The following is a 115,343-nucleotide window of genomic DNA, read 5'->3' on the forward strand; positions in this document are numbered from 1 at the left end:
GTTGGCTCACCACGAATGTGACACTGCCATCGGGGTTTGTCATTGTCTGAGATCGGTTGAGACTCGACTGGTGGTCCCAGTAGTTCATCGAGGTGAACCAGCTATTCCCGAGTTGTATACCGAAGTAGGGTGCATCGGCCGGGTCGACGGTGAGGAGGAGTGCCTCGTCGGTTGCCAGATCGAATCTGCCGAAAGCGCCGACCTGCCCGCTAAGCCCGCCTTGGGTCGCGGTGGGCGGCACGACGCTGTTGACCGGAAGTGCCTTCAGAAGCTGGTTGGTGTAGTCGGCCCAGAACTTGCCTTGAAGTGACAGCCTCCGAGCGACCTCGGCGGCCGGGTCAGCGGGAACAGCCACGCCCGGTCCGCCTATCCGGGTGAGCTGAAGCTCCGCGGGAGTCTCGGTCGACCAGTCGGACAGTGTGTCACGCACGATGAGCCGTTTGCTGCCTTTGCCGAGCGTGATGTGATTTTCCCCGGGGCGTCCCGGCTCGCCGCTCAGTGTCAGTGTGAAGGTCCCGTCCGCTGCTGTTCTGAGGTCGTCGCCGGCAAGGAATCCGGTTGGTTTGCCGAGAGCGCCGTCACCCGGATAGGCGTCGAGAACCTGGAAATAGATGTTCTGAGACGAGTGCCGGGTACCGCTGATCACGTAGGAACCGTGCTCGTCGATCGTGGCAGAGCGGTAGATCACATCAGGATTGTCGAGCCCCCATCGACGATCCGGCTGATCATCCCACGCGATGGATGTTCGACCGAGGTTGGCGACATCGCCGGCCACAGCGAGCGCCAGTCCATCGACGTAGGACGGCATCTCTGCTGCGGTGGCATCGTCCGTGGCAAGGCCCGACTGTGCCAGCGTATCGCGGAGGTTCGCCTTGGCCGCGACAACGGCCGGTTCCTGTGCCAGCTCGACCGCTCGTGCCTCGAGCGCATTGTCTTTCAAAAATCGCATCGGTGGTGCGAGAGGTGAACTGGGGCAGTGCACGGGCGTTGCCGAACTGCCCGGTCCGGGTGTCGGTGGCGCACTTCCGGAACCAGTGGAATCGGGTTGCTGTGCAGCCGCCGATGGGGAGAGCAGTAGCGCGCCCACCAAGGCCTGAATCGCGATTGCGATCGTGATCGATCGTGTACGCACGTGGGAACCTTCTTCGCATCTGGACGAACCCGTATGGGTTACGGCACCGTATCGAGCACTCGCAGCCATTCGAACCGACGCTTCCCGCCATGCGGGAGACCTGCTGCTGCGATGCTCGGTATCTGGTGAATCAGCCGTTCGTGATCGATCGTTCGGCCAGAAACCAGCGTCCATCGACCCTCACGAAGATGTCGTGGTATCTGCCGATGCCCGACAGGCGCGGCGCCGTCGTGGTTTCCGCGAAAAACTGCCAGACCGACTCGCCCCGCGCGGCATCGTCGGAGTCGAAAGTGATGGATATACAGGTGGTGACGTGTCTGGTCCCGGTTCCGGGGCCGGCGATTCCGGCCGCGCGCCGCTCCCGTGCGGCGGCGGCGATCGCCGCTCGCCCGGTAACAGTCCGAGGCGCGAGGCCGGTACGAGCGCCGCCGCGCATCTCCCACGTAGCGTCTTCGGTGTAGAGCTGCGCGTAGTCGTCGACAGATCCTTCATCGGCGAGGTGGGCAAGGCGTGCGATCAATGATCGGATTGCTTCGGAGGGGCTTTCGGTTGTCATATCGCGGTCCCTGGAACGTGCTGTTGTCGATGAATCTGCGGGGTCGTGGAGCGGTGTGGAATATGAAGGGGGAGAGGGTAACTCACACGCCGTATCCGCCGTCGACGTCGAGTTTCTGCCCGCTGATGAAGTCGGCTCGGTCGGAGGCGAGGAAGCACACCGCCTCGGCGATGTCTTCGGCGTCTCCGAAGGTTCGGAGGGGGATGTTGGTCTGGGCCACCGTGAGTGCGTGTTCGTCGAGATCGCCGGAACCGATGAGTCTGTCTGCCATGCCGTCGGTGGTCATCCCGGGGCCGACGCTGTTGGCGCGCACACCATATTTTCCTTCTTCGGCCGCGATGCCCCGGACGAGCGCTTCGACGCCTGCTTTGGGTCCGATCGACATTCCGTCACGAACGGGAAACCGTGAGGTTCCCGCGCTGGTGATGGCAACGATGCTGCCTTTACTCGTTCGCAGGTGCGGCAGGGCGGCGTGGGTGGCGTTGAAGAATCCCGCGACATCGCTGACCAGCTGACGCTGGAATTCGGCCGGCGGAACTCTACTGAGATGCACCATCGGCACATGGGGGCCCGCGGCGTAGACGAGGGTGTGAATGCCGCCGAACTCGGCCGCCACCTCTGCCACGACCTGGGATGTCCGGTCGGCATCGGAGAGGTCGAGCTGCCAGGCATTCGCCGCGCGGTTGTGGGTGCGTGCGGTGGCCAGGAGTTCGCCGACCGCTTGCTCCGACCGGAAGTAGGTCAGCGCGGCATTGCTTCCGCGTTCGATGAGCATCCGGGCCGTTGCCCGTCCCAGCCCGCCGCTCGCACCCAGTACCAGGGCGGCTCCGGGCCGATGGCTGAAATCGTCCATTAGGTCCTCCGCTGGGTGTGTTTCGGGTGATCGGTGGTTCTTGCCGGTGGGCGATGTCCTCGGCTCAATTCGTAGCTCAGGCCGATAAACCAAGCAAGTGATTGGTTGCCGTCTGGGAGGGGGCAGCTCTGGAAACGGTCACTACGGTGCGGGTTTGTGATCCGAATGCCATCGGCGGAACCTCCCGCTCGGTGAGACGAATGCCGTCACGGCCTCGATTGTGGAGCGTCGCCATCGCCCGAGCGCTGCGCACCGTCGATCTGGAAGCCAACGCCGACGCCCTGCGCCCCGTGATCGACCGCACCTATCCCTGGAACCAGGTACTGGAGGCACAGGAAGGGCTGGCCGACAATGCTCACGCCGGCAAGATCGTGCTCGAAGTGACCCAACAGATCTGAGCGAGGGATCGACCGGCCGGTGCGGTGAGTCGCCGCCGATGGGTGTACCTCTCGCCGGCGCGCGTCAAGGTGCAGTTCAATCGACGACATGACAGTCAGAGGCGGAGGGGTAGTCCCTTGGACACCTCTGTGGCTGTGCGGCAGTGGGGTTGAATCTCAGCCCAAAGCCCATGTCGTCTGGGCGGAAGTGAACATCGACGCGCGTCCCTGGGCCGATTCGATCAGGTCGGAACGTGGGAAGACACCGAACCCCACGGATGAACCGTGGGGTTCGGTAAGTGTCCGGAAGGGGGTTGTTTCACCGAGACGCGCCCGCCTACGGTCGGGCGTCCCGACCTCACGTACGGGCCCGAACGGTTCCTACTCGAGCAGATGAGGAACCTGCACTCGGGGCATCGTCCCGGAACAGTCTCACGACGATTCGGGCAGATTCACTTGCTTGGTCTCGAGAAACTCTTCAACGCCCTCGATTCCGCCCTCGCGTCCCATCCCGGACATCTTGAGGCCACCGAACGGTGCCGTGATGTTGGGTCCGGCGGAATTGATCGCGACAACACCACTCTCCAGGCGCGGTGCGATGGCCAGCGCCCTGTCGACATCGGAGGTGAAGATCCCGTTGCTCAACCCGAACTCGGTGTCATTGACGGCCTCGATTCCGGCTTCGAGGTCTTCGTAGGTCTCGACGGTGATGACCGGGCCGAACACCTCTTCACGATTGATCTGCATGGTTGGTGAGGTGCCGGTGATGAGCGTGGGCGAATACCAGTGGCCGCGCTCGAATTGAGAACCGGTGGGCTTCTTCCCGCCGGTCAGTACGGTGGCGCCTTCCTGCCTGGCGGTTTCCACGAACGATTCGACACGATCCAGCTGGGCGCGCGAGACGAGTGGCCCTATAGCGGTGTTCTTGTCGGCGGGGTCGCCCACCACGAGGGTGGCGAAGGCCCGGGTGAGTGCGTCGATCCACTCCTTGCCCTTCGACGCCGGTACCAGCAGGCGGCTCTGGGTCGTGCAGACCTGGCCTGTTTGGACCGTGCACCCGGCGGCCAGCAGCGGTGCGAATTCTTCGGGCTCGGCATCGTCGAGTACCAGCGCCGCCGATTTCCCGCCGAGCTCGAGCGTGACCCGTGTCATGCGTTCAGCGGCAGTGGCCATGACCTGCCGGCCGGCCGCGGTGCTACCGGTGAACGAGATATGCCCGATGCCGGGCCGCGAGGTCAGGTAACGACCCAGGTCGCGGTCGCCTGGCAGAAAAGAGATCAGTCCGACCGGCAGGTCCGCTTCCGCGAACACTTCGGCCAGAACGAATGAAACGAGCGGAGTCTCGGGGGAGATCTTGATGACGACAGGACAGCCCGCCAGCAGCGCCGGCGCGATCTTGGCGGCGGCAAGCACCAGGGGAGCGTTCCATGGCACGATCGCGGCCACCGGACCCACAGGTTCGCGGCTCACGTACACCGAGCCGGTAGTCGTATCGCGCCGGGTGGGGCCGAGGTCGAGCTGTTGTGCCAGGGGTTCGCTATCCCGGAAGACGGCGGCGGCGGTGGCCGCGGTGAAATGGGCGAAGGCGGCAAGTCCGCCCTGGTCGAGGGTGTAGAGGGCTTCGAAGTCGGCTGCGCGCCGTTCGATTCCGTCGGCTATGGCTGCGAGCGCTTTCGCTCGTTCGACGATGCCTCTGTTGCGCCAGTGGCCTTGCCGGTGCAGTTCGACGGCAGCAGCAACGGCGCGATCGACGTCGGCGGTGGTGGCGGCAGGGACGCGCCCGATGACTTCCTCCGTGACGGGGCTCTCGACGTCGATCCACGCACGCGCGGGGTCTTCGGTCCAAGTCCCTGCGATGTAGAGAGCATCGCGTCGGGTGAGGGAGTTCGGGTGGATCATGGCGTCTCCTGCGGATTGACACTCGCGCCGGCAACGACCGGCACACGTACGGCGGCGCGGGGCTCGCCGTGCTGCTTCCGGATCATGGCCTCTCATCGCTCGTCGCGGGTTCGTGATTCGCCGTCGAGCGCCGATTGTCCGGCGTGGGCGGCTGGAACTCACGGCCGCCGGTGTGGTGGCCGTCACCGAGTTGATTGTTAACCAACTAATAACGTCGTGTCAACAGTCACGCTTCGACGTTACCGGCGAGGTCGAAAAGCCATATATTTGTTCGTTGACAAACTATTATTCGCATGATGTTCTGACACCGGAACTCTTGCACCGCCGCGGTCTACCGGAACAGGCGCGGTGCCGCGGGAGGCTCGCATCCGGACGATCGGTTGAAAGAGGAAAAACATGACAATGGCAGAGCGGAGCGCTCACGAAGTGCAGGCGCCAGTGTTGGAGCCGTTGTACACCCCATTCGCCGGGTCCTCGCTGACGTTGCGCAATCGGTTCGTCATGGCGCCGATGACGCGGGAGAGTTCGCCCGGCGGTATCCCGAACGACGAGAACGTGGAGTACTACCGTCAACGGGCGGCCGGGGGCGTCGGGATGATCTTCACCGAAGGCACCCTGGTGCGCGGCCCCGCGGCCGGCAACAGCACGGCCATGCCCCATATGTACGGTCCGGCGAGCGCGGCGGGCTGGCGCGAGGTGGTGCAGGCTGTACACGGCGAAGGAGCGGCCATCGTCAGTCAGCTCATGCACATGGGAGCAATGCGCGGCGCCGATTCACCGTTCGAGCCCGAACTCGCCACTGTCAGCCCTTCGGGCATCGGCATCTTCGGTGAGCGGGTCGGTCGTGCGGCGACCGCCCCCGACCTCGATGCGATCGTCAGCTCCTATGTCGAATCGGCGACCTTGGCCGCTGAGCTCGGCTTCGACGGCATCGAGATCCACGGCGGGCACGGTATGGTCCTCGACAATTTCGCCTGGTCACGCACGAACCAGCGCACCGACGGCTACGGGGGAAGCCTGGCGAACCGGATGAAGTTTCCGGCCGAGGTCGTGGCGGCGGTGCGCGAGGCGGTCGGCCCACGGTTCCCCATCACCTATCGGTTCTCGCAATGGAAGGTCGGTGCGTACGACGCGATGGTCGCCGATACGCCCGCTGCACTCGAACAGGTGCTCGGTCCATTGGCCGCAGCCGGAGTGGATATCTTCCATCCGTCGACTCGCCGGCACTGGTTGCCCGCCTTCCCGGAAGAAGCCGCAGCGGATGGTCGTCTCGGACTGTCGGGCTGGGTCAAGAAGATCACCGGGCTACCGGCCATCATGGTCGGCTCGGTGGGCGTCGACCATATGTTCATCGGCGACGACGGCACCGACGAGTACGACCCCGACCGCCTGCAGTACCTGATCGAGCAGTTCGAACGCGGTGAGTTCGATCTACTCGCCCTCGGCCGGTCGCTGCTGGCGGATCCCGAGTGGGTGAACAAGATGGAGTCCGGGGACACAGCGAGCATCGTTGCCTTCCGGAAGTCCGCGTGACTCGAATCGCCGGCGATCTCTGCGGCGACCTACGCATTCGGAGTAGCTGCAGTGGTCTGCCCGTGCCGACTCGGGGGCCGGGATCGATGTAGGGCGTCGGCGCCATGTCAGACGGATTGTTCTCGAAGGAGTTACGGAGAAGTGGACAAACGAGTAGTTGTTGTCGGTGGTGCGCAAGGCATCGGCGCCGCCTGTGTCCGTTCATTGGCGGCCGAGGGGGCGAAGGTCGCGTCGTTGGATGTCTCGGCGGATAAGGGCCGGTCGGCCGCCCAGCAGGCCGGGGCAATGTTCTTCGAATGCGATGTGACGAATCGCGATCAGGTCTTCGCGACCATGGCGGAGGCCGCGTCCGAGCTCGGTGGAATCGACTCGCTGGTACATGTCGCGGGCATTCTCGCCAAAGGACCCGCCGAGGAAATCACCGACGAGACCTGGCATCGCATCATGGATGTGAACGCCAGGGGGCCGATGCTCACCAACCAGGCCGCGCTTCCCTTTCTGAAGAAGAACGATCGAAGCGGCATCGTCAACTTCGCCTCGTCGGCGGCGCTGGCGGGCTACCCGGACGGCGCTCTATACGCTGCCTCGAAGGGCGCAGTCGTCGCCTGGACGAAGACAATCGCTCTCGAATGGGCTCGATTCGGCATCCGGGCGAATGTGCTGCACCCCTCCGCACATACGCCCATGTTCGACGATCACCGCAACAAGCTCTCCGAGGAGCAGCGGGAGGAATACGACCGTGCGATGCTCGCGAAGGTTCCGCTGGGTGGCAGGTTCGGCGACACCGATCGCGATATCGCTCCGGTGATCAGCTTCTTGGTCAGCGACGGGGCCCGGTTCATGACAGGCCAGAACATCGCGGTCAACGGCGGTTACCACCTGGTATGAGTGCGCGGCACGGCCCGTCGGCACGGATTCTGATCCAGTGAGCGCGGTGCCCCGCATCCCCTCGTCGGATGCGGGGCACCGCGCTCACGCTCGGTTGCGTCGGATGTATTACGTTGTGTCGGTACGGCTTACGTCCCGGCGACCTCCACGGCCGCGCCGAGGACGCATTCGTGGCCGAACCCGTACACCGGGATGTCCGAGGTGGTTTCCAAGAGAACTCCGCGGACCCGGGCCCGAGGTTTCCGCACGCCGCCGCAATCGCAGATGATCCGGCCCGGCATGCGGACTCCGCAGTCCATATCGACGTTGCCCGTGAAATACGGGGCCACCTCGTTCCACGGATGTTCCAGGCCGATCCGTGGCATGCCGACGGTGGCGCTCGGATTCTCGACAACGACGTCGATGACACCGCGCGTGTCGACGACCTCCCAGTCGAACAGCGCGCTGAGGCAGTTGTGGCACCTGGGGGAGAGAGGGAATCGCAGGGTGCGGCAGTCGCCGCACCGCTGCAACGAGAGCGCGCCGCGGGCGATCGACTCCCAGAAGTAGGCATTCGCCGGATGGATATGGGGAGCCAGACCCACTCCTCGGCCCGAAAGGGGAATCAGGGTGTAATCGTCGGCCGGTGTCGTAGTCACTGTTCAGTCCTCCACATTGGTCAGGATCAGTGAGTCCCCCCAGGCGTTGCCCCACTGCAGTACGGTGGCGTCGGGGATCTGGCGGGCGCCGGCACTGCCGCGCAGCTGCCGTGTCATCTCGATGAGGTGCCCGTAACCGAAGAGGTGACCTTCGGCCAGCAAGCCGCCGTTGGTGTTGACCGGTAGCGGGGACCCGAGGCCGATGCCGACTTCGCGGACATAGGCCGCGGCCTCGCCCTCGGCGCAGAACCCCCACCGTTCCAGGGACATCCACACCATGTGCGCGAACGGATCGTAGAGGTAGAAGGCATCGATATCGGAACGGTCTACACCTGCCGCGTCATATACCGGGAAGGTATCCGGCGCCTGATAGCTCCAACTCGGGCTGATCCCCGAACCGAGGCCCGGCCGGGAGAAGAAGACGTAGCTCTCGCGAGAGGCACGAATTCCCTCCACCCCGGCTATCCGGACGAATGGAACATCCAGCTCCGCGGCGCGCGCACAGGTGGTCACGATGATGCTGGTCGCGCCGTCGATCATCCGGCAGATATCGGGAGTTCGCAGCGGGCCCAGGATTTTGGGAGAGTCGAAGTATTCGCTCGTTCCGAGCGCCTCGTCGCGGAGTAATGCGAATGGGTTTCGTGACGCATGGTTGCGGTGGGCGATCGATACGGCGGCCAGTTCCTCCTCCGTTGCGCCGTACCTGTCCATGTACTGCTGCGTCACCAGGGCCGCGCCGGTGCCGGCGCCGGGGCTGCCGTGGATACTCCATCCGCTGTAGGGGCCACCGCCGTCGCGGAAGCTTTCATCCACCCGCCGGGTGAGGCCTTCGAAGTGTTTTCCGTATCCGCGTTCGGAGACGTGTGAATTGGTGACTGCGACGTAATCCGCGACCCCCGCGGACACTGCCAGTGCTGCCTGGGCGATCGCCGAGGCGGTCCACCGGCCGTGGGACCACAATTGGCTGACCCAGCGAATATCGAGCCCACCGGCGATGACGAATTCGTCGTAGTCGACCCCGTACGGCCCACCTCGGGCCGTGATCACTCCGTCGATCATGCTTTTGTCCAGTCCCGCGTCGGCGAGTGAGGCGGTGAATGCCTCGAACTGGAGATCGAGCGGAGTCCGGCCGAGTTCGAGCCCGACCGCGTGGCTGGTACCCACGCCGACGATGCACGCGTCCAATGACATCAGAGTCCTTTCGGAGCGAAATCTCGAGGTGCGCGCAGTGCCTGCCCGGGCAGTGGTAAGAATGCGAGCAACAAGATAGTTGTTCAACCAGCAAAATTTGTCAAGGGTTAAAACGGGGACTTGACAGAAAGATTAGTTGGCTGTTCAGTTATTTACATGTGCGCTGTATCACCTGCCCAAAGGAGTGTGGAGTCGTGACGTTGGATGCCTGTGTGGTTGGCATCGGGACCAGCGACATCATCGGGAAAGACCCCGGTCGCAGCGCCCTGCGGCTACAGTTCGAATCCTTCCGTGACGCTCTGCAAGATGCCGGTCTCCAGAAGTCCGATATCAACGGAATGGTCACCGCGTGGGGAGCGCCCCGCGGGGTCGACTACGACGAATTCGTCGTAGCGGCCGGCCTGGAGCTGACCTGGGTCAGCCAACTCTGGACGCACGGACGGTGGGCCGCCAGCGCACTGCAGCAGGCCGCGATGGCGATCTCGGTCGGCCTCGCCGATGTGATCGTCGTCATCAACAGCCAGGTCGGTGGCCAGGGGTACGCGCGGCATCTGCCGCCCATGGCCAACCCGCTCGGGGGAGTGGACGAAGCCCTGCGCGACGGCGGCGGCCCGTACGCCAACTGGACGCTGCACGGTAGCCCAGGCGCCGGTGTGGGTGCCGCACTGGCCGCGCAGCAGTACATGAACCGCTACGGCGCGACCGCGGCGGACCTGGGCGCGATTCCGGTGGCCCTGCGTGAGCACGCGAGCCGCAATCCCCGGGCGCTGCTGCGCGATGCGCCGCTGACGCTGGAGCAGTATCTGGCCGGACCGGAGCTGATGGGTCCGCTGCGGCAGCCCGATATCTGCGAGATGGTCGATGCTTCCACCTGCCTGATCGTGACGACCGAGGATCGAGCGCGCGACCTCGGCCGGCCCATGGTGCACATCGCGGGCATGCAAGGCATTCAATCGAGCCGCGACAACTACGTGTTCTTCTCCCGCCCCGGGCTCGGCGCCGGCATCAGCGATTCCTACGACTACGTCGCCCCTCGCGGTTTCCCCGTGTTCGAGATGGCCGGCCTCGGCCGCGACGATGTCGACGGCTTCTATACCTACGATCCGTTCTCCAGCCAGATCTGGATGGCCTTGGAGCGGTGGGGCTACTGCCGTGCCGGTGAGGCTGCCGATTACTGCCGGGAGCAGGGAATCGGCCTGAACTCACCCCTGCCGATGAATACATCCGGCGGCAGTCTGGCCGAAGGCCACCTCTACGGATACGGACACATGCTCGAAATGGTGCGTCAGCTCCGCGGGGAGGCCGGACCGCGGCAGATCGCCGATCCCCGGGTACTGCACTGGGGGACTCCGTGGGGCGATTCGCTCCTGCTCACGAACGAAAAGGTGGCGTGATATGTCGGCGGAAACCGAGAACGGGAACCGTTGCGGCGTCGTATTGACGCGAGTGGATGCGGCACCTGGTACGGCGCCGCATGTGCACCCGGATATCGACGGATTCTGGACGTCACTGCGCGAAGGACAACTCTCCTTACAACGTTGCGGCGACTGCGCCACCCTGCGATTCCCCATCGCCACGCACTGCTATCAATGCCTGAGCGGCGACTACGAGTGGGAGTCGATCGATCCGCACGGCACGGTCGAGGTCGCCATCGAAGCGCATCGCGCGGTGTCCGAGCTGCCGGCCAGCGGAGTCAGCCTGCCGGACCCGTGGCGTGCCATGACGCCCTATCTGACCGGGGCCGTGGATATGGCGGCCGGTGTCCGCCTGCCCGGCCGCATCATCTGCCGGTGCGGTGCGGCGCTCACCCCCGGAACCGAAGTCATCGCAGTCCTGCTCCCGGCCGAGAACGGCGCCACGCTGTTCGGCTTCGCGCACGACTGCCAGTGGAAGGAGAATTGATGAGTGCCAACAAGGTGCCGGTTCCGGCGTCGAGCAGGTTCTCGATCGGCATCGATGTGGGCGGAACATTCACCGACCTCGCGTGCGGTGACGGTGCATCCCTCTGGCGGGCCAAATCGCCTACCGACCCGCAGAATTTCGGTCGCGGCGTGCTCGGTGCGTGCCGGCTGGTCGCCGAGCAGATCGGCCTGAGCCTCGAGGAGCTGCTGAGCCGGGTCGAGCGGTTCGGGCTGGGCACCACGGCGGTGACGAACGCATTGGTGGAAAAGCAGGCGGTCAAGGCGGGTCTGCTGACGACCGCGGGTTTCGAGGACACACTCGATATGGCTCGCTCGCGGCGTGTCCCCGAGGACGGATGGCTAGTTCCGCCGTGGAGTCCCATCGCGCGTTCCGCGGTGGTCGGACTCCACGAGCGGACCGAGCGCGAAGGTACCGTCCTGGCCGCTGCCGACCTCGACGAGGTGCGCGCGCGAGTCGACGAGCTCATCGAGAACGAGCAGATACAGGCGCTGGCGGTGTCGTTGCTGTGGTCGTTCAAGAACCCGGAGAACGAACGGACCGTTGTCGAGTTCCTGCGTCGCGAATACCCCGAGCTGCCTGTCTTCAGTGGTGTCGAACTCCATCCCAGCATTCGCGAGTACGAGCGCACGCTGGTCGCTGCCCTGAATGCGGTGCTGTCGAACGCCCTGGACGGGATCGAGGCGCTGGCGGCCGAACTCGAATCCGCGGGGCTCACGGCACCACTGCTGTTGCTGCAGACCAGCGGCGGCACCCTCAGCCTGGCCGAAGCTCGGCGTTCCCCCATCGTCCTCGTTGCCTCCGGGCCTGCCGCCGGTGTGATGGCTGCCGCGGAAGTATGTGCGGCCGAAGGGCTGCAGAACGCGATCTGTGGGGATATGGGCGGCACGAGTTTCGATCTCGCTGCCATCTCGGGCGGGCAGCCGCAGCGCTCGGAGCGGGGCGAACTGCACGGAATGATCATCGCGCAGCCGCGGGTGGACGTCCTGTCGATCGGTTCGGGCGGTGGTTCCATCGCCTGGGTGGACGGCCGCGGATTGCTCCGGGTCGGACCTCGGTCGGCGCGCGCCTGGCCCGGCCCGGCGTGCTACGGCAACGGCGGCACCGAGGCGACGATCACCGATGCGCTCGTCGTCCTGGGCTATATCGACCCGGCGAGCTTCCTCGGCGGCACGATGGTGCTCGACCGCGGGGCCTCTCTCCGGGTCTGCGCCACGCTCGGCGAGAAGCTCGGACTGTCGGCGGAAGAGACCGCCTGGGGAATCCGCGAGATCGCACTGGCCGAAATGACCAAAGCGACACGCCTGCACGCCGGTTCCACCGGTTTGGACCCCCGTGACCTGTCCCTGATCTCCTACGGCGGCAGCGGCGGTCTGTTCACCGGCAGTATCGCCGCGATCACCAATATTCCGCGTGTCATCGTGCCCCCTGCCGCATCGGTACTCTCCGCCTTCGGCGCGGCATCCGCCGACGTGCGCCGGCAGCGGATCAAATCCGCCAACATCCTGTTCACCGAGGCGGACCCCGCGGCGATCGATCTCGACCTGAAGACATTGGGATCCGGTGTCTTCCAGGATATTGCCGATGACGGTGTACCGGAGGATCGGCGAGTCGTCACCTATGACGTAGGTGTTCGGTTCTACCGCCAGAACTCGGAGGTCTCCGTCATCGTCGACGGGGGCGCGTTCGACAGCGCCGCCATCCGCGAGGCGTTCTACGCCGAGTACGCGAGCCGATACGGCGCCGGGGCGATCGGCCGCAACGCACCCCTCGAACTCACCTTCATCCGTGCGGTGGGAACCGGACGACTCCCGCGCGCCACCTTCCCCGTCGACGAAGCCGAACGGGCGGGTGCCACACCACAGCCTGCCGGTCACCGCTCGGTCTTCATCGACCGCGATGCAGCGCAGGAACTGCCCTGCTATCGCACATACGAGCTGGTACCGGGGGACACGATCACCGGCCCTGCCCTGGCGGACGACGTCGACACCACCGTGTTCGTACCCCGCGGTGCGACTCTGACCATGAGCGAGCGCCGCTCGCTCCGATTGGACGTGAACGTTTCATGAGTTTGGACAACATCGCGCTCGAAGTGCTGCGGCATCAGCTCGACGCATTCTGCGGCGAGGGTTCCGCCGCCATCAAGCGGACCGCCGTCAGCCCGCTCGTGGTGGAGGGCGGCGATTATTCGTGCACCCTGCTCGACGCCGCGGGGCGGCTGGTGGCGGGCGGCGGCCATATCGCCTACCACTTCTACGCGGCGACCAACGCGATCCGCGGCGTACTTGCCGAGCACGGCGCGGAGATCTACGACAGCGACGTGTTCCTCGCGAACGACCCGCATCGCGGCGGCGGCCTGCACGCGCAGGATGTTTTCATCATGCGTCCCGTTTTCGCCGAGGAGAAGCTCGTCGGCTGGATGGCCAACTCCGCGCATATGGTCGATATGGGCGGTATGACGCCAGGCTCGTTCGCGCCGTCGGCGACCGACTGTTACCAGGAGGCCCTGCGGCTCCCGCCGGTCAAGATCACCTCGCGCGGTGTGGAACAGCGCGATATCTGGAACATCCTGCTCAACAACGTCCGGATGGCGGATATCGTCGAAATGGATATGCGGGCGCTGTGCGCCGGTGTCGATGTCGGGGCGGCAAAGCTGCAGGAGCTCGCCGAACGTATGGGCGCCGAGGTATTGCAGGAAGCGTTCGATGAACTGAACCGCCGCACGGAACAGGCCGTACGTCAGGAACTCGCGCTGCTCGCCGACGGGACCTACCGGTCCACCAGCTGGGCGGAATGGAACGAGGAGCGGTACCGCATCCCGTGCACCACTACGGTCGAGGGCGATTCGATCCGGTTCGACTTCACCGGCACCGCGGACCAGACCAACCACTTCTTCAACTCGAAGGAGTACATCGTCAAGGGCAAGATCGGCGTTGAGCTCCAGAAGCTCATCGGCCGGGACCTTCCGCTCAATGCCGGATACTACGAGGCATTCGAGGTGCATTGTCCCGAAGGGAGCCTGCTGAACTGCGTGCACCCAGCACCGGTCGGGGCGGCGCATATCATCGCCTCCCACGATGCCAGCGAGGCCGCGCTACGCACCTTCCACCAGGCGGTCGCGGCGTCGCAAGAAAGCCCGAGCCGGCCGTTCCTGTCGAGTTCGCAGACGATGTCGGCGAACTCGGTCGTCACCTTCAGCGGGCCAGGCGTCACCGGAAAGACCGATTCATGGATCATGGTGGACGGCACCGCGGTGGGATCGCCGGCCGGTAACGACCGCGACGGGACGGACTTCAACTTTTATCTGGTCGGCTCACAAATGGGTATCGAGACCAATGATGTCGAGGTCAGCGAATCCTGGTACCCGATCCGGTTCCAGCACCGGCGGCGTTCCTCCGGTGCCGCGGGCGCCGGGCAGTTCCGCGGCGGCGGTGGTGTCGACCTGGAATTCACCGTAGCGGGATCGCCGCTGCTCACCGGCTCCAGTATCACCGGGCACGGCTATATCCCGATGCCGGGGACCGCCGGGGGTGAGCCGGGCCGCCCGTCGACGGTCGCCCTGCGGTCGCCGGATGGCGATACCACCCGGATAGACAATCTGTCACAGGGTTTCGCAGTTCCCGAGGGATACAGCTACTCCGTGCAGGCCGCCGGTGGTGGTGGCTGGGGCGATCCGATAGACCGCGATCCCGCCGCCGTCATCCATGATGTCGAGACCGGGCGGATTACCGCGGCCGAGGCGCGCGCGGTGTACGGCGTCGACGCCGAGACAGGCTCGACCGCCGGGCGTTCGGATATCCTGCAAGAGCGTCTGACGCTGGCTGATCCTGCACCCAAACCACTGAAACATGCTGCGGCACAGATCGATCCCCTCGCACCGGTGCCGATTGCCCCGGGTGTCGAGCAGCGCGGAGAATTCGCGGTGAGTGTGCGGTCCCGCGCCGTTCTCGCCCAATCACCGGACCACTGGTCCGACGGCTGCCCAGTACACCGCGTACCAGTGGTCGACGGAGTCGAGAAGCGGCACTACCTGGACCCTGTAACGGGCCACATCCTGCATACCGAGGTCGCCGCGGTCGGTGAACCGCGCAGTTTCGAATCGAGCCCCCAGCGCTGGATCCGCGCGGCACGCTGAGGCGGAATCGTCATATGCCCGCGGCAGAAACCGGGTGACAACCCGCCCGTTGCCGGCTGTGCACAGAGTATTTCCCGGAAGGAACAGATCAATGATGATCGACAGGCGCGCCGGCAGACGCTCGCCACGAAGATTGCTTGCCGTTGTATGTGTTACGGCACTGGCGTGCCTGGCGGCCGCGTGCGGAGCTCCGGACCAGTCGGGAGCGGGTGACGATTCCGGCCCCTTCGTGCTCTACGCGAGCTTGGGAATGTCGGGTGCGAGCTCCAGCTTCTCGCCCGGCATCCGGGCCGGAATGGCCGCGGCAGTCGACACGATCAACGACGGTGGTGGGCTGCTCGGCCGTCCGGTCGAACTCCAGGTCGAGAACAACGAGAGCGATCCCACGAAGGCCGTATCCCTGCTCCAGGGGCGAATCCGCACCGACCCACCGGAAGTCGTCTGGGCGGGCGCGACCAGTTCGGAGACATTGGCGCTGCTCAGTCTCACCACTCGCCAGAAGGTGATCGCGCTCAACAACGGTTCGGCGCCGGAAGTCGGGGATGCGACGACATTCCCGTACAGCTTCAGCGCGGGCGTCACCAGCCAATCGATCGCCGATTACCTTGCGCAGCACTTGGCTGGAAAAGGTTACAAGACCGTCGGGGTACTGACCGCGAGCGACGCGTTCGGCGAGGGAGTCCGGGAACTGTACGCGAATTCCCTTGAGGCGGCCGGGATTACGGTTGTTTCCGAGTCCTACGAACCCGACGTGGTGGAGATGGACGGCCCGCTCGCCAGGATCGGTAGCAAACGCCCCGATGCCGTCGTGTTCAGCGATTTCGTGCACCCCACCTACATTCTGAAGAGCCGGATCAAGGTCGGCATGGGCGATATCCCGTTCGTCGGTGATCTGTCGACCACCGCGAACGATATGTACGGAACCCTGACCGACGAAGAGCGGCGTGGTGTCACTCTGGCGACGTACAAGATTCAGGCCAGTGCGGCCGGCGACCGGCCGGGCGCGCAGGCATTGATGGCTTCCTTGGAGGAGTCCGGTGCGCAGATCACGTCGGGCCTCTACCTGTATGGGCTCGCGTACGACACCGTGCTCGCCTATGCCAACGCGGTGACTGCGGTGGGGTCCACGGACGTGGACGAAGTGCGGGCGGCCATGGAGGCCGGACAGGGGGACACCTACCCCCTCGCCATGACCGACGAAATCGGCTGGACAGAACAGACACACCTCGGCTCCGGCGAAGACCAATACGCGGTCGTGCCGGTTTCGCCGATGGTGGCCGGGCGCTTTCAGGCCGACCGGTAAGCGAAGTGATGGAGTAGCCATGATCGTCGGAATACTGGGTGCCGGAAAGATCGGCGGTACGATCGCCGGACGGTTGTCCGCGGGGGGTCACGAAGTCCTGCTGGCGAATTCGCGTGACCCCGATACAATCCGCGACTTCGCGCACGCCTCGGGGGCGCGGGCTGAGTGGGCAGCGGACGCGGCTCGCGCGGCCGATGTGGTGATTACCTCGGTCCCGTTCGCGCGTGTACCCAGCCTGCGGACCGCGGTGTCGGCGGCCTCGGATGCGGCTGTGATCATCGATACCTCGAATTACTTCCCGTTCCGGGATGGGACGATCGCCGCGGTGGAGAGGGGCCAGGTCGAAAGTGATTGGGTGGCAGAGCAACTCGGTCGCCCGGTCGTCAAGGCCTGGAACAGCATCCTGGCGGGTAGTTTCGCGACCAAGGCTACGGACCCGGGCGCTCCGGGCAGAATCGCTTTGGCGGTGGCAGGTGACGACGAACGGTCGAAGGCAGTGGCGAGGCAATTCGTCGAGCTGACCGGATTCGACGCGGTGGATTCGGGAACGATCGGCGAGTCGTGGCGTCAGCAGCCCGGCACGCCCGCCTACTGCACAGACCTCACCTCTTCCGAGCTCGTCCGGGCGCTGGCCGCGGCCGAGCGCGAGGGTGCGGCCGCGAAACGGGACGAGATGGTCGCCAGGATGCAAGCCATCGAGGGCACACCGTCGAACGACGACCTGTTGAGCTTGTGGAGAGCGCTGGCCCGGTAACAGCACATGCGGCGCAACGGTATGCCGGTGGATTCCCGATGCAACGTCGAGAGTCCTGGTCGGCACCCGAGGAAAAACCTTCCGGAAGAAAGTGAAGACAAATGAAAACGCGTGCAGCCGTACTCCGGGAGTCGCCCGGGGAATGGAATATCGAAGAACTCGAGCTCGATGAGCCCAAAGGGGGTGAGGTGCTCGTCGAAATGGTGGCGACCGGCTTATGTCACAGTGACGCCCATGTCTCGAGCGGAGACAACCCGATCGGCCATCTCCCGGCAGTCGGCGGGCATGAAGGTGGCGGCATCGTGCGCAAGCTCGGTCCAGATGTCACCGATTTCGAAGTCGGTGATCACGTCCTGACTTCTTTCATACCCGCTTGCGGTAAATGCCGCTGGTGCGCCTCGGGGATGCAGAACCTGTGCGACAACGGTGCCCTGATCATGCAGGGGCACCAGTTGGACGGCACGTTCCGGATGCATACCACCGACGGAAAGGACGTCGCGACAACAGGTTTGTGCGGCACCTTCTCCGAATGGCAGGTCTACGATCAGCTGTCCCTGGTCAAGATCGACAAGGACATTCCGCTGGAGATCGCCTGCCTCGTGGCCTGCGGTGTGCAAACGGGATTCGGCTCGGCCACCACGGCCGGCAACGTGCAGCCCGGCGACGTCGTGATCGTCGCCGGCGTCGGGGGTATCGGCATGAACGCCGTACAGGGGGCACGGGAAAGCGGCGCCGCCCATATCATTGCCGTGGATCCGGTAGCCGACAAACAGCGCTGGGCGCTCGATTTCGGTGCGACCGAATCCTTCGCCTCCTTCGTGGAGTCGGCCGGCCGCGTGGCTCAGCTGACAAACGGACAGGGCGCCGACGTGGTAATCCTGAGCGCCGGGCTTGTCGACAACGCACTGATCGGCGAAGGCCTGGCCGCCGTCCGGAAGGCGGGGACCGTGGTGGTGACCGGGGTGAGCTCGATGACAGAGGACGGCACCGTGCCGGGTCTGAACGCCAGTCATCTGGCGATGATGCAGAAGACCATCCGAGGCGCGCTGTTCGGTATGAAATCACCACGCGAAGCGATGCCGTTGCTGCTGGAAATGTACCGGGCGGGCAAGATCAAACTCGACGAGCTGGTCACCAAAACGTACTCGCTCGACCAGATCAACGACGCCTACGACGATATGGAGGCAGGCCGCAACATTCGCGGCGTGATCCGTTTCGCCTGACGGCAGACCATCTCACCATTTCTCGGCGGCGTCGCTGAGATTCGCTCGGCAGGCAAACGTGCGCCCTCGCCTGTCCTCGGGGCCCGGTTGTGCGGGTCCGAGACGGGTCCTGTCGGTGCGATCGGCAATCATCGGCCCGCCGTATATGGCTCGCCGGTCGATAACGTCCTCCTGGAGGCCGAGCTATGCAAATTGGCAACACGTCGGTATTGATTACCGGCGGTGCGTCCGGTCTAGGTCTGGCGACCGTACGGAAATTGGCAGCGGGCGGCGCGCAAGTGACAGTGGTCGATCTTCCGGAATCGGCCGGCGCGAATGTTGCTGCCGAAGTGTCCGGAGAATTCGTCGCGGCCGATATCACCGACGAAGAGCAGGTTCGCGCCGCGCTCGAGATCGCCGGCCGGCGCGGACCCCTGCGTGCGGTGGTTCACTGCGCCGGCGGCCCGGGGAAGTTCCCGATCCTCGACCAAGCGGACAAGGCGGTGCCACTGACCGATGTCGAGTCGGTGGTCAGGTTGAACCTACTCGGTTCCTACAACGTCCTTTGCCTGGCCGCGGAGGCGATGGCTGCCACCGCTCCCGTCGACGGTGAGCGCGGAGTCTGTGTACTGACCTCGTCAGTGGCCGCATTCGAAGGTCAGATCGGGCAGGTGCCCTACGCTGCCTCGAAAGCGGGTATCGCCGGTCTGACACTGGCCGCCGCCCGGGACCTGGCGAGCCGCCTGATCCGGGTGTGCACCATCGCTCCCGGGCTTTTCGATACCTGGCTGCCGCCCACGACATTCGAACGTTTTGCGACGTCGATACCTCATCCGAATCGACTTGGTCGGCCGGCGGAGTATGCCCTACTGGCCGCCCACATCATCGAGAACCCAATGCTCAACGGCGAAACCATTCGCCTCGACGCCGCATCGCGGCTGCCTGGGAGTTGACCGTGACGAATGACGGCGTCGCGCCTTCATCGCTGATTGTGCTCGGTGACAACAGCATACGGGCGCTGATGATCTCAGTCGGTCCGATGCGCGTCACGCGACCGACCTGGACGTGGCGAAGGCGATCGACCCGGCGACCACCGAGCTAGCGGAAGACACGACGTCGGCCGGTTTCGCGGTGATACGAACCCGGTCCGGGCGTCGTCGACGAGCCAGTTCTTTCTGAGTCCTGATCACCATCGAGGAGTCTCAATGACGAAACCCTCAGTTATCGACGTCCAGAACGTCATCGACAACGCGGCGATCTCCCCGGTACAACGCCGGGCCATCGGCCTGTCGATGGCCGTCGCGATGTTCGACGGCTTCGATGCCCTTCTCATGGCCGTGTCCGCGCCGTCCATCGCCGAACAATGGGGGACCACCACGGCGAGTCTCACCCCAGCGATACTGGCATCGCTCGTGGGGATGATCGTCGGTGCCGTATTCCTGGTGCCCCGGGCCGACCGCTACGGTCGACGCCCGTTGCAGATCGCGGGTGTCGCGCTGTTCGGGCTGATGACCCTGGCGGTGGTGGCGGCCCAGGACGTCGGGCAGATCGTGGTGCTCCGTTTCTTGGCCGGTATCGGGCTCGGCGCCGTTCTGCCGAATTCTTTCGCTTACGGAGCCGAATTCGCTCCGAAGCGGAAGCGGGTGACGATAGTGACCGTGATCGGAGCCAGCAGCGCGGCCGGGGGCTTTCTCGGTGGTTTGCTGGCAACTGCGCTCATCCCGGAATTCGGCTGGCGCTCGGTGTTCTTCCTGGGCGGGGTTCTGCCGCTGTTGCTGGTTCTTGCGCTGATCCGCTGGCTTCCGGATACTGTTCAGTTCCTGACGCTGGACGGTCAGGTGGAAAAGGCGCGATCGCTGTTGCGGTCGATCGATCCGCGCGGCGTCGATCCGTCGGCCGGGACTCTCGTCATCCGGGATCATGGCGACGGTAACAAGCCGTCGATCGCGGTCCTTTTCACCAGGCGATTCGCTCCCACCACACTGCTGCTCGGTGTCGTGTTCTTCCATGCGGTTCTGTTGACTCTGTTTCTGATGTCCTGGTTACCCTCGGTGTTCGCCGAGGCGGGCCTTCCCACGAACCAGGCTCTCGCCGCGTCGTCGGCCTGCAATTTGGGCGCGATGTTCGGCGGTGTCGTTATCGGAACGCTCGCGGATCGGAGGAAATCTCCGAATCGGCTGCCGGGCCTATGTTTTTCGGCGGCTATCGTCGGTATTGCGGTGACAGCGTTGTCTTTGAGGTCGTTCCCGTTCCTGCTCGTCACCATTTTCGCCGTGGGCGCCTTTGCGATAGGCACTCAGATGTGTGTCAACGCGGTAGCGACCGATGTCTACCCGAGTTGGATGCGGGCTACCGGGATCGGTGTGCTGTCCGGCATCGGAAAGGTCGGGTCGGTGGTGGGGCCGGCGATCGGCGGGGCGCTGCTGGCAGCTCAGGTTCCGGCAAAGACCATCTTCCTGCTGGCGATTGTCCCGGCGACTGTCGCTGCTGCCGCGATGATCGCGGTGGGGCCGGCCGCCGCCAGATCTCGGCGGCGGCCTCCGGTGGTCTCGTATCCGCCGGAGGCCGACGATCTGATCGGTCGATAACCACGACTTCCTTGATCGACCTGCGCGCTGAGCGGCCGAGGACACGGCCTCGATTTACGGTTGGGGCGATGTCAGCGGGCTCGCATGGTGGGAAGCGCCGTCGCCCGGCGTGGCAGGGCTGGGCGGGGCCGCCTCGGAGGAAGCCGATGTCCTGCGCACGACCAGGACGCCGAGCACCGCGACGAGGGCGATCACTCCTGCGGTTGTAAAGGCGGTCTGCCCTGCGGATACGGACTGGGCGACGGTGAGTGCGCCGGCGTCCGCGGCGTGGGATCCGATGGTGTACGCGGAGATGAGTACCGCTCCGCCCGCGGCCCCTGCGAGCTGCTGGACGGTGGTGAATGCGGCAGCACCGTACGGATAGAGTTCGGCGCGCAGAGATGCCAGCGCGGCGGTCGTCATCGGTGCCCACATCAGTGCTTGCGCTCCCGACATGACCACGTACGCCAGCAAGAGTGTGACCACCCCCGTGCCCTCGTTCAGCGTGCTGAGGAACCACAGCGACGCTGTCCAGACGAGCGCGCCGGGGATCGCCAGAGGCCGGGGCCCGAAGCGGTCGTACACGCGTCCACTCACAGCGGAGACGAGAGCGATGATCGCTCCGCCGGGCACCAGGAACAATCCGAGCGCGAACGTGCCCAGCCCGGCGACGTTCGTCAGCACCAGCGGTAGGACGAGCAGAGTGCCGAATCCGTTGAGGGCGATGACGGCCATCACCAAAAGTGGCACCGTGAACGATCGTGTGGTGAAAATTCGCATATCGATGAATGCGTCACCGTCCCGTTGGAGGACTGTCTGCCGGTAGGCAAATGCCGCGATACCGGCAAGCCCGGCCAGGATCGGCACGTAGGGCGGAATCGGCGCGTGGCCCGAGACCGACTCACCGATCGATGCCAGCCCGTAGACCAGTGCGCCGAATCCGACGGCGGAGAACAGGAGGGACAGCAGGTCGAGCCGCACCGTCTGCGGCGTGGTGATATTGCGGAGCTTCTTGGCTCCCACCACCAGTGCGATCGCGGCGACCGGTAATACGAGGATGAACAGCCAGCGCCAGGGCAGCAAGGCCAGTACGACCCCGGATACCGCGGGGCCGACCGCCGGTGCGACCGCCGGGACGGCGGTGACCAGTGCCATCATCCGCCCGCGGCGAGCCGTGGGAGTCAATCTCATGGCCGTGGTCATCAGCAGCGGAACGACGACGGCGGTTCCGGCTGCTTGGACGATGCGGCCGGCGAACAGGACCTCGAAGCCCGGTGCGAGAGCGGCGATCACCGTCCCGGCCGTGAACAGCGACATCGTGCCCAGGAATATCGTCCGCAGCTGGAAACGCCGCATGAGGAACCCGGTCGCCGGAATGAGTACCGCCAAGGTCAGCAGGTACCCGGTGGTCAGCCACTGCCCGGTCGCCGGGGTGATGCCGAGATCGATGATCAGCGTGGGGAGCGCAACTCCGAGGAGCATCTCGTTCAGCAACACGATGAATGCCGAGACCATCAGGAGGCCGATGATCAGCGCGCTTCCGGATTCTGGACGGTCGCTGGAGCTGTTCTGTGTCGGGTGGTGTCCGATATCGGATACCGGCGTGTTCCGGGTTGCCATATGTCTCTGCCTCGCGTGATGAGTCCGGTGGGGTGCCGGCTCGGCGTCCGCGCCGCTTCGGCGAGGCGTGGGTCGAGTCCGTGCTGAAGGTGTGCCGAGGCGCCGCCTCGCGGATGTCCGGGGTGAGGTAGCCTTGACAGTCAAGAGCGGAGGCTTCCTCCGCTTCCTTCTCAACATACGGAGGCTATCTCCGTTTTGTCAACGGAAGGTGGTCGGACGTGTCCGAGACGACATCTGAGTACCAGCGCAGTGAGTGGCGCTGACCGAGGAGACCGACGAATCCTCGATACCGGCGCTGAACGCGCTGGTGAGGGTCGGCTGGTGAATCTCGCGGTGGATCCGCTCGACCGGTGACCGCCCTGTTGCCGTCACGGAAACACAACGGGGCCCTCGCTTTGGCGAGGACCCCGTTGTGCGTGTCTGGAACGGTCTGACCGGAGAGTTATGACGTGATCTTCCAGAGCTTCTGGAACTGTGCCCGGTAGTCGGTCGGGTAAGCCGGGACCACATCGGTGGACTCGATATTGCCGGGCGTGAAAATCGGCAACGGGAAGTGATTTCCGACGGTGGGCTCACCGCTGTCGAGGGCGCGCACGGCCGTGTCCAGTGTCACCCACGCCGTCATATCCTGCGGGACTCCCACCCAGAACGAGTTCCGGCCCTGTTTCAGAGACGAAAGGTTGGCCGGACCGGGTAGTGCGCCACCCATCTCTACCTGGATACCGGCCTGTTTCAGCGCCGGCTCGATTCCTCGCGCGAGATCGCCGATGGTGAAGAACGCGAATTCGATGGAAGGATCGGCCTGGAGCTTGGATATCACCGCGTTGGTGGCCGCCGGCGACCCGATATCGCTGAAGGGCAGCTCGGTGTAGGAATACCCGCACTCCGCGCACTCTTTCCGCACGACATCCTCCACACCGGCGGCCAGCTCACGCATGGCCGGTGCGGCGACGCCGAACACCGCCACTTTGCCCCGGCAGCCGGTCGCCTGCAATACGGAGTACGCAGCCGGCTCGCCCATTCGGGCCCACATATCACCACCCAGCGGGGTAGCGCCGAAACCCGGCACCGACCGTGGGGGTTCCGTCCCGTCCAACATCAACAGCACGCCCTTGTCCTCGGCGGCTTCGATCGGTCTCTGGAGTGCGGCGATGGGCACCCCGCTGATGATGACGATATCGGAGTTGCCGATACCTTCCAGAAGTTTGCGGTTGGCATCCTCGACCGACCCGTCGTAGGTCACCGCTTTCCCGGTCCAGCCGACCACCGGGAGGGATTCGACGAGCCGCCGCGATACCTCGACATCTGTCGGGACCGATGCGGCAGCGATTCGAGTGACCGTCAGTCCCGTGGCCGGGGGCTCGCTGAGCGGTGTCAGCTCGGTGGGAAGCGAAGCGGGCAGCAACCCGCGAGTGTCGAGATACTGCTTCGCGTTGTCCACGCACTGTTGCTCGGCAGCGGTGAGGTCGCCGCCGCTTCCGGCGGCGCCGCCGCCGGAACTGCAGCCGGTCGCGGTAAGCATCAGGGTGCCGGCGGCGATGCCTGCGAGAAGGCGCGTCCACCGGCGGACGAGCGAGCGTTGTGCGGACATGACGGACCTACTTCATTTTCTCGGCGCGCCCGGTGGACGCGGTTCCTGCGTGGGAGTGAGGTATTGCTAGCGGGAGCGGCGTTGACGAACGGCGCGCGCCGTCACACTGACGGCGACGAGGAGCACCAGGCCCTCCACCATGTCCTTGATCCAGGGGAGATCGGGGAATTGGAGCTGCAGTCCTTTGACCGCGATCGCCAGCATGTAGAGGGCCACCACGGTGCCGCGAACGTTGAATCGGCCGGGAACGATCTGGGTGGACCCGAGGAAGGTCGCGGCAAACGCGGGGAGCAGATACGGCGCGCCTGCGCCGAACGACGCCGCGCCCAATTGCATGGTGAGAACGACCCCGGCGAGCGCGGCCAGTCCACTGGTGAGCATGAGCGAGACCGCTTGTATCCGCTTCACCTTGATACCGGCGAGTTTCGCGGCCTGGGGATTGGACCCGATGGCGTAGATGTAGCGGCCGAACGGTGTGTGTTCGAGCATGAACCAGAGCCCGAGGGCCACGACGGCCAGGTAGAAGACCGTGATGGGCACGGTGGCGATCATCGATGATCCGGCGTCGGTGAAGGCGGAGCCGACATGGTCCAGCAGGATGGTTTGTCCGTCGGCCACCCAGAATGCCAAGGCGGCGAGAACCGATGACATGCCGAGTGTGGCAATTATCGGCTCGACCCCGAAGCCGGTGATGACGACGGCGTTCACCGCGCCGATCGCGGCACCTACCGCAAGGGTGATCAGCACCGCGAGTGGCCACGGAAGGTTGCCGGCAGACAGCAATTTCCCGAGCAGGCAGATCGAGAATGTCATATTCGCGGCGAGGGATATGTCGAAGGTTCCTGCTGCCATCGAGACAGCTACGGCCAGGGTGAGAATCCCCCCGATCGCCGCGCTACCCGCGATCACCCGTGCGTTCTCCGGAGTGGCGAAGGTTTCCGGCAACAACACCGAGAAAATCACTGCGAGAAGGACAGCCAGGTAGAGACCGGAGTATCGGTCCAGGCGCAGAATCCCGGCAGGCCGGGTGCGCGAGCGATTGTCCGGTTTGCCCGGAACCGGTGCCTGCGCCTCGGTCACGGTGCCGGGCGGTAGTTCAGAGGTGTGTCTGGAGGCCATCGCCGACCACTCCTTGTTCGTACGATTCGCTGGGGAGCCCGAGGCTCATATGGACGAGGCGCCGAGTCCGGATTTCGGCACCTTTCACTTCGCCGACCGCGTGGCCGTGCCGCATGACGATGACGCGGTCGCACAGGCGTTCCAGCTCTGCCTCGTCCGACGAGCAGACCAGCACTGCCACACCGCGCTCCGCCGCCGCGTCGATCAGCCGATGTATTTCGGCCTTCGCCGCGATATCGACGCCCTGGGTGGGCTCGTCCAGCAGCAGGACACAGGGGTCGGTCTGCAGCCATTTGCCGAGCACGATCTTCTGCTGGTTTCCGCCCGACAACGCCTCGATCGACGCATCGAGTGACGGCGCCTTCACCGACATCTTGCTGCAGATATCGGCCGCCTGACGCCGGTCGGCCGCAGGCTGGATGCGGGCATATCGCACGAGCCGGCGCACCGTGGTGAGATTGACGTTCTCCCGCACATCGAGGCCGTTGAAGACACCGTCGCGCAATCTGTTCGCCGGCACCATGGCGACCCCGAGTTCAACGGCGGTGTCGGGGCGTGCGGGTGGGAGCAGGTGGTCCCGGACGGTGACGCTCCCGCCGCGGGGCTCGGCACCGAAGATCAGCGCGCACAGCTCTTCACGTCCGGACCCGGTGATGCCCGCGACACCCAGCACTTCACCGGCGCCCACCTGTAGGTCGAGACCGGCCAGCTCGGTTCCGCGTACTCCTTCGAGCGACAGCAGTGGCGTTCCGGCGACGGGGGCCGATCGCTTTCGCGCCGTATCGACTACACCGCCGGTCATGAGATCGACCAGCGCTGCCCGGTCGATCTCGGAACAGCGTTCGGTGGCCACCCGATGTCCGTCCACCAACACGGTCACCCGATCCGCGAGCTCGAAAATCTCGTCGAGATGGTGCGATACGTACAGGATGCCGACGCCTTGCCGGCGGACCGTGTCGATGATGGTGAAAAGCCGCTGGACCTCGGCCCTGGGCATGGTCGCCGTCGGTTCGTCCAGGACCAGCACCGAGATATCGCCCCGGGCGCTGTGCAGCGCGCGGGCGATCGCGACGGCGGTGCGTTCGACGGGTTGCAGATCCTCGACAGCTCGACGGACGTCGAGGTCGTAACCCACTGCCCGAAGGGCGTTCTCGGCGGCCGCTATCTGTTTCGGCCAGTTGATCCGTGCGCCGAGCCCGGTGGTATATCCCTGGCCGAGAGCGAGATTGTCGACGACAGAGAGTGCCGGGACGAGCCCGAGATCTTGGTGCACGAACCGGACACCGGCATTGTGGATATCGTCCGGGTCGCCGAGAATTCGCGCCTGTCCGTCGATCAGCGCACCGGCGCCGGAATCCGCTTTGTGGAAACCGGCCAATATCTTGATCAGGGTGGATTTGCCCGATCCGTTCTGTCCCATCAGCGCATGGACCTCGCCGCGGCCGATATCGAGCGAGATATCGTGCAGAACTTGCGTATTACCGAAAGTCTTCGACACCGACGTCAGCGCGAGCCGCGGTATGTGTTCGTTGTCTTCCACAACGCACCCTCTTCTTTCGTGCGGGTGTTCAAGAGCGACAGCCGCCGTGCTGTGCGGCCGCGACGAAGGGCAATCGGCCGACGATTCCGGCGGATGTAGCCCGGGGCCGGGTCCTGCTGAACGGGCGGGGTGCCGTCCAGCAGGACCGGCGTGGCGCAGTGATCAGTTTCCGGTCGGCGAGGTGGTGGGCGGCACGATCGGGGCATTCATGGTGTGGAAGTACTGGAACAGCGCCGCCACTGCGATAGGGCCGCCTACCAGCAGTGTCCCGCCGATGGCGCCGACGGAGCCGAAGAGCACGGCACCGCCGAGGCATGCCGCGATCGGTCCGGCACCGAGCAGCCATGCGACGGGAGCGGTGGCGGCGGCACCGACCACGAGCCCACCGATACAGCCGATTCCGGCGCCGATGACCGTTCCGATCATGCCGCTCAGAATGCTGGCCACCGAAACTTGCTGGGTCAACGTCGCCAGCGCGTCGGCAGAACGCGCGTCCGCATCCGGATAGGTCGCGGCGACCTGCTGCAACGCGGCGTCGACCGGCATGACGTCGGTGCGCGGCACATCGCGGGCGGGAGAGGCGGCGGCCGGATCGGCGTCCGGGGTCAGTACCACGGTGCGGTCGGTGATCTCGGCTGCGATCGGACGGTCGAGGTTGTCCATCCGGTAAGTCAGCGGCACCGTGGTGACCTTGTTGCCGCTGTCGTCGAGAATGTCGAGGCGGTTGCCGGCGATCGCCAGAGAACCGGTATCGGTGGACAGCACCACGGATTTGCCGACGATTTCCGCGCTGTAATGGATCTCCGTGGCACCGTTGCCGTCCGGCGCCGGCTGAGCGTAGGCGGTTCCGCTCCACAGGCCGGTTACCGCGACTGCCGACACCGTCGTCACGGCAAGTTTCCTGTACTTCATTTCGAATTCCTCCTGTGGAGATTCGAGCTACTTCGACGCAGGACTACTCGCTCCGGGACACTTGTGCTCGTTCCGGAGAATTCATCGAAGATCACTCGGTAGATAATCGAGATAGCGATATTCAGTTGTGCTGAGAACCTTCGTCCGAGTTGGGGGAACCTCGGGCGATTGCCGATACATGGTCCGGAGATATGTCGGACGAAGCGCCGGAACCGGAAAGGTTCGATTGCCGGCAGCAGAATTCGGCGCGGTCGCCGGATCGCGTGATCCCGTCGGACGGGGGTGCGCGATGAGCAATCCGGGAAGTTCGAGCGGGGGAGTGGTCGTTATCCCGAGGTGTCGGCCATCTCCGCGTTCATCCCGCCTCTAGGGCGGATCTGGTGTCATCCGCCCTGGTTACTGCAGCACGCACGGGTTTGCCTTCCTGGAATCGAACTCGGGGACAGCTGCTTCACGGATCCCGGGGCCGATAGATGGGCCGGGGGTTTCGAGCCATCTGTGAGGCGCGTCACGAAAAGTGTGGGTGGCCATTCATGATTTGTCAACCACCAAATTATTCCCGCACGGCCATGGGAACTTCTCGATGACCTCCGGTGCCGAATCCAGGCCTTCCGTGCAGGTCGGGGGGTTTGCGGGCCGGTCAACCCGAGGGTGGTCCGGGTGGTGGCAAGTCGGGGTGGTGGCCAGTGCTGGGATATTTTCGGGCAAGAGGCGAACCGACCGGTTGACAAAACATGGTTGGTTGACAAACAATCTGAGTGGTCTGCATCACTCGAGCTCCGATCTGGCGCTCATGACATAGGGAGTAGTCCGTGCGAGCAGCGGTTACCAGACGGGTCGGCGAGAAGTTCGAGATCTCGGAGGTGGAGGTCGCCTCGCCCATCGGTCGCGAAGTTCTCGTCGAGGTGCGAGCCTCGGGTCTGTGCCATAGCGATATCACGGTCGTTCACACCGGTATGGGTGTTGAGATGCCGATCGTGCTGGGGCACGAGATCGCGGGTGTGGTCGCAGCCGTCGGGCCCGACGTCACCAGGATGGCGGTCGGCGACCATGTTGTCGCGGCAGCGCTGCAGCCCTGTGGGCGGTGTACCGCCTGTCTCGGCGGCAATCTGAATGCCTGTGTGAATGCCGGGGCGTTGGAACGTGACCCCGCGGACGTTCCGCGTCTGCGGGACGAATCGGGGCCGCTCGGCCGGTTGCAAGGTCTCGGTGGCTTCGCGGAACAGGCGCTGATCCACGAGAATCAATTGGTCACGATCAATCCCGCCATGCCGTTCGACAAGGCGTCGGTTATCGGATGTGCCGTGGTCACCGGCGGCGGAGCGGTGTTCAACGCCGCGAAGGTCGCACCGGGTCAGGCGGTGGCGGTATTCGGCTGCGGCGGTGTCGGCCTCAACGCCATACAGGCGGCGCGCCTGGCGGGTGCGACTCGCATCATCGGCGTGGATATTCAGCCGGAGAAACTCGCCTTGGCGAAGAAATTCGGTGCCACCGACGTGATCGACTCATCGCAGGCCGATGTGGTCGAGTCGGTCGATGAACTCACCGGAGGTGCCGGAGTCGATCATGCGTTCGTGATGATCGGCGTCCCCGCGGTTGCGCAGACAGCCATGGCCGTTCTCGGTTTCAACGGCACGACCTACCTGGTGGGTGGTATGTCACCGGGGGCCGAGTTGCCGCTCCGTCCTTCCCCGGCCGAGAGCGGCCTGTTGCCGCGGCAACAGGGACTGCGGGGGCTCTGGCTCGGCTCGTCCAACTTCTACCGGGACATTCCCATGTATGTGGACCTGTACCTGGGCGGGCGGCTGAATCTGGACGATCTGGTGACGCGAACGATCGCGCTCGACGAGATCAACGAAGCCTACGAGGAAATGGAACGCGAAAGCCTCGGTCGCACGGTCATCACGTTCCCCGGCGCTTCCTGACCCGCTTGCTTTTCACCGTCTCCGATCGAAAGAGGGATATCCATGTCCGGCGCACCCCAAGGAGCCGATCGCCCAGGCTCGGCCGTTACGTCCGGCGAGATCGCGGAGCTCGTCGCGAAGCAGAAGCTGTACGAGAACCTGGTCATGTATTGCCGCGGCCAGGATCGCAAAGAGCTCGACGTCATGAAATCGACGTTCTGGCCCGAGGCCACGGACAACCACGGAATGTTCAACGGCTCGGCCCACGAATTCTGTGAGTGGTCGTACGAGAACCAGAAAACGACGCGGCACAAATCGCACCACTACGTCACCAATGTGGTCATCGAACTCGACGGGGACCTTGCCAAGCGGGAGAGCTCGGTCGTGTACGTCATGGTCAAAGCAGGTGATGAGCCGACGGATGTGATGGGCGGGCGATACCGCGATTTGTGCGAGCGCCGGAACGGGGAGTGGCGAGTGCTGCGCCGTATGGTGATCTTCGACCATGTCGCGCAATATCCGTCCTCCGGCGAACTCGCGGCCGTGTTCGGAGGTATTCCCGACACCTCCCGGGTGGGAGACGTCTACCCGGCAGACCCGATATACGACGCCGAGTGGTGAGTCGTTCCCGGCTTCGCCGATCGGGGTGAAATTCGGGCTGGAAGGAATGGAAGAGCACGTGGACCGAGAAGCTGAAATCATCGAGTTCGCTCTTGTCTGGCGACATTGGGGCGGTGGTAGGGATTCCGATATATTCGTCGAGTTCGGTATTCCGCCGCACGAGTACTTCCGCCGTCTTTCCGCCCTGATCGAGCGTGGCGCACTCACGCGGCTCCCCGCGGGTATAGTCCGTCAGCTGCGTGACATCTGCAGGGATCGGGCAGCGCGGCAGCTCAGTGCTTCGGCAGGCTGACGTCGTGGCTGTGCGGCAGCGCCGATCTGGTCCCGGGTCGGCCCGAGGGCTACCACGCCGTGCAGACCGCCGCCCGGGCACTGTGTGCTGGTCGCTCAACTATGATTGATGTGTGGAAAAAACCAGCGAGCTGAACGGCCACCAGGTGCGCTCCGAGCGTTCGACCCGCCTCATCCTCCGGGCGGCCGGCGACCTCGTGGTCGAGGGCGGCTACCAAACGATGACCTTGGCGACTGTCGGCGAACGGGCTGGTTACAGCCGTAGCCTCGCGACGGCCCGGTTCGGGTCCAAGGCCAAACTGCTCGAAGCACTCGTCGATGAAATCCAGCAGCATTGGCAGATCGAGACGGCGCTGCCGAGTGTCGAGGGGGAGTCGGGCCTCCAGGCGCTCCGGACGATCATCATCAATATCCGGGATGCGTACAAGCGTGATCCCTGGTCGCTGTCGGTCATGTACGCACTGATGTTCGAGGCTCTCCGGCCTGTCCCTGACCTGCGTGGAAGGTTCACCGAGTTTCACCGCAATTTACGTTCGAACATCGCGTCGGTTATCGCGGCGGGGATCGAGGACGGTTCGATCGATCCGAGCGTCGAGCCGGAGCATCAAGCGTCGGCAATCATCGCCCAGCTGCGCGGAGTCGGGTATCTGTGGCAGCTCGATCCCGAGAGTATCGATCCGGAGGCGGTATTGACGCTCTTCATGGAGCAGTGCACCGAGTATCTCAGTAGCGGCCGGGACGCGGGCGACTGATCGGGTCGGCGCCGACGAGGAACATGCTGGATTCCCGAGCCGAAGGATGTTGCGGACGGCAGGTTTCTGAACCCAGGACGGCGCCGATGAGTACGGCTGCGGTATCTGTTCGAAGCCGAGCGAACCCGATGAGTCCGATCTGTTCGCCCGGTCGTCGTCGGCGGATCCGGGGAGGGTGAACAAGAGGGGGCGCCGAAGAGCTGCGGGAATTCTCGCTCTCCGGAAGGCTCGCGTGCCCTGAATCGCGGGTGATCGGCGCTTCGTAGTGGTCGGGACTTGACATAAATACTAGTTGGTTGTTCAGTTAATTGCATGTGCACTGTGAGGTGCGGCACTGACGTTCTGAATCGAAGCTGCGGCACTCCTGTCTGTGGCCAGGATGGACGCCACGCTATCCGGGGCGATGCAGAACGAAGGCGTGCCGGCCGTGGGGGCTGTGCAGCGCACCGACTGCTGGAAGGCCGCGGCATCAGGGGCGGATCGTGCTCACCTTCTGAGTGGAAAGTCCTGTGTTACAACGAATATCGCTAGGAGCGTTCTATGACGACCGTTGATCTGGACACCGTGGACGATCTGTTGATGGACCCGGCGTGGTATGGCTCGAGTGATTGGCATCCGACGCTGCGGAGGCTTCGCCGGGAAGATCCGGTTCATTGGACCGAGGACCGGCGTTACGGTCACCCGTACTGGGCGCTGCTGAGTTTCGATGCCATCCGGGAGGCGTTCGAGCGGTGGGATGTCTTCAGCAGCAGGATGGGCACCGTGCCGCCGCGTAACGGTAAGCGGTACACGCCGGAGCAGCGCTTCGCCATGGCTCTCGACGCGCGACCGCCGTACCTGGATCCGCCGGTGCACGGACTGTACCGCCGGCCCATCAACAAGCATTTCTCGGTTCCGGCGATCGCCAGGATGACCGGCGAGATCGATCGCATCATCGAGAATTTGATCTCCGAAGCCGCGGAGAAGAAGGAATTCGACGTCATCTCCGATGTCGCCGCGCAACTGCCGATGCGGATCATCTTCGGTCTTCTCGGAGTGCCGGAAGAGGATTGGGCCGGCCTGCAGCTTTCGGCCTCTCGCTATGCGCTGAGCTCCGATCCCGCGTACACCATCGACAACGACCCGATCAAGACCGCGAAGGTCGGCCGCCGGGAGGTCGACGAGTACGCCGGTAATCTGGCTGTCCTGCGACGTGAGAAACCGCGTGACGATATGGCCACCGTGATCGGCTCGCTCCGGATCGATGGGGAAGAGCTGAGCCTCTACGAGATGAAGAGCTGGTTCGGCACACTCATCGTGGGCGGGCTGGAAGCCACCCGTAACGGTCTGGGCACCGGGGTGCGGCAGTTCCTGGAAAATCCCGATCAACGCAGGATGCTGCTCGAGAACGAAGCCATCGTGCCCGACGCCGTGGAGGAGGTACTGCGCTGGGGAAGTCCGTCCCGGGTGATTCTGCGGGTGGTCGCCGAAGATATCGAATTCCATGGCAAGGAGCTGCACGCGGGGGACTGGGCCATGCTGTTCCTCGCCTCGGGCAATCGTGACGAATCGGTGTGGCAGGACCCGGACCGCTTCGACATCACCCGCGAGCGGAAAATCCATCTCGGCCTCGGTGACGGTATCCACAAGTGCCTGGGGCGCAACCTCTTGCGCCTGGAGATGGCCCGTTTCTTCCCCAAGTTCTTGAGCGCCTTCCCGGAGCTCGAACTGGCCGGGGAGCCGGAAGGGCTCCCCGACTACAACGGCAACGGCTTCCGTCGTCTGCCGGTGACTCATAACGGCGTCGTTCGCCGCTGACGCCGACCCGGCGTGCTGACCGATGTCTACGCGCACCTCGACCCGCAAAAGGATGGGAACACAGTGAAGGCTGTCAGGCTCACCCCCGAAGGCGATCGGAAGAAACCGGAGTTGCGAGACGAACCGGTACCGGTACCGGAGCGTCAGGAGGTGCTGATCCGGGTGCATGCAGCTTCGCTGAACTTCCGCGATCAGGCCATTTTGGCCGGTCAGTACCCGGGATCCGTCAGAGCTGAAGGTATTCCGCTGTCGGACGGCGCCGGCGAGGTCGTGGCAGTCGGTTCCGACGTGACACGGGTGAAAGTCGGCGACCGGGTGGCAGCCAACTGCGCTGTGCACTGGATCGGCGGCCCTCATCTGCCGGAGTATCAGTCCGCGAGCGTCGGGATGACGATCGACGGCATGCTGGCCGAGTATGTGACGCTGCACGAAAACGCGCTCGTCCATCTGCCCGCATACCTGTCTTACGCCGAGGCCGCCTCGTTGCCGTGTGCCGCTGTTTCGGCGTGGTCGGCGCTGCATGTCGCAACTCCGCTGCGGCCGGGTCAGACTGTCCTGATCCAGGGCACCGGTGGAGTCGCGCTGTTCGGACTCCAGATCGCCCGGCTGTTCGGCGCCCGGGTACTGGCGATAACCTCCACCGACGAGAAGGCCGAGAAGCTGGTGAAGCTCGGCGCGGAATCGGTCGTCAATTACCGCGCGCGGCCCGATTGGGATCGCGAAATTCTCGACCTCACCGGCGGCAAAGGTGTGGACAAGGTCGTCGATATCGCCGGCGAGGCGACCATCGTGAAATCGGCGGCGTCCGCCAAGATCGGCGGTGAGATCGGCCTGGTGGGCTTTGCGAGTGGATTCGGTGGAGGTCTGCCGCCGATCGACATACTCTCGCGAACCCTGACGATCGCCGGTATCGGAGTCGGCCCGCGAACGAATTTCGAGGCATTGCTCGCGACCATGGCGGCAGGCGAAACGAAACCCGTGATCGACCAGGTGTTCCCCTTCACCGAGTACCGCGAAGCGTATCGGCGTATCGACAGCGGGAATCACGTCGGCAAGGTCGTCGTCGACATCACCCGCTGAGCCGGCTCGGCACGCTGACCTGTCGGCTGTATCGAGGATCAACGCACGGTGCATCGCATCCGTAAGCGACCGTTCCACAGTCCGATGCGGCTCGACGAGTCCACCTTCTGGCGAGATTCCTGAGAGCGTTGCGAGTGTGCTCGCTGGTGGCGCGGGATGCCGACTGCAACGCCTGCGTCTGCGGCGTAACAGGATTCGGTACCGATCGGCGAGCGTGTCCTCGCCGTCGGCACCGGCTGCCTGAATGACCCGGATTCGGTGGTCACGGGTGCCTGTCGGCGGGCTGCCGAGTACTACTCCGGCACGGACACCCGGGAAACTCGTGTGTCCTCTCGGCAGCCCGGGCCTCGATCCATCCAAGGAGAAGACCAGCCGGGCAGAGAATTTGATGGTTGACAAACTTATGACTGGTAATACACTCGCCAGTGATGGTCCTCACAGTGATGCGCCCAGCGTCGAGGCTGTCGCCCGAGTTCGCGGTGAGGCGAATGTCGGTACGGGTATCAGGAAGGATCTATCTCATGCGCGCTGCAGTCCTCCGGGGGATCGGCGAGAAGTTCGAGATCACGGAGGTGACGATCGCCGAACCGCAGGACCATGAGGTGCTGGTGGATGTCCGCGCGTCCGGCCTGTGCCACAGCGATCTCTATGTCGTCCAGACCGGTGGGATGGGATTCGGGATGCCGATCTTGCTGGGACACGAAATCGCCGGTGTCGTCGCCGCCGTCGGATCGGCGGTTTCTCGACTTCGCGTGGGCGACCACGTGGTGGCAGCGGCGCTGCAGCCGTGCGGTCGTTGCCGTGCCTGTCTGAACGGGCGGCTCTGGGCCTGCGCGAACCCGGGAGCGCTGGACCGCGATCCGGAGGCGACCCCGCGTTTGTGCGACGAGACGGGGTCTATCGGACAGCTCCAGGGCCTCGGTGGTTTCGCGGAACAAGCGTTGATCCACGAGAATCAGTTGGTCGCCATAGATCCCGCCATGCCGTTCGAGCAGGCCGCGGTCATCGGCTGCGCCGTCGTGACCGGCGGCGGTGCTGTGTTCAATGTCGCGAAGGTGCAGCCCGGACAGTCGGTGGCTGTATTCGGTTGCGGGGGCGTCGGACTGAATGCGATTCAGACGGCGGCTCTGGCGGGCGCGACCAGAGTGATCGGTGTCGATATCCAGTCCGAGAAACTCGCGATGGCAACCCGATTCGGCGCAACCGACACCATCGATTCCAGCCGGGTCGACGTGGTCGAGGCGATCGGCGAGCTGACCGCGTCCGAAGGTGTGGACCACGCCTTCGTGATGGCGGGCGCCCCCGCCCTCGCCGAGGCAGCTGTCCAGGTCCTCGGCTTCGACGGCACGGTGTATCTCGTCGGCGCCACGGCAGCCGGCACCGAGCTGGCGCTACGCACATCGCCGGCCGAGAGCCCGATTCTGCCGAAGCAGCAGGGCATCCGGGGTTCGTGGCTCGGCTCGTCCAACTTCTACCACGACATTCCCATGTACGTGGATCTCTACCTCGCGGGTCGCCTCAACCTCGACGACCTGGTCTCCCGGACCATCGCGCTCGATGAAATCAACGAGGCATGTGAGGCACTGGAACATGGCGGCGTCGCACGCAGCGTGATCACCTTCCCGGCCCGATCCTGATCGCGTACGGGACATCCTGCACCGTCCGGCCGTGCGCTCGGGCGGGCTGCCAGCGATGTGTGCAGCCGGCCGGTTTTGTATCAATCCTTCGTAAGGACCTGTGATGAACGCTCTCGAACTCCACCGCACCGTGGCGGCGGAAGTGTTGCCGGAGGCTGCCCTCCATGTGGGCGCCTCGGCTGTCACCAGCACCGATCGCGGCTCTCTCGAGCGGATCGATCCCACTACCGGGCAGCTGCTCGCGACGTTCCCGATTGCGGGCGAGCGGGAAGTCGACCAGGCGGTACGTGCCGGGCGCACAGCGTTCCCGGCATGGCGCCGGATGCCGGCCGACCAGCGCCGCCGGATTCTGTGGGATATCGCTCGGGCCATCGAAGCCCATGAAGACGAGCTCAACAAGATTGTCGCGTTGGAGACGGGGTTCCCCGTCTCCGGCGGTGGTATGGCCATGGCGATCGACTACTTCGAGTACTACGCCGGCTGGGTCGACAAATTCGACGGCGAGCTGATCAATACCTACCCCGGCAACGCCCTCGATTACGTGAAGTACGAGCCTTACGGTGTCGTCGCGGCGATCGTGCCTTTCAATGGCCCCGTTCTAAACGCGGCGATGAAGCTGGCGCCCGCGTTCGCGGCCGGCAATTGCGTGATCCTCAAATCTCCCGAGCTGAGCCCTTTCGGCGTGATGCGCCTTGCCGAGATCTGTCGCGAGGCGGGGCTGCCCGATGGTGTGTTGAGCGTCCTCTCCGGCGACAAGGAGACGACCCGGGCCATCGTGCGTCATCCCGACGTTGCGAAGGTGGCATTCACCGGCGGCGGAATCGTCGCGCGCAGCATCATGGCTCTTGCCGCGGAGTCGTTGACTCCGGTGGTCCTCGAGCTCGGGGGAAAGTCGGCCAATATCGTCTTCGAGGATGCGGATCTGGGCGCCGCGGCCCGGATAGCGGCTACGGTGAGCACAATTGCAGTGTCGGGGCAAGGGTGCCTGTTCCCCACCCGTTTGATGGTGCAGGAGTCGGTGTACGAGGAAGTGATCGAGCGGGTCGCCGCGATCAGTACCGGTCCGACCATCGGAGACCCGCTCGACCCTGATGTCCACATGGGGCCGGTGATCAGCGAAGCTGCTGCCGACCGGATTCTGTCGATGGTCGACGCGGCCCGCAAACACGTCCGCGTCGTCACCGGTGGTGATCGTCTCGAGAACAATCTCGGTGGTAATTGTTTCGTCCGGCCCACCGTGCTGGCCGATGTCGACAACGCCAGCGATATTGCGCAGAACGAAGTGTTCGGCCCGGTCCTCGCGATCATGCCGTTCAAGGACGAGGCACACGCCCTCGAAATGGCCAACGCGATAGACCTGGGGCTGGCCGCCTATGTCCACACGAATGACCTGCGTCGCGCGCATCGGGTCGCCGATGGTTTGGACGTGGGCTGGATAGGTGTGAACGGCTTCCCGGATCTGGTGGCATCGGCGCCGTTCGGTGGGATCAAGAACTCGGGTTTCGGCCGCGAGGGTGGCCGGGCAGGTATCGAAGAATATGTCTACCAGAAGAATATCCATATCCCGTTCTGATTCGGTGGCCTAGAGCAATAGTTTTCGATGAAGAGGTAATACATGGCAACGCAAACAGAATTCTGGACCAATTTCACAGCGACCGATCCCCGGCAAGCGCCCGCGCAGGCCGCGAAGTTCGAGGCCGATGGCTGGGATGGTGCGGTCATGGTCGACTCGCAGTGCATGTTTCCCGAAGCCTGGGTGTATTTGACCTTGTGCGCCCAGGCCACCAGTCGGATCAAACTCGCGACCGGGGTGACCAACCCGATCACGCGGCACCCCTCCGTCACGGCAGCAGCGGTCGCATCGCTTCAGTTGGTCTCCGGTGGGCGAGCGACATTGGGCATCGGGCGGGGTGATTCGGCTCTTGCCTACGTAGGCGCGTCACCGATGCGCATTGCGGAATTCGAGCACTACCTCGAGGTTCTGCAAACCTATCTGCGCGGCGAGGAAGTCGATATGGACGCTGCCAGCGCGATGCTGGTCAACGCGCAGGCCGGCTTCGATAATCTGGCCATCGGATCGGCGCCGACCGGCAGCAGCTTGAAGTGGCTGGGTAACTTCGATATGCCGAAGGTGCCGGTCGAGGCCTTCGCCACCGGCCCGAAAGCGATTGCGGCCGCGGCCCGATCGTCGGAAATGGTGATGCTGGCGATGTCGGCAGAGGTGAATCGCGTCGCCTGGGGCGTCGATCTGGCCCGCTCGGCCGCGGCCGCCGCGGGTCGGCAGATCGGCGTGGGCTGCACCCTCATTGTCGTTCCCCATGAGAACGTGCAGGTTGCTCGCGACCTGGCGCGGGCTCAAATCGCCAGCCAGGCCAGGTTCTCGGTCATGAACAACAAGGTGATCGGGCCGGCTACCGACGCTCAGGCCGCGACGCTGCGCAAGATCGCCGCCGTGTACGACATGAACAGGCACGCGCAAACGGGAAAGGGCGTACCGGTCGGCCGAGTCGGAGCGGCGCAGGCACAGGCAGTCGACGACGATTTCGCCGACCAGTTCGGGGTGGTGGGAACTGTCGACACCTGCGTCGATCGCCTGACCGAGTTGGCGGCACTGGGCGTCGATCGGATGAGCCTATGGTTGCCATACGTCAAGGATCCAGAGGCGGAACATGCCTACGATCTGCTGATGAACGAGGTCTTGCCCCGAGTCAGGGCGTCGCAGCAGGCCGACGCGCCGGGCGTGCCGGTGCCCTGACAAACGCCTTGAAGGTCTGCGAGCGCTCGCAGACCTTCAAGGTCGAACTCAATCACTGAATACGGATCGCCGCGACGACAGCCGCCTGGTGGCGCGCGGCCGATCATCGCCTCGGTCGATCGTCCCTTTTCCCGCCGAGCGCGCGCAGCAGCGAATCGGCGTTCTCGGCGGTGGGCAGCGAGGCGACCTCCGAAACGATCCACTCGGCCGCTTCTGTGCCCAGCACCGGGTCGACAAGCGAATGGAATTTGGTCACCAGAGCCTCCCAGCGCCGGGGGAGCTCGTTCGGCGCTGTCGGCCGGTTCACATCGACCTCTACGGTCCTTTCGGATCCGTCCGTGCAGCTGACCTTCACGATGGAGGACCGACTGTCGCTATCTGTGCGAGCAGCCACCCGGATGCGATCGCGCAGAGCGACAACATGCGGGTCGGCCAGTGCAGCGGGTGTGAAGGCGCGCTCGCTGAGATCGCCGTGGGCGAGGGCCATAGCCGTGGTGAACCGAAGGCTGAACTTTCCTTCCAGCGGGGTGCCGGGTTCGGCGATATTGCACACGCGCAGGTGCCCCGGCGGTACCACGACCTCGACGGAATCGATGCGGTCCGGGGTGATCCCGTTGTTGCGCAACGACAGTGCGCCCTCGATCGCGGAGTGCGTGAGATAGCACGCGGCGTGATATTTGAACAGCACGTCGGCAATAGCGAAGCCGGTCCAATTCCACAGCGCCGGAGTGCCGCTCCCGTCGGATTGGGTATCGCGGAAGCCTTGAGCGGCCCCGAGGACGTCGGTCACCGCGGTCACCCCGCGGGATGCCAGAGTGGCGGCCCCGAGACCGTTCTCCGCGGCCACGCCGACCTGCAACGGTTTCGTCATGGTGCCGAACATCGACTTCAGGCCGGCCGCGCGCGAACCGGCGATTCCGAAAGCATGCGTCCACGCGCCCATATCCAGCCCGAGCGCGTGCGCGACAGCAGCCGCCGCACCGAAGGTGCCCACGGTTGCTGTCGCGTGGAATCCGCGCGCATAGTGCGAGGGTTTCATCAGGCGGCCGATCATGGCCTCGGTTTCGAACCCCGCCACGAATGCCGCCACGATCTCGCGGCCGCTGATTCCGGACCCCTCGACGGCCGCCAAGAGCGCCGGTAACAGGGGCGCCGAGGGATGGCCGTCCATCAGGGCGCTGACATCGTCGAAGTCGATGGCATGCGCCGCAGTGCCGTTGACGAGGGCTGCCTGCCGCCGGGAGACCCGTTCGCCCGTTCCCCACAGGGTCGCTCGCGGCGTAGCACCCTCGTCGAGCACATCGTCGCGCACGTGTGTGGTCACCGGTTCGTGGATGCCGCCCATCGCGACTCCGAGGGTATCGAGCAGGCAGTGCAGGGCACTCGTCGTGACCACATCCGGGAGACGGTCGATTCCCCTGGCCCGCTCGATAACTCGGCTCGTGATCGTCTGTTCGGCCGTCCCGGCGGCATCGCGACGGCCCTTTTCCGATCCGCTCACGGCGGCTACCTCCTCGTCACCCGTTGCGCTCGTGCGGTCTTTTCCGGTGGGAAGGCAGGTATCAGGCGCCGCGAGACCGGACGAGGGTCGATCGTTCGCCCTCGAAAACGACGACGCCGTCCTGCCTGCGTCCCCAGTGCCGGAACACCACGGTCCCCGGTGCGCCGCTCTCAGAACCGGGCTCGACCGAGACGACCTCGGTGAATGCTTCGATGGTGTCACCGTGGTGCACGGGTGCGCGGAAGCGCAGCCGGGACCAGCCGAGCTCTGCTACCGCGTGCTCCGCGGTGTCCTGTGAGGCCAATCCGTAAACGAGGGACGCGGTCGCCAATCCGAAGACGACGCGATTGTCGCCCAGCGCTGAACCGGCCATGAAGTGATCATTGAAGTGCGCCTGGGCGGTATTCATGACCTGTTTGGCGGGTCCGCTGCCCTCGATCTCGCCCACGGTCGCCGCGCGTGCGTGACGCATCTGCCGGCCGGGATAGAAATCCTCGAACCACCCCTCGGGGCCGAGTACCGCGTCGTGGTCAACTGCCACCGTCGTCACCGCCTGTCATGGATGGGTTGGTGTTTTCGGACGCCGGCGAGGACCACTGGTCGAGAACGGTTTGCGCATCGTCCTCGCCGAGTTTCGGGCCTCGCCCCCGGACGGCGGCCGGTGTACGGCTGAACTTGATCGGAGAGCCGGCGATGGTCACCGGCGTGCCGGAGCCCGGCTCCTCGACGTCCACCAGCATCTCGCGCTGGTGGACGTGCGGGTCTTTGAAGATATCGGCGGCGTCGTTCACCGGCCCGATCGGCACCCGGCCACCGAGCGCGTCGATCACCGCCGCTGTCGGCCGGCCGGCGAGCCACCCTCCGAGGACTTCGCGGACCTCCGCGACGTTGGCCACGCGTGCGGCGTTGTCCGCGAATCGCGGATCGTCGGCGAGGTCGGGCCGGCCCATGGTCTCGGCGAGGATCCGCCAGTGCTTGTTGCTGGGGGCCGCGACCGCGACCCAGCCGTCGCTGGTTTGCATGATGTCGAACGGCGCCAGCAACGGGTGGCCGTTGCCCTCGGGCCGGGGCGCGATGCCGAGATAGGAGTGCTGATAGACGATCCGCTCGCACAGGGCCAGCACGGCGTCGTACATCGCGACGTCCACGAACTGGCCTCGGCCGGTCTGTTCGGCGTGCCGGACGGCGGCCACGATTCCCAGGGCCAGCAGCGTGCCCGGGAAGATATCCCCGATTCCCGGTCCCGATTTGAGCGGCGGGCCGTCCTTCGGCCCCGTGATGCCGGCGAAACCACCCATTGCCTGAGCCACGATGTCGAAGGCCGGCCACTCCTCGTAGGGGCTCCGGCCCGACCGGGCGTCACCGAAGCCGCGCAGAGCCGCGTAAACCAGGCCGGGGTTGACCTCGGTGAGTGCCTCGTAGCTCAGGTCGAGGCGTTCCATGACGCCCGCGGAGAAGTTCTCCACGACCACATCGGCGACGCCGACCAACTCGAGGAACCGGGCACGACCTGCCTCGCTCTTCAGATCCAGCACGATGCTGCGTTTGCCTCGATTGACCGACTGGAAGTACCCACCCAGGGCCTGTTCGCGATCGTCGCCCGTCCGATAGGGGCCGAGGCCGCGGGTACGGTCCCCGGACTCGGGCTCGACCTTGACCACATCCGCGCCGAGGTCGGTCAGCAGCATGGTCGTGAAGGGACCGGCGAGCATGGCGGTGAGGTCGAGCACCTTGACACCGCTGAGCGGGCCCGCGGCGGAGACCGTCATGCCACACCGCATTGGCGGGCGCGGACCAGGACCGCATCGAAAATGCGGGCGGTCGCGGCGTCGATCATCATGCCCTGGAACGACGCGGCGCCGAGGCCGGCTTCTTCCGCTTCCCGGACGGCCTGTACCGCCGCCTGAGCGCGCTCGACCTCTGCCGGTGTCGGTGCGAAAACCTCGTTGGCGATGGCGATCTGGCTGGGGTGGATCGCCCACTTGCCGACGCTGCCCAGCGTCGCCGCCCAGGATGCTTCGCGCTCGTAACCTTCGGGGTTGGAGATCGCACCGAATGGTCCGTCGACGGCATCGAGGCCGTTGGCACGCGCCGCTCCGATCATGCGGTTGCGGGCGTAATGCCAGACATCACCGGGGTAGCTGTTCTTGCCTTCGGCCGAGGCGCCGATATGGCCGACGCGGATCCCCTGGCTGGCGGCAAGGTCACCGACGCCCAGGATCAGCGCTTCCAGGCGGGGAGAGCAGGCGGCGATCTCCTCGACCCGCGACAGGGCCTGGGTCTCCTCGATCAATACCTCGAGACCGATGCGGCCGACTTCCAGATCGAGTTGCATCTCGAGCTGGGTGAGCAGGTCGTCCACGAACCAGACGTCACGTGGGGCCAGCACCTTGGGGATGATCACCACGTCCAGGTTCGCGCCGGCTTCCGAGACGATCTCCACGAGATCGCCGTGACACCACTGCGTGCTGACGGCGTTGATGCGGCACGCGCGGGTCTTGGTGCCCCAGTCGAGTTCGTTGAGGCCCTTGATGATGTTTCGCCGCGCTGGAATTTTCGCTGCCGGCGCGACCGAATCCTCCAGGTCGAGAAAAACGAGGTCTGCCTCGCTGGCCGCCGCCTTGGCGATCATCTTCGGGCTGTGTGCGGGTGTCGAGAGCTCACTTCGGCGTAGCCGGCTACTGGACATCAGGCTTCCTTACGTGCAGAGGTCGAGGGAAGGTCACCGCGCGCGGCGACCAGGTTCGTGCGGACGAATTCGAGGACCATTTCGCCGTGTTGGTTGTGGGCAGTGGTGTGCCAGGTGACGATGCCGACACCCGGTTTGCTGGTGGAACGCCGCATTTCGGTAACGCGCGAGCCGGCCGTGATCGTGTCGCCGGGGTATACCGGCCGCAGGAATGAACAGTCGTCGACCCCGAGGAAGGGACCGCCGCTTTCGCTGAGGTCTTCTACGGACAGCCCGACGGCGGTGCACAGGACGAGCATCGGGTTGATCACCATATCCGGATGACCTTGGGAGCGTGCGTATTCGACGTTCAGATGCATGGGCAGCCAGGCGCAGGTAGCGGTGCAGAAGGCCACGTTGTCGGCCTGGGTCAGGGTGCGGCCCCAGTGGTGGACCATTGTCTGGCCCACCGCGAAATCCTCGTACTTGTTGCCTTTCGCCATCAGCGGAAAGCGGTCGAGATCGGGCGGACTCGTGCCCTTTCGATGCTGCGGACTTCGCGGATCGGCGCTTGCTTCCCGGGGATCGGGCTCCGCCGGCGCCTGGCCGGTTCGAGGTTCCATGGACAACATTATGATCGAAAACGTAGGTTTGTCAACCAACAAACTTTGTGCGGGTGAGCCGCTCCGGCCGGGCTTCGTCATCGCGGGTCTGGGTCGTGATGGGCGCTGACGAGGCTCAGGGTATTGACACAAAGACTAGTTGGCTGTTCATATAACTATTGCGTGAGCTCGGTCACCCTCGTTGGGAGCCCCGCGAACCCACTGTCGCCGCGTGAAGCCCGGACCCACGCCCAATCATTCCTTTATGAGCACAGGTCGAACTGATGGCGAGCAACGACGGACCGTTCGACGCGAGTCTGCGGACGATTGCGCGACCCGGCCCGAAACCGCGTCCCGAGGGCATCGACAACACGCGAACAACACGCGGAAAAGGACAATTGATGAACAGTATCGGCAGCACGCGACGGGTGAGACGGCACCGGCTTCTCACGACTGTCTGCCTGGTCGCCGTCACCAGCATGATCGCGGCCGCATGTGGTGGTGCGCCGGAGGACGGCGCACGCGACGACGGGAGCGGTCCCTTCATTGTCTATGCGAGTTTGGGGGTATCCGGCGCCGATTCCACCTTCGCACCGGCGATCAAGGCAGGCCTCGAGGCCGCGATCACCGAGATCAACGACCGGGGTGGCCTGCTCGGGCGCGAGGTGCGACTCGAACAGGACAACAACGAGAGTGACCCGACGAAGGCGGTATCGCTGCTGCAGAATCGGATCCGCGAAACTCCTCCGAACCTGGTCTGGGCCGGTACGTCTAGTTCGGAGAGCCTGGCGATGCAGGGGTTGACTACGCGCGCGAAAGTCATGTCTCTGAACAACGGCTCGGCCACCGAGCTGGGTGATGCGGGGACATTTCCCTACAGCTTCACCGCAGGCGTGCGATTCCAGGCCGTTGCCGATTATTTGAGTGCCTACCTGAAAGACAAGGGGTACAAGAAGGTCGGTGTGCTGGCGGGCGATGACCCCGCTGGGGAAGCCGCGGCGAAGTTGTACCGGGAAACCTTCGAGCCCGCCGGTCTGGAGGTCTTCACGGAGTCCTACGAGAGTGGTGCGGTCGAGGTCGACGGGCCGCTGGCCCGCCTGGGTGCGGACAAACCGGACGTCGTGGTCTTCAATACCACCTACCATGCCGAACCAATTCTGAAGAGTCGTGTCAAGGTCGGGATGGGGACCGTGCCGTTCGTCGGCGATGTATCCACCACAGTCAGGTCTGTGGACCAGACGCTCAACGAGGCGGAGAAAGCCGGGGTCGAGCTGACCACCTACGACGTCAACTCGAGTACCACCGACCGTCCCGGCGTCGACAATTTGATCGAGTCGCTGAACGCCGCCGGTGTCCAATACACGACCGCCCTCTTGATGTACGCCCTGGCCTACGATCCGGTCTTGGCGTATGCCAACGCGGTCGAGTCTGTCGGCTCCACCGATGTGGACAAAGTCCGCGCCGCGATGGAAGCCGACGCGGGTGACACCTATCAGCTGTCCCTTGCCGATGATCTCGGGTGGACCGATACCGACCACCTCTCGTCGGGGGAGGGCCGGTTCCTCACGATTCCGGTAGCCCAGCTGGTGGCGGGTCGATTCCAGTTCGGTAACTGAGTGAGGACGTGATCTTATGGCAACCGCATTGCTGACCGGGCTTGTGCTCGGCTCCATATACATATTGGTGGGCACCGGAATCAACCTTGTCCACATCGCCACCGGCGCTTTCAATTTCGCTCAGGCCGCGGTGGTCATGGTCGGGACTTTCCTGGCCTCCGAACTGGGGGTCGGCGCGGGGCTGCCTACGCCCGTGGTGATTCTGCTTGCCGGGGCGATGGGCGCGCTGCTCGGCTTGCTGACGGAATTCGTGGCCATTCGCCCGGTGGCCGGCAAAGGATTGCACGGGGAACTCGTCACCACCGTCGGGGTGTCCACCATCTTGACGGGGCTGGTGATCGTGGTGTGGGGGACAGACGTCAGTCCCGTGAACCAGTTCATCTCCGACCGGGTTGTCAGCATCGGCAGTGGCCGAGTGACCGTCGACGGTTTGGCCGTGATCGCCGTGGCGGTTTCTGCCTGCGTCGCTTTCTGGGCTTGGTCGCGACTGTCGATGACCGGGCTTGCCGCACTGGCACTCTCCGAGGATCGGGATGCGGCAACTCTGAAGGGGGTCAACGTCCGGTATCTCTCCGTCCTCGCGATGGCGGCGGCCGGGGCGATCGGTGGTGCCGCGGGACCGATCGTCGGTACCCAGACCTTGGCCGTCTCCACCGTTGCGGCCGTCGTGATCCTGAAAGCGTTCCTCGTACTCATCGTCGGCGGCATGGGGTCCTTCCCCGGGCTGCTGGTGGGCGGGCTGATCATCGGGTTGATCGAGGCGGGCGCCGTGCGGTTCCTGGGAAGCGAGTACGTGACGTTTGTGCTGTTCGCGCTTCTGCTGGTGGTTCTGTTGGCCAGGCCGCAAGGCTTGTTCGGGCAAAAATTCGAGAGGGCGGTATGAAGTTCTTACGTCGACTTGGGCTCAATGGTGAGCGCTTGTGGGTGCTGCCGCTGGCGTTGGGTCTGGCAGTGGTGCTTGCGCCGTGGCTGGGCGTCGGGCAAGGCGATCAACGTCAATTGATGCTGGTGGCCATCTTGGCTCTCACGGTCAGTGGCCTCAATCTTGCCTGGGGATACGGAGGAGAGCTGGCGGTCGGGCAGCTGGCGATGTACGCGCTGGGTGCGTATGTCACGGGCTGGATGGCCATCGAGGGTTATGACCTTTCGATCGCTCTACTCGCTTCCGCGCTGGCGGCAGCCGCACTGGGACTGCTGACTTCACTACCGGCGCTCCGCATCAGCGGATGGGGGGTCGCCATCGCCTCGTTCTTCCTGATCATCATGATTCCCCACCTGGTCAAAATGTTCCCCGACCAGACCGGAGGGGGAGTGGGCATGATCGGGATTCCCGCGCCGGTGTTGTTCGGTCGCGAACTGGACGACACCCAGTTCTATCTTCTTGTGATGGTCGGTCTCGTGGTGTGGCTGATCATGATGCGTAACCTGGTCACCTCCCGGCACGGGTCTGCGCTGCGGGTGATGCGGGAAAGTCCGATCTTGGCGGCCAGTCTCGGACTCGACGTCCGGAAATTGAAGATCACCACGTATGTCATGGGCGCAATTCCCGCGGGGATCGCGGGAAGCCTGTTCGTGTTCGTCGACAGATTCGTTTCACCGGATTACTTCGACTTCACTGCGGCAATCCTCATCATCGCCGCCGCGGTTCTCGGTGGAGCCGAGACGGTGTACGGAGCAGTGGTGGGCGCGGCGGTATTGACCCTACTGCCGGCCCGGTTCGGTGCCTTCGACAAGTTCTCCGAGATCGTGTTCGGGGCTTTCCTGGTCATCGGCGGGGTGTTGCTGACCAGTACGCGACTGCGGAACGGTATCGACGTACTCAAATTGCGGATCCGAAACTGGGGCGTCGCCGATGCTCATCCCGCAGTCGCGGCCGGAGCTGCCGATATCCCGGATCTGTTGCGGCGACCTGTTGTGGTGGACGCGGTCTCGAAGTCGTTCGGCGGCAACCGCGCGCTCAACAATGTCTCGCTGGAGGCGAAGCCGGGTGAGATCACCGCGCTCATCGGTGCCAATGGGTCCGGAAAGACCACATTGTTGAACATCATCTCCGGTTTCTACCGGGCCGACGCCGGAACCGTGCAGCTCGATGGTGCTCCGCTACCCCTCGGGATGGCGGTCAAGACGGCACGTATGGGTGTGGCACGTACTTTCCAGACACCCGTCGTTCCGTCATCGATGACCACCGCCGAAGCGGTCGAGGTCGGCCGATACAGCTCCGACTATTGCGGGATCCCCAGTGCGATGCTCCGGCTACCCCGGTATCGATCCGTGGCCGGCCGGGATACCGAGCAGGCCTTGGTATGGCTCAGTGCCACCGGGCTGAGCAGTGAAGCACGCTCGCTGGCCAAAGGGCTCTCGCTCGGTGACCGCCGGATGCTCGAAGTTGCGCGGGCCCTGGCGACGGGTGCGTCCGTACTCCTCCTGGACGAAGTGGCCTCCGGTCTCGATCCGGAGGATCTGGATCGTCTCACTGTGCTGCTGCGCGCCGTCCGTGATGCCGGGGCCACCGTGATCCTGGTCGAGCACAACTTTCGTCTGGTCTGCGATCTGGCCGATTCGATCTATGTGCTCGAGCGCGGCGACCTGATTGCCCAGGGGAACGCGGCGGAGATCCAGCAGGACGAAGCCGTCGCTCGTAGCTACCTGGGCGAAGAAATGACGCCGGCCGGTGTCGTCGGTGTGGAGGAGGGCGCATGAGTAAGGATCTGGTTCTGGACGTGGCGGGCCTGACCGTCGGCTACGGCGACATCGGGGTGCTGTACGACGTCGGCCTGACGGCCTGGTCGGGCTCGGTGACGGCAGTGTTCGGTGCCAACGGAGCGGGCAAGACGACGCTGCTGTCGGCGATTGCGGGCTTGATTCCCAGTCGATCCGGGACGGTAACCCTGAACGGTACCGATATCACCAAGAAGCGCGCACATGTGCGCGCTGCGGCGGGTATCGGTTCGGTGCAGGAAGGCAAACGTGTTTTCCACAAACGCACCGTTGAGGAGAATCTACGGCTCGGCGGTTACACGTTGCCGCGGTCCGAGCGTAAAGCCGCACTGGACAAGGCATACGACCGCTTTCCCGTGTTGGCCGACAGACGTACTGCCAAGGCGGGTTCACTGTCGGGCGGTCAGCAGCAAATGCTGGCGATCGCGCAGGCGCTCATGCCCCGGCCTCAGGTCCTGCTCTTGGACGAGCCGTCCGCGGGCCTTGCCCCGATCATCGTCACGGAGCTGCTGAACAGCATCGCCGTTCTGAAGTCCGAGGGGATGGCGATTGTGCTCGTCGAGCAATTGATCGGCCAAGCCATGACGGTGACGGATCACGTGGTGGCCCTGCAGCAAGGCCGGGTGGTAATCGACTCACCGGCGTCCGAGGTCGACGGGGACCGGCTGCACGCTGCCTATCTCGGCGAACCGATACGTGCAGGGGCGCGTTGAGGAACCAGGACACCCACCCCTGACGAATGACCCCGGGCCCGAACGTGGTCCTGGCGCAGAAAGAGCTTCTGCACCAGGACCACACGGTTCAGGCTGGGGTGGACTCGGCGGCCGCGAGGCTCCGCAATGCGACTGCGGCGAGGTGCTCGGTCTCGTCGCCCAGCAGGAGACGGTCGACCTTGGCTCGGCGCCAGTACAGGTGTGCGTCGTGTTCCCAGGTGTACCCGACGGCACCGAGGACGTGGATGAGTGTGTCGCACGCCGACTCGAAGGCGGTGGCGCAATAGGCTTTGGCCGCCGAGGCCGCGATCGGCAGCTGCTCACCGGCATGATCGGCCGCCCACGCTGCCCACCACACGAGGGACCGCAGTTGATTCACGGCAACCCAGTCGTCCACCAGCCGGTGCTTGACCGCTTGGAACGCGCCGATCTGCCGTCCGAAGGCCTTGCGGTCCTTGGCATGTTCGATCCCGAGCTCGACTACGCGGTCCGCGGCGCCCAGGCCCTCGGCGGCCAGGATGACGGCCGCGACCTGTTCGGCCCGCTCCCACCGCGCACGGGCGTCCGGGAGCACCACCTCCGACAAGGTCAACGTGACGTAACCGAGGCCGCGGGTGGCGTCGATCGCTTCGCACGGGGTGACATCTCCTTGGCCGAGGACGAGGTTTTCGCCGTCGAGGGCAAGGAAATGCGTTGCGCCGACCACGTCCATCGAAGGGTTCGAGTACGTGGGGCTGCCGTCGAGCACGGCGATCGCCGAGCGGCCCTGACCGACCCCACTCAGCCGTTCCACATCTCCTTCCAGAAGTGCGGCAACCCGTGCCGCGGTGGCGAGGGAAGGCCCGGCCAGTTGCCGGCCGGCCTGCTCGGCGACAAGCGCCATATTGAGCAGGCCCACCCCGACACCGCCGGCTTCTTCCGGAATCGTCAACGAGGAGAAGCCGAGTTCGGCGAGAACGGCACGGCCCGGGGCCGCCTCACCTGGTTTGTCCAGCAGGGTGCGGGCGAACTCCGGGCCGGCCTGTTCGGCGAAGAAGGAGCGCGCGTGCTCGGCGAAACTACGCTGCTCGTCGTCGATATCGAAGTCCATGGTGTCACTACCTGCTTTCGGAGGGATCGGCCGGGCGGGCGGGAATCCGGTCCGGTGGGAGCCCCAGGACACGCTCACCCAAGATGTTTCGGAGGATTTCGTCGGTGCCACCGGCCAGTGCGATACCCGGGCTGGAAGCCTGGGATGTCGCCCAGCGCCAGTCACCCTCACGGGAGCGAGCCGCTACCGCATCCGCACCGAGCAAGCGCTGACCGAGGTCTGCGGTGGCGTGCGCGACCCGCACGGCAGTCAGCTTCCCGGCGCTGGCCTCCGGCCCGGGGTGCCCGCCCTTCTCCATGGTTGTCTGGAGGCGGTAGCCCGTGTACCGGGCGGCGAGGGACTCGACCAGGACGCGGCCGAGCGCCTGCACGGCGAGCGTGCGCCGGTCGTCGCTGAGCTCGGGGAGTCGCTTCGCCGCGTGGGCGACGAGGACGTCACTGCGGATGCCGAGTTCGCCACCGCCACCACCGACCGCCATACGCTCGTTCATCAACGTGGTCAGCGCGACTCGCCAGCCGTCGTCGACGTCGCCGAGCCGCTCGGAATCCGCTATCACGACGTCGTCGAGGAACACTTCGTTGAAGCTGTGGTGTCCGTTCATCTGACGAAGCGGCCGGACGGTGACCCCGGGGGATTCCATGTCGATCACGAACATCGTCAGGCCGCGGTGTTTGGGCGCGTCGGGGTCGGTGCGGGCGAGGAGAATGCCGTAGCGACAGTGCTGAGCCAGGGTGGTCCATACCTTTTGCCCCTCGACATGCCAGCCGTCGTCGTGACGGACCGCCTTGGTACGGAGGGCCGCCAGGTCGCTGCCACTGCCGGGTTCGCTGAAGAGCTGGCACCACAGGTCGTCGGCGCGCAGGAGGCGGCGGATGTACCGCTGCTTCTGGTCCTCGCTGCCGTGCCGCAGTACCGTGGGCCCGCACATCCCCAGGCCGACATGACCGACGAGGCCGGCGATCCGGGCCCGGTGCAACTCTTCGTTGACGACGGCTTGCTGGGCGTTCGTACCACCGCCGCCGCCGTAGGCCTCGGGCCAGGTGAGCCCGACGAGACCGGCGTCGAAAAGCGCGGCCTGGGTGCGGCGAAGCGCATCGACGCGGTCTGTGCCGGGCTCCTCGAGATAGGCGCCGTCGCCGTGGGCGAGCTCGCTGTCGTGCTCGATGAGGAACTGTCGTACATGAGCGCGTAGTCGACCCTGGTCAGGGGTGTCGTCAAAATCCATTGTCCGTCTTTCTGGGCAGTCGCGGCCTGGTTGTGGCGACCGGCTTCCACTCGAAGGGTGTCGTCGCTCCGGGGTGCCGCCAGCGCAGATGGCGAGTGAAGGGGGATCGCTGTCCCAGTCCTACTCGGTTTCGCCGGCGAACGGAAGAGAAACTTTGTTGGTTGACAAAAGAGTAATTTACGGCATGCTGAGAGCCATGCAATGCACATGTCGTCATCCGGCCGCATGGAAGGTTGTCTCGTGAAGCCTTATGGTCACTGGATCGAGGGCCGCGAATCCGCTCCGGCCTCCGGGGAATACATCACGTCGACCTCCCCGTGGACCGGCGCCACGGTCGCGGAGGTGGCAGCCGGGACCCGCGAGGATGTGGCGACCGCCGTCGAATCCGCTTCGGCTGCTTTCCCGGGCTGGCGCGCACACAAGCCGGGGGTACGCGGCCGGTTGATGGCCGATATCGCCGACGGTATCCGTGCCGAGCGCCAGTTGCTCGCGGACCTCGAAGGAGCCGAGGCCGGCAAGCCCGCGGCCCAGTCGTTGCGCGAAGTCGATGCCGCCGCAGCCTATTTCGACTTCTACGCGGGATTGTCCAATATCGCCGCCGGGGAGGTGATCGACCTGGGGCCGGGTACGCACGGTTACACGACGAGCGAACCGTATGGTGTCATCGGGGTGATCACCCCGTGGAATGCACCGCTGAACCAGGCGGCACGCGCCGTGGCGCCCGCCCTCCTGGCCGGCAACGTAGTTGTTGTCAAGCCTTCCGAATTCACCTCGGCGACCACGTTGGAGCTGGCCCGCATCGCCACCGCCGCCGGACTGCCGGCAGGCGTCCTGAACGTCGTCACAGGCACCGGTCAGGCAGTCGGACAGCCTCTCGTGGAGCACCGCGACGTCCGTAAGGTCGCGTTCACCGGTTCGCTGCGCGCGGGCCGTGAGATCGGGCGCGTGGCGGCGGACCGCGTGCTGCCGCTGACCCTGGAACTCGGTGGAAAGTCGGCCAACATCGTATTTCCCGACGCCGATCTCGCCGAGGCGGCCGCGGGGGCGGTGCGCGCGTTCACCGCGAACGCCGGCCAGGTGTGCAGCGCTGGTACCCGCCTTCTCGTCGCCGACGAGATCCACGACGAATTCGTCCGGTTGCTGCTCGAACGGGTCGCCGACGTCCGGCCCGGTGAGTCCTACGGGCAGATGACGACCGAGGACCAGTTCACCAAGGTCCAGTCGTACTTCGATATCGCCCGCCAGGAGGGCGCGACCCTGGCCTTCGGTGGGTCGGCGACAGGTTCCGGCTGGCTGATCCAGCCGACGATCTACACCGACGTCACCAACACGATGACGATTGCCCGTGAGGAGATCTTCGGACCGGTACTCGCGGTCCTGCGTTTCCGCACCGAGGACGAGGCCGTGGCCATCGCGAACGATTCCGAGTTCGGGCTCGCGGCCGGTATCTGGACCAAAGACGTGGCCCGGGCACATCGAGTCGCAGCGCGGTTGGAAGCGGGTCAGGTGTATGTCAACGACTGGCTCACCGGACTCGTCGAAGGCCCCTTCGGCGGCGTCAAGAACAGCGGCTACGGCCGAGAGAAAGGTATGGAGGCGTTGCGCCACTACACACAGACGAAGTTCGTGGCGGTGAAGCTGTGAGCGGACCGTTCCCCACGCTCGGTGCCGAGCACGTCGCGCTCCGGGAGCGCGCACGTGAACTCGCCGATCAGTGTCTTCCCCACGCGGACCGCGCCGACGAGAGCGATTCGGTCGATGCCGAGGTCCTGAAGCTCTTGCGGGACAGCGGTTTGGCGGCAGTACAGGTTCCGGCGGCGTACGGCGGTCACTTCTCCGATCCCGACCCGCTGGCTGTCACCGTGGTACGGGAACAACTCGCGGCCTCCTCCAGCCACCTCGATTCTCTGTTCGCCATGCAGGGAATCGGCAGCTATGCGATCTCTGTCGGCGGGACCGAGGAGCTCAAACAGCACTGGCTGCCGCGCGTAGCTGACATGGAGGCGATCGCCGCACTCGCGCTCACCGAACCGGACGTCGGCTCCGACCTCAAATCGATCACCACGACAATCGTCACCGAAGGTGACGAAGTGGTCGTCACAGGTACGAAGAGCTTCATCACCAACGGCGGTGACGCGAGCTTCTACTGTGTACTCGGCAAGGAGCAGGTCGGTGACGGGGTGGGTTACTCGTTGATCCTGGTGCCGGCCGATACCGCGGGCGTCACCACCAGCCGGCCGCACCAGATCGTGGCGCCCCACGTCCTGGGCGATATCGAGTTCGATCGGGTCCGGGTTCCGCTGTCGCACCGGATCGGGGAACCGGGCAACGGCTTCGGTCTTGTGCTCGCCACCCTTGCGACCTTCCGAGTCTCGGTTGCCGGTGCCGCGATCGGTACAGCGCAGGCGGCGCTCGAGGACGCACTGCAACATACGACGGGACGTGAGCAATTCGGCGTCCCGCTGGCGCGGCTGGGGCCGGTACCCCAGATGCTCGCAATGTCGTGGACCGAGATCGAGATGGCACGCAGCTTCACTTACCAGGTGGCCCAGGCCGCCGCGGCGGACCCCCGCGGGAGTTTGCACCTGTCCTCGATGGCGAAGATCGGCGCGACGGAGGTCACCGGCCGGGTGGTCGACCGCAGTGTCCAGGTCATGGGCCGGTTCGGGCTCATCCGAGGCTCCCGGATCGAACGACTCTATCGAGCGGCACGCCCGATGCGCGTCTACGAAGGCGCCACCGAGGTTCTGCTCGACGCACTGTCCAAACAACTGGTCAAGGAGCATCGCCGATGATCATCGACGCCCATTGCCATGTCTGGCCGGACGAGATCGCCCGCAAGGTCCTCGCCGATCGTCCCGTGGGGCTGGATCCGGTGCACGACGGCACCTTGGACGGTCTTCGGCGCACGATGGATGCGGCGGGCATCGATATGGCCCTGACGCTCGCGGTGGCCAATGTCGGACGGACCGTGCGGCGCACCAACGAGTTCGTCGGCCGCGTCGATCGCTCCCGTTTCGTACCCTTCGGCACCGTGCATCCCGATCTGTCCGTGGAAGAAAACCTCGCGGCATTACGGGACAACGGTGTGGTCGGTGTGAAACTGCACCCGCTGTTCCAGGAGGTGGCGTTCGCGGATGAGCGGACCCGCGAGATCCTGGTCGCGCTGGCGGAGAACAACATCCCGGTTCTCGCGCATGTCGGTTCCGGCGGCGACGCGCACCAGAACGAGCGCGGTGCGCCGAAGAGCCTCCACGAGATGATGGCCGCGATCAGCGGCCTGCGCCTGATCGCGGCGCACTACGGCGGCTACCAGGTCCTCGACGAGGCCGAACGGTGGACGGTCGGCACGGATATCCACCTCGAGACGTCATGGCCGCCGAGTATGGGAATCCTCCCGCCGGAGCGGGTCATCAGCATCATCCGCCGCCACGGTGCCGATCGGGTGGTGTATGGATCGGACTGGCCGATGACCGATCCGGCGACGGAGATCGCGGCCATCCGGGCCCTCGGCCTGAGTCCCGAGGACGAAAACGCAATCCTCGGCGGGAACCTCGCGAAGCTGCTGGGCATCGACCTGCCCGCGAGCGGATGAGACCGGCTCGATGCCGGCGCCGCGCGTCATTGCCATTACCTCCGTACGGCGAGTTCGGCTGTTCGGCCGCCGCCCCACGACTTCCGGAAGCTTGATATGACCACTACCCACGATGAGCCGGTGCTCGTATCCGACGACAACGGAGTCCGCACCATCACCCTCAATCGGCCCAGCGCACGTAACGCCGTCGATCTCGCCATGGCCACCGCGATCGAAGATGCGTTGACCGAGCTCGACGAAAGGCGTGACCTCATGGTCGCGGTGCTCGCGGCGAACGGCCCGACCTTCTGTGCCGGAATGGATCTGAAGGCGTTTCTGCGCGGTGAGCGTCCGGTCACCGAGCGGCGCGGGTTCGCGGGAATCGCGCAGGAGCCGCCGCGCAAGCCGATCATCGCGGCGGTCGACGGCCCCGCCGTTGCGGGGGGCTTCGAAATCGTCCTGGCCTGCGACATGATCGTCGCCTCGGAAAAGGCGTTCTTCGCGCTGCCCGAGGTCAAACGCGGCCTGGTCGCCGCCGGCGGTGGTTTGCTGCGGTTGCCCGGACGGCTGCCGTATCACCTCGCCATGGAACTTGCGCTGACCGGCAAACAGATATCCGCGGACGACGCGAGTCGTTACGGCCTGATCAATCAGCTGGTGGCGCCGGGCGCCGCGGTCGCGGCTGCCCGGGAGCTCGCGGCCGAGGTCGCTGCCTGCGGCCCGCTGGCGGTCGCGGCCACCAAGAGGATCTTGCAGGACAGTCCCGGCTGGCCGGCCGACGAGGCATTCGAGCGGCAATCCGAGTTCACGAACCCGGTGCGGTCGTCGGCGGATGCAGCCGAGGGTGCGCGGGCCTTCACCGAGAAGCGCGCGCCGGTGTGGACGGGCTCATGAGCGGCGGCGCTCGGTCGGCGCGACCTGAGCAGGCAGCCCAGGAAAGGCCCGGTCGTCCGGCCGGGCGCCCACTCAGCGCCGAGTGCGCTCCCGATCTGGCGAGGTAGACACCATGGATATGCAGTTGAAGGGTCGCGGTGTCATCGTGACCGGCGCGAGCAAAGGTCTGGGGCGATCGGCAGCGCGAGCGCTGGCGGCCGAGGGCGCCGAGGTGCTGGCGGTGGCACGGACCGAGGACAGCCTGAAAGAGCTTGCCGCGGAGAGCTTCCCGGGGAAAATCCACCCCCATGTGTGCGATATGCGGGACCGCGAAGCGGTCGGAGCGCTCGCTGCGGTCGCGGTGGATCGGCTGGGGCGCCTCGACGTCGTGGTGAACAACGCGGGCATCGCCCTCGCGGCGAACTTCCTCGAGATGGATATGTCCGTTTTCGACGAGACCATGGAGGTCAACGTGGCCTCGATCGCTGTGCTGTCGCAAGCGGCGGGGCGGCACTTCGTCGAGGCCGAACAGGGTGGCCGCATCATCAATGTGGTGTCGACCTCGGGCATTCTCGGTAAGGCGACGCTTGCTGCCTACTCCGCCTCCAAGGGCGCGGCGATTCAGCTGACCAAAGCATTGGCGGCCGAGTGGGCTCGCCACGACATCCAGGTCAACGCCATCGCTCCCGGGGCTTTTGCCACAGACGCGCAGTCCTATGTCACCGGCAACCCCGAGGTCCTGGCCAAGCGGGTGCGCAAGATTCCCGCACGCCGGATGGCGGAGCCGGACGAGATCGGTGCGTTGGTCTGTTACCTGTCGTCGCCGGTTTCGAAGTTCGTGACCGGCGCCGTCTACGTGATCGACGGTGGCGAGACCGCCAAGCAGTGATCGCGGAGTAGCGGATGCCCCTTGCGTCCGGCCGCGACATATGGTGTCATCTCGGGAATATAATTAGTTAAACAACCAACAAAAATTCGGTACAGGAGAAACTGATGCGAGACGCGGTCATCGTCGATGCGGTGCGGACGCCGATCGGCAAACGGAAGGGCGCTCTGGCCGAGATCCACCCCGGAGATCTCTCGGCCGCCGTGCTCCGCGCGCTCGCCGAGCGCAACGGCTTCGATCCCGCCGTCATCGACGACGTCATCTGGGGCTGTGTCAGCCAGGTCTCCGAGCAGGCGAGCAATATCGGCCGCAACGCGGTACTGGCGGCCGGCTGGCCCGAAAGCGTCCCGGCCACGACAGTGACCCGGGCCTGTGGTTCGAGTCAGCAAACGGTCAGCTTCGCGGCTGCGGGGGTGATAGCGGGACACTACGATTTCGCTGTCGCCGGCGGCGTCGAATCGATGACCCGGGTCCCGATGGGCAGTGCGGCACAAGGTTCTCAGGCGATTCCCGCCGCGGTGCTGGAGCGCTACGGCGTCGAAGGCTTCAACCAGGGCGTCGGTGCGGAGATGATCGCCGAGCGGTGGGGGTTCTCCCGCACCGTGCTGGACGAGTACGCCCTGCGTTCGCATGAACTCGCAGCCGCCGCCGTGGATGCCGGGGCATTCGCCTCGCAACTGGTACCGATCGGTGGCCTGGAGTCCGATGAGGGTATCCGCCGGGGCGGCTCGCTCGAGAAGCTCGCGACGCTGCCGACGCCTTTCAAAGCGGACGGCGTCATCTCGGCCGGCAACGCCTCGCAGATCTCCGACGGCGCGGGCGCGTTGTTGCTGACCTCCTCCGATACTGCCCGGGCCCACGGGCTCACGCCCCTGGCGCGGATCCACACCGCTGTTGTCGCCGGTGATGATCCGGTGATCATGCTGACGGCGCCGATCCGGGCGACCGAACTGGCGCTGAAGAAATCGGGGCTCGCGATCGACGATATCGGCGCGTTCGAGGTCAATGAGGCGTTCGCGCCGGTTCCACTGGCCTGGCTGGCCGAGACCGGTGCCCAGGCGGACCGGATGAACCCGCTGGGCGGGGCCATCGCCGTAGGCCACCCCCTCGGCGGCTCGGGGGCCATCCTGATGACCCGGCTGGTGCATCACATGCGCGCCAACGGTATCCGGTACGGACTGCAAACCATGTGCGAGGCCGGCGGCCTGGCAAACGCCACCATCCTCGAATTGCTCTGAGCCACCCACAGGCCGTCGTCGTGGCGGCCACACCCTCGGCTTCCCGCAGGGAAACACAAGTTCGGCGCGCCGCGCGCGCCGCTGATAGGAGAACAGCATGCAGGTGAACGGATCCCTATTCGCAGTGACGGGCGGAGCGTCCGGCCTCGGCCTGGCCACGGCGACGCGCTTGATCGATGGCGGCGCCAAGGTGGCACTCATCGACCTCCCCACCTCCGACGGTGCCGCGGTAGCCGCGAAACTGGGCGACAACGCGCTGTTCGCGCCCGGTGATGTGACCGACGAGACTTCCTTCGCCGCAGCGCTGGACACGGCCGAAGCCGTGGGCCCGCTGAAGGGCGTCGTGCATTGTGCCGGGGCCGGTCGCCGGCTCCGGTTGCTCGACAAAGAGGGCAACCCGGGCTCTCTCGAGGACTTCGAGTTCGTCATCAGGTTGAATCTGGTCGGTACCTTCAATGCACTCCGGCTCGGCGCGGCACGGATGGCCAAGCACGAGGCGGTCGCCGGTGAGCGCGGTGCCATCGTCCTCACTGCCTCCGTGGCGGCGTACGAGGGCCAGATCGGGCAGATTCCCTACACCGCCTCCAAGGCCGGCATTGTCGGCATGACGCTCACCGCCGCGCGCGACCTCGCCAGCAAGGGCATCCGTGTCTGCGCGATCGCACCGGGAATCATGGATACACCGCTGCTGGGCCGGCTTCGCGAGGATGTCCGCGCGAGCCTGGCGGAAAGCGTCCCGAATCCGCGCAGGCTCGGGACACCCGACGAGTTCGCCCATCTGGCCGGCCACATTCTGGAGAACGCGTACCTCAACGGCGAGACCATCCGTCTCGACGGCGCCCTCCGCATGGCACCGCGGTAGGTATCGGCGTGGCTGATCTGGAGTACACCGTGGAGGACGGTGTCGGCACCATCCTGCTGAACCGTCCGGAAGTGAAGAACGCGTTCACGCTGGAGATGATCGAGGCGTGGGCCGCCGCACTGCGTTCCGCGCGCACCGATCCCGACGTACGTGTCGTGGTCCTCACCGGCGCCGGCGACGCATTCTGCTCCGGTGTCGATCTTTCCGTCCTGGAGGCAGTGGGCGATGAGCCGCTGGCCTTGAAAGCCATGCTGACAGACGGAGTGCACGAAGTGGCGCGGGCGGTCGACGAGTTGTCCAAGCCCCTGATCGCCGCTGTCAACGGTGTGGCCGTCGGTGCCGGTATGGATATGGCCCTCATGTGCGATATCCGGGTGCTGGCGCAGTCGGCGCGGATGTCCGAGGGTTACATTCGCGTCGGCTTGGTCCCGGGCGACGGGGGTTGTTACTACCTGCCCCGCCTTGTCGGTATGGCGAAGGCACTGGAGCTGCTGTGGACCGGCGACTTCGTGGACGCGGACGAAGCGCTGCGAATCGGCCTGGCCACCAAGGTCCACGCCGATGCCGAATTTACCGAGGCGTACCGGGCGTTCGCGTCCCGGCTCGCCCAGCAGCCACCGGTCAATGTCGCGATGATCAAGCGCGCTGCGCAGCAGTCGGCCGATACCGATCTGCGCACCGCACTGGACCTCATTTCGTCCCATTTCGCCGTCGTCCACGGAACACGGGATTCCCAGGAAGCCCGAACGGCTCTGCGTGAGCGACGCCCACCAGTGTTCGAAGGCCGTTGAGGGGCACAGACATGACAACGAACTCATCGGACCCGGTGCTGCTCACGTCGGCACTCGGCGTCACCACGATCACGTTGAACCGCCCGGAGCGCAAGAACGCGATCGACGAATCCATGTGGCGCACGCTCACCGGTCTGTTGCAGCAGATCCGCAACGACGCCGGCACCCGCGTGGTCGTACTACAAGGCGCCGGAGGCGATTTCTGCGCCGGTGCCGACGTCGCCAAGAGCACACACGACGAACATCCGATTCCGCGTTTGCGCCGGATCGGCGACGTCGCTCACGCGCTGTTCGAGCTGCCGATGCCGGTGATCGCCAAGGTGGACGGAGTGGCGGCGGGCGCCGGCTGCAACATGGCACTGGCCTGCGATATCGTCATCGCCTCCGAGCGTGGCCGGTTCTCCGAAATCTTCAGTCGCCGTGGGCTGTCCATAGATTTCGGTGGCTCGTGGCTGCTGCCGCGGATCGTCGGCCTCCAACAGGCCAAGCGGCTTGCGCTGCTGGCCGAGGTGATCGGCGCGGCCGAGGCGTATCGTCTGGGAATGGTGACCTGGGTGCAGCCCGTCGACCAGCTGGACGAATTCGTCGCCGATATCGCGCAGCGGCTGGCCGCCCTGCCGCCCATCGCGCTCGAGCAGACCAAAGCCCTCATGAACGCGGGCATGGATATCGACCTGCCCACCGCGATCCGCAACGAGACCGCCGCCCAGGCGGTCAATTTCGCGACCGAGGACGCGCCCGCCGCGTTCCGGGCATTCCTGGACAAAACCGATCCGCCGCACTACACCGGCCGCTGGGCAGTGCGATGACGGCGAACGGCCCGATCGTTGGAAGGCATCGATGGATTTCCTGACGTTGTCGCCGGTACCGCTCCCGGCGGACCTGGTGAAGTTGCGGCACGAGGTTCGAGCGTTCCTGCACGACGAGATCGCGGCGGGCCGGATCACCGCGCACTGCGACCAATGGCTCGCGGGCTGGGACCCCGGTTTCAGCCGGCGGCTGGGCAGCCGGGGCTGGATCGGTATGGCCTTTCCGGAGAGGTACGGCGGCTCGGACCGCGGGGCGCTCGCGCGATTCGTGGTCACCGAGGAGCTGCTCGCCGCCGGCGCGCCGGTCGCCGCACACTGGATCGCCGACCGGCAGTCCGGGCAGGCGCTGATGAACTTCGGGACCGAGGAGCAGCGCCGGACCTTCCTGCCTCGGATCGCCCGCGGGGAATGCTATTTCGCCATCGGGATGAGTGAACCCGATACCGGCTCGGATCTGGCCTCGGTGCGCACCCGCGCTACCCGGGTCGAGGGTGGCTGGAAGCTCGACGGCACCAAAATCTGGACCAGCGGCGCCCATCATGCCCATGCCATGATCGCCCTGGTCCGTACCGCGCCGCGCGACGAGAACCGGCATGCCGGTCTGACCCAGGTCATCGTGGAACTGCCCGATCCGAGCGTCCAGGTTCGACCGATCAATCTGCTGACCGGTGAGCACCATTTCAACGAAGTGGTATTCCAGGACACTTTCGTGCCCGATTCCCGAGTTCTGGGTGAGCCCGGTGCCGGCTGGAAGCAGGTCACCAGCGAGCTCGCGCACGAGCGCAGCGGACCCGAACGTATCCTGTCCACTTTTCCGCTCCTGGTGGAGGCGCTGCGCGCGCTGGCCGACCGCGGGGCGACCGTGGATCGTGTCCGGCTGGGGGAACTCGTCGCGCGATTGTGGTCGCTGCGGCAGATGTCGCTCGCGGTGGCCGGGCGACTCGAGCACGGTCGCGACCCCGCCGTGGCCGCGGCGATCGTCAAAGACCTCGGGACGCAATTCGAGGGCACGCTGATCGATGCCGTCCGGCTGATGGTCGGAGTCGAACCCGATCTCGGTTCGCCCCATCGATTGCCGCGGATGATGGCCGAAGCCATCCTGCACAGCCCAGGATTCACGCTGCGCGGGGGTACCAACGAGATCCTGCGCGGGATCGTAGCGAAGACATTGAGGGTGTCATGAGCGATTTCATCGAGGCGCTTACCCAGGCGGTGACCGACGCATGTAGCAGGCACCCGGAATCGGGCGCGGGTAGCGCAGGCTGGAACGAGCCACTGTGGGCGGCACTCGAACAGATCGGCGTCACGCTCCTGTCCGTCGCCGAAGAACGGGGTGGCGCGGGAGGCGACCTGCTCACGGCCGCCGCGGTACTGGAGGTGCTCGGCGCGCACTCCGCCACGGTGCCGTTCGCGGAGACCGCACTCCAGGCGGGCTGGCAGCTCGCCGAGAGCGGCGTGACCATCCCGGCCGGGCCGATGACGGCCGCTGTCGGCGGACCGGAGGTCGAGCTCGCCCGAGTGCCGGACGGCTGGGTCCTGGACGGGAAGATCGCCCGGGTGCCCTGGGCGCGGTACGCCCGCCACCTGGTACTGCTCGTCGGGCGAAACGTCGTGCTTCTCCGTCGTGGGGAGATCGACGTCCGAACCGGTAGCAACCTGGCGGGGGAGCCGCGCGACGACGTGATCTTCGATCGCATCCCGGTCCAGGCAGACCGGATTCACCCGCTGCCCGAGGACTCACCGGTCGATGCGCGGCTGTTCACGGCGCGGGGCGCCTTCGGCCGATCGGCGCTGATGGCCGGCGCCGCTCGCCGGTCGCTGGAGATGTCGTTGTCCTACGCAGCCGACCGGCACCAGTTCGGCCGCGCGCTCGACCAGTTCCAGGCGGTGCAGCAGCAGCTCGCGGGCATGGCCGGCGAGGTCCTGGTGTGCAAGGTGGTGGCCGAGTCGGCGGCGCAAGCGCTCGACGAGGGCTCGTCGTGGCAGACGGCGATCGCGGCCGCCAAGACAGCCGCCGGGGACTCGGCGGGCAAGGTTGCCAAGATCGCGCACCAGATTCATGGCGCGATCGGATTCACCGAGGAGCACGACCTGCGGCAGTCCACCACAAGGATCTGGAGCTGGCGCGACGAGTTCGGCAGTGTCGGTGAGTCTGCCGAGGAGCTCGGAGCCTTGGTCGCGGCGGCCGGTGCCGACGGAATCTGGCCGCTTCTGGTCGACCGGCCGATCCCATAGTTCGCCAGTGGCGAGTCACCGGTACACCGGCGATGAGTACGTAGGCGTCCGAGCCGGCGCCTCCCCGGCGACAGGCATTATCACCTGTCGCCGGGGGCGATCACGTCGCTACTTCTGTTGCCTTCGCGGCGTGCTCAGTCAATCGGAATGTAGACGACCCGGGGGATTTCGAATTTTTCGACGTAATCCGAGATGACATTCGCCGCGCGGCGATCGTCGCCACCGAGATACTTGACGTTCTCCGAGTTGAAGTCGCCGTCCAGGCTCACGCCCCATACGAAACGCCGGCCGGGTATGTCTGCTACCGCGAATTCGACCTTGAAACCGGCCGCCTCGCGAAGCTTGACGATCTTCCTCCAATTGTGGAGGAACTCGTGCCATCTTCCGGGCTTCACTTCATAGACCTTCAGTTCGACAGTAGGCCCGTGCTCCAGTTCTTCCAGAGTTTTCGCGGGGTTACTCACCGAGACCTCTCATTTCGTTCGATACGTACGAAGACCTGGTGTGGGTCACGACAATCCCGGCAATTGTCCGGGTGAGGCAGCGAGGGCGTCGTACCGCGTTCCCGACCACAGGCAATGGACGAACTCGGGGTATTTACCCAGGTAGAAGCGGTTCGTCAGATCGAAATCCTTGTCGTATCGATGGACCCAGATCAGTCGATGATTGGCAACGTCGGCGGCGGCGAAGACTACCTTGAACCCCTCGGGTCTGTAGTCGTGAAAAACATCCTGGAAGACTTCGACTGCTTCGGCCATGCGTCCTTGCTGCACGTTGTAGATCATTACTTCGGTCGTCGATCCATCGTCGACCAGCCCGAATTCCTCGGGTCGAAACTCCATGATCAGCCTCTCGGTGTCCGGCGCATTTCGTTGTGGTGGCGCACGACCGCAGAAAGAAGCCGAGGTATCGGATATCGGATTGGCTGAGGCAATGAGGGCGGCCCGGCTTCCTTGTCTGGAGTTGACTGCTCGGTTCGGGCTACCGTCGGCGCCGCATCAACCGTCCGGGGCCTCGGCTCCCGTCGGGATCGATTACAGCAGGGGCGCAAGCAATGAAACGGAACAAGAGGAAGTTTGTCAACAAGCAATTTATGCTGCCGCGTAGGTGTGCGCGGCCTGGCCTCAATGGCCGTCGGCTCGCGACAGCGGGGTGCGCTCTTCTTGTCCGGGGTGGCGTCGATCGTGCAGCGCCAGATCGGAGTTCGGTGTCGAGGTTCGGCCTTCCGGGGATGTCGGGTGACTTTCGCCGGCTGCGTTGGCGATGTCGGAGAGCGCCGAGAAGGTAGTTTGAGTGTTGACAAGCAAACATTCCTGCCTTAGAAAGATTGTGGCGGAGGTTACTGTCGCGCCCTTGCATCCGAGGAGTCCTCAATGACGATGACAGTGCTCTCGGTCGTCGTCCGTGGAAGTTTCGGCGTGGGCGGGTTCGGGCCGGAAGCCGATCTGCTCGGATACGGCTGGACGTCCCCGGGTGCAGCCGAGCGCCGTGGCGGAGCTTGCCCTGACCATGAACCCGCTGCGTCGTCGACTCTGGAGAGCGGCGGTACGCATCGCGCGCCCCATTCCCCTTACGGCGTGTTCCGCCGATGATTGGAGCCCACTCAATGACCAAAATAACTTTCCACCTGCCCGGCCAGGAGCGAGTAGTCGCGGGGGAGGCGGGCAAGACCATCATGCAAGTTGCCGTCCAGGCCGGGATTCCCGGGATCGTGGGCGAATGCGGTGGTGATATGTCGTGTGCGACATGCCATGTCTACTGCGCGGACCAGACCGGTTTCAAGCCGGCCTCGGCCGACGAGCAGGACCTGCTCGAGCTGGTGGACGACCTGCGTGACAGCAGTCGGCTGAGCTGCCAGATGAAGTTGACCGAGACGATCGCAGAGGTATCCGTCGAGGTCCCGGAATGAGCCGCTCCGCTCGGTCCGGGTCACGTGACCGCGGTGCTTTCGATGTCCTGATCGTCGGAGCGGGGCACGCCGGCGTCCAAGTGGCCGCATCGCTCGCACATTCCTTCGAGGGCAGCATTGGTGTCCTCTCGGGAGAACTGTGCGAGCCATACGAAAAGCCGCCGCTGACAAAGGGGTTCCTGAACGGCGCTGTCACCGAGTCTGAACTGCTGCTCAGGCCCTCGGCATTCTGGCAGGAGTCCGGCGTGACCCTGCTGCTCGACCGGCGGGTGGCGACGGTCGACCCCGATGCGCATGTGGTGGTCACTGTCCAGGGCGAGCGATTCGGCTACGGCCGTCTCGTGTGGGCCGCCGGGGCGGACCCGATCCGGATCGGCCTCCCCGGCGTCGATCTCCCGGGAGTGCACGAGCTCCGGACCCTGGAAGACACGGTGCGGTTCCGGGCCGAGATCCGTCCCGGGAAGAAGGTCGTGGTCATCGGCGGGGGGTATGTCGGCCTGGAGGCCGCGAGCGCCTGTGTCAAGCTCGGCGCGGAGGTGACCATCGTGGAGGCGCGCTCCCGCCTGCTTGCGAGGGTGACCGGCGCGGAGGTCGCCGAGTACGTATTGCGCCGGCACCTCGACCACGGCGCCCATGTGGAGTTGGATGCAGCTGTCACCGGCATTGCCGAGACCGATGGTCGAGCCGGCGGGGTTCTCCTGAGCGATGGCCGGGACATCCCGGCCGACGTGGTCTTGGTCTCGGTGGGAATTCAACCGAATACCGGCGTCCTCGCCGCGGCCGGTGCGCGCTGCAGTAACGGCATCGAAGTGGATCTGCAGGGCCGAACCAGTCTTCCCGATGTTTACGCTGCCGGTGACTGCACCTGCTTTCCTGGCGACGACGGTGGATCGGTACGTCTGGAATCGCTGCAGAACGCAGTGGAGCAGGGCGAAATCGTCGCAAAATCGATCATGGGTGAGGACGCGACCTACGGTGTGGTTCCGTACTTCTGGTCGAACCAGTACGACATCAAGATCAAAACAATCGGTTTGTTCACCGAGCACGACGAGACCATCGTGCGAACCGGCTCCGGCTCCAGTGCCTTCTCGGTCGTCTACCTCCGCAATGGCCGGGTGTGCGCAGTCGATTCCATCAACGCGATGAAGGACTACGTCGACGCCAGACAGGTACTCGGCGCCCGGATCGCGCCGAGTGCCGTGCTCGACCCTGCGGTCCGATTGCGTGACGCGATCGTCGCGGACCCGGCCGGAGACGTCCCGTCGTGAGCGATCCCGCGCCCGGCGAGACGATTCGGTACGGCGCCCTGCGGTGGGCCGTCCGGAGCAGCTTCCGCGCCTACGTTGCCGCATTGTCCGACGGCAAGGAGCGAGTCGGTGACGGTGCGCGGGTGGGAGACGACGGCCGTATAGTCTTTACGCCCGCACCGGCAGACTCGGTGCTGGGCCGCGGTCGAGACACTTACGCGTTCCGCGGGACACTCGCCTTCACGGGGCATTCGGGCGTGCTGTCGGTCGAGTTCCGTGACCCGCACGTGCACATGGTTGCCGGTGGTCGCAGTACGGTCTCGGTGGCGCCGCCTTCCGGTCGAACGGGGGAGCGATCGGAAATCGCTGCGTTCGTCGGTTGGGAGGGTTCGGATCGGCGCTTGATTGTGCCGCGGCCACGGCTGACCTGGTTCGGGACGATGATGCTGGGTGACGTGTACGAGGTGGGGGATCTACTCGATCCGATCGAGATCGCGTTCACGGGGGCGTAGGCGCGGCGAGACAGGCGACTGCGAGCCGAAGCTGCGGCGCCGACCTATCCATCACGCAGGAACCTCCGGGGCGGCCGGTTGCGTCGGATCGTGAAAGTAGCTGCTGCCGAGAGCGTTTCGAAACCGGGTGGGGGGCTTCATTCCGAACCTCGCGGGCTGGTCCGGCAGTGGTCCGAGCGCAAGGCTTCAGGCGAAGCGCATTGATACACAAAAGATTGTTCGTTGACAAACTAACATCATCATGGTCTTCTGAAGGCTCATGAGATGTTCATCACCACCGCAGCCGAGCGTTGAACGCTCGTTGCGCTGTTGGAGAATCCCCGAAGGTGGTTGAGCGCGTGCCTTACGTGATCACGGCAGGTTGTTGCAATGACGCCGCGTGTGTCGAGGTCTGCCCCGTCGACGCGATCCGGCCACGTCCCGAGGACCCGGAGTTCCGAACCGCCGAGCAGCTGTACATCGACCCGGACACCTGCATCGATTGTTCGGCCTGCATGTTCGCCTGCCCGGTGTCGGCCGTCCATGATGCGTTCGAGCTGCCCGAGGACCTTTCGGAATATTTAGCGATCAATGCCGGCTACTTCGAGGCCGCGCCCATCGACCGGCGCTATTTCGATATCGGTCCGGTGGCGTCGGCGACCGCACCGGTGGCGGCGCGAGTCGCGGTCATCGGCGCCGGGCCGGCGGCCTGCTACGCCGTCGCCGAACTCTGCCGTACCGAGGGTATCCAGATCACCGTCTTCGACCGCCTGCCCACCCCGTTCGGTCTGGTGCGGTCGGGCGTCGCACCCGACCACTCGAATACCAAGCAGATCGGTGATGTGTTCCAGTCGGTGCTCGCGCATCCGAACGTAACCTGCTACTTCAACGTGGAAGTCGGCCGGGATATCGGTCTGGACGACCTGCGGCGGAGCCACCACGCCGTCATCTACGCCGCGGGGGCCGACGGTGACCGGATGCTCGGCATCGACGGCGAGGAACTCGCCGGATCGTGCTCGGCGCGTGAGTTCGTGTCGTGGTACAACGGCCATCCGGACTTCGCCGACCTCCGGTACGACCTGATTGCGGATACCGCTGTTGTCGTCGGCAACGGCAATGTCGCACTGGATGTCGCGCGCACGCTGGTCGGCCCGATTGCCGCACTCGAGACGACAGATATGGCTGATCACGCGATCGCCGCGTTGCGGGGCAGCGCGGTGGAGACGGTGGTGATCGCCGCGCGGCGCGGTCCCGCCGAGGCGGCCTGTACCAGTGGTGAACTCTCGGAGTTGTGCCGGTTGCCCGGGGTGGCGGTCGCGGCGATACCCGAGGAGGTGGCCCGGCTGAGTCGAAGTGGATATCCGGCCGGTAGCGCCGAAGCACGCAAGGTCGAGATCTTCGGCCGCTTGCCGGATGCGCGGCGGCCGGCGGAAGCCGGAGTCAAGCGGGTCGTCTTCCGGTTCGGCGCCGTGCCACTGCGTATCAATGGTCAGGAGCGAGTTGATTCGATCTCGTTCGGCCGGGCCGGAGTTTCACACGCCTCCACAGAAACCATCGAATGTGGGCTGGTGATTCGGTCGGTCGGGTACACCATATCCCGGTTTGCCGGCCTGCCCTTCGACGACTCGACGCGCACCATCGCGAACCGGGCCGGCCGGGTGGTGCAGGAGAAGTCAGGGGAGGTGCTGCCGGGGTTGTTCTGTGTGGGTTGGGCCAAGCGCGGGCCGTCCGGGGTGATCGGCACGAACAAGGTCTGTGCACGCGAAACAGTCGGCGCGCTGCTCGACGATCTGAACTCCGGAGGGCTGCCCGAACCCGATGTCGAGCCCGGTGATATCGGCCGGATGATTCGATCGAGACGGTCCGACGTTATCGATATGGACGATTGGCGGACCATCGATGCCGAGGAGCGAAAGGCCGGCCGCGCCGCCGTCCCCCCGAAACCTCGCCGGAAGCTTGTGAGTCTGGATCGAATGCTCCGGATTGTGAATGGCGGGGATCCCGGAGCGGATGATTTCGGATGGCCGGGCAATGGTTCATGCGGTGCTCGAGAGTCGGAGATCAAAAAATGAACGGTCTCCATTCGAACCTGCCTGCCGCACCGGGACATATCCACGACGCCGGTAACCCGCAGCATCGAGGGCCTCTGCGTTCGCAGGCCACCTACTGCCGGATATGTGAAGCCTGCTGCGGCCTGATCGCGGACGTTCGCGGAGACAGGCTCATCAGAGTTCACCCCGATGACGCACACCCGCATTCCCGTGGATTCTCGTGCGGTAAGCCCCAAGGCCTCGTAGAACTGACCTACGACCCGGATCGCATCACCACCCCGATGGTGCGCAACGGTCCGCCCGGGAGTTTCGTGCCGGTGACATGGGACGAAGCTCTCGACCGGTGCGCGGAACGCCTCTCTGCCATTCGTGACGAGTTCGGGCCCGAGGCCATCGCCCACTTACGCGGTAACCCTCCGTATTTCGAGTCGGGCGGCTTCTTGTGGGCCACCGGATTCTCCGCGGCGCTCGGTATCACAACCAGCTACACCGTCAACGCCGAGGACGGCGCCTCCCGGCTCGCAGCCAACGAAGCACTCTACGGCGATATCTCACGATTCCCGCGCCCGGATCTGTGGCGCACGAACCTGGCGATGATCATCGGCGCGAACCCGCTGGATGCGCGAAGCACTCGAGTGAGCGAACCACGGATCCGCGATGCTTTCGACTCCGTTGTGGCGCGCGGTGGGCGGGTACTGGTCGTCGATCCCCGCAGGACGAGAACAGCCCAGCGATACGAACACATCAGCATTCGGCCGGGCACGGACCCGTGGTTTCTCGTGGCCTTGTGCAAAACCATTCTGGAACTCAGTGATCAGCGGGCGCATGCCGAACTGGCAAGAACATTCGCGGGTTTCGACGAATTCGCTGCGCTCATGGCAGCATTCGATATCGACGATTGCGCTGAACACTGCGGCATCGAGCCGACCACTGTACTCGACGTGGCGCAAGAATTTCTTCGCTCCGAATCGGCAATCGTCTACGGAGGAACCGGCACCTGCGTGCAACGGTTCGGTACCCTGACGAACATATTGCTGGACTCGGTACTCGCAATCACCGGAAACGTCGACCGGGTCGGTGGGGTACTCGCGGGCTGGGCGGCCATCGACCTCGCACCCGGTCGGCCCGGTCCGAAGACCGGGATCAAGCGCAGTCGGGTCGAAGGGCGCCCCGAGGTCGGTGGCGGTCTACCCAGCGCAGCTCTCGCCGCAGATATCAGCACACCGGGGCCGGGCAAGATACGTGCCCTCGTGATGCGCGGATGCAACACCGTGCTGGCAAGCGGCGGCGGTGGGGAACGTCTCGAGAATGCCCTGGAGCAGCTGGACTTTTCCCTCGCGATCGATCTCTACGTGAACGAGACGAATCGGTACGCCGATGTGTTCCTCCCGGTCACGGCGATGTACGAGCGGGACGACTATCCGGTGACGACCGGCGACCTGCAACTCAGACCCACTGCTTACGCCACCCGAGCTGTGATCGAACCGGTGGGACTGGCGCGGGACGCGTGGTGGATTTTCGACGAGATCTCGCGCCGGATGGGACTGGGCGGCTCGTGTCCGGACAAAGAACTCGAACAGTTGGCAGAAGCGCGTGGTAGCCGGCCGACGCCGACCGACCTCATCAACCGGCTGCTGGAGAAGGGGCCGGGAGCCGGCCTCACCTTCGAGACCTTGGTGGAGGAGTTCCCCCACGGAGTAACCCTCCGCGAGACCTTGCCGGCCGGTCGTCTGACAGCGGACCTTCCGACACCGGACGGACGCGTACGACTGAATTCGGAGCAGCTCCGGTCCGAGATCGGCCGAATGCGTTCGTATCACGACTCCGACGAGACATGGCCACTACGCATGATCGGCCGACGGGAGAAGGGCTCGCAGAACACCTGGATGCACAATTCGGCGCGGCTTTATCCGGACGACTACCGGTTCGTTGCCTTCGTGCATCCGCGAGACGCGGAGGTATCGCAGGTACGGGACGGCGAGACAGTCCGTCTCGTATCGGCGGTCGGATCGATCGAAGTCCCGATCAAGGTCGTCGACGCTATTCGGCAAGGGGTCGTCAGCGTGCCCAACGGCTGGGGACACCGAGGCGGCTCCTGGCACCGATCGAATCGGTTCGCGGGCGCCAACACGAACGACCTCGTGGATCACACCGATGTCGAGGCGATAGCGGGAATGTCGATCATCAACGGCGTGCCCATTCGCATGGAGCCACTCGAAAAACCGGGTTCCGCAACAGGTCACGGTGATCAGCAGGCGCGATGAGGGCGACTGGTGCATCACCTACCCCGGCAGATCGGACGGCCACGCCGCGAAGGCTGCGGCCCTGAGAATTTTTCTTGTTGACCAACTATGATCGGGATATGGAAAGTAAGCAGGCGCTCAACGGCCATCAGGTGCGGTCTGAACGTTCTACCCGTCTTCTCCTACGGGCCGCCGGGGAACTCGTAGCCGAGGGCGGGTACCAGTCCATGACCCTGGCGACAGTCGGTGACCGGGCCGGATACAGCCGTAGTCTCGCGACTGCTCGCTTCGGTTCCAAAGCGAAGTTGCTCGAGGCGCTCGTCGAGGAAATCGTTGTCCGCTGGGATGTGGAGAAGGTCGAGCCCGAACTGCACGGGCTCAGCGGCCTCGATGCGCTACGCGTGATGTTGACGGAGATCAGGAATTCCTACGAGAAAAGCCCCAAGTCTCTCGAGATTCTCTACGCCCTCATCTTCGAGGCGGTCGGACCCGTTCCCGAGCTTCGTGACCGATTCGTAGAATTCCACCAGGGGCAGCGGTCCCGAATCGCGGCCTACATCCGGAGAGGGGTGGACGACGGTTCAGTCGTCGCCGATATCGACCCCGATCAACAGGCGGCCGCCATCGTCGCGCAACTGCGCGGCGTCGGATATCTCTGGAAGTTGGCTCCTTCCGATATCGATTCCGGCGCGGTACTCACCACATACATCAACCAGGTGATCTGCCACCTATCCGGCGCTCGGGAGCCGGTCGACCGTGTCTGAGGCGGGACAACGAAAGAATCTCATGCCGATCAACGATTCATCGACAGCGGCGCCGAGCGAAACCGAGGCCTCGTGTCCCGATCCGGCAACTGGGCCAGGGCCCGAATCGTCCGAAGCGGACACGGGCGGCAAGAGGCTCGGTCCGTCGGCCGCCCGGATTCTCGACGTATTGAACATCGAAGCCGTACGGCTCGATGGGGCCTCGCGGCACCGGGGGAGCTGATCAATCGGCGAAGGGCGTTGCCGGAGAACGCTATAGGGGCTGGATCCGCTGCGGACGCTTCAGCCCCCGGTGCGGCATCATCGCGTGGTCCACTCCGCAAGGATGGTGCCGGCGTCGGTTGGCTGCCGCGGCGGTGAGGCGGGAGTGCCGGGCTTCGTGCGTGAGAAGCGTGGCGCCGGGGCCGGCTGCACGATCCCATTGAGGTCTCTGACGACACCACGCATAACAATATGATCGTGCCGACCGGCTTCGTCGAAGGACAAGACCGGAGTGACGCACGCGTCGACCTCGGCGAAGACGTCTATCCAGTGCTGACGTGGCGCGGCCAGGAACGCCTCGGTCAACCGCGCGCGCACCGTCGGCCATCCGCTCCGGTCGTGCTGTTCGGGTAGGTCTTCGTCAGCAAGCCCCGTGCCCTCCAGGAGCCGACGGTAGAACTGTGGCTCCACCGCCCCGACTGCCATGTATCCGCCGTCGGAGCACTCGTATGTGTCGTAGAAGGGGGCGCCGCCATCCAGGAGGTTCTCGCCGCGGCCGCCGGTCCAGGCGCCGCCGCCGTGCATCGACCACAGCATGTGCGCAAGCAAGCTGGCACCGTCGATCATGGCAGCATCGATCACCTGACCGCTGCCCGAGCGCTCGCGTTCCCACAGCGCCGCCAGAATTCCGACGAGGAGCAGCATCGAGCCGCCGCCGTAGTCACCGATCAGATTGAGCGGTGGTACCGGCCGCTGACCGGCGCGTCCTACCGCGTTGAGGATGCCCCCGATCGCGATGTAGTTGATGTCGTGCCCGGCGCGGTCGGCCAGCGGGCCGTCCTGCCCCCATCCGGTCATCCGGCCGTAAACGAGGCGGGGGTTCACCCGTCGGCAATCCTCGGGTCCGATCCCGAGGCGCTCCGCGACTCCGGGGCGGTAACCCTCGATGAGCACATCTGCGCGGGCCACCAATTCGAAGACAGTCGCGCGATCCGCACTCGATTTGAGATCGGCGGTGATCGTGCGGCGTCCACGGAGTTGTTCATTGCGGCCATGCGTGCCCAGCCCGAACGGTGCGTCCGGGCGTTCGACGCGTACGACGTCGGCGCCCAGATCGGCGAGGATCATCGCCGCGTGCGGGCCCGGGCCGATACTGGCCAGTTCTACGATTCGGAGCCCGGCGAGTGGTCCGGTCATGACATGCCTCGTTTCGCCTGGAGGCGCTGGCCAACAGGTATGAATATTGTGCGTGCGGTGGAAAGTCGAGCGTGTGGCCTCATGTTTGGATGTGGTTATCGGCCGGCATCTTTCTCGGCGACTGTGTTGTGTGCGCGAGATTGTGAAGTACTTGGTCGATGAAAGCGGTCAGCACTGCGCCGGAGTCGATAGTGCCCGGGTCCAGTTTCCACAGGTATCCGACACCGCGCAGTTGAGCGACGATCATCGCTGCCTGCTGTTCGGATTCGATATCTCGGCGAATGGAGCCATCCCGTATACCGGTGCTGATGTGGTTCGCGATGCGCATCCGCTGGTTCCGGTGAAAGGCGATGAACCGATCGTGCAACTCGGGAACGGGGCCGATGGCTTCGAAGATAAGGGCATAGAGGATGAACAGAGAACGAGGACTCCGCTGGTAGGCGTTCTTGATCTCGGTCAACAGCACCCGCAGTGCTTCGAGGCCCGTCAGCCCGTGGAGTTCGGGCTCGACATGTTCGACATCCCAGCGTAAGACGATTTCCTCGACCAGGGCTTCGAGCAGCTTGGCCTTGGAGCCGAACCGGGCCGTCGCGAGGCTGCGGCTGTAACCGGCGCGTTCGCCCACGGTGGCGAGGGTCATCGACTGATAGCCACCCTCGGATACCAGGTCGCCGGCAGCCCGTAGGAGGAGACGGGTGGAGCGTTCGGACCGGACTTGATGCCCGTTGAGCGTCTGCTTGGCTTGCATCTCATAATCCTAGTTCGTCGACTAAAAATTAGGATGGCCGTCTCGGGACGACGCTATCGCCGAGATATATTCGGGCGGAGCCATTTTCGGAGGCGTAGCGTTCATCGGAAGGGTGTCGGAGGTAGCAGGCGGTCGGAGACAAGTCGCTGCATGATTTCCGAGGAGCCTTCGAAGATCTTGGTGAGACGCGCATCCCGCCAGTAGCGCTCGATCGGGAAGTCTGTCGTGTATCCGGCGCCCCCGTGCAACTGCAGGGCCTCCGATGTCACCCGTTCGGACATCTCCGCGGCCGCGTACTTCACCATCGCGGCGCGCATATCGGATGCCTCGCCGGCATCGACTTCGGCGGCCACCTCGTACATCAGCGCGCGACACAGTTCGATCTCGGTGGCCATGGTCGCGATCTTGAACCGGGTGACCTGGAAATCGCCGATGGCATGCCCGAACTGCTCCCGTTCCTGGACATACCGGATCGAGTCTTCGAGGGCGCCACGTGCCAGGCCGATGGAACGGGCCGCGGTGTGGATGCGCGGTGTCAACATTCCGGCGGCCACGCGCTTGAAACCTTGGTCAGGGCTGTTCACGCCCTGCTCGGAGCCGAGGAGCGCGCTGTCCGGGACGAAGCAATCGTCGAATGACAGCTCGAAGGTCCGCCATCCGTGATAGCCGATCTTGCGAACCGCTGTTCCGGTACAGCCTTTCGGGAACTCACCCCGATTCTTGTACACGATGAATCGGCGAATCCCCTTGTGCCGCTTCTCGGGGTCGTACGGTTCGGTACGGGCGACCACGACGATCCCGTCGGACTGATCGGCGAATGTGCACCACATCTTCTGGCCGTTGATCATCCAGCCGCCGTCGACCTTATCGGCCCGAGTGCGGATCGATGCGATATCGGACCCGGCACCGGGCTCACTCATCGCGAACGCGCCCAGCCACTCGCCCCGCGCTGCCCGGGGCAGAATCTCGGCCCGCTGGGTGGGGTCCAGGGTGTCGGCAATGTTCGAGCGCGTGAGGATGCTGGCAACGCTCATCCAGGCACGGGCGAGCTCCTCGGTGATGACCGCATATTCGAAGACGCCGAGCCCGAGGCCGCCGTGGTCTTCCGGGATGAGGATCCCGAAGAAGCCGAGGTCCGCCATTTTGGCGCGCAGCGAGTCGGGGATCATCGCGTGCTCGGGATCGAGCTCGTTCGCCACCGGGAGCACTTCACGCATGGCGAAGTCGCGCGCCATCTGTTGTATGGCTTCGCGTTCTTCGGTGCGATAGGCCAGCGGGATCCTGGGCCGCGGATCGACCAGCGGACGGTTCACTGGGGAGCCCCACATTCATAGTTTGTTGACCAGCAATGTAGTGAGGTTAGCGTTTGCCGGTGCTTGCGGCAAGCCTCTGTGTGGTGTCGTCCAGCTTCGGCGCACTACTTGTGTGCTCGGGTTGGTCGCTTTTGTGGGTGTTGGCGGCCGTGTCGGTGGGGTGATCGGCGCAGATGGCGAAGCTGCGTGGGGGGAAGTTGACAGAAATAGTTGGTTGTATAACTATCATCTAACGCTGTTGCCTGTGTGCCGGTTCAGGCGGCAGCAGCCCTCCGGGAATGCCGGTGCGACTCTCCAGGCCAACAGAAAGTAAGCCGTCGTGACCTCTGTGATACGCCCCCGCCGATCCGTCCTCTACGTGCCGGGCAACAACGCCCGAGCCTTGGAGAAGGCCAAAAACCTGCCGGCCGATGCCGTGATCTTCGATCTGGAGGATGCGGTCGGTGAGGACGCGAAAGAAGCCTCTCGTCAACAAGTGTGCGACGTCGTCGATAGTGGGGCGTACCGTCCTCGTGAGGTCGTCGTGCGAGTGAACGGCTTGGGCACCGAGTGGCACAGTGACGACCTTGCCGCGGTTGCCGGCTCGCGGGCGGATGGCATTCTGGTGCCGAAAGTGACTTCCGGGCAAGAGGTTCAGGCCCTGGCGTCCGCATTGGATGCGGCGGGGGCCTCGCCGGAGCTCGCACTCTGGGTGATGGTCGAAACGCCCGGTTCCTTCTTGCGTGCCGAAGAAATCGCTGCTGCCAGCGATCGCCTCGCAGTGTTGGTGGTCGGTACGAACGACCTGATCAACGATCTGCACGCGGTGTCCCGTCCGGGTCGCGAACCGGTGCTCACCGCACTGTCCTTGGCGGTGCTCGGAGCGCGTGCTGCAGGGAAGATCGTCTTGGATGGGGTGTTCAACGACATCAAAGACAACGGAGGTTTTGCCGCGGAAGCGCGGCAAGGCCGCGAGATGGGTTTCGATGGCAAGACCGTCGTCCATCCATCTCAGATCGGCCCGGCCAACGACATTTTCGGTCCGACCGCCGAGGAGATCTCCTACGCCCGCGCCGTGGTGTCTGCTTATGAAGCGGCCCGGGCGGCCGGGGAGAGCGTCATTACGGTCGACGGGAAAATGATCGAGAGTCTGCATGTGCGAGACGCCCACCGGATACTTTCCCTCGCTGCGGTGATCACCGAGATGGCCGAGGCCACTATTTCCAGTTGACGGGACATCTCGTCGCGAACGAACAGCTGACAGGTCACAATTGGTCGACTTCGGCCAGATAATCGGGCAGATCGTACCGGCCGGAGGTTACGCCGCGGAGCAGGTCGTCATAGGCTTGGACATGCTGTGCCAAGCGAGTCCATACCGCATGAACCTCTGAAACCGGAAGTTCGTTCGACCGTTTCTCGGTGCGTACGATTCTGGAGATCAATTCCCCCAGGGATACCGGTGACATCGTCGCGCCGCCGTTGGCGCGCTGCACGTTTCGCGCGACCCACGCGTTGATTTCGTTGATCGTATTGTCGGCGTCGCGACGAAGTTCGGGGGACAGCGGGGTTGTCCCGGTTCGCCGGGAGTAGATCGAATGAAGCCTGCGGGCCCATTGGGCCAACTCTGGGGCGGGTCGGGTGGGGCTCCGGAGCGCGGAAAGTAGAGCCATTCCGGTCGGAAAGTGCGGCATGGGGACCGGCTCCTGTGCCGGCCGTTCGGCCGGTGGCGCGGTCGGTAAGGAAAAGGCCGCCGCGGTCATCGTGGCCTCCGCGCCCAGCGATCAGTTGGGTCTTGTTCCGGGACGCACGCAGTTGGGCACTGGTGCCGCTCGACGCAGTGCGATGTGGTCGGGCGGTCGACCGTACGAGCGGGAAGATGTGCTGACATGTCTGCTTCCGTATTTCATGCGAGATCGCTGGGTGAGGGTCACCGACGTCGCTTCCGTCGGCATCCGGCTATCGGGCATCCTTGCCTGACCTGGTGATAAATGCCATCGAACTCCTTCTCGCTGCGGGCCGCTGCGCGAGGGGTCGGCCAACTGGGCCAGGCTGTAAAAACTTAATTGTTGGCAAACAAATTACTTCTTTGTTCCCGGTCGGTCAAGATTCTCTCCCAACTTCCGGCAACGGCATGAACAGGGATAGTGAACCGTGCGCCGCCCGGGTGGTGACACTTCTGGCATCCGGCTGAAGCGGATGTCCTGCTGGGCGCCGCGCACCGGCGCCAAGGTTCGCCGAGCATTGTCCGAAGGTTTATCGGGAGGGCTCTCCACGCCCGCCGGGCCTCTTCGGCGATTTATGTGCGCAGGTTGATCTCCCGAGGTATGGAGCTGGACGGCGACCCATGATAGATCCGACGGCGTATGTGCATCCTGGACTCGCGATGGGCGGATCGATCGAGCGCGGCGGACAGGTCATCGCTGGTCCCGAACCCAGGACTGGCGCGAGCCCATAGCCATCGGGCGGGTTCAGGCCTTCCCGTCCAGCTCCGGCAGGTGGAGTTCCGCACGGTGTACCAGCGTGGGGTTTTGGGTCGATTCCCCCTCCGGACACTTTTTTGCTGCATTTGTGCCCCAAGAACCGTGTTCGTGCGCTGCCTGGACACCCATTTTCCTGTCACCGCTGTGACCTGCGGTTTCACCCCGGGCGGGGGTGAAAATTGTGACCATTGACACACTGGCGCCGTTGTTGCCTTCGTTCACGGGTGGGCCCCTGATCGGCGACCGTGTGCTGCTCGCTGCCGATTCCGACCAGGCACTGCTGGTCGTGTATCCCGCCGCGGTTCTCGACGACATCCTCGCTCGCCGCTTCGCGGAAGGAGCACCCGAATGACTGCTGGTACCCAGGCTGATATCGCCGCGGTCCATATGATGATGGAACGCTTCGGTCTCACCGCCGCCGACCTCGGCACCGCAGCGCCGGCCGAGACCGCGCGTCTCGCACCGACCTTCGCCGAGTTCATCCCCGCCGCGATCGACCGGATGCCCGCGGGCCGTACCCGTGAGCACTACTGCACGTACTGGAACAAGATCCTGATTCAACCCGGCTGGGGTGAGCGGAGACTCGACGAACCCGCCACCGCGGACCTGCAGGTGCTGTGTGAACAGATCCGGGCCGGTCGGGTGATCCGGCGTTCCGATCGCGGCGGCAGCGAAGTCGTGCGCCACGTCATCGACGCGCTGCGCAAGCTGTACAGGCACGCCGAAGACAGCCGACTCATCGACCCCCGCGACAACCCGGTCGCACCTGACCAAACCCAAACGCACCCGCTCCAACCGCCGCGCCCTGCCGACCGACCTCCTGGCGCAGCTCGTCGAAGTGAGGTTCCCCCGCTTCCTTGGAGGTGATGTTCCCCCGGGGTAGTGGACTCGGGGGCCCTCAGGTTTCGAGCGGGTACGAGAGCACCTGAGTCCTAGAAGATTTCGGCTACTTCGGTGGGTCGGGGTGTTCCTGCATCGCCTGTAAGCCGTCGTAGAGCATGCCGAGGCCGCCGGTGTGGAAGTGTTCACGGAACAGCAGGCACAGTTGCTCGACCCATTCCTGAACGGTCGTGGGCGGGTACGGCAGCGGGGGATGGAGCGGCGGCAGAAGTCGCTGTGTTGGGCGAGGTCGCTTGCGGTGGGCAGGGTGACTCGTTCTCGGGAGGCCGCGCCCGTGTTGCGCCGTCGGAAACCGATGGCGGCGACCCGGCCGTCGATGTGCATCGTCAGGAGCTGGAAATTGTGGTCGATGCGGCCCTTGATTTTCAGTGCGTCGAGCAGGGCGTGGGCGGCGTGCTGGGCGTCGCCGGGGCCGGATCCGGTCAGTTCGACCGGCCATTGCAGGCTTGCGGCCGGGTCGGCAGGTGCGATGGTTTCGGTGGTCGGCCCGTGGGTGGTAACGGGATCCAGTGCGCGGACGGTGACCTGGCCGGAGTGCAGCGGAACACCGGCGAAATGGAAGTCTGCTGGTGCCGGTATCGGTTGGGCTTGCCGATCCAGCAGCACTGTTACACGGGTGACATGTTCCCAGGGGCCGTGGGAGTTGCGCAGGTAGTAGGCGTATTGCGACCATCGGCGACCCAGCAGCACCCGCGCCCATGCCTCGGCTTCGGTATCGGGTAACCGCACCCACGTGCTCGGGATATCGGCCTCGCCGCGAGGGTGGGCGGTGACCGCAACCTGAACGCCCATCATCTCGACGCCGTCACCGAAGGTGCCCAGGTCGGCGGCGTCGAAATAGGTGACCGTCGTTGCCACATCGGTTTCCGGAAGGGTCAGCGCCGGGCCTGCTACTCTGCCGAGTTTTTGAGGCTCGGCGGTCTCCTCTGGGGGCCACCCGCCGGCGGTGACCACCGAGATGTCGGTGCGGTGCTGGGCCTGCACGGGTGATGCGTAGCGCTGCTCGAGTTCTGTGACCAGCCGCTCTAGGGTCTTGCTCATCGAAGCAGTCGTCCTCGTTGTCGATGGCCGGCTCTGTCACCGGCCGTCACCGAATCGTGTGACGGCCGGTGACAGATCTTACTTCGTGCGGGCTTTGAGGGCTTGTTCACCCAATCTTCGCATCGCAGCTTGGAGGGGTCGTTGTAGTTACAGTAGACAGTGAGCAGGCCGATGGGGTTGCCGGCGGGCATCGCGCCGGGATAGTAGGAAGCGACGGTATTGCCCGAGGTGGCGGCGATGACCTCTTGTTGTTTGACGACCTCGCAGTTGTTGCCGGCGCTGTCGCATCGCTTCGCGCGGGCGTACATGATGAAGTTGTAGTCGGCGTTGTTGTTGACCGAGATCCGCAACCACGGGGTCAAGGACGTGTTCCTCCTGGTCTGTGGCGGGCTCGAGGGCTTGCCTGAGGTAGTGGGGAACGTGTGGCCGCTGGCCACGGCGCAGACCCGCATCATCCATTTGATCCGCAACACGTTCCGGCTGGCCGCTCGGCAGGACTGGGACGTGTTGAAACGAGACGTGATACCGATCTACACCGCGATAAACGTCGAGGCCTCCCGGGCTGCGCTCGATGAGCTGACCCAGTGGTGGGACTCGAAGTACGGTGCGATCGTGCGGTTGTGGAACAACGCGTGGGAGGAGTTCATCCCCGTTCCTCGAATGCAACGTCGATATCGGGCGGGTGATCTGATCGACGGATGCGATCGAGTCGTTGAACGCTCCGCAGCAGATGCCTGATCAGCGGCAGTGGGATGTGTCCGGTTGCTGATCATTACTCGGTGAGTCCGATGTCGGGCAGTTGCCATGTCTTGTCGAGAAAGGCTCTCTCCGGGCCGAAGAAACGCATCAGGATCTCGAGGCGCCGGCCCGGCGCGGGTCGCCGGCGTCATCTACCGAATCATGCTCCGAGATGCTGGTACCTCTCTGCTGGCCGGGGCTTGACCAGAGCGCGGCGCCCTTGCATTCCGGGCCGGGGTCGTGCTCATCGGCGATGCGATGCACACCATGTACGCAAATCTCGGCGTCGGTGGCGTCATGGCGCTCGAAGACGGTGTCGTGCTCGGCCGATAGCTTGCCGTCAGATGTTGGCCATGCAGGTGAACTACCGAGCCGAGTCGGCCGATTCCACCTATCCGCGAGATCGCGTTCACCGAGCTCATCAAACCTGTTGGTTCGCCGCGAAATCTGCACGGTGCCGTGGCGGCCGTGCTCATTCTCCGTTTCCGGCAGCCTGCGCCGCGAGGCCACGGATTGCCTGGTCGACGAGCCGGGTGGCGAGGGCTTCATCGAGTGGTCCGACCCCGATGAGTAGGTGGAAATAGATCGGAGCGTAGATCATCTCTGCGGCATCGCCGGGGTTGATATCGGAGCGGAAGATTCCCTCGTCGATCCCGCGCCGAATCAGCTTGTCCACCGCGGCGTACCGATCGTTCCAGAACCGGGTCCGGAAATCGTCGAGCGTGGCCGGGTCGTACTGGCCCTCGGCGATGATCTGCGCGATAAGCCGGCCCTGGGGTCCGGCATAGCGCGTGATCAGCGCTTTGACGTGTGTATCCAGGGCCTCACGTACCGGCAGGTCCTCATTGATGCGGACCTGGGGGAGATGACTCTCCACGAAGGCGTCTATGACGACTGCGGCTTTGTTGGGCCACCAGCGGTAGATCGTCGCCTTGCTGACCTTGGCGCGCTTGGCGATCATCTCGATGGTCAGCTTCTGCACGGTGGTAGCCCGTCGACGGTCCCGGACCAACAGGTCCATGGTTGCGTCCAAAATCGCTTGGCGACTCGATTCGCTTCGTACAGCCACCAGCGAATGATAGCGCGAAACAACCTCTACTTATGGCATGGACATCGCTAGACTGGTCTTATACGATACGAAACGTTTCGAATACTATGGAGGTAGTTGGCAATGAAGCTGGGCCGCATTTCCCGTTCGTCCCCCGATGGTGATCAGATCCGGCTCGTGGCCGTCGAGCCCGAGCGTGAACGAGTGATCGATCTGGCGCAGGCCTATCGGATAGCTCGTCAGGGCAATTCGGCCTCGGCCGCTGCGGCGCGGCGGCTGGCGGCGGCCTACTTTCCGTCGAGCATGGCGGCGGCGATCGCGGCCGGTCCCGCGTTCCTCGACGCGGCGCAGTGGGCCGTGGACGGGGCCGGAGACGACGCATCGCTACCGATCGACGGCGTCGATTGGGTGGCGGCGGTGGATTCGCCGGTGATCCGCGACGGTCTGACCTTCCCGCTGCATATGCAGCAGTTCCACGAGAAGGTCGGCGGTGGGCTGCCCAATCCTCAGCTGTTCAAGACGCCGGGCTACTTCAAGGGGTCGACCGGGGTGAGCTATGGCCATGATCAGGAAGTGCCTTACCCGGGCTTCTCCGAATTCGTCGACTACGAACTCGAGATCGGGCTGATCGTCGGCGCGCACGGCAGCAATCTCACCCCTGACGAGGCTCAGGAGCGGTTGTTCGGCCTGACGATCTTCAACGATTTCAGCGCGCGCGACGTGCAGGGACCTGAGATGGGCATGGGTATGGGTCCGCAGAAGTGCAAGGACTTCGCCTACGGAATCGGCCCGTGGATCACCACCATGGACGAGATCGCGGACTTCGACGCGATCACGGGTTCGGTTCGCGTCAACGGCGAGGAATGGACCAGCACCAAGGCCGAAGGAATGATCTACACGCCCGCCGAGCTGCTCGCCTATGTCTCGATCGGTGACGTGCTGCAGCCGGGCGACCTCATCGGTTCGGGCACCCTGCCCAACGGCTCCGCCCTGGAAATCGACAAGAAACTGCGGCCGGGCGATGTCGTCGAACTCGAGATCAGCGGCGTCGGTGTCCTGCGCAACCGGATGAGTGCCGAGCCCGTGGTCGCGCCGTGGTGGCCCGAGCCGCGTACTTACCCCTTCGGCGCCGAACAGTCCGAGGAGACCGCCCGATGACCGGCAACCACGTGGTACCGCCCGTGCGCCGGATCGTCACGGGGCACGACGAACACGGCCGTTCCATCATCGTCTCCGACGGTCCGTGCCCGAATATCTTCGTCTCCGACGATATCCCGGGCTTCGGTTCGAGCGTGGCCTGGCAGACCGAACCCGGCGATATCTCCAATGCCGGCAATGAGGACGCGGCCACCGCCGAGACCCAGATACCCATGTATCCCAAGGCCGGCGGCACCATATTCCGGGTCGCCACTTTTCCCCCGGATACCGCGTACAGCGAGACCGCGGCGACGACGATGTTCAGCGAGTTCGGCGGCGAACACGCGCGCGCGGCGGCCGCGGAGGACTCCCGGCACTTCTGGTTCCACCGCACCGATTCCCTCGACTACGGCATCGTGCTCGAGGGAGAGATCTGGCTGATGACCGACGAGGGTGAACGGTTGATGAAGGCCGGCGATGTGGTGGTGCAGCGGGGCACCAGCCATTCGTGGTCCAACCGCAGCGACAAACCCTGCCGCATGGCCTTCATTCTCATCGGTTCGCTGCCGTTGTTCGAGGAGAGCGGGCCGTGACAGGTGATGTCGTGTGGCGGCCTACTCGGCAACGAGTGGCCGCGGCCGAATTGACCCGTTTCAGGTCCGGCCTCCGGCCCGAGTTGCGAGATGCCGATTACCTGGATCTATGGCGGTGGTCGACCGACAATCCCGATCAGTTCTGGTCTGCTGTGGCAGATTTCGAGCAGGTCGAGCTCGGCGGCGCGGCGACCGGGCCGATCGCTCCGGACAATATGATCGGGGGCGCGTGGTTTCCCGGTCGGACAGTCAACTATGCCCGGCATCTGCTGCGGAACGCGCCGGAGACCGCGCTGATCGTCGTCGACGACGACAATCGGTCCCACACGGTGACCGGCATCGAGCTGAGCCGGCGGGTCGCGGCGTTGGCCGCAGCATTGCGATCGATGGGTGTCCGGCCCGGGGATCGGGTGACCGCCGTGCTACCGAACCGAGCCGAGGCGGTGATCGGGCTGCTGGCTTGTGCCGCGGTCGGCGCGGTCTGGTCGGTCTGTTCACCGGAATTCGGCACCGATGCGATCGTTTCGCGATTCGCCCAGCTCGCCCCGCGCGTGCTGATCGCTGTCGACGGCTACCGGCACGGCGGGCGCGAGCATCCGCGGACGACCGAAATGACCGAGGTCGCCGCCCGGCTGCCGGACCTCGAGCAGGTGATCTGGGTGGCCGACCTGTGCCCGGGCGAACAACCGGCCGTAGGTACACCGGTGCACGCCTGGGATGCGGTCACCGCGGGTAACGTCGAACCGGAGTTTGCCGAGCTGCCATTCGACCACCCGTTATGGGTGCTGTTCTCCTCCGGCACCACCGGTATTCCCAAAGGTATCGTGCACGGCCACGGCGGAGTGCTGCTGGAACATCTGAAAATGCTGCGGTTCCACAGCGATATGCACAGCGGCGACCGCCATATGAACGTCGCCAGTACGTCCTGGGTCGTCTGGAACACACTGGTCTCCGCACTCGGCGTCGGCGCGACCGCCGTCCTGCTCGACGGCAGCCCGGTCCGGCCCGAGCTGGGACGGGTCTGGCAGGTCGCGGCCGAACACGATGTCGATATCCTGGGGCTCAGCGCCGGCTACATCCATGCCTGTTCGAAGGCAGGACTCGAACCGCGGCAGGGCCGGTTGCGGACACTACAGGTCACCGGATCACCGTTGTCGGAGGCCGGTTTCGACTGGGTGTACGAGAATTTCGACGATATGTGGCTGACGTCGATGAGTGGCGGCACCGATATCGGGTCCATCTTCGTCGGCGGTGTCCCGGAACTACCGGTGCGCAAGCCCAGGTTGCAAGCGCCGGCTCTCGGTGTCGCCGTCGCCGCGTGGGACAGCAACGGCACGCCGGTCATCGGCAGACCGGGGGAGCTGGTCGTTACCGAGCCCATGCCGTCCATGCCGTTGCGGTTCTGGAACGATCCGGGAGATCAGCGCTACCGGGAAAGCTATTTCGACATGTTCCCCGGCGTGTGGCGGCACGGCGATTTCATCGAGTTCGATACCGACGGCAGCTCGGTGATCGGTGGTCGTTCGGATTCCACGTTGAACCGTCAGGGGGTCCGGATCGGTTCGGCCGAGATATACCGGGTTGTCGAGGACTTCGCCGAGGTGAGTGAAGCGCTCGTGGTGGGCGCCGAGCTCGGCGCCGACGACTACGACATGGTGTTGTTCGTGGCCGCGATGGACGGTCCGGATCCGGACGGTCTGAAGGCCCGGATCGGGGACGCACTGCGAACGTCGCTGTCGCCGCGGCATGTGCCCGACGACATCGTGTTCATGCGGGCGATCCCGCACACCCGAACCGGAAAGAAGCTCGAGGTTCCTGTCAAACGGATGTTGCAGGGATCGCCGCTGACGGCGGTCGTCGATCTCGGTGCCGTCGACGACAGCGGCCTGCTCCGAGAATACGAGGACTTCGCGCACCGCCGACACACTGTGAGGACACCATGAGTGAGACCAGATTCGCCCTCGGGACGTTCTCGGACGAAGGGCAGTCGCCCTTTCCCGGAATCGTCGTCGACGGCCGCGTATACGACACGCGAACCACCTTGCCGCACGCTGCGACCGTCCCCGCACTGCTCGAGGATTGGGACACATCTCTCGAACGGTTACAGCATCTGGCCGACAGTGTCACCGGCGACGGCCGTCCGGTGGGCGAGCTCCACGTCGCGGCACCGGTACAGCCACCGGGCCAGATCTTTGCCGCGGGCGCCAACTACCGTGAGCACATCATTCAGATCACCGTCGCGCACCGCATCGGTACTCCGGAGGCGACCGAGGCGGAATTGCGTGAGCAGGCCGCCCGGGAAACCGATGAACGCGCGGCACATGGCGACCCTTATGTCTGGGTCGGCGTACCCGCGGCCATCAGCGGCCCGTACGACGAAGTGATTTTGCCGGCGGTCGGTGACAACCACGACTGGGAACTGGAACTCGGCGTGATCATCGGGCGCCGGACACGCGATGTCAGCGTGGAACAGGCCCTCGACGCGGTCGCCGGTTACACCATCTGCAACGACCTGACCACACGAACCCTGGTGGGCAGGAGCGATATTCCCATGATGGGCACCGACTGGATGCGGGCGAAGAATTCGCCCACCTTCTATCCGACCGGGCCGTACCTGACTCCGGCGAAATTCGTCCCGGATCCGCTCGATCTGGAGATCACGTTGCGTCTCAACGGAACCATCATGCAGAAGGGTTCCACCAGTGACATGCTGTTCGGGCCTGCCCAGCTGATCTCCTACATCTCCAGCTACACCACGCTTCAGCCGGGCGATATGGTCATCACCGGATCGCCCGCCGGCAACGGTTCTCACCACGGGCGCTTCCTGCGGTCCGGAGACGTGATGGAGGCCGAGATCACCGGCCTGGGCACTCAGCGCACTGTCTGCTGCGCCGCCCACGCCGAAGGCTGACCGCGCAAGGCATCGTCAGGGGATAGGGCCGGGAACAACTCGGCGGCCGACTCCTGCCGGATTCGAAGCCCCGAGTTCGAAACATGAACTCGGGGCTTCGGCGTCTTCTCGAAGCGTCCACAGAAAGACGTCCGCGGTACGTCCTCGGACGGCCGATACGGGCGGAGGGCTCACCCGCAGATCACCACCGACGATTGCCGCCTCCGACCAGGGGTGGGTGCGGCGTCCGTACCCACGGGTAGAGCAGCGAAAGGGCGGGGTAGACGGACTTCCGTCTACCCCGCCCTTTCCCTCGCGCGGTGTCGCCTCACATCGGTGGTGCGACGAAGACACCCTTGTCCGGGTCGTTGAACATTTGCTTGCTGATCCACTCGTCTGCGGTTTCGGCGATTCCCCAGACGTCGGAGGTCTCCGGTTCGGTGACATCGAAGATGCTCGGATGCCAGGTGTCCTCGTCGATGGTGGCGAGTTCCGTGGTGTATTCCATGGTGTTGCCGTGGGGGTCGTGGAAGTACGTGAAGGTGTTGTCGCCGGCGCGGTGGCGGCCGGGGCCCCAGATCTTGGGAATTCCGGCGCGCATCAGACGACCGCTTCCGCGCAGGTATTCGTCGAGGCCGCGAAGCTCGAACGAGACATGGTTCAACGCGGTGTGCGGGCCTCGGGAGATCGCGATGCTGTGGTGCTGGTCGCTGCAGCGCAGGAACCAGAACAATCCGCCCATCCGTGGATGCGTATTCGTGTCCGAGAGCCGGAAGTTCAGATGCTTTTCGTACCAGGCCGTCATCTTCTCCGGCTCGGGGGAATTGAACACTACGTGCGACAGCCGCACCGGGATGTCTTCTTTTTCCTCGATCTTGCGGTGCTGCCGGGTTCGGACATCGGCCGATACCTCGACTGTGCGGCCTTCGAGGTCGAAGAACCGGAAACCGTAACCGCCGCCGGGTGTCTGGAGATCTCCCGGCTCGCTGACCAGGGTGACGCCCTCGGTGCCGAGGCGTGCGGCGAGCGCGTCCACGGTCTCGCGATCGGCGGCACCGAGCGCGATCAGGTCGAGCCGTTTCTCGGCGGCCCGGCGGACCCGGACGATGTACTGCTCGGGTGAGCCTTCGGCGGCGAAGTAGGCGACGTCACGTTCGCTGCCGGTGGTGACCAAACCCCAGTTGTCGGTGTAGAAGGCGACCTGTTTGTCGAAATCGGGTACGGCGATGTCGACATGACGTAAATGGGTGATGGGACTGAACGACATTGGCTTTCCTCCTTGGACGTACGGCATGCCGGGATCAGCTGGTGGCACCGGTCACGAGGTCACTACTGGGCGCGGCGGCGGGCTGCCGCGGGACAGTGGCGAGTGCGGGGACGATGGCGAGCAGTTGCTTCAGCTCTGCGTGTGCACGGGCGGTGCCGAGCAGATAACGATCCGGTCGCACGACGACGGCGTCCGAACCGACCGACGCGAGGAGTTCGCGGACCTGTTCCGGAGCAGTCAGCACCACGATCTCAGGGTTGGTCTCGAGCTCGTTTCGCCGGTCCTCGGGTAGTTCGGCGAACAGTTCGGGAGTGGTAGCGAGTAGGAACCGCGGACCCACGATGTCGTCGAGACGAGTCCCGCCGGCCAGCATCGGCTGCTTCGACAGCTGTCCGGCGTGCGGATCGGCGGGCCCGGCGTGCAATCCCGGCCCCAGGGCCGGAAGAGGCGGATAGACGTCTTCGGGATGGTCGCGAATATGCGCATCGCGGCCGGCCGCCGTCGCCGGATCTGTGGTCTGGACCAGGTGTGCCATGGTGGCGGCCTTTTCCACCCAGTAGCGGGCATGTGGCCGCCGCTCGCTCTCATAGGTCTCGAGGAGATCCGGCTGTGCGCTGCCGCGAGCGACCGCCGCCAGTTTCCACACCAGATTGGTGACATCGCGCATTCCGGCGCACAGACCCTGGCCGAAAAGCGGCGGCGCCTGATGGGCGGCATCACCCGCGAGGAACACGTTCCCGGAACGCCACTGCTCGGCAACGCGGGCACGGAAGGTGTAGATGGCGATGCGATCGGGTTCGAAGTGCGTCACGGGCAGGACACCACGGCTGATGCGCTCGATGGCCTCCCGGGTCACGATCTCCTCGTGGTCGTCGCCCGGCATGACCTTGAATTCCATCCGGACGCGCTCGCCGGGCAGTCGCACCCAGAGGCCCGGCCGGGTGTGATGTCCGAGGAAAGCCATGGTGCCGGGCAGACCTGGGCTGTTGCGCAGCATCCCGTCGATGACCAGCCACGGGTCGTCGGAACCGATCTTTTCGGTCTCGATCCCTAGTCCGCGCCGGACCGCGGAGTTGGCGCCGTCGCACGCGATCACCCAGCGGGCGGTGATCGACTCGGCAACCCCGTCGGTATCCTCCAGCCGACACCGGACCGCGTCGCCCTCTTGCGCGAAATCGACGAGCGTCAAGCCCGTGCGCAGATCCACATTCGAGTACCGCTCGAGTTCGCTACGCAGTAGCGCCTCCATATCGGGCTGATGGAACATGAGGTCGTCGTGCCATGCCTGTGCACCGAACTGACCGGTGGGCACCTCGACCAGGGTTTCGCCCGCTTCGTTCTCCATGCGGAAACCGGTCATCGGCTCGCAGAGCGCGGCGACCTGCTCACCGATGCCGAGTCCCTGCAGGGTCCGCAGCGTTTCACCGTCGAAATGCACGGCGCGGGCATGCGGCCAGGCTGTGGTTTCCCGTTCGATCCCGATCGTCGATATGCCCGCACGTCCCAGCAGGGCAAGTGCGGTCGCTCCCACGGGTCCGCAGCCGATGACCGCAACTTCATATTGGTACGACACCAACCACTCCTCGTGTACTAAACGTATCGTATCGAATTGCCACTCTACGTCGATGCGGCGCGGATCACAATGCCCTTGTGTGGATCGCGATTTGCGCAGGTAGAAGGGCTATTGTCCGGGATGTCGCGCAACTATCAGGCTGCCGCGTGCACGGAACTCGGCGAGGACATCGTCGTCACGGCGGATGGTTACGTCGCAGATGAGAGTCCGTCCGGAGCGGGCACCGACGATAGCCTCCGCGGTGAGCAGATCGCCGAGCAGCGCCGGTCGCAGAAACTGCATATCCGCGGCCGCGGTTACCGCGGCTGGTCCGAAACTGTTCGCCGCGCAGGCGAATGCCGTATCGGCCAGGGTGAACAGCAGGCCGCCGTGCAGAATCCGGTGTCCGTTGACCATATCCGGGCGGACCCGCATACGAGCCACCGCGCGCCCCTGGGCCGCCGACGGCACCTCTATCCCGAGCGAGCGCGACACTTGATCGGTATCCAGCAGCGCGTGCACGGCATCGGCGATGTGGGCGTTTCCCTGGTTTCCGCTGACGGCAGAGGCGCTCATTCGGCCTCTCCCGCTGCGGGGTCTGCGGGAACGAACAATTCGTCTGCTCCGGGGGCGCCGGGCGGCATCATGTCCAATCCGGCGCGGAGGGAGTAGAGGCGCCGCAGGCCGGCGGCGTCCGGCCGCAGAGACGCCGGAGTGGTATCGATGCTCACCTGTGCGGAGGATTCGGTGTAGCCGCCCCGGACCAGCACGTCGACGGCGTCCGCGCTGTCGGCCGCGGCCAGCCAGCGGCGCGCCTGATCCAAGCAGGACAGGTATACGCTGATCGTCTCCGACGACCGGGGCGGCGCGGAGGGACCGGCCACCAACCCTTGCCCTGGGTAGTCGGGCAGTTCGTCGGCCACGGTGAGTAGGGGCACCAGCCCTTCCTGCCTTGCGTACTCGTCCAGCGGTGGGCCCAGAAGTGTTGCCGCTATCCGGCCCGTCCGAAGCGCCTCGAAGCGTTCACGCACTCCGCCGACCGGCCTCAGTAGATAGTCGCCGGGCGCGAGTCCGTGCGAGCGCAGGACATATCGGAGCACGACGGAAAAACCGTTGTCGACCGCGTCCACCCCCAATTCGGCCCCACGCAGCGCATCGATCGTGTCGACACCGCGAGCGCCCACCAGCGACAGGGGCGTGGTCTGCTCCAGTTGCGCAAGCAGCCGGACGCCGGCCCCGGCGGCATTCCAGACGATCAGATTGTCGATCGCGGTAACGGCGAGCTCGCACTCACCGGCGGCGAGTTGAGCCCGCTGCTGATCCGACGAGCGCGTGAGTATGGTTTCGACGTCGAGCCCGGCCGCCGCGAGTAGTCCCAGCTGGTCGGCCGCAACGTAGACGGGCGGTGGGACGAAAACCGATTGGCGTAGTCGAACGGTCATGAATCATCTGCCTTCCTTGGAGCTGCATTCCGCAGCGTGACGCATATGAAACGGTACGTCTAGGATGTGATCAGTCAATCCTCAGAGTGGTGCGCCGGAATCTCGGTGGTGATGCGTTCGGTCGTGGCGTACACGTTCATGGTTTCGCCGCGTAGAAATCCGATGAGGGTGAGGCCGGCTTCGGCGGCGAGGTCGACGGCCAGCGAGCTGGGCGCCGAGACTGCGGCGAGTATCGGGATCGCGGCCGTCACTGCTTTCTGTACCAGTTCGAAGGAGGCCCGGCTGCTCACCATGAGCACGAGGTCCGCTGCGGGAATCCGGTTTTCGCGCAATGCCCAGCCGATGACCTTGTCTACCGCGTTGTGCCGGCCGACGTCCTCGCGGACAACGAGAGCGGTGCCGTCGGCGGTGAACAGGCCGGCGGCGTGTAGCCCTCCGGTAGTGGTGAACGCCGATTGCCGGGAACGGAGCTTATCGGGCAGCTCGATCAGAGTGGCTGCTTCCATGGTGAAATCGTGGGCAGCAGCAGGGAATCGAGTTCGGGAAAGCACATCGTCGAGTGCTGTTCTGCCGCAGAGTCCGCAGGCGCTGTTGGTGATGAAGCGGCGGCTGGGCAGGGGAACGGGTGTGCGTAGGTGAATGTCGAGGGTGTTGTAGGTGTTGTGGCCTTCGGCGTCGGTTCCGGCGCAGTATCGGGCGGAGACGATATCATCGACCGATCCGATGAGGTTCTCACCGAACAAGAATCCGTAGGCGAGGTCGATATCGTTGCCCGGGGTGCGCATGGTGACGGTCAGTGGCTCACCGTCGATGCGCAGCTCGAGCGGTTCCTCGACCGCAAGGGTGTCGGGCCTGCGGATATGTCCCGCAGGTGATATCCGCAGAGTCTTCCGGCGGGTGGTGACTCGGCTCAATCGCGTGATCCTGCGCAATAGGGTTCCAGCCGGATGGTGACGGCCTTGGAGACCGGTGTGTTCGATCGCTCGGCGACGTGGTCGAGCGGGACCAGCGGATTGGTTTCGGGGTAATAGGCGGCGGCGTTACCCCGAGGTGTGGAGTAGGCGACGATCCGGAAGCCGGTGACCCGGCGCTCGGTACCGTCGGTCCACTCCGATACCAGGTTCACAAGGTCGCCGTCGGCGAAACCTAGGGCGGTGATGTCGTCGGGATTGACCAGTACGGCTTTCCGTCCGTGGTGGATGCCGCGGTAGCGGTCGTCCAGTCCGTAGATGGTGGTGTTGTACTGGTCGTGGCTGCGCAGCGTTTGCAGAATCAGCCGGCCGGCCGGGACCGGGAGCCATTGCAACTCGTTGCTCGCGAAGTTGGCTTTCCCGGTGGTGGTGGGGAATTCGCGGGCATCGCGGGGTGGATGGGGGAGCTGGAAACCGTCGCGGCCGCGTACCCGGCGGTTGTAATCGGCGCAGCCCGGCACCACACGTCCGATAACGTCGCGGATGGCGTCGTAGTCTGCGCGGAACGTCGACCACGGCACGGGATGATCCGGCCCGAATAGTTCGTCGGCGAGTTCACAGACGATGGCGACTTCGCTCCGCAGCTGGTCACTGACTGGCCACAGTCGGCCGGTGGACAAGTGCACCATCGACATCGAGTCTTCGACCGATACTTGCTGTCTGGTGCCGCCGAGGGAGAGATCGGTGTCGGAGCGGCCGAGAGTGGGCAGGATGAGTGCGGTGCGTCCGTGCACGATATGGCTGCGGTTGAGTTTGGTCGAGACGTGGACGGTGAGGTCGCAGTTGCGCAGCGCAGCTTCGGTGACGGCGGTATCCGGGGATGCGGAGACGAAGTTGCCACCCATGCCGAGGAACACCTTGGCCTTGCCGTCGCGCATGGCGCGGATGGCTTCGACGGTGTCATAACCGTGGTGGCGGGGGCAGGTGATACCGAATTCGGTGTCCAATGCGTCGAGGAATGACTCTGGCATCTTCTCCCAGATGCCCATGGTGCGGTCGCCTTGGACGTTGGAATGGCCCCGTACCGGGCAGACGCCGGCGCCGGGTTTGCCGATCATGCCGCGAAGCAACAGCAGGTTTGTGCCTTCTTCGATGGTGGCGACACCGTGCCGTTGCTGGGTGAGGCCCATCGCCCAGCAGAGGATGGTGGCTTTCGAGGTGGCCAGCAGCTCGGCGGTGTGCTCGAGCTGCGTGCGGGTCAGACCGGTCGCGCGCTCGACGACGGTGAGGTCGACCGCGCGCATGCGCTGCGCGTAGGCGTCGAAGCCGTGGGTGTGGGCGGCGATGAATTCCCGGTCGATCACGGTGCCGGGTGCACGGTTCTCGGCGTCGAACAGCAGCTTGCCCAGCCCCTGGAACAGGGCCATATCGCCGCCGACGCGGATCTGCAGGAACTCGTCGGCGATGCTGACACCCGTGGTCAATCCGCTGACCGTTTGCGGGTCCCGGAATCCGAGCAGCCCGGTTTCGGGCAGGGGGTTGATTGCGATGATCTTCGCACCCGACGCCTTGGCCTTTTGCAGTGCAGAGAGCATGCGTGGATGGTTGGTGCCGGGGTTCTGGCCTGCCACCACGATCAGATCGGCTTCCGTGAAGTCGTCGATCGATACCGACCCCTTGCCGATGCCGATGGATCCTGTCAGCGCCGCACCGGAGGATTCGTGGCACATGTTCGAGCAGTCGGGCAGGTTGTTGGTCCCGAAACTGCGTACCAGCAGCTGGTAGAGGAACGCGGTTTCGTTGGCGGTGCGGCCCGAGGTGTAGAAAACCGCTTCGTCGGGGGATTTCAAGTCACGTAATGCGTTGGCGATCAGGCGGTATGCCGCGTCCCAGCCGATGGGGGAGTAGTGCGTGTCACCCGGTCGCACGACCATGGGATGGGTGAGCCGGCCCTGTTGGCCGAGCCAGTATCCGGACTTGCCTTCGAGGTCCCGGATCGGGTGCCGGGCGAAGAAGCCCGGGTCGACGGTACGTAGTGTCGCTTCCTCTGCGACGGCCTTGGCGCCGTTCTCGCAGAATTCGGCGGGGCGGCGGTGGCCGGATGGTTCCGGCCAGGCGCAGCCGGGGCAGTCGAATCCGTGCCGTTGATTCAGGCGAGAAAGGGTGCGCGCGGTGCGGTGTATGCCCATCTCCGCGACGGCGCGTTCCAAGGCGACGGCGACCGCTTTCACCCCGGCTGCCTGAGTTTTCGGTGCGGTGACAGTGAGTTCGGACTCGTCGATGTCGTGCGCCGGGGCGTTGCGGTGCATGGGCTGGGGTGTCGCTTTCTGGTTCGGGCGGTGCGGTCGGAGGAAGCCGGTCAGTGGCCGCGGGCGATCCATTCGGCGAGGTGGGGTGCTTCGGTGCCGATGGTGGTGCCGTCGCCGTGGCCGGTGTAGACGCGGGTGTGTTCGGGGAGGGTGAGCAGGCGGTCGCGGAGGGAGTCGATGATGGTGGGGAAATCGGAGAAGGAGCGGCCCGTTGCTCCCGGTCCTCCGGCGAACAGGGTGTCGCCGGAGAACAGGGCGGCGGCTTCGGGGAAGTGCAGGCACACCGATCCCGGTGAATGACCGGGTGCGTGGATGATGTGCAGCTCGGTGCCCGCGACGGCGATGCGCTGGGTATCGGTGAGCGGCCAGTATTTCTGGCCGGGATGGGTTTGCTGCCAGAGAGGATCGTCGCCGGGATGGACCAGAACCGGTGCGCAGGTGTCCTCGCCGAGCTGCGGGGCGAAGGTGATGTGATCGTTGTGGGCGTGGGTGCAGACGACGGCGACGACATTGCGGTCGCCGATGGCTTCGATGACGGGTCCGGCCTCGTGTGCGGCGTCGACCACGACGACTTCGTCGTCGTTGCCGACGACCCAGACGTTGTTGTCGACCTCCCAGCTTCCGCCGTCGAGTTCGAAGACTCCGGAGGTGACCACCTGCTCGATGCGGAGCCGCCCGGTCACAGCACGACCACCGACCGCAGCACGTTGCCCTGGTGCATGGTGTGGAATGCCTGCTCCACCTCGTCGAGGCCGATACGTTCGGTGACGAACTTGTCCAGCGGCAGCCGGCCTTGTTGATAGAGGTCGATCAGCATGGGGAAGTCGCGTTCGGGCAGGCAGTCGCCGTACCAGGAGGATTTCAGCGCCCCGCCGCGGGAGAAGAAGTCGATCAGCGGCATGTCGAGGCGCATATCGGGGGTGGGCACGCCGACCAGGACGACGGTGCCGGCGAGATCGCGGGCGTAGAAGGCCTGCCGCCAGGTTTCGGGACGGCCGACGGCGTCGATGACGATATCGGCACCGAATCCGCCGGTGAGTTCTTGTACGGCGGCGACGGTGTCGGCGGTGGTGGCGTCGACGGTGTGAGTGGCACCCAGTTCGCGGGCCCAGGTGAGTTTCTTTTCGTCGCGGTCCACGGCGATGATCATGGACGCTCCGGCCAGGCGGGCACCCACGATGGCGGCATCGCCGACACCGCCGCAGCCGATCACCGCGACCGAATCGCCCCGGCCGACGTTGCCCGTGTTCACCGCGGCGCCGAGCCCGGCCATCACTCCGCAGCCGATCAGACCGGCCACGGCCGGATCGGCCGCGGCGTCGACCTTTGTGCACTGGCCCGCGTGGACAAGAGTTTTCTCGGCGAAGGCGCCGATACCCAGTGCCGGTGTGAGTTCGGTGCCGTCGGTCAGCGTCATCTTCTGTGTCGCGTTGAAGGTGTCGAAACAGTACTGCGGCCGACCCCGTTTACAGGCCCGGCAGCTACCGCAGACTGCCCGCCAGTTCAGTACCACGAAATCGCCGACCGCGACGGAGTCGACGCCCGCGCCGACGCTGTCGATGGTTCCGGCGGCTTCGTGGCCGAGCAGGAACGGGAACTCGTCGTTGATGCCGCCCTCGCGGTAGGTGAGGTCGGTGTGGCATACCCCGCACGCGGCCACGGATACCACGACCTCGCCCGGGCCGGGGTCGGGAACGACGATATCGGTCAGTTCGACCGGCGCACCGGGCTTCCGGGCGATGACTCCGCGAACCTGCTGTGGCATGGCTGATGATCCTCCGATTTCCAGTGGGCGACGCCAGATGCTTCCGGTCGGAAGGTCAGGCGGGGTTGCGGCCGATGAAGAAGTTCTTGAACGGCTCGTCCGGGATGTCGAAGCCTGCCTCGATCAGCGCCGCGCGGTATCCCTTCATTTGCTTGTCCTGGAGGCGCATGGTGGGCATGCGCAGCGGGCCGCCGTTGTAACCCTGCAGCCAGCCTTGGAACTTCCAGCCCATCCGGTTGAGTACCGAGCCGCCGTGGACCGCCGCGAAGAGGCCGTTCTTCGCCACGCGTGCCGGGTGCAGCCGCCAGTACAGTTCGGTGGCCTCGTCGTGCTTGCCGTCCCGGATGAGCTGCATGATCCGGGGGATGAGCGGGCCGAAGTACTCGTGGTCGCTGGTCGCCGACAGCTGAATCGGGATGACCTGCGACAGCGGGATGAGATCGCCCTCGATCGGCACCGAGATGACGACCTCGTCACCGAAGAGCCGATGGCACTCGACGGCGTTCATGATGTTCGGGTAGCCGCCCTCGGCTTTGATGACTGCGACGTTCGGTGCGGCGTCGAGGATCCGCCGGGTCAGCCGGGTCGAGATATCGGAGGGATGCAGGCGCGAGAAGTTCCAGATCGTCATCGGGAAGAGAATGATCGCGAGCCCGGTCGCGTCCGCGAACGCCGTGGTGTACTCGAAGACCTCGTCTTCGGTCTCGGGGTAGAAGCTCGGCGGGTAGGTCAGCAGGATGAGGTCGGCACCGGCTGCTTCCGCCCGCTGCGCCATCTCGATGTTCTCTTCGAGCGTGTTGAAGCAGGCGTGGTGACAGATGAAGAAATCGTCGCCGGCCTCTTCTTTCGAGATCCGGACGAATTCGATGTACTCGTCGAGGGAGATACTCACCTCGCCGATGGCGAGGCTTCCGATGAAACCGTGCTCTTTTGCGAGCGCGATATCGTGGCGGATGCCCTTCTCGTTGAGGTTCAACAGGTCGGCCGTGAACGAGGGGATCGTGCAGTTGACGGCGCCGATGAGCTTCTCTCGGGCCCAGGCCCGCGACTCGGTTCTGGTGTAAGCAGCCATGTGTTCGTCTCTTTTCTCCGGGGATCAGTGTTCCCCGGCTCCTTCCCAGGACAGGTATTTGATTTCGAGGTACTCGTCGATGCCGTAGACCGAGCCCTCGCGGCCGATGCCGGACTGCTTGATGCCACCGAAGGGTGCGACCTCGTTGGAGATCAGGCCGGTGTTGATCCCGACCATGCCGGCCTCGAGGGCGGCCGCGACCCGCCAGATGCGGTCGGCATCGGCGCTGAAAACGTAGGAGGCGAGTCCGAACTCGGTATCGTTGGCCATGCGGATGGCGTCGGCCTCGTCGTCGAAGCGGATCAGGGGAGTGATCGGGCCGAACGTTTCCTCATGGGCGATCTTCATGTCCTGGGTGACGCCCGTCAGCACCGTGGGCTCGTAGAACAGTCCCCCCACCGCGCTGACGCGGCCGCCGACAGCAACCGTCGCGCCCTTGGCGGCAGCGTCGCGGACATGTTCGTCGACCTTCGCGACACCGGTGGCATCGATGAGCGGTCCGATCGCGACGCCCTCGCCGAAGCCGTCACCGACGACCAGCCGAGAGGTGCGCTCGGCGTACTCCCGGGCGAAGCGGTCGTAGATTCCCGACTGCACATACACACGATTGGCGCCGATACAGGATTCGCCGGAATTGCGGTACTTCGCGGCAAGGACACCCGTCACGGCGGTTTCTAGGTCGGCATCGTCGAAGACGAGGACCGGGGCGTTTCCGCCGAGCTCCATCGAGACCTTCTTGATCGTCGCCGCGGACTCCTCCAGAAGCTGACGGCCGACCTCGGTGGAGCCGGTGAAGGTGACCTTGCGAATGATCGGGTTGCCGGTGAGTTCGGGGCCGATCGTGCGCGCACTGCCGATGACGACGCTCAGCACACCGGCGGGGATACCCGCGCGGTCGGCCAGCTCGGCCAGGGCGAGTGCTGTCAGCGGCGTCTGCGAGGCCGGTTTCACGACCATGGTGCAGCCCGCCGCCAGCGCCGGCGCCGCCTTACGGGTGATCATCGCCGCGGGAAAATTCCACGGGGTTATTGCCGCGCAGACGCCCACAGGCTCCTTGAGCACGACGATCCGGCGCGAGGCTGTCGGTGCGTCGAAGATATCGCCACGGACCCGCTTGGCCTCCTCGGCGAACCATTCGATGAACGACGCCGCGTAGGCCACCTCGGCCCGCGCCTCCGGCAGCGGCTTGCCCTCCTCCAGCGTGATGAGGGCGGCGAGGTCATCGGTGTGCTCGGTGACAAGGTCGAACCAGCGGCGCAGAATCCGGGAACGTTCCTTGCCGGCCAGCCTGCGCCAGCCCGCGAGCGCGCGCTCTGCGGCCTCGATGGCTGCTTTCGTCTGTTCGCGGCTCAGTGACGGTAGCTCGGCGAGCACGCCCCCGGTCGACGGATTGGTGACGGTGAAGGTCCCCGCGTCACCATCCGAGACCCAGCGGCCATCGACGTAGGCGGCGGTGCGCAGCAGGCTCGGGTCTCCCAGGTGCGCGCCGGCAGATTCTTCGGTGGTAGCGGTCACGGTTGCCTCACTTCTCGACCGGCTGGATATGGATGGGGAGCTGGGCACCGAGACCCGCCTGCTTCGCCGCCTCGACACAGACAGCCGCGACGGCGAGGTCCTGGACGGCCGACCCGACCGACTTGTAGAGCACGATCTGCTCGGGGCCGGTTCGCCCGTCCCGCCGGCCGGTGACCACATCGGCCAGTGACCGAATGCGGCCGGAGATGTCTATTCCGGCTGCCTTCGCGGCGAGGAGGTCGCCCGTGTCGTGGAGAACCTCGTCGACCATGTCCGCGACCACGACATCGGCGCGCTCGATGGTCTCGGGGTCCACCTCGCGCTGTTCGCGCAAGGTGGACCCGATCGACACGATCGTCGAGCCCGGCTGCAACCACGAACCGTGGAAGGTCGGGGTCTCGTCATAAGAGCGGGCGGCGCAGATGACCACGGACGCGGCGGCCACGGCAGCCTCGGCGGAACCGCTCGGCTCAACGGATGCGGCTGTGTGCGAGAGGTCCGTGGCGAAGCGGTTCCGGCTCGCCTCGCGCGGACTGAAAACGCGCACCGAGGCGAGCCGGCGCACCGCGGCGAGTGCCTCCACGTGCTTGCGCGCCTCGAATCCGGAACCGATGACAGCGACGTCGAGCTCGCCGGGCCGTGCCAGCAGGTCTGTTGCCAGGGCGGAGGTCGCGGCGGTGCGGAAGCCGGTGATCGAGTTGCCGTCGAGTAGGGCCGCGAGTTCGGCTGTGGCCGGGTCGAACAGCGCCACCAGGTACGAGAACATCCGGCGCTCGCCGAAGGAACCCACGATCGTCTTGGTGCCCATCAAAGCGCCGTTGCCGGGCACACCGCTGAGCGTCCGCAGCATTCCGCTGTCCCCGCGGGCGAGCACGCGGGGCGGGAAGCGGCCCTCGTCGTCGGCTGCGGCGTAGGCGGCCCGGAGTGCGTCGATGGCGGAGCGCCATTCGAAGACCGAGCGCACGGCGGCGTCATCGAGTAAGAGGGTCATGGGCCTACTTCCCTATACGGTACGAAACGTTTCGAATCGAATCCTAGACATTGGTTGTTCGTCCCGCAAGGAATCGGGCGCCGACGGCCTCTCGTGACGTCCAGGTCCCGCATGAGCGGCCCGCTCATCCGAACCACATGGGCAGGAGGACGAAGATGAATACCGGCACGACGGTACCGACGACAACCATCGATGCTCCCCAAGCGAGGAGCCGGCGGAAGAACGCGGTTCGCTGCTGCTCCTCGACATTCGCGATGAGCACAGCTCCTTGCATGGACAGCGGACTGCTGTCGACCACGCTGGAGGATATGGCCAGAGCCGATACTGCTCCGGCGGTCGGAACCGCGGGATGCGCTCCGAGAACAGCTCCCAGCATCGGGATCAGTACACCGATGACGGCTCCCGTTGCCGACATCAGCGAGGTGATGGCACCGACCAGAGCGATCAGGAGGATTGCCAGCAGGGGAGATCCGGTTCCGAGCAGTGCTTCCGAGATCAGTGCAATTCCGCCGACTTCGCCGACCAGACCGATATAGGTGATGATTCCGCCGAGCATGAGGATCGTGGACCACGGCATCGCGGCGATCGCCTTCGTATCGTCCTTCGGTGACATCAATGTCAGCACCAACCCGATCGCGAACGCGCTGAATCCGATGTTCAGCCCGAATCCGATGCCCAGCACGACAAGCAGTGCGATGCCCGCAAGTGTCGCAATGCGCCGAGGAGTGGCCCGTACTCGTGCCGCCTCGGCCGGAGGGTCCAGTACGGTCACGGCCGCTCCTGCGAGTGCAGGCTCCTCTTCGCTCGCCGAATCTGTGGGCGCGGGCTGTACAGCGCTTGCGATCTGTTCCTGACCGGCTTTGTCCACCCGCGCAGTACTGGAGCCGGTGTCGACGGCCACGATCTCATCCCGCCCACGCCGGAGCAGTCCGATGCCACCGAACAGCAAGTAGGCGGCGAGTGCGAGGGCAACATTGAACAGCAAGGAGTTCATGAGAACAGTGCCCGAGGGAACGGGAATCCCGGCGTTGGCCGCTGCGCTGTTGACGAATGCGCCGATGGGACCGATGGGTGACATCGAACCGGCATGACTTCCGTGAATGACCATGATGCCCATCAGCAGGAGGCTGATTCGCGCCTGCCGGGCGATCCCGAGCGCCAGCGGTGCCAGCACGACAGTCGCCGCCGCCGGCCCGGCGCCGAGAGCGCTGAAAAGGATGGCGATGAAGTGGAAGATCCAGGGGATCACCGCGGCCCGTCCACGAACGAGTCGCACGGTCGTCTCGGTGATGAAGGCCATCGTCCCGTTTTGTTGTGCGACAGCAAAGAGATAAGTGATTCCTACGAGGAGGATGAACAGGTCCGCAGGAAAAAGGCCGATAAGCGTCTCCGTCGGTATTCCCGCGGCAAGGATGCCGACGAGGAATACCGACGCGAAGGCCGCCACGCCGATGCTGACGGGCCAGACGGTTCCGATGATGAATATTGCGGCGAGTACAAATAGTGAGAGACCGGCTACAGACATGAGGTGTCCCGTACTCCTTTGTCGGGATCGAACTGACTATTTCCAGCTGCGACTTCTCGTTTCGGCTCTCCGGCAGACGAGTTCGATCAGAATCCCGGGTCGGAGGAGAAGTCGTCCGGATTCGGGTGCGATCCGGTTCGCCGAAGCCCATCGATCATGAATTATTCGGCTGGACTGCGACGTCCGGCGCAGCAGTCTCCGAATTGTATACGGTACGTACCGTACGCGAAGGCGATCCGCGACATTACGCGAATGCGCCCTGCGGGCGGACCATGCGCCGGAGGTCGAACTCGGCGTCCGCTAGTTCGCTGTAGGTCGGCTTCCGCGGGCCCGAGAGCAGCTTCCGTGCGGCCGAGTGGACCGCGGGTTGGTTGACCGACTCGACTGCTACCAGAACGTCCTCGCGGAAACACCACGTGGAGAACTTGCTGCCCGAATCGGCCGGAATCACAGTGCGATCGACTTCGCCACCGGCCCCGGCAATCTGGATCTTGCAGGCGCCCTGGTGGCTCCAGAACCACGGGAGGTCCTGGTAGACAGCCGGTGTTCCGGTGAGCGTCCGGGCCAGGGTGCGGGCCTGATCGGCCGCATTCTGGACCGATTCCCGCCGGACGCGAGCCCGGGCGTGCACGCACGGGAATTCCGCGCAATCGCCGATAGCCCAGACGTGCTCGTCTGTGGTGCGCAGGTATTCGTCCACGTAGATCCCGTTGCCGATATGGAGTCCTGATGCGGAGCCCAGTTCGGTGACGGGTTCGGCGCCGATTCCGACGACAACCAGATCGGCGGCGATTCGTTCGTCATCAGAGCAGATGACCGCAGTGACACGGTGGTCGCTACGTTCGATCTCGGCGACGGTGCTACCGAAGCGAAAATTCACTCCAGCGCGTTGATGCTCGGCGATGAGGCGCTCGGTTGTCGGTTCGGTCAGTGCCCGTAACAAGGGCCTCGGCCCGGCCTCGACGACGGTCACAGCGATGCCGCGCCGGGTTGCGGCGGCGGCGAACTCCAGTCCGATGAAACCGGCTCCCACGACGACCGCTGTGGCGGCGCGGCCGAGTTCGCTGTGCAGATCGGTGGCGTCGGTGGTGTTACGCAGATAATGCACGCCGGAGCCGTGGGCGCCGGGTATGTCCAGGACTCTGTTGCGGGAACCGGTGGCGATCACGAGTTCGGTGTAGGCAAGGGTGGTGCCGTCGGCGCACTCCAGTCGGCGGCCGTGGCGATCGATTTCGGTGACTGCGGTGCCGACGCGCAGATCTACGTCGCGCTCGCGGTAGAAGTCGGGGCCGCGTAGTGGCAGCGGTTGCGGATCATCACCTGTGAGGTAGTCCTTGGACAACGGCGGCCGTTGATACGGCATCTCGTTCTCGGCACTCAGGATGCTGAGCCGGCCGGAGTAGCCGCCTGCTCGCAGGGAGTCGGCAAGTTGGACGCCGGCATGTCCGGCGCCGATGACGACGATTCCGGTCATGTCAGATCTGTGTCTCGGGTAGATCGATTTCCAAGCCGTCGAGAGCCTCGGTGACCGGCACCTGGCAGCCCAGCCGCGAGCGTCGCGGGTCACGGGGATGTGCCGTGCAATCCAGCATCTCGTCCTCGTCTTCCCCGAGCCGGGGGAGTTTGCCGAGATGATCGTCGGAGCGGATGTAGACGTGGCAGGTCGCGCACATTGCCTGGCCGCCGCATTCGCCGATGATTCCCGGGATGGAGCGGGTCAGGGCGGCACGCATGATCGAGGTACCTTCGGTGACCTCGACCACATCGTTGCGGCCGTCGGAGCGGTAAAAAGTGATTTCGGGCATGGGGTTCCTGTCAGTCGTCCCAGGTGACGGGGAGATCGGTGAGGCCGCGAAAGACCCAGCCGAACCAGCGGGTTTCACGCGAGGTGTCCACGCGCAGGCCGGGGAATCTGCGATAGAGCAGAGGGACGGCAATCCGGCCGATAGAGGTTTTCGCCGCCCATAGGCCGGCGCACAGGTGCACTCCGCTGCCGAACGCGAGGTGGGGCTGTCGCGGACGGGATATATCGAAGAGTTCCGGATCGCCGTCGAAATGACCGCTGTCGCGGTTTGCCGCACCGACCACCACGCCGATCGCTGCTTCGGCGGGAAGCGTCACGCCAGCCAGCTCGACTTCGCGAGTGGTCTGGCGAGGGTACATGCCGATCGGGGAGAGCCATCGTGTCGTCTCGTCGAAGACCATGGGCCATAGCGCGGGGTCGGTGAGAACTCGCGCCCGCTGGTCGGGGTGACCCGACAACGCCCACACCATGTTCGTGATCATGTGTTGAGGTTCGTTCATCCCACCGGTGATGGTCAGCTTCACATTGGCGGCGACGGTCTCGTGCGGAAGTCCGGCGTGGATCAGTGCGGAGGTCATGGACTCGTTCGGATTGCGTTCGTAGAACGGGATCAACTCGGCGAGCAGCGCATCGACCTCGGTGCGCGCCTCCTCGCAACGGCGCCAGATCGCCGGGTCGTTCAAGAGGTTGCCGGCACCGGCGATGAATGCGTGCGACCATCGCCGCATCGAATCCACGTCCACATCCGGCAGTCCGAGCAGATCGATCAAATTCTGCGACGCGACCGGGGACGCGTAGTCGCGATTCAGCTCGGCGGTGTCCGGACCCTGTTCGGCCAGCACGTCGAGATAAGCGGTGGCGTTGCGGGTGAATGCCTCGGCCCAGATCGACTCGATGGCTTTGGGGCGCAGGGTCGGGTTGATGGCGGAGCGCTCACACGCGTGCTCGGGATCGTCCTTGCGTAGCATCGGGTGCCCGCCCAGCGCGCGCTTCATGGTGGCTCCGGAACCGCCCACATCGGCGGTGTAGGTCGTCTGGTCGCATTCGATTGCGTGGCACTCCGCGTAGCCGGTGACCAAGTAACGTCCCAGGGCCGGCACCCACGCTATCGGCGCTTCGTTGCGTAGCCGCTGGTAGGACGGGTATGGATCTGCGGCCAGTGCAGCGACGTCCACCCAGTCCGCCACCGGTACCTGCGATCTGATCATGCCGGTTCTCGCCTTTCATGCCCTACGCCACATTTTCTGCAGCCTTTAGTCCACATCACACGTTCATTCTCGTAAAGTGAAGAAAACACCGCTTCTTATTCAGTTTTATGGAGGATGTATGAGCCGGCTCACGGTGCGGCACCTGGAGTTGTTCGCTGCCCTGCCGCAGCACTCCACCCTGGCGGAGGCCGCGGCTGCGCTGCATATTTCTGAATCCGGTCTCTCCCAGGCTGTTTCGGAAATCGAGCGAATCGTGGGAGAGCAACTCTGCGTGCGCCGCAAGGCGAAAGGCCTGCAACTGACTCCTGCGGGTCAGTACTTCGCCCGGCGCGCCGGCCAACTGGCAGACGAGGTGGACTCGCTCGTCGGCGATCTTGCTGCTACTCGCGGCGAGATCACCGGACCGGTCCGCGTCGGATGCTATGTCGGCTTCGCCGACACCGTCCTGCCTGCCACGCTCGCCCACTTCGCCGAGCATCATCCGCGGGCACGGATCGGAGTTCAGGTCGGCGGGGACGACGAACTGCTACCTGCCCTTGCGGACGGACGGCTGGACTTCGCGATTCTCTACGACATGTTCCTTCCCTCCGACCTCAATAAGCAGGTGGTATACGAGACCGAGGTGATGGCTGTACTTCCCGCCGACCACCGCTTGGCCACGCTGCCGGACGTGGCCCTGAGTGACCTGGCCGGGGAATCTCTCGTCTTGCTCGACTCGGCGCCGAGTACCGCCAACACGCACCGGGTCTTCGCCGACCTCGGTCTCCAGCCGAATGTTGGTATTGCCGCGCCGACCATCGAATTGGTCCGCGCCCTCGTCGGGCGAGGTGTGGGATACGGGCTACTCATGGCCCGGCCCAACCCGCCTGTGACCACCACCGAGGGAACGAAGGTCGTTACTCGCCCCCTGCGCCCGCGCGCCGGACAGACCACCGTCGTCGCGGCTTGGCCGAAACATATGACACTCGGACCCCGCGCTCGGGCATTCCTCGACAGATTGGCAATCTCTGTGTCGTAGATGCCGGCCGGCGCCGTGTCGGCCCGCTGCGTGGAGCCCGTGTCGCCACCGGGTGGCAGCGCGCTCCCACCGTGCACGCGCGCACGCCCAGCTGTCAGGACGCCGTAGCGCCCGCCCTGGGTGCGTCGGCCCTCGTCTCCGGCGCAACCAGGGACAGATCCTCCTCCCGGAAACCGGCAATGGAGTCGGCTCCGCTTCGCCTCGCGTCGAATTTGAGACCCGCTAGGGTGCTGAGGAGCACGCCGATCGGGAGCAGCAAGGTGAGGAAAAGGCCCGCGAGGCCGAGCCCGGCGCCGATCAGCGTGCCGCCGACCAGGCCGCCGACTGCCGACCCTGCCCGGGCGCACAGCTCGGTGCTTCCCACCCCGGTGCCTCTGACCCGAGCCGGGTAGGCGGCTGTTGCGAGGATATTCCGTGTCGGCCCGAACGCGGTCGGAAGGATGAGGCCGGCGATCGTGAGCAGCAGCAAAAGTGTGCCGAATCCGGGGTCCGGCGCGAGGCCGATGGCGAGCGCCACCACGACGGAGAGCGCCAGCGCGAACCCGATCACTCGGTAACGGGACACCCGCGCCAGGATCCCGCTGAGTGCAAGGCCTCCCACCACGCTCGCGAAGCCGTACGTGCCGACGATCGTGCTGCTCTGCACGGTGGTGAGCCCCGGCACGGGCTGTTGGAGCAGGGTCGGCAGGTACTGGGCGATCAGTAGCTGGGTGCCGAGCGAGAAGAAGCCGAACAGCCACAGCAGTACCGTGGTGGCGGCGAAACGCCGAGACAGGATAACGGCAAACGCTTCCTGTTTGTCCACATCATCGGACGGTCCGGCGACCACGACCGCGGAAAGATCCGTGCCCGGGGCAAGTCGGGCCAGCACCTGTTTCGCCTTGTCGACCGCGCCGTGGGCGGCGTAGTACGCGGGTGACTCGGGAACGACGAATGCGAGCAGGAGGGCGAGAACGAGGGAGACGACGCCGCCCGCGACGAGCAGTGCACGCCATCCGCCGGTCGGAATGAGCAGGCCGGCCAACCCGGCTCCGACCACCGTGCCCAGCCCCACGCCGGCGTAGCCCGCCGCAACCAGAGAAGCACGCTGCCGCGCCGGGGCAAGGTCGGCGAGCAGGGTGATTCCGGTCGGCATTACGGCGCCGATTCCCAGGCATGCGAGAAACCGCCACGCCGTGAATGTGGTGAAGTTCGCCGACGTGGCGCCCAGCGCGGTTGTCACAGCGAACAGTAGCGTCGCCGAGACCAGTATGCTCTTGCGGCCGAACAGGTCTGCGAGCCGACCGGCGACGAGCGCGCCGACCGCCATGACGATGAACCCGCCCGTGACAACCAGTGTGATCCCGCCGCCGACCGAGACACCCCACTCCTTGGCCAGCGACGGGAAAGTATGGCTGACCATCGTGACCTCCATCCCGTCGGCGAGCAGGACCAGGGTGATGAGCACGAAGTAGAGCCAATGACGCCAGGTCAGACCGATCGAATCGGTCACTGTGGACACGCCGTTGGAGGCGCCGGGCGATGCATCCATGGAAGGCACGAACCTCTCTGTTCGACGGTGCGGCTCGCCTCGGATGAGAGACGCAGATCACCACAACCGGAGGAACCGATACTATACGTTTCGATTCGAATAAAACAAGGATCGTTCGGAGTGGACAGCTCCGGGGTCGGCCGCTTGCATGTCATCGCCAGGGCAGGAGGCCAGGTCGAGGCCGTATGTTCGCGTGTTGGCACACGTGGTGGGCGAGTGTTCGGCTACCACTCCGGACCTGGACGAGTTCTACTGGTCCCGGCCGAATCTTCGGCTCGAAAGCGCGGATCCGAGTGCTTATCTCCTGTTGCGCAGAATTCTGTCCCATGGCGATAGTCAGGGGCTATCTGTTGCCGCGGCGAGGGCTGCCGGTGTCGTCCACAATGCTCCGGTGTAGGTTCCACTGCTAGCAATTGGCTATCAATGCGTATTCCCGGGAGCGGTATTCGTCGTGTCCTCGAAGCCGCCTTCCCGAAGGGTCGCCCTGCCCTCCCGTATCGGCCGTCGACCCGACACTCCGATACCGGATCAGGGCAGGCCCAGCGCCCGGCGCCGGATCCGTGGGTCGAGGTCGTGGGCGTGTTGGGTGGCGAAGGCGACCATCGCGGCGGCCCGGTCCGAGAGGCGCACTCCTCGCGGCCAGATCATTCGGACGCCGCCGCTCGGGTCGGCGGGCGTGATTTCCCGGACCATTACGGGCCGGCCTTCGTAGGTGTGGTCGACGGCGGGGCGCTGGATGAGTACGGCGTAGCCGAACCCCCTGGCCACGAGTGAGCGCGTGAGTTCGAAGTCGTATGTGCGCTGGGTGATTCGCGGGGTGACGCCGGCGTTTTCGAACAGCAGCAGAGTGTGTTGCGCTGCGGGGGGGATATCGAGCAGGATCTGCGGTTCGTTTGCCAGCGCTTCGAGGGGCACGATCTCCTGTGCTGCGAGGGGGTGGCCCTCCGGGAGCAGGACGTAGGCGGGTGTCCGGTAGAGCAGTACCGATTCCAGTCCTTCCGGTAGTGCGATGTCGTAGCCGATCGCTAGGTCGAGGGCGCCGGCGAGGAGCCGCTGGGGGAGTTCGGCCTGGCTGCCGGTGACGACGGTGAGTTCGACCTTCGGGTGGTGGGTGGTGATCCACTCCATCAGCATCGGGACGATCGTCGGTGCGATGGTGACGTAGCAGCCGAGTGCGAGCGGCCGGCGAGTTCCTTTCCGCCGCTGGATGCCGCGAGTTCGAGCTCGTCGGCGTCGCGCAGTAGGGCTCGTGCGCGTTCGGACAGGAAATTCCCGGTCGGCGTCACCTTCAGGTGGATCCCATCGACCCACAGTAGACGTAGTCGGCGCCGCCCAGGGGTTTTGATCATTGCTCTTGGTCGGGCCAAACCGTGTGACTCTCAGCCCTGGCGCCGCGCTGCCAACTGATCACGCTATCTGCCACCCGATAAAGCGCGTTTCACTGCGCGCAGTGGCTGCTCACTTATCGACGGCCGAGGACTTGCATGGTAGGTGGGATCGAGTGGAAGAAGTCTGACTTGGTGTCCTTCATGAGTGTGATGGACGACCTCGAACTCGGTGATCGTACCGATAGTCGGCCACTGCTCCGGAGAGTGACGCTCACGGCTCCGCACTGCAAGAACCGATCGGCCAGTAGTCACAGCGAGTGCGCCGAGACGAACTGATATCTTCGACCAGCATGTTCGCAGCCCATCCCTGTGAATGGCCGCTCTACCCCACAAGGAGCTGACCGTGACGGCATCACATCCCGACGAACACCCTCGGGTCACCGCCGAAGAATTCCTGAATGCCGAACCGGATTCTCTCGGAGATGTCGAGATCGTGGATGGCCTCGTTGTGCGCTTGATGGCGCAGAGCGAAGCGCACAGCCGCGTAGTACGGCGCTTGGCCGCCGCCCTGGAAGACGCTCGCGACCCCGCCGGCCCATGCTTACGCATCGGGTCCGATGTCGCTGTCCGCTTCCCCGACGCCGACGACCGCCGAGACGACCACCAACTCAACATCCGCTACCCGGATATCTTCATCCGCGACTGCGAACCGTACGACGTGAACACCGTCCGAGACCATATCGCTCTGATCGTCGAGGTCGTCTCGAAGAGCACCGTCGACGCAGACACATCCGAAAAGCACAAAATGTATGCGCGGGCCGGCATTCCGGGCTACTTGATCGTCCACTTCGACAAGAGCTGGGAAACCATCGACCGCATCGAGGAATACCGACTCGACTGGTCCGGACTGCGATACATGCCGCACAAGGTCCACCACACCGCCCTGGTCCTCGACACACCGGTCACCCTCGCCATCACCTTCGACGCCCTCCACCGCCCCTGACCAGTAGTCCAGAATGAAACTGTACGGGACGTAGGCTCGCGGATCTGGGGACACGGGAAACCGTCCGAAGACAGACTTGATGGAATGTCAGATGACGAGCTGAAAGGTCTTGCCGAAGAGGCTGACGTTCGGATTCTCCATGAAACGAATTCTAAGGCGCCGGGAAAGTGCCCGGTAACAAGACAGCTCCGGTGCGCGTCATTTTGACGGAGAAGATAATTGCGGCATACGAGAGGTGACCATGGGTGAAAGATTTGAATTGAGGATAGAAGCCAACGATGACGCCCCTTTTACCGCAATGTTCGAGCCGCTCGGAATGACCATCGATATTGCTGCCGGTGACTGGATCACGGTCAAGCTCGATTGCGAAAAACTCGAGGAGCTGAGGATTTTCAACTGGAACGGTGGTATTTCAATAGAAATTCCAACCATGGGTACTGCCTATGATAAAAGCGGAAATGAGATCAGCAGGCTATGAACATCGATGCTAAGGGGGTCGGCAGCTAAATCTGTTGACCCGCATAGGGTGTAGGGCTGCGGTCCTACGAGGCCCCTGGGCTAGAGTCCCCTTAGCTCCACAGAAGTAGCAGGTCAGGTCCGATATTAGATCGGGTCTGACCTGTTTCATTGTGTGTGGCCCCGCGGTTACCACGCGTTTTGGTCGGGTCATGTTTCAGTGACGCGTCGTGGCGGGGTAGCGGCAGCGCGGTTGGCGCTGACCTGTCGTAGATGCAGCGGTTCAGCGCGCGCGATCAACGCCGCCGCTCGCCCGTGCAAGTCGACGGTGCCGCCCTGGACAGTAGTTCTTCCTCGGCACTCACGACGGTCTCCTGGCCTTCGGATCGTCGGTCGGCTCGTCCGTGGCTGCCGTCACAGGCTCAGCAGCAGGTCCCGGACCGCGGCGGGCTGGGACAGGAACGGGTGGTGGCCGGCGTCGAGTTCGACGACGCTGCCGGCCCGGCGGGCGAACTCGCGCTGCAGCCGCGGCGGGGTGCCCCGGTCCTGCGCGCAGATGAGGTACGTAGAGGGCAACTGCTGCCATGCGGCCGCCCCGACCGGCTGCCCGGTCACCTGCACGCTCTGCCGGGCGAGGTGGGCCGCCGCCTGCGCTTGGACCTCGGGGTCGCAGTCGTGCAGGAATGTATCCACGAGCAGCTCGGGGTGGACCCCGAATGTGCCGGCGTCGGGGTCGACGTCGAGAAACGGGGCGGGGCTGCCGTCCCCGAACTCCGACAGGCTCTGCCCGACCTCGGGCAGGTAGCTGGAGACCAGCAGCAGGTGCCGTACCGACCCGATTCCCGCGGCGGCTTCCGCGGTGATGATGCCGCCGTAGCTGTGGGCGACCACGATGGTCGGCTCGTCGCTGTCCTGCAGCGCCTGCCGCACCGCGGCAACATCTTCGGGCAGCCCCGGACCGTCGACGCCGCCGGGCAGGCCCGCCTCGCCGCAGCTCGGCAGCGCCGGGGCCACGCTCGGCACTCCTCGCTCCTGCAGCAGCTCGGCGGTGCGGTGCCACCACCACGACCCGTCCTGCACGCACGCGCCATGCACGAACACGACCCTCATCGCTACCTTCCCGTCTGCCTTGACTGCCCCTGCCGACGATAGACGTAGTAGCCGTTCCGTGAAAAAGAGTTGGGCGGTGGGTAGCCGACCGCAACCGCACATCGAGGAGAGGCTGCTCGATGCCTGCGCTGATCACGCCCTCGCGCGCGGCCTTCCCGACCGGCTCGAGCCGCCGGCCACCGCCACCGGCACCTCAGCCCGCATGCTGATTTATCACTTCGGCACCCGCGACGCGCTGCTGCGGGCCGTCCTCGGGCACGCGCGGCAACGTCAGCTCGACACATTCGGCGACCTCCTGCGGGTGCGACCCGACGGCGTGAACACGAAAACCGAACTGATCAATCGACAAATGTATGGCCGCGCCGGATCCAGCTGCTCCGCCACCGGATCCTCCTGGCCTGAAACCCATTAGCCACCACCGAAAGTGGGCCAGAGCCGGAAAAGGGCCTGTTCCCGTTCCAGTGGGAGGTCGATAACGGCCTGCGCCTGCCGTAGGTGGGCCGAGACGGCCTCGATTCACGTGGCGGGGTCGAGCGGATCCGGGAGGCGGACCAGTGACGCGAGGACGATCTCGCGCGCTGCGGCGACTGTCGCGGCGAAGGCAGCCGGGTCGCGGCCGACGCGTTCGGCGCCCGCACGCATTGCGCCGGACAGTAGCTCTACCACGAGTTGCAGATCGCCGATATCACGGAACTCCCCCTGTGCAATTCCGTCCCGGACCACGTTTTCCACCTCGACCACGATCGCGTTGAACGGATTGTCAGCCCCCTTCGGCACCTCGGCGACCAATGGGGCGGAGCCCGGCAGGAACATCAGCTGCATGGACTGGTCGGTGGATGCGTCCAGGACCGCCTCGATGATCTCTCGCATCCGCTCCGCGGCCGGGTCCGCGGACCGTGCGGCGATCGCGGTCACCCGCTCGACCACGGGTCGGCTCGCCCGCTGAGTCAGTGCCCGGACCAGTCCGCTCTTATCGCGCGCGTAGTTGTACAGCGTGTTGCGGGCGAGCCCGGCACGGGTCGCGATATGGCCCATGGTGATCGAGTCGTAGTCGCGTTCGAGCAGTAGCTGCCGCAGTGCCTCGGCGAGGTCGGTCCACACCTTCTCGTGGTGCTCCTCGATACTGGCCCCCTGGATCCGCGGCATCCGATAATCCTTCCTGTACAGCAGCTTTCGTCGTCGGTCGATAGCTGCGCAGCGGACGACTGCGAGGCCCTACCGTTACGTTGCCTGTTCGGCTGCCAGGTCGGCGGCCGACAAATGGGGGTTCTCCTGGTGGATTGAGGTGAGTTTCACCCGGCTGAGACGCCAGCCGTCCGCTGTGCGAACCGCTGCGTTGTCGTAGAAGCCGACCACCAGCCAGCGGTTGGGTCCGTCGCCGGCAACTTCCTGCGGCACCCAATGCTCGGCCCGGACGTGGGCGTGGATCGTCGCGCTGTCGCCATCGATATCGACGATGTGACCCGTGATGGCATGGTGAGTTGCTGTGTAGGAGGTGAAGCCGACGCGGAGGATCTGACGGTAGTCGTCGAGCGGCGTCGTCATCGGCGGGATGCCGGCGACGGACTCGAAATCCAGCGTGACCGGGTCGGTGAAGACGCGAAGGGGTAGTTCGGTGAACTCCTTCAGGTCCGCGATGTCGGCATAACGGCTCATCAGTTCGATGATCTCGGCGCGATCGGCAAGCGTGCTGGTCATTTCCCCCTCTATTCACTAGACGCAAGGGCTTGTGATGCCACAGGCCGAGTGCCCGGCACCGGCTCGGATTTTATGCGGACATTTCGTCGTAAAGATTACGACAGAGTGTCGCTAAAAGCAACCGGAGGCGAGCCCACCTCTGCGGATGTGCGATACCCTTTTCTGAAACGGGGGCGGTCAGATCGAATTCGGGGAGGCGGCGAGTTCGGCGTCCGAGCGAGCGCGATACGGAGTCCCGCGCGAGTGCATTGCCAGGATCCGAGGCGGCAAGGGCCCGGCGATCAGCGGCGCCGCAGTGCCGGATCGAGCAGTGCGGGCGGGGTGTCGTTCTTCTCGTGCGCGGCCAGGTCGGTGCCAGGGGCGTCGATCGCGTCGAGAACGTCGGCGGAGAGCACGGTGTCGACGGCATCGAGCTCGGCTCGGTTGGAGGGGATGGCACAGAGGCCGGCTGTCGTTCGGAGTGGTGCCCTAGCGTGACCGACCTGGTTCCACCGCCGATACCGCGCAGGTCGAGCCGAGTTTCGGCGGGTATAACAACGTAGGGATTCAAAGGCAAAAGGGAAGGTGAATCTTGTCCGATACGCCGGAAAGCCGTGGTACCGAAAAGAACGACCTCAGCAGTTCCCGGATCTACTCGTATAGTCGAGGCGTTCCGTTTCCTGAATATGATGCGGTATTCGAACCGTGGAATCTCCGATTTGCGCATTCGGTCCTGGTAGGATTAGTCAAGAGACAGGAACGAGGGGGGATTCGAGTTCAATCTTTTCGGCTTGTCGACGATGAGAACATTCTCGCTGTCGTCGTCGAGCACTACGGTAACGAAACCGTGTGTCAGGAGCGGGTCGGAGTCCGCCTTGGTCTGACCAAGCTGCGACAGATGGCCGGTGACGACAGTCCGGTTAGCGCAGCAAGCATCTATCTCGAGGACGTGACCATGCCTCCATCCTATTTTTCGGATGCTCACGACCCGGACGATATCTTGTGGGTGGACATACCTCGGTCGAGGTAGATCCACCCACTCGGGTCGAGCGGGTTCGATCGTGGTCCATAATCGTCTGCTTCGAGTACAGCCTCGATGGATTCCGGGTATCGGAGTTGATGTTTGTGTCCGGCCTTGTCCTGGCCCCAGCCATCCGCCCAGACGCCACTCCAATATCCTGCACGGATCACCATTTCCCCGTAGTCCGGGAAATTGGCGTTGATCGCATTGCCGACGACTTCACCGGTGTCATAGCCATCCTCGATATCTGCCGGCGGCCATGTCGCGCCATCGGGGACTGGATAGCTACGAATTGGTTTCTGCTTCGCACAACATCCCAATATTGCTGATCACCGACCCGTCGGATGTATCAATCCACACTGGCGACTCATCGACCAGTTGCGCGGTTAGCAGATTCCAACCCGTGCTGGGCCAATGCACAACTTCTAGGCCACCGGTGAGTTCAGCCTGAGCCACACCGGCCGCCCATACGGCCGCCACCGCAAATGATGCATCCATCGATATGCTTTCACGCTTGACCCAGTTATCGCTCCCGCCGGGGCGCAGCCATCCCAGCCCAACGGTGTAGCTGCCGTCGATCGAGAGTTCCCAAACCAAATCACTGCTGTCGAATCGGCCCCCGTACTGCAGGCATCGAATGTCCCGCGAAACGGCATTCAACGCCTCCACCCAAGCTCCGGGCGGGCTGAAACCCTCAGCGTCGAGTACCGGCATAGCACCGGATTGCATCGGTATATGCCACACCAGGATGTCCGAGTCGGAAAAGTTTCCAAAATCCGGCCAACCCATCAGGCCATTGTCGCATCAGAGTGCCAGGAGCGGCTGCCTCCGGGAACCCTTCACCATGAAGACAGGCTGTGCGGGCCACCGGCAGTTGCCACCTGCGTCGTAGACTTCAGGCCGGTGACGCACGCGGACTCGTGCACGGACATCGCCGAACGGCCATCCTCGGAATCTCGGGCCCCGGTGCTCGCTATTGCTCGAAAATGATGTCGACGACCGCGGCCTGCTCGGCGGTGCCAGCGCGGAAATACCGTGCCGAGTTCTCGAGCGAGGCGTGTCCGAGCAGCGACTGGCGCTCGACTGGTCCGGAAGATTGGCTGCCGCAGCTCCGGCCCCGTCGGGGCCGGGGACGCCCTCCCTCTGCTAGTGCCGCCGACTGAACTGTTCGCCGCCGGCCGGTCTCTGCCGTGGTGCACCCCATCGGTCCGAGAATGTCCGGCCGGACTTCCGACCAGTGTGTCGGTGGATCAGTGAACGGTCTGGCGGTCGGCCGTCATGGATTCATGCCCTTCATCGGTCATGAGGTCGGCGCAGCATTTCCGCAGGTCACCGACATTGCCCACCGTTTCCCATTATTTCCTGTTTGTGCAGGTAGATGGCTATATCTGGATCCCGGCGCTGCTTCTGTGTTCCCGTGATCTCCCGTGCTGGAGTCATCTGCCCTCAGACCAGCTCGGGGACGCGCAGATGGGCGAGCGCGATCTCGAAATCGCCGACTTCGAGCACGTTGACACCGGCTTGGCGGGTACCTTCGCGGCGTAGGTTCTCGAGTTGTTCGCGGTTTCGTTCGATCGCGGCGGAGCTGTCGAACGTCTCGCATGCGACGCCGCGTCCAGCTGCCCGGTCGATCAGCAGGCTCGTGCTGCAGAACCCCGGCATCTGTTCTAATTGCGACGCCACCATGGACTTGTAGGTCTCGACCGCTGCGTCGAACCGGCCCAGATCGTCGGCCTCGGCCCAGGTGATCTGGGCGCACGCGCCCTCGCGTATGCGATGGTCGCGGTGCATGGCCCCGACCTCCCACTGCTCGACCCGCGCCGAATCGGCACCGAACAGCTGGACGGCGCGGTCACGGAGCGAATGCGCCTGATCGGCGCTCTCGCGCATCGCCTCCTCGGACTCCCACGATGTCGTTGCGATGCAGCGACCTGACGACCGGTCGACCAGCAACGACATCCCGATACAGCCAGGTACGGCCTCCAGTGCGGGCATCACCTGGTCGCGCGTATGCGCGATCCCGGTGTCTATCGCGGAGGGCTTCGCTTGAATTGTTGTAGAACGTGCGTACACGACCCGCTCCCTCTGTGCTCAGGGCAGCGCCCCGGTGGCACCACCGATGCCCCCACGCTCCTCCGGCGCGACGGCTATAGCAATAGCTCGGAAGTAACCGGTATCGATCCCGCAAGAAGCGCCCCCCAATGCGTTCGCGGGCCTCACCAGGGCCAACAGGACCCGAATTCCGGCTGGTCGCATTCCCGGGGGAGCGGGTGACCAGAGCTGTAATCGCTGAAGCATCGCGGCACTGCCTGGTATTTCCGATTACCAGACAGTGCCCAACTATCCGCTGGAACTCCGCGATCGGCACGTGTGTGCGGTTGGCTTCTGCCCGGCGCCTGCGTTGTGCCTCGGCGATGCCCTTCGGTTAGCGACGCCGTTCAGCGATTCAGCTAGTGAATGTTGGATGCGGCGGTGGCTTGTCGTTACACGCGACAGCAGCCCCGTCAGGTTCGCAGGTCTCCTCAGACGCAGGGACTTTGTCGCTTCCCTTACGTACACCCCGGCGCATATCTTGCCCGGTCTGCTGAGTTGGGGGCAGACCTGGCCCGGTCCCTGTACACGATCACCGCCGAGATGGTGAAGTAGCGAGGTGGAACGATCGGCAGGCCTTGATGCGCACTTCGCCAGATGGGGGCGCAGCAAGGGGTGGATGCCGTTGTACCCGGACAACCCGACCGAACGCGAGTACCTACGGCAGTTTGCGACGCGCCCAGGCATGTTCATCGGTTTCACCACCGTTCGTGGTGTGACGTGTTTCCTGGAGGGTTACGATTACGCCGCCCGCCGGTCTGGAGGTCGAGGGCTGGATGGCTTTCGCGAATGGCTGCTCACCAACCATTTTCATCGCAGGAGCAATCTCGTGTGGTCGGGCTTGATCACACAGATTGCGCTGCCCGAGCGGGACGCCGGCACAGCCTTCGGCCCCGAGGAGGAAATCCGCATCCTCGAGGTGTTGTTCGAACTGCTCGACCAATTCCTTGCTGAACGTGAAAGCGCCGACTGAGCATCCGCACAGCTGACCGGCCTCATCGGCGTCTCGGACTCGACCGATACACCGGCGGCGAATACATCGGGCACCGCTACGGAAGCACCCCTGCGGAGGCGATCCGGGGCGAGGTCCACACTCGCGCAGCCGCGCCGACTATGCGACGACGGAGGCCGAGCTGCTGCCCCGCACCGGAGAATTCGAGCTGAACGATCCCCGAATCCGTTCGCTTTTCGATGAGCAGTAAAAGCCGGCGCTTCTCACTGACCGGCCGGGACGCCCCCTGAAACAGGTGGAAGAGCCTGTCCTCTATGTGGTCGGCGGGCAGCCCGGTGCGGGGAAATCGACACTGGTGGAAAGGATTTGCGATCGCCGGGCCGGCCGGGGTGGAAGTCGACGATCGTCCGCACCGCCGCCTGCAACATAGCCATAGTTGATGTTGCCGTGTTACCGTCGAGGTGCCTCGTATGAGGGGCGACCGCCCGGTTTGTGAGGAGACGTGATGGTGGCCAGTGGCGCCGCACCGATCGGGACCCACGCTGTGGGAGGGGACTTCGCCCGGCCCAGTGTTGCTCGTGTCTACGATTACAGCCTGGGTGGCAAGGACTGCTACGAGGTGGACCGCCGGGCATTCGAGCGGATCAGGCGAATTGCGCCGCGGCAAGGCGATGTTCATGTCATGAACCGGCGATGGCTGGCCCGTGCTGTCCGGATGTCGGCCGAGCGCTACGGGATCGGGCAGTTTCTCGATCTCGGTGCCGGACTGCCCACTCGCGATCCGCTCCATATCGTCGCGCAGGAATGCGGGCGCCGGGAGGTGCGGGTCGTGTATGTCGACAACGACCCGTTGTGTG

Annotated in this window: 103 protein-coding genes and 1 pseudogene (2 of these 104 only partly in view); 55 read left to right on the top strand and 49 right to left on the bottom strand. The window is 64.9% G+C overall.

From position 1 onward, the window contains the following. The 3 genes from ABZ827_RS21420 to ABZ827_RS21430 form a co-directional block, all read right to left on the bottom strand. A protein-coding gene (locus ABZ827_RS21420) for a hypothetical protein (protein WP_357239158.1) crosses the window boundary here: on the bottom strand, positions 1-949 show its 5' portion. Its footprint begins 242 nt before the window's first position; only the first 949 of its 1,191 coding nucleotides appear in the window; it begins with the start codon at positions 947-949; its stop codon lies beyond the left edge, outside the window. Between the two features lie 313 nt (positions 950-1,262). Further along, complete coding sequence (locus ABZ827_RS21425; RefSeq protein ID WP_357239161.1) at positions 1,263-1,688, bottom strand: nuclear transport factor 2 family protein; 426 nt, start codon at positions 1,686-1,688, stop codon at positions 1,263-1,265. Between the two features lie 82 nt (positions 1,689-1,770). After that, complete coding sequence (locus ABZ827_RS21430) at positions 1,771-2,541, bottom strand: SDR family oxidoreductase (protein WP_357239164.1); 771 nt, start codon at positions 2,539-2,541, stop codon at positions 1,771-1,773. Between the two features lie 200 nt (positions 2,542-2,741). Between ABZ827_RS21430 and ABZ827_RS21435 the strand changes: the two genes are divergently transcribed. Continuing rightward, positions 2,742-2,939, top strand: a complete 198-nt coding sequence (locus ABZ827_RS21435; RefSeq protein WP_357239167.1) for a zinc-binding dehydrogenase — start codon at positions 2,742-2,744, stop codon at positions 2,937-2,939. A 411-nt stretch (positions 2,940-3,350) separates the two neighbouring features. Here ABZ827_RS21435 and ABZ827_RS21440 read toward each other — a convergent pair whose 3' ends face one another. Next, a complete protein-coding gene (locus ABZ827_RS21440; RefSeq protein ID WP_357239170.1) occupies positions 3,351-4,817 on the bottom strand; it encodes an aldehyde dehydrogenase family protein in 1,467 nt (488 codons plus the stop codon). 396 nt (positions 4,818-5,213) lie between these two features. Here ABZ827_RS21440 and ABZ827_RS21445 point away from each other — a divergent pair, with 396 nt between their 5' ends. Together ABZ827_RS21445 and ABZ827_RS21450 are read left to right on the top strand one after the other, a co-directional pair. Further along, a complete protein-coding gene (locus tag ABZ827_RS21445; protein ID WP_357239177.1) occupies positions 5,214-6,350 on the top strand; it encodes a 12-oxophytodienoate reductase in 1,137 nt (378 codons plus the stop codon). A 141-nt stretch (positions 6,351-6,491) separates the two neighbouring features. Next, positions 6,492-7,238: an SDR family NAD(P)-dependent oxidoreductase gene (locus tag ABZ827_RS21450; protein WP_357239180.1), complete on the top strand. Its 747-nt coding sequence runs from the start codon at positions 6,492-6,494 to the stop codon at positions 7,236-7,238. Positions 7,239-7,366: 128 nt separating this feature from the next. Here ABZ827_RS21450 and ABZ827_RS21455 read toward each other — a convergent pair whose 3' ends face one another. Further along, the gene (locus ABZ827_RS21455) at positions 7,367-7,876 is read right to left on the bottom strand and encodes a zinc ribbon domain-containing protein (protein WP_357239183.1); all 510 of its coding nucleotides are present in this window, start codon (positions 7,874-7,876) and stop codon (positions 7,367-7,369) included. A gap of 3 nt (positions 7,877-7,879) precedes the next feature. Further along, positions 7,880-9,067, bottom strand: a complete 1,188-nt coding sequence (locus tag ABZ827_RS21460) for a thiolase family protein (protein WP_357239186.1) — start codon at positions 9,065-9,067, stop codon at positions 7,880-7,882. Positions 9,068-9,261: 194 nt separating this feature from the next. Between ABZ827_RS21460 and ABZ827_RS21465 the strand changes: the two genes are divergently transcribed. The 9 genes from ABZ827_RS21465 (at position 9,262) to ABZ827_RS21505 (ending at position 20,969) form a co-directional block, all read left to right on the top strand. Then, positions 9,262-10,461 (top strand): hypothetical protein, encoded by a 1,200-nt coding sequence (locus tag ABZ827_RS21465; RefSeq protein ID WP_357239189.1) that lies wholly within the window; start codon positions 9,262-9,264, stop codon positions 10,459-10,461. A 1-nt stretch (position 10,462) separates the two neighbouring features. Continuing rightward, the gene (locus ABZ827_RS21470; RefSeq protein ID WP_357239191.1) at positions 10,463-10,969 is read left to right on the top strand and encodes a zinc ribbon domain-containing protein; all 507 of its coding nucleotides are present in this window, start codon (positions 10,463-10,465) and stop codon (positions 10,967-10,969) included. After that, complete coding sequence (locus ABZ827_RS21475; RefSeq protein WP_357239194.1) at positions 10,969-13,056, top strand: hydantoinase/oxoprolinase family protein; 2,088 nt, start codon at positions 10,969-10,971, stop codon at positions 13,054-13,056. Before ABZ827_RS21470 ends, ABZ827_RS21475 begins: the two co-directional genes overlap by 1 nt. Continuing rightward, a complete protein-coding gene (locus ABZ827_RS21480) occupies positions 13,053-15,122 on the top strand; it encodes a hydantoinase B/oxoprolinase family protein (protein WP_357239197.1) in 2,070 nt (689 codons plus the stop codon). The genes ABZ827_RS21475 and ABZ827_RS21480 overlap by 4 nt, the downstream gene beginning before the upstream one ends. 91 nt (positions 15,123-15,213) lie before the next feature. Next, complete coding sequence (locus ABZ827_RS21485) at positions 15,214-16,425, top strand: ABC transporter substrate-binding protein (RefSeq protein WP_357239200.1); 1,212 nt, start codon at positions 15,214-15,216, stop codon at positions 16,423-16,425. Positions 16,426-16,444: 19 nt separating this feature from the next. Further along, on the top strand, positions 16,445-17,179 hold the full coding sequence (locus tag ABZ827_RS21490; RefSeq protein WP_357239203.1) for an NAD(P)-binding domain-containing protein: 735 nt from the start codon (positions 16,445-16,447) through the stop codon (positions 17,177-17,179). 101 nt (positions 17,180-17,280) lie between these two features. Beyond that, positions 17,281-18,402 carry an NDMA-dependent alcohol dehydrogenase gene (locus ABZ827_RS21495; RefSeq protein ID WP_357239206.1) on the top strand — a complete coding sequence of 374 codons (1,122 nt, stop codon included), beginning with the start codon at positions 17,281-17,283 and terminating at the stop codon, positions 18,400-18,402. 185 nt (positions 18,403-18,587) lie between these two features. Next, the gene (locus ABZ827_RS21500) at positions 18,588-19,334 is read left to right on the top strand and encodes an SDR family NAD(P)-dependent oxidoreductase (RefSeq protein ID WP_357239209.1); all 747 of its coding nucleotides are present in this window, start codon (positions 18,588-18,590) and stop codon (positions 19,332-19,334) included. Between the two features lie 252 nt (positions 19,335-19,586). Next, positions 19,587-20,969, top strand: coding sequence for an MFS transporter (locus tag ABZ827_RS21505; protein ID WP_357239211.1), 1,383 nt, complete (start codon positions 19,587-19,589; stop codon positions 20,967-20,969). 54 nt (positions 20,970-21,023) lie between these two features. On the opposite strand, the gene ABZ827_RS21510 is transcribed toward ABZ827_RS21505, so the two are convergent. From ABZ827_RS21510 to ABZ827_RS21530, 5 genes are all read right to left on the bottom strand, one after another. Continuing rightward, positions 21,024-22,568: a DHA2 family efflux MFS transporter permease subunit gene (locus tag ABZ827_RS21510; protein ID WP_357239214.1), complete on the bottom strand. Its 1,545-nt coding sequence runs from the start codon at positions 22,566-22,568 to the stop codon at positions 21,024-21,026. A gap of 442 nt (positions 22,569-23,010) precedes the next feature. After that, entirely contained in the window at positions 23,011-24,159 is a 1,149-nt protein-coding gene (locus ABZ827_RS21515) for a hypothetical protein (protein ID WP_357239217.1), read from the bottom strand. Positions 24,160-24,225: 66 nt separating this feature from the next. Further along, positions 24,226-25,278, bottom strand: coding sequence for an ABC transporter permease (locus ABZ827_RS21520; protein ID WP_357239220.1), 1,053 nt, complete (start codon positions 25,276-25,278; stop codon positions 24,226-24,228). Beyond that, positions 25,256-26,818, bottom strand: a complete 1,563-nt coding sequence (locus ABZ827_RS21525; protein WP_357239223.1) for a sugar ABC transporter ATP-binding protein — start codon at positions 26,816-26,818, stop codon at positions 25,256-25,258. Before ABZ827_RS21525 ends, ABZ827_RS21520 begins: the two co-directional genes overlap by 23 nt. Before the next feature lie 162 nt (positions 26,819-26,980). Next, on the bottom strand, positions 26,981-27,730 hold the full coding sequence (locus tag ABZ827_RS21530) for a hypothetical protein (RefSeq protein WP_357239226.1): 750 nt from the start codon (positions 27,728-27,730) through the stop codon (positions 26,981-26,983). 812 nt (positions 27,731-28,542) lie between these two features. On the opposite strand from ABZ827_RS21530, the gene ABZ827_RS21535 reads away from it, so the two are divergent. From ABZ827_RS21535 to ABZ827_RS21575, 9 genes are all read left to right on the top strand, one after another. Further along, a complete protein-coding gene (locus ABZ827_RS21535) occupies positions 28,543-29,655 on the top strand; it encodes a Zn-dependent alcohol dehydrogenase (RefSeq protein ID WP_357239229.1) in 1,113 nt (370 codons plus the stop codon). A 42-nt stretch (positions 29,656-29,697) separates the two neighbouring features. Next, the gene (locus ABZ827_RS21540; RefSeq protein WP_357239232.1) at positions 29,698-30,255 is read left to right on the top strand and encodes a nuclear transport factor 2 family protein; all 558 of its coding nucleotides are present in this window, start codon (positions 29,698-29,700) and stop codon (positions 30,253-30,255) included. Between the two features lie 46 nt (positions 30,256-30,301). Further along, positions 30,302-30,547 carry a DUF3263 domain-containing protein gene (locus ABZ827_RS21545; protein ID WP_357239612.1) on the top strand — a complete coding sequence of 82 codons (246 nt, stop codon included), beginning with the start codon at positions 30,302-30,304 and terminating at the stop codon, positions 30,545-30,547. A 112-nt stretch (positions 30,548-30,659) separates the two neighbouring features. Continuing rightward, on the top strand, positions 30,660-31,298 hold the full coding sequence (locus ABZ827_RS21550; protein WP_357239235.1) for a TetR/AcrR family transcriptional regulator: 639 nt from the start codon (positions 30,660-30,662) through the stop codon (positions 31,296-31,298). Positions 31,299-31,838: 540 nt separating this feature from the next. Continuing rightward, complete coding sequence (locus ABZ827_RS21555) at positions 31,839-33,095, top strand: cytochrome P450 (RefSeq protein ID WP_357239238.1); 1,257 nt, start codon at positions 31,839-31,841, stop codon at positions 33,093-33,095. Between the two features lie 63 nt (positions 33,096-33,158). After that, on the top strand, positions 33,159-34,175 hold the full coding sequence (locus ABZ827_RS21560) for an NAD(P)-dependent alcohol dehydrogenase (protein WP_357239241.1): 1,017 nt from the start codon (positions 33,159-33,161) through the stop codon (positions 34,173-34,175). Positions 34,176-34,696: 521 nt separating this feature from the next. Next, on the top strand, positions 34,697-35,812 hold the full coding sequence (locus ABZ827_RS21565) for a Zn-dependent alcohol dehydrogenase (protein ID WP_357239244.1): 1,116 nt from the start codon (positions 34,697-34,699) through the stop codon (positions 35,810-35,812). A 103-nt stretch (positions 35,813-35,915) separates the two neighbouring features. Continuing rightward, on the top strand, positions 35,916-37,385 hold the full coding sequence (locus ABZ827_RS21570) for an aldehyde dehydrogenase family protein (RefSeq protein ID WP_357239247.1): 1,470 nt from the start codon (positions 35,916-35,918) through the stop codon (positions 37,383-37,385). Between the two features lie 42 nt (positions 37,386-37,427). Beyond that, a complete protein-coding gene (locus ABZ827_RS21575; protein WP_357239250.1) occupies positions 37,428-38,567 on the top strand; it encodes an LLM class flavin-dependent oxidoreductase in 1,140 nt (379 codons plus the stop codon). Positions 38,568-38,670: 103 nt separating this feature from the next. Here ABZ827_RS21575 and ABZ827_RS21580 read toward each other — a convergent pair whose 3' ends face one another. From ABZ827_RS21580 to ABZ827_RS21600, 5 genes are all read right to left on the bottom strand, one after another. Further along, complete coding sequence (locus ABZ827_RS21580; RefSeq protein WP_357239253.1) at positions 38,671-40,068, bottom strand: MmgE/PrpD family protein; 1,398 nt, start codon at positions 40,066-40,068, stop codon at positions 38,671-38,673. A 61-nt stretch (positions 40,069-40,129) separates the two neighbouring features. Then, the gene (locus ABZ827_RS21585) at positions 40,130-40,609 is read right to left on the bottom strand and encodes a MaoC family dehydratase (protein ID WP_357239256.1); all 480 of its coding nucleotides are present in this window, start codon (positions 40,607-40,609) and stop codon (positions 40,130-40,132) included. After that, positions 40,599-41,837: a CoA transferase gene (locus ABZ827_RS21590; RefSeq protein ID WP_357239259.1), complete on the bottom strand. Its 1,239-nt coding sequence runs from the start codon at positions 41,835-41,837 to the stop codon at positions 40,599-40,601. Before ABZ827_RS21590 ends, ABZ827_RS21585 begins: the two co-directional genes overlap by 11 nt. Beyond that, positions 41,834-42,757, bottom strand: coding sequence for a CoA ester lyase (locus ABZ827_RS21595; protein WP_357239262.1), 924 nt, complete (start codon positions 42,755-42,757; stop codon positions 41,834-41,836). Before ABZ827_RS21595 ends, ABZ827_RS21590 begins: the two co-directional genes overlap by 4 nt. Then, positions 42,757-43,359, bottom strand: coding sequence for a MaoC family dehydratase (locus ABZ827_RS21600; RefSeq protein ID WP_357239265.1), 603 nt, complete (start codon positions 43,357-43,359; stop codon positions 42,757-42,759). Before ABZ827_RS21600 ends, ABZ827_RS21595 begins: the two co-directional genes overlap by 1 nt. Before the next feature lie 380 nt (positions 43,360-43,739). On the opposite strand from ABZ827_RS21600, the gene ABZ827_RS21605 reads away from it, so the two are divergent. The 4 genes from ABZ827_RS21605 to ABZ827_RS21620 are packed head-to-tail and all read left to right on the top strand — an operon-like array spanning position 43,740 to position 48,385. Then, positions 43,740-44,954 (top strand): ABC transporter substrate-binding protein, encoded by a 1,215-nt coding sequence (locus ABZ827_RS21605; protein ID WP_357239268.1) that lies wholly within the window; start codon positions 43,740-43,742, stop codon positions 44,952-44,954. A gap of 16 nt (positions 44,955-44,970) precedes the next feature. Beyond that, positions 44,971-45,837: a branched-chain amino acid ABC transporter permease gene (locus ABZ827_RS21610; RefSeq protein WP_357239271.1), complete on the top strand. Its 867-nt coding sequence runs from the start codon at positions 44,971-44,973 to the stop codon at positions 45,835-45,837. Further along, positions 45,834-47,654, top strand: coding sequence for an ATP-binding cassette domain-containing protein (locus ABZ827_RS21615; RefSeq protein ID WP_357239273.1), 1,821 nt, complete (start codon positions 45,834-45,836; stop codon positions 47,652-47,654). Before ABZ827_RS21610 ends, ABZ827_RS21615 begins: the two co-directional genes overlap by 4 nt. Then, entirely contained in the window at positions 47,651-48,385 is a 735-nt protein-coding gene (locus ABZ827_RS21620) for an ABC transporter ATP-binding protein (protein WP_357239276.1), read from the top strand. The genes ABZ827_RS21615 and ABZ827_RS21620 overlap by 4 nt, the downstream gene beginning before the upstream one ends. A gap of 88 nt (positions 48,386-48,473) precedes the next feature. Here the strand turns inward: ABZ827_RS21620 and ABZ827_RS21625 are convergent, their stop codons facing one another. Both ABZ827_RS21625 and ABZ827_RS21630 read right to left on the bottom strand, forming a co-directional pair. Then, on the bottom strand, positions 48,474-49,475 hold the full coding sequence (locus ABZ827_RS21625; protein WP_357239279.1) for an acyl-CoA dehydrogenase family protein: 1,002 nt from the start codon (positions 49,473-49,475) through the stop codon (positions 48,474-48,476). 7 nt (positions 49,476-49,482) lie between these two features. Then, entirely contained in the window at positions 49,483-50,700 is a 1,218-nt protein-coding gene (locus ABZ827_RS21630; protein ID WP_357239282.1) for an acyl-CoA dehydrogenase family protein, read from the bottom strand. A gap of 240 nt (positions 50,701-50,940) precedes the next feature. Between ABZ827_RS21630 and ABZ827_RS21635 the strand changes: the two genes are divergently transcribed. The 11 genes from ABZ827_RS21635 (at position 50,941) to ABZ827_RS21685 (ending at position 61,968) form a co-directional block, all read left to right on the top strand. Continuing rightward, positions 50,941-52,344 carry an aldehyde dehydrogenase family protein gene (locus tag ABZ827_RS21635; protein WP_357239285.1) on the top strand — a complete coding sequence of 468 codons (1,404 nt, stop codon included), beginning with the start codon at positions 50,941-50,943 and terminating at the stop codon, positions 52,342-52,344. Then, complete coding sequence (locus tag ABZ827_RS21640) at positions 52,341-53,495, top strand: acyl-CoA dehydrogenase family protein (RefSeq protein ID WP_357239288.1); 1,155 nt, start codon at positions 52,341-52,343, stop codon at positions 53,493-53,495. The genes ABZ827_RS21635 and ABZ827_RS21640 overlap by 4 nt, the downstream gene beginning before the upstream one ends. Next, entirely contained in the window at positions 53,492-54,295 is an 804-nt protein-coding gene (locus tag ABZ827_RS21645) for an amidohydrolase family protein (protein ID WP_357239291.1), read from the top strand. The genes ABZ827_RS21640 and ABZ827_RS21645 overlap by 4 nt, the downstream gene beginning before the upstream one ends. A gap of 96 nt (positions 54,296-54,391) precedes the next feature. Continuing rightward, positions 54,392-55,168, top strand: a complete 777-nt coding sequence (locus ABZ827_RS21650) for a crotonase/enoyl-CoA hydratase family protein (RefSeq protein ID WP_357239294.1) — start codon at positions 54,392-54,394, stop codon at positions 55,166-55,168. Between the two features lie 112 nt (positions 55,169-55,280). Then, positions 55,281-56,036: a glucose 1-dehydrogenase gene (locus tag ABZ827_RS21655; protein ID WP_357239297.1), complete on the top strand. Its 756-nt coding sequence runs from the start codon at positions 55,281-55,283 to the stop codon at positions 56,034-56,036. Between the two features lie 104 nt (positions 56,037-56,140). Next, the gene (locus tag ABZ827_RS21660; RefSeq protein ID WP_357239300.1) at positions 56,141-57,271 is read left to right on the top strand and encodes an acetyl-CoA C-acyltransferase; all 1,131 of its coding nucleotides are present in this window, start codon (positions 56,141-56,143) and stop codon (positions 57,269-57,271) included. Between the two features lie 97 nt (positions 57,272-57,368). Continuing rightward, entirely contained in the window at positions 57,369-58,133 is a 765-nt protein-coding gene (locus ABZ827_RS21665; protein ID WP_357239303.1) for an SDR family NAD(P)-dependent oxidoreductase, read from the top strand. A gap of 8 nt (positions 58,134-58,141) precedes the next feature. Beyond that, positions 58,142-58,924, top strand: a complete 783-nt coding sequence (locus ABZ827_RS21670) for an enoyl-CoA hydratase-related protein (protein ID WP_357239306.1) — start codon at positions 58,142-58,144, stop codon at positions 58,922-58,924. Between the two features lie 11 nt (positions 58,925-58,935). Continuing rightward, entirely contained in the window at positions 58,936-59,733 is a 798-nt protein-coding gene (locus ABZ827_RS21675; protein ID WP_357239309.1) for an enoyl-CoA hydratase-related protein, read from the top strand. 31 nt (positions 59,734-59,764) lie between these two features. Further along, positions 59,765-60,916 carry an acyl-CoA dehydrogenase family protein gene (locus ABZ827_RS21680; protein WP_357239312.1) on the top strand — a complete coding sequence of 384 codons (1,152 nt, stop codon included), beginning with the start codon at positions 59,765-59,767 and terminating at the stop codon, positions 60,914-60,916. Then, entirely contained in the window at positions 60,913-61,968 is a 1,056-nt protein-coding gene (locus tag ABZ827_RS21685; protein ID WP_357239315.1) for an acyl-CoA dehydrogenase family protein, read from the top strand. The genes ABZ827_RS21680 and ABZ827_RS21685 overlap by 4 nt, the downstream gene beginning before the upstream one ends. Positions 61,969-62,102: 134 nt before the next feature. Here ABZ827_RS21685 and ABZ827_RS21690 read toward each other — a convergent pair whose 3' ends face one another. Then, a complete protein-coding gene (locus ABZ827_RS21690) occupies positions 62,103-62,432 on the bottom strand; it encodes a hypothetical protein (RefSeq protein ID WP_357239318.1) in 330 nt (109 codons plus the stop codon). Positions 62,433-62,477: 45 nt separating this feature from the next. Beyond that, positions 62,478-62,810, bottom strand: a complete 333-nt coding sequence (locus tag ABZ827_RS21695; RefSeq protein ID WP_357239321.1) for a hypothetical protein — start codon at positions 62,808-62,810, stop codon at positions 62,478-62,480. A 764-nt stretch (positions 62,811-63,574) separates the two neighbouring features. Here ABZ827_RS21695 and ABZ827_RS21700 point away from each other — a divergent pair. From ABZ827_RS21700 to ABZ827_RS21725, 6 genes are all read left to right on the top strand, one after another. Next, complete coding sequence (locus ABZ827_RS21700; protein WP_357239324.1) at positions 63,575-63,877, top strand: 2Fe-2S iron-sulfur cluster-binding protein; 303 nt, start codon at positions 63,575-63,577, stop codon at positions 63,875-63,877. Continuing rightward, positions 63,874-65,145, top strand: a complete 1,272-nt coding sequence (locus tag ABZ827_RS21705; protein ID WP_357239328.1) for an FAD-dependent oxidoreductase — start codon at positions 63,874-63,876, stop codon at positions 65,143-65,145. Before ABZ827_RS21700 ends, ABZ827_RS21705 begins: the two co-directional genes overlap by 4 nt. Beyond that, positions 65,142-65,636: an HtaA domain-containing protein gene (locus ABZ827_RS21710; RefSeq protein WP_357239331.1), complete on the top strand. Its 495-nt coding sequence runs from the start codon at positions 65,142-65,144 to the stop codon at positions 65,634-65,636. The genes ABZ827_RS21705 and ABZ827_RS21710 overlap by 4 nt, the downstream gene beginning before the upstream one ends. A 338-nt stretch (positions 65,637-65,974) precedes the next feature. Continuing rightward, positions 65,975-67,687 carry an FAD-dependent oxidoreductase gene (locus ABZ827_RS21715; RefSeq protein ID WP_357239334.1) on the top strand — a complete coding sequence of 571 codons (1,713 nt, stop codon included), beginning with the start codon at positions 65,975-65,977 and terminating at the stop codon, positions 67,685-67,687. After that, positions 67,684-69,930, top strand: coding sequence for a molybdopterin-dependent oxidoreductase (locus ABZ827_RS21720; RefSeq protein ID WP_357239337.1), 2,247 nt, complete (start codon positions 67,684-67,686; stop codon positions 69,928-69,930). Before ABZ827_RS21715 ends, ABZ827_RS21720 begins: the two co-directional genes overlap by 4 nt. A gap of 98 nt (positions 69,931-70,028) precedes the next feature. After that, positions 70,029-70,673: a TetR/AcrR family transcriptional regulator gene (locus ABZ827_RS21725; RefSeq protein WP_357239340.1), complete on the top strand. Its 645-nt coding sequence runs from the start codon at positions 70,029-70,031 to the stop codon at positions 70,671-70,673. A 300-nt stretch (positions 70,674-70,973) separates the two neighbouring features. On the opposite strand, the gene ABZ827_RS21730 is transcribed toward ABZ827_RS21725, so the two are convergent. From ABZ827_RS21730 to ABZ827_RS21740, 3 genes are all read right to left on the bottom strand, one after another. Next, complete coding sequence (locus ABZ827_RS21730; protein WP_357239343.1) at positions 70,974-72,071, bottom strand: CaiB/BaiF CoA-transferase family protein; 1,098 nt, start codon at positions 72,069-72,071, stop codon at positions 70,974-70,976. A gap of 79 nt (positions 72,072-72,150) precedes the next feature. Then, positions 72,151-72,819 carry a TetR/AcrR family transcriptional regulator gene (locus tag ABZ827_RS21735; protein ID WP_357239346.1) on the bottom strand — a complete coding sequence of 223 codons (669 nt, stop codon included), beginning with the start codon at positions 72,817-72,819 and terminating at the stop codon, positions 72,151-72,153. Between the two features lie 101 nt (positions 72,820-72,920). Next, entirely contained in the window at positions 72,921-74,132 is a 1,212-nt protein-coding gene (locus ABZ827_RS21740; RefSeq protein WP_357239349.1) for an acyl-CoA dehydrogenase family protein, read from the bottom strand. 319 nt (positions 74,133-74,451) lie between these two features. Between ABZ827_RS21740 and ABZ827_RS21745 the strand changes: the two genes are divergently transcribed. Next, positions 74,452-75,342, top strand: coding sequence for a CoA ester lyase (locus tag ABZ827_RS21745; protein ID WP_357239352.1), 891 nt, complete (start codon positions 74,452-74,454; stop codon positions 75,340-75,342). Positions 75,343-75,376: 34 nt separating this feature from the next. On the opposite strand, the gene ABZ827_RS21750 is transcribed toward ABZ827_RS21745, so the two are convergent. The 3 genes from ABZ827_RS21750 to ABZ827_RS21760 all read right to left on the bottom strand — a co-directional run bounded on the left by ABZ827_RS21750 (position 75,377) and on the right by ABZ827_RS21760 (position 78,894). Beyond that, positions 75,377-75,871, bottom strand: a complete 495-nt coding sequence (locus tag ABZ827_RS21750; protein ID WP_357239355.1) for a hypothetical protein — start codon at positions 75,869-75,871, stop codon at positions 75,377-75,379. 708 nt (positions 75,872-76,579) lie between these two features. Continuing rightward, positions 76,580-78,532, bottom strand: coding sequence for a hypothetical protein (locus ABZ827_RS21755; protein WP_357239358.1), 1,953 nt, complete (start codon positions 78,530-78,532; stop codon positions 76,580-76,582). Beyond that, positions 78,529-78,894 carry a hypothetical protein gene (locus tag ABZ827_RS21760; protein ID WP_357239362.1) on the bottom strand — a complete coding sequence of 122 codons (366 nt, stop codon included), beginning with the start codon at positions 78,892-78,894 and terminating at the stop codon, positions 78,529-78,531. The genes ABZ827_RS21755 and ABZ827_RS21760 overlap by 4 nt, the downstream gene beginning before the upstream one ends. On the opposite strand from ABZ827_RS21760, the pseudogene ABZ827_RS21765 reads away from it, so the two are divergent. Then, positions 78,863-79,220: pseudogene (locus ABZ827_RS21765) on the top strand (transposase); the annotation flags it as partial. The gene ABZ827_RS21760 and the pseudogene ABZ827_RS21765 sit on opposite strands and share 32 nt — an antisense overlap. A gap of 522 nt (positions 79,221-79,742) precedes the next feature. On the opposite strand, the gene ABZ827_RS21770 reads toward ABZ827_RS21765, so the two are convergent. Continuing rightward, positions 79,743-80,339 (bottom strand): TetR/AcrR family transcriptional regulator, encoded by a 597-nt coding sequence (locus ABZ827_RS21770; RefSeq protein ID WP_357239365.1) that lies wholly within the window; start codon positions 80,337-80,339, stop codon positions 79,743-79,745. A 102-nt stretch (positions 80,340-80,441) separates the two neighbouring features. Between ABZ827_RS21770 and ABZ827_RS21775 the strand changes: the two genes are divergently transcribed. Genes ABZ827_RS21775 through ABZ827_RS21790 form a run of 4 tightly spaced genes read left to right on the top strand, consistent with a single transcriptional unit; the run spans position 80,442 to position 84,959 of the window. Beyond that, positions 80,442-81,476, top strand: a complete 1,035-nt coding sequence (locus tag ABZ827_RS21775; protein WP_357239614.1) for a fumarylacetoacetate hydrolase family protein — start codon at positions 80,442-80,444, stop codon at positions 81,474-81,476. After that, on the top strand, positions 81,473-82,048 hold the full coding sequence (locus tag ABZ827_RS21780; protein WP_357239368.1) for a cupin domain-containing protein: 576 nt from the start codon (positions 81,473-81,475) through the stop codon (positions 82,046-82,048). The genes ABZ827_RS21775 and ABZ827_RS21780 overlap by 4 nt, the downstream gene beginning before the upstream one ends. After that, the gene (locus tag ABZ827_RS21785) at positions 82,045-83,991 is read left to right on the top strand and encodes an acetoacetate--CoA ligase (protein WP_357239371.1); all 1,947 of its coding nucleotides are present in this window, start codon (positions 82,045-82,047) and stop codon (positions 83,989-83,991) included. Before ABZ827_RS21780 ends, ABZ827_RS21785 begins: the two co-directional genes overlap by 4 nt. Beyond that, the gene (locus tag ABZ827_RS21790) at positions 83,988-84,959 is read left to right on the top strand and encodes a fumarylacetoacetate hydrolase family protein (RefSeq protein ID WP_357239374.1); all 972 of its coding nucleotides are present in this window, start codon (positions 83,988-83,990) and stop codon (positions 84,957-84,959) included. Before ABZ827_RS21785 ends, ABZ827_RS21790 begins: the two co-directional genes overlap by 4 nt. A 307-nt stretch (positions 84,960-85,266) precedes the next feature. On the opposite strand, the gene ABZ827_RS21795 is transcribed toward ABZ827_RS21790, so the two are convergent. The 15 genes from ABZ827_RS21795 to ABZ827_RS21865 form a co-directional block, all read right to left on the bottom strand. Next, the gene (locus ABZ827_RS21795) at positions 85,267-86,205 is read right to left on the bottom strand and encodes a VOC family protein (protein ID WP_357239377.1); all 939 of its coding nucleotides are present in this window, start codon (positions 86,203-86,205) and stop codon (positions 85,267-85,269) included. Positions 86,206-86,239: 34 nt separating this feature from the next. Further along, a complete protein-coding gene (locus ABZ827_RS21800; protein ID WP_357239379.1) occupies positions 86,240-87,778 on the bottom strand; it encodes a bifunctional 3-(3-hydroxy-phenyl)propionate/3-hydroxycinnamic acid hydroxylase in 1,539 nt (512 codons plus the stop codon). 108 nt (positions 87,779-87,886) lie between these two features. After that, the gene (locus tag ABZ827_RS21805; RefSeq protein WP_357239382.1) at positions 87,887-88,333 is read right to left on the bottom strand and encodes a hotdog fold thioesterase; all 447 of its coding nucleotides are present in this window, start codon (positions 88,331-88,333) and stop codon (positions 87,887-87,889) included. Beyond that, positions 88,330-89,199 (bottom strand): ABC transporter substrate-binding protein, encoded by an 870-nt coding sequence (locus ABZ827_RS21810; RefSeq protein WP_357239385.1) that lies wholly within the window; start codon positions 89,197-89,199, stop codon positions 88,330-88,332. The genes ABZ827_RS21805 and ABZ827_RS21810 overlap by 4 nt, the downstream gene beginning before the upstream one ends. A 74-nt stretch (positions 89,200-89,273) precedes the next feature. After that, positions 89,274-90,113, bottom strand: coding sequence for a formate dehydrogenase accessory sulfurtransferase FdhD (fdhD, locus tag ABZ827_RS21815; RefSeq protein ID WP_357239388.1), 840 nt, complete (start codon positions 90,111-90,113; stop codon positions 89,274-89,276). After that, on the bottom strand, positions 90,110-92,419 hold the full coding sequence (locus tag ABZ827_RS21820) for an FdhF/YdeP family oxidoreductase (protein ID WP_357239391.1): 2,310 nt from the start codon (positions 92,417-92,419) through the stop codon (positions 90,110-90,112). The genes fdhD and ABZ827_RS21820 overlap by 4 nt, the downstream gene beginning before the upstream one ends. A 50-nt stretch (positions 92,420-92,469) precedes the next feature. Beyond that, a complete protein-coding gene (locus ABZ827_RS21825) occupies positions 92,470-93,102 on the bottom strand; it encodes an MBL fold metallo-hydrolase (RefSeq protein WP_357239394.1) in 633 nt (210 codons plus the stop codon). After that, positions 93,099-94,184, bottom strand: a complete 1,086-nt coding sequence (locus tag ABZ827_RS21830; RefSeq protein WP_357239398.1) for an S-(hydroxymethyl)mycothiol dehydrogenase — start codon at positions 94,182-94,184, stop codon at positions 93,099-93,101. Before ABZ827_RS21830 ends, ABZ827_RS21825 begins: the two co-directional genes overlap by 4 nt. A gap of 55 nt (positions 94,185-94,239) precedes the next feature. Next, positions 94,240-95,256 carry a dihydrodipicolinate synthase family protein gene (locus ABZ827_RS21835; RefSeq protein WP_357239401.1) on the bottom strand — a complete coding sequence of 339 codons (1,017 nt, stop codon included), beginning with the start codon at positions 95,254-95,256 and terminating at the stop codon, positions 94,240-94,242. 24 nt (positions 95,257-95,280) lie between these two features. Further along, a complete protein-coding gene (locus ABZ827_RS21840) occupies positions 95,281-96,771 on the bottom strand; it encodes an NAD-dependent succinate-semialdehyde dehydrogenase (RefSeq protein ID WP_357239404.1) in 1,491 nt (496 codons plus the stop codon). A gap of 7 nt (positions 96,772-96,778) precedes the next feature. Next, complete coding sequence (locus ABZ827_RS21845; protein ID WP_357239407.1) at positions 96,779-97,762, bottom strand: ornithine cyclodeaminase family protein; 984 nt, start codon at positions 97,760-97,762, stop codon at positions 96,779-96,781. Positions 97,763-97,886: 124 nt separating this feature from the next. Beyond that, positions 97,887-99,287: an SLC13 family permease gene (locus tag ABZ827_RS21850; RefSeq protein ID WP_357239410.1), complete on the bottom strand. Its 1,401-nt coding sequence runs from the start codon at positions 99,285-99,287 to the stop codon at positions 97,887-97,889. A gap of 244 nt (positions 99,288-99,531) precedes the next feature. Next, the gene (locus tag ABZ827_RS21855; RefSeq protein ID WP_357239413.1) at positions 99,532-100,761 is read right to left on the bottom strand and encodes an FAD-dependent oxidoreductase; all 1,230 of its coding nucleotides are present in this window, start codon (positions 100,759-100,761) and stop codon (positions 99,532-99,534) included. Position 100,762: 1 nt separating this feature from the next. Beyond that, positions 100,763-101,092: a 2Fe-2S iron-sulfur cluster-binding protein gene (locus ABZ827_RS21860; protein ID WP_357239416.1), complete on the bottom strand. Its 330-nt coding sequence runs from the start codon at positions 101,090-101,092 to the stop codon at positions 100,763-100,765. Positions 101,093-101,102: 10 nt separating this feature from the next. Continuing rightward, positions 101,103-102,299, bottom strand: coding sequence for a cytochrome P450 (locus ABZ827_RS21865; protein ID WP_357239419.1), 1,197 nt, complete (start codon positions 102,297-102,299; stop codon positions 101,103-101,105). Positions 102,300-102,417: 118 nt separating this feature from the next. Here ABZ827_RS21865 and ABZ827_RS21870 point away from each other — a divergent pair, with 118 nt between their 5' ends. Beyond that, positions 102,418-103,317, top strand: coding sequence for a LysR substrate-binding domain-containing protein (locus tag ABZ827_RS21870; RefSeq protein WP_357239422.1), 900 nt, complete (start codon positions 102,418-102,420; stop codon positions 103,315-103,317). Positions 103,318-103,411: 94 nt separating this feature from the next. Here the strand turns inward: ABZ827_RS21870 and ABZ827_RS21875 are convergent, their stop codons facing one another. Both ABZ827_RS21875 and ABZ827_RS21880 read right to left on the bottom strand, forming a co-directional pair. Continuing rightward, positions 103,412-104,848 carry an MFS transporter gene (locus ABZ827_RS21875; RefSeq protein ID WP_357239425.1) on the bottom strand — a complete coding sequence of 479 codons (1,437 nt, stop codon included), beginning with the start codon at positions 104,846-104,848 and terminating at the stop codon, positions 103,412-103,414. 528 nt (positions 104,849-105,376) lie between these two features. Further along, a complete protein-coding gene (locus tag ABZ827_RS21880; protein WP_357239429.1) occupies positions 105,377-106,159 on the bottom strand; it encodes a LysR substrate-binding domain-containing protein in 783 nt (260 codons plus the stop codon). A gap of 420 nt (positions 106,160-106,579) precedes the next feature. Here ABZ827_RS21880 and ABZ827_RS21885 point away from each other — a divergent pair, with 420 nt between their 5' ends. Further along, entirely contained in the window at positions 106,580-107,179 is a 600-nt protein-coding gene (locus ABZ827_RS21885) for a Uma2 family endonuclease (protein ID WP_357239432.1), read from the top strand. Positions 107,180-107,414: 235 nt separating this feature from the next. Continuing rightward, positions 107,415-107,657: a hypothetical protein gene (locus ABZ827_RS21890; protein ID WP_357239435.1), complete on the top strand. Its 243-nt coding sequence runs from the start codon at positions 107,415-107,417 to the stop codon at positions 107,655-107,657. A 392-nt stretch (positions 107,658-108,049) separates the two neighbouring features. Here the strand turns inward: ABZ827_RS21890 and ABZ827_RS21895 are convergent, their stop codons facing one another. Further along, entirely contained in the window at positions 108,050-108,745 is a 696-nt protein-coding gene (locus tag ABZ827_RS21895; protein ID WP_357239438.1) for an alpha/beta hydrolase, read from the bottom strand. Positions 108,746-108,821: 76 nt separating this feature from the next. On the opposite strand from ABZ827_RS21895, the gene ABZ827_RS21900 reads away from it, so the two are divergent. Continuing rightward, on the top strand, positions 108,822-109,157 hold the full coding sequence (locus ABZ827_RS21900) for a hypothetical protein (protein ID WP_357239441.1): 336 nt from the start codon (positions 108,822-108,824) through the stop codon (positions 109,155-109,157). A gap of 104 nt (positions 109,158-109,261) precedes the next feature. Here the strand turns inward: ABZ827_RS21900 and ABZ827_RS21905 are convergent, their stop codons facing one another. The 4 genes from ABZ827_RS21905 to ABZ827_RS21920 form a co-directional block, all read right to left on the bottom strand. Further along, on the bottom strand, positions 109,262-109,891 hold the full coding sequence (locus ABZ827_RS21905) for a TetR/AcrR family transcriptional regulator (RefSeq protein ID WP_357239444.1): 630 nt from the start codon (positions 109,889-109,891) through the stop codon (positions 109,262-109,264). Between the two features lie 75 nt (positions 109,892-109,966). After that, positions 109,967-110,443: a nuclear transport factor 2 family protein gene (locus ABZ827_RS21910; RefSeq protein WP_357239447.1), complete on the bottom strand. Its 477-nt coding sequence runs from the start codon at positions 110,441-110,443 to the stop codon at positions 109,967-109,969. 1,285 nt (positions 110,444-111,728) lie between these two features. Then, a complete protein-coding gene (locus ABZ827_RS21915) occupies positions 111,729-112,232 on the bottom strand; it encodes a hypothetical protein (RefSeq protein WP_357239449.1) in 504 nt (167 codons plus the stop codon). A 657-nt stretch (positions 112,233-112,889) separates the two neighbouring features. Beyond that, complete coding sequence (locus ABZ827_RS21920) at positions 112,890-113,516, bottom strand: antibiotic biosynthesis monooxygenase (protein WP_357239452.1); 627 nt, start codon at positions 113,514-113,516, stop codon at positions 112,890-112,892. 637 nt (positions 113,517-114,153) lie between these two features. On the opposite strand from ABZ827_RS21920, the gene ABZ827_RS21925 reads away from it, so the two are divergent. The 3 genes from ABZ827_RS21925 to ABZ827_RS21935 all read left to right on the top strand — a co-directional run. Next, positions 114,154-114,507, top strand: coding sequence for a hypothetical protein (locus tag ABZ827_RS21925; protein WP_357239455.1), 354 nt, complete (start codon positions 114,154-114,156; stop codon positions 114,505-114,507). Between the two features lie 274 nt (positions 114,508-114,781). Further along, complete coding sequence (locus tag ABZ827_RS21930; RefSeq protein WP_357239458.1) at positions 114,782-114,916, top strand: zeta toxin family protein; 135 nt, start codon at positions 114,782-114,784, stop codon at positions 114,914-114,916. 75 nt (positions 114,917-114,991) lie between these two features. Beyond that, positions 114,992-115,343, top strand: partial view of an SAM-dependent methyltransferase gene (locus ABZ827_RS21935; protein WP_357239461.1) — the beginning only. 524 nt of this gene lie beyond the right edge of the window; only the first 352 of its 876 coding nucleotides appear in the window; its start codon is at positions 114,992-114,994; its stop codon lies off the right edge, out of view.

Origin of the sequence: Nocardia sp. NPDC019395, from assembly GCF_040632335.1 — a bacterium.
Taxonomy (GTDB): Bacteria; Actinomycetota; Actinomycetes; order Mycobacteriales; family Mycobacteriaceae; genus Nocardia.

Excerpts from the sequence above, each read along its gene's own strand:
- ABZ827_RS21425 (WP_357239161.1), bottom strand. The coding sequence starts at position 1,688 with ATGACAACCGAAAGCCCCTCCGAAGCAATCCGATCATTGATCGCACGC.
- ABZ827_RS21430 (WP_357239164.1), bottom strand. The coding sequence starts at position 2,541 with ATGGACGATTTCAGCCATCGGCCCGGAGCCGCCCTGGTACTGGGTGCG.
- ABZ827_RS21435 (WP_357239167.1), top strand. The coding sequence starts at position 2,742 with ATGCCGTCACGGCCTCGATTGTGGAGCGTCGCCATCGCCCGAGCGCTG.
- ABZ827_RS21440 (WP_357239170.1), bottom strand. The coding sequence starts at position 4,817 with ATGATCCACCCGAACTCCCTCACCCGACGCGATGCTCTCTACATCGCA.
- ABZ827_RS21445 (WP_357239177.1), top strand. The coding sequence starts at position 5,214 with ATGACAATGGCAGAGCGGAGCGCTCACGAAGTGCAGGCGCCAGTGTTG.
- ABZ827_RS21460 (WP_357239186.1), bottom strand. The coding sequence starts at position 9,067 with ATGTCATTGGACGCGTGCATCGTCGGCGTGGGTACCAGCCACGCGGTC.
- ABZ827_RS21470 (WP_357239191.1), top strand. The coding sequence starts at position 10,463 with ATGTCGGCGGAAACCGAGAACGGGAACCGTTGCGGCGTCGTATTGACG.
- ABZ827_RS21475 (WP_357239194.1), top strand. The coding sequence starts at position 10,969 with ATGAGTGCCAACAAGGTGCCGGTTCCGGCGTCGAGCAGGTTCTCGATC.
- ABZ827_RS21480 (WP_357239197.1), top strand. The coding sequence starts at position 13,053 with ATGAGTTTGGACAACATCGCGCTCGAAGTGCTGCGGCATCAGCTCGAC.
- ABZ827_RS21485 (WP_357239200.1), top strand. The coding sequence starts at position 15,214 with ATGATGATCGACAGGCGCGCCGGCAGACGCTCGCCACGAAGATTGCTT.
- ABZ827_RS21490 (WP_357239203.1), top strand. The coding sequence starts at position 16,445 with ATGATCGTCGGAATACTGGGTGCCGGAAAGATCGGCGGTACGATCGCC.
- ABZ827_RS21495 (WP_357239206.1), top strand. The coding sequence starts at position 17,281 with ATGAAAACGCGTGCAGCCGTACTCCGGGAGTCGCCCGGGGAATGGAAT.
- ABZ827_RS21500 (WP_357239209.1), top strand. The coding sequence starts at position 18,588 with ATGCAAATTGGCAACACGTCGGTATTGATTACCGGCGGTGCGTCCGGT.
- ABZ827_RS21505 (WP_357239211.1), top strand. The coding sequence starts at position 19,587 with ATGACGAAACCCTCAGTTATCGACGTCCAGAACGTCATCGACAACGCG.
- ABZ827_RS21510 (WP_357239214.1), bottom strand. The coding sequence starts at position 22,568 with ATGGCAACCCGGAACACGCCGGTATCCGATATCGGACACCACCCGACA.
- ABZ827_RS21515 (WP_357239217.1), bottom strand. The coding sequence starts at position 24,159 with ATGTCCGCACAACGCTCGCTCGTCCGCCGGTGGACGCGCCTTCTCGCA.
- ABZ827_RS21520 (WP_357239220.1), bottom strand. The coding sequence starts at position 25,278 with ATGGCCTCCAGACACACCTCTGAACTACCGCCCGGCACCGTGACCGAG.
- ABZ827_RS21530 (WP_357239226.1), bottom strand. The coding sequence starts at position 27,730 with ATGAAGTACAGGAAACTTGCCGTGACGACGGTGTCGGCAGTCGCGGTA.
- ABZ827_RS21540 (WP_357239232.1), top strand. The coding sequence starts at position 29,698 with ATGTCCGGCGCACCCCAAGGAGCCGATCGCCCAGGCTCGGCCGTTACG.
- ABZ827_RS21545 (WP_357239612.1), top strand. The coding sequence starts at position 30,302 with ATGGAAGAGCACGTGGACCGAGAAGCTGAAATCATCGAGTTCGCTCTT.
- ABZ827_RS21555 (WP_357239238.1), top strand. The coding sequence starts at position 31,839 with ATGACGACCGTTGATCTGGACACCGTGGACGATCTGTTGATGGACCCG.
- ABZ827_RS21565 (WP_357239244.1), top strand. The coding sequence starts at position 34,697 with ATGCGCGCTGCAGTCCTCCGGGGGATCGGCGAGAAGTTCGAGATCACG.
- ABZ827_RS21570 (WP_357239247.1), top strand. The coding sequence starts at position 35,916 with ATGAACGCTCTCGAACTCCACCGCACCGTGGCGGCGGAAGTGTTGCCG.
- ABZ827_RS21575 (WP_357239250.1), top strand. The coding sequence starts at position 37,428 with ATGGCAACGCAAACAGAATTCTGGACCAATTTCACAGCGACCGATCCC.
- ABZ827_RS21590 (WP_357239259.1), bottom strand. The coding sequence starts at position 41,837 with ATGACGGTCTCCGCCGCGGGCCCGCTCAGCGGTGTCAAGGTGCTCGAC.
- ABZ827_RS21595 (WP_357239262.1), bottom strand. The coding sequence starts at position 42,757 with ATGTCCAGTAGCCGGCTACGCCGAAGTGAGCTCTCGACACCCGCACAC.
- ABZ827_RS21600 (WP_357239265.1), bottom strand. The coding sequence starts at position 43,359 with ATGGAACCTCGAACCGGCCAGGCGCCGGCGGAGCCCGATCCCCGGGAA.
- ABZ827_RS21605 (WP_357239268.1), top strand. The coding sequence starts at position 43,740 with ATGAACAGTATCGGCAGCACGCGACGGGTGAGACGGCACCGGCTTCTC.
- ABZ827_RS21610 (WP_357239271.1), top strand. The coding sequence starts at position 44,971 with ATGGCAACCGCATTGCTGACCGGGCTTGTGCTCGGCTCCATATACATA.
- ABZ827_RS21615 (WP_357239273.1), top strand. The coding sequence starts at position 45,834 with ATGAAGTTCTTACGTCGACTTGGGCTCAATGGTGAGCGCTTGTGGGTG.
- ABZ827_RS21620 (WP_357239276.1), top strand. The coding sequence starts at position 47,651 with ATGAGTAAGGATCTGGTTCTGGACGTGGCGGGCCTGACCGTCGGCTAC.
- ABZ827_RS21625 (WP_357239279.1), bottom strand. The coding sequence starts at position 49,475 with ATGGACTTCGATATCGACGACGAGCAGCGTAGTTTCGCCGAGCACGCG.
- ABZ827_RS21630 (WP_357239282.1), bottom strand. The coding sequence starts at position 50,700 with ATGGATTTTGACGACACCCCTGACCAGGGTCGACTACGCGCTCATGTA.
- ABZ827_RS21645 (WP_357239291.1), top strand. The coding sequence starts at position 53,492 with ATGATCATCGACGCCCATTGCCATGTCTGGCCGGACGAGATCGCCCGC.
- ABZ827_RS21650 (WP_357239294.1), top strand. The coding sequence starts at position 54,392 with ATGACCACTACCCACGATGAGCCGGTGCTCGTATCCGACGACAACGGA.
- ABZ827_RS21655 (WP_357239297.1), top strand. The coding sequence starts at position 55,281 with ATGGATATGCAGTTGAAGGGTCGCGGTGTCATCGTGACCGGCGCGAGC.
- ABZ827_RS21660 (WP_357239300.1), top strand. The coding sequence starts at position 56,141 with ATGCGAGACGCGGTCATCGTCGATGCGGTGCGGACGCCGATCGGCAAA.
- ABZ827_RS21665 (WP_357239303.1), top strand. The coding sequence starts at position 57,369 with ATGCAGGTGAACGGATCCCTATTCGCAGTGACGGGCGGAGCGTCCGGC.
- ABZ827_RS21675 (WP_357239309.1), top strand. The coding sequence starts at position 58,936 with ATGACAACGAACTCATCGGACCCGGTGCTGCTCACGTCGGCACTCGGC.
- ABZ827_RS21680 (WP_357239312.1), top strand. The coding sequence starts at position 59,765 with ATGGATTTCCTGACGTTGTCGCCGGTACCGCTCCCGGCGGACCTGGTG.
- ABZ827_RS21685 (WP_357239315.1), top strand. The coding sequence starts at position 60,913 with ATGAGCGATTTCATCGAGGCGCTTACCCAGGCGGTGACCGACGCATGT.
- ABZ827_RS21695 (WP_357239321.1), bottom strand. The coding sequence starts at position 62,810 with ATGGAGTTTCGACCCGAGGAATTCGGGCTGGTCGACGATGGATCGACG.
- ABZ827_RS21700 (WP_357239324.1), top strand. The coding sequence starts at position 63,575 with ATGACCAAAATAACTTTCCACCTGCCCGGCCAGGAGCGAGTAGTCGCG.
- ABZ827_RS21705 (WP_357239328.1), top strand. The coding sequence starts at position 63,874 with ATGAGCCGCTCCGCTCGGTCCGGGTCACGTGACCGCGGTGCTTTCGAT.
- ABZ827_RS21720 (WP_357239337.1), top strand. The coding sequence starts at position 67,684 with ATGAACGGTCTCCATTCGAACCTGCCTGCCGCACCGGGACATATCCAC.
- ABZ827_RS21725 (WP_357239340.1), top strand. The coding sequence starts at position 70,029 with ATGGAAAGTAAGCAGGCGCTCAACGGCCATCAGGTGCGGTCTGAACGT.
- ABZ827_RS21730 (WP_357239343.1), bottom strand. The coding sequence starts at position 72,071 with ATGACCGGACCACTCGCCGGGCTCCGAATCGTAGAACTGGCCAGTATC.
- ABZ827_RS21735 (WP_357239346.1), bottom strand. The coding sequence starts at position 72,819 with ATGCAAGCCAAGCAGACGCTCAACGGGCATCAAGTCCGGTCCGAACGC.
- ABZ827_RS21750 (WP_357239355.1), bottom strand. The coding sequence starts at position 75,871 with ATGACCGCGGCGGCCTTTTCCTTACCGACCGCGCCACCGGCCGAACGG.
- ABZ827_RS21755 (WP_357239358.1), bottom strand. The coding sequence starts at position 78,532 with ATGAGCAAGACCCTAGAGCGGCTGGTCACAGAACTCGAGCAGCGCTAC.
- ABZ827_RS21775 (WP_357239614.1), top strand. The coding sequence starts at position 80,442 with ATGAAGCTGGGCCGCATTTCCCGTTCGTCCCCCGATGGTGATCAGATC.
- ABZ827_RS21780 (WP_357239368.1), top strand. The coding sequence starts at position 81,473 with ATGACCGGCAACCACGTGGTACCGCCCGTGCGCCGGATCGTCACGGGG.
- ABZ827_RS21790 (WP_357239374.1), top strand. The coding sequence starts at position 83,988 with ATGAGTGAGACCAGATTCGCCCTCGGGACGTTCTCGGACGAAGGGCAG.
- ABZ827_RS21795 (WP_357239377.1), bottom strand. The coding sequence starts at position 86,205 with ATGTCGTTCAGTCCCATCACCCATTTACGTCATGTCGACATCGCCGTA.
- ABZ827_RS21805 (WP_357239382.1), bottom strand. The coding sequence starts at position 88,333 with ATGAGCGCCTCTGCCGTCAGCGGAAACCAGGGAAACGCCCACATCGCC.
- ABZ827_RS21810 (WP_357239385.1), bottom strand. The coding sequence starts at position 89,199 with ATGACCGTTCGACTACGCCAATCGGTTTTCGTCCCACCGCCCGTCTAC.
- ABZ827_RS21820 (WP_357239391.1), bottom strand. The coding sequence starts at position 92,419 with ATGCACCGCAACGCCCCGGCGCACGACATCGACGAGTCCGAACTCACT.
- ABZ827_RS21830 (WP_357239398.1), bottom strand. The coding sequence starts at position 94,184 with ATGCCACAGCAGGTTCGCGGAGTCATCGCCCGGAAGCCCGGTGCGCCG.
- ABZ827_RS21835 (WP_357239401.1), bottom strand. The coding sequence starts at position 95,256 with ATGGCTGCTTACACCAGAACCGAGTCGCGGGCCTGGGCCCGAGAGAAG.
- ABZ827_RS21845 (WP_357239407.1), bottom strand. The coding sequence starts at position 97,762 with ATGACCCTCTTACTCGATGACGCCGCCGTGCGCTCGGTCTTCGAATGG.
- ABZ827_RS21850 (WP_357239410.1), bottom strand. The coding sequence starts at position 99,287 with ATGTCTGTAGCCGGTCTCTCACTATTTGTACTCGCCGCAATATTCATC.
- ABZ827_RS21855 (WP_357239413.1), bottom strand. The coding sequence starts at position 100,761 with ATGACCGGAATCGTCGTCATCGGCGCCGGACATGCCGGCGTCCAACTT.
- ABZ827_RS21860 (WP_357239416.1), bottom strand. The coding sequence starts at position 101,092 with ATGCCCGAAATCACTTTTTACCGCTCCGACGGCCGCAACGATGTGGTC.
- ABZ827_RS21865 (WP_357239419.1), bottom strand. The coding sequence starts at position 102,299 with ATGATCAGATCGCAGGTACCGGTGGCGGACTGGGTGGACGTCGCTGCA.
- ABZ827_RS21870 (WP_357239422.1), top strand. The coding sequence starts at position 102,418 with ATGAGCCGGCTCACGGTGCGGCACCTGGAGTTGTTCGCTGCCCTGCCG.
- ABZ827_RS21875 (WP_357239425.1), bottom strand. The coding sequence starts at position 104,848 with ATGGATGCATCGCCCGGCGCCTCCAACGGCGTGTCCACAGTGACCGAT.
- ABZ827_RS21895 (WP_357239438.1), bottom strand. The coding sequence starts at position 108,745 with ATGAGGGTCGTGTTCGTGCATGGCGCGTGCGTGCAGGACGGGTCGTGG.
- ABZ827_RS21905 (WP_357239444.1), bottom strand. The coding sequence starts at position 109,891 with ATGCCGCGGATCCAGGGGGCCAGTATCGAGGAGCACCACGAGAAGGTG.
- ABZ827_RS21910 (WP_357239447.1), bottom strand. The coding sequence starts at position 110,443 with ATGACCAGCACGCTTGCCGATCGCGCCGAGATCATCGAACTGATGAGC.
- ABZ827_RS21915 (WP_357239449.1), bottom strand. The coding sequence starts at position 112,232 with ATGGGTTGGCCGGATTTTGGAAACTTTTCCGACTCGGACATCCTGGTG.
- ABZ827_RS21925 (WP_357239455.1), top strand. The coding sequence starts at position 114,154 with ATGCCGTTGTACCCGGACAACCCGACCGAACGCGAGTACCTACGGCAG.